We start from the raw sequence: 115,343 nt of genomic DNA on the forward strand, positions 1-115,343 counted from the left end.
CTGAAGATCTGCCATTCGTACAGGTTGAACATCTGCTGCTGATCGCCCGAAAAGAGTTGGCTCGCTACGAGGACGGCACACCCTTGCCCCCCGCTATCGCTCTCCCCGGTTAATAGCCCGGCTGAATGCCAAGGCCACAGACCTGACCCATCAGTCACCGTATTAAAGTGCCGCCCCGGCGCTTTTTCCGTACACTCGCGCGCAAATTATCGCGGGTCAGTGAAAAGCTCATGCTGGACTTTCTGTTGGGTGGGGGCGAGATGGGCGCGAGCATCCGTGCCCATGACTGGTCCTCCAGCGCCCTGGGCGCGCCGGCCGCCTGGCCGCAATCGTTGCGCTCGGCGCTGAGTATCTGCCTGAACTCGAGTTTTCCCACGGCCATCTATTGGGGGGCGGACCTGTGCCTGCTGTACAACGACGCCTGGGCGCCGATCCCCGGTGAGCGTCACGGCGCGGTACTCGGGCACCCGGCGCGGGAGGTCTGGGCGGATATCTGGGCGGTGGTCGGGCCGCAACTGGCGCAGGTGCAGGCCACCGGCAACGGCTTTTCGACCTTCGACCAATGGCTGCCCATGCTGCGCGACGGCGTGGTCTGCGACACCTGGTGGAATTACAGCTTTACCCCGATCCGTGGCGAGGCCGGCGAGGTCGCCGGCATTTTCAACCAGGGGCACGAGACCACCACCCGCGTGCTCGGCGAGCGTCAGCGCGCGGCAGAGGCGGCGCAGCAGCAGCGCATGTTCGAGCAGGCGCCGGGTTTCATCACGGTGCTCAAGGGCCCGGAGCACGTCTACGAGTTCGTCAACAAGGCCTATCGCAGCCTCTTCGGTGATCGGGACTTCGTTGGCAAGACCATCCGCCAGGTCTTTCCCGAGCTGGTCGGGCAAGGCTTCTATGAGTGGCTGGACCGGGTCTACAGCACCGGCGAGCGGTTCGTCTCCGAGCGCACGCCGATCTGGCTGACCACCCCAGGCCAACCCGCCGAGCAGCGCTACCTGGACTTCATCTACGAGCCGCTGACCGACGAGCAGGGCCGCGTCATCGGTATCTTCTGCGAAGGCCACGACGTCACCGAAGCGCACCTGGCCCGCGCCGCCATGCAAGCCAGCGAGCAGCGCCTGCGCCAGGCCTTGAGTGCGCTGCAGACGCTCAACCGGATCAATACCGTACTGGCGGGGGACCTGGATCTGGAACGGGTGGTGCAGACCGTCACCGATGCCGGGGTCGAGTTGACCGGCGCGCGGTTTGGCGCCTACTTCCACAACCAGCTGGACGAAAGCGGCGAACGCCTGCATCTGTTCACGCTGTCGGGGGCCGACCGCGAGGTCTTCAGCCGGCTGGGCCGGCCGCGGGCGACACAGGTCTTCGCGCCCACCTTCAACAACCTCGGCGTGGTGCGCAGCGACGATATCCAGCAGGACCCGCGCTATGGCCAGGCCGAGCCCCATCGCGGCATGCCCGAGGGCCATTTGCCGGTGCGCAGCTACCTGGCCGTGTCGGTGGTGTCACGCTCCGGGGAAGTGCAGGGCGGTCTGTTCTTCGGCCACCCGCAGCCTGGCCAGTTCACCGCCGAGCATGAACACCTGATGTCCGCGCTGGCCGCCCAGGCGGCCATCGCCATCGACAACGCGCGGTTGTTCCAGCAGGTGCAGGTCGCCAACGAGACCCTTGAGCAACGGGTGGCCGAGCGCAGCAACGAGCTGACCCAGGCCCACGAGGCCTTGCGCCAGGCGCAAAAGATGGAAGCTGTCGGTCAGTTGACCGGCGGCATCGCCCACGACTTCAACAATCTGCTCGCCGGTATCATCGGCAGCCTGGAGTTGCTCGACAAGCGCCTGAGCCAGGGCCGCCACGAGGGCGTCGAGCGCTTCATCAAGGGCGCGCAGACCTCGGCCCAGCGTGCCGCTGCGCTGACTCAGCGCCTGCTGGCGTTCTCACGGCGGCAGACGCTGGACCCCAAACCCACCGACGTCAACCGCCTGGTGTTCGGCATGGAAGACCTGATTCGGCGCACGGTAGGACCGGCGATCAACGTTCACGTACTGGCGGACGACAGTCTGTGGCCCGCGCGCATCGACGCCGCGCAACTGGAAAGTGCCTTGCTCAACCTGGCCATCAACGCTCGTGATGCGATGCCGGCCGGGGGCTGCATCGGTATCCAGACGCGCAACGTCGAACTCGGCGGCCTGGCAGCCAAGGAGCTCGACCTGGTGCCCGGCGACTACTTGTGCCTGGCCGTCAGCGACAGCGGTACCGGGATTGCCGAAGACATCATTGCGCGCATCTTCGACCCGTTCTTCACCACCAAGCCGATTGGCCAGGGCACCGGGTTGGGGCTGTCGATGATTCATGGTTTCGTGCGCCAGTCCGGCGGCCAGGTGCAGGTCCATTCGCGGATCGCCGAAGGCACCACCATGAGCCTGTACCTGCCACGCCACAGCGGCGCGCTGGCCGACGAAGGCGATGCGGCGCACACGCCGTTGACGGCCGGCAGTGGGCAGCAGGTGCTGGTGATCGACGACGAAGAAACGGTGCGCATGTTGATCGTCGAGGTGCTCGAAGAGGCGGGTTACCGGACACTGCAGGCCGACAACGGCCAGGCGGGCCTGGACATCCTGCGCTCCAGCGCGAGGGTCGACCTGCTGGTCAGCGACGTCGGTTTGCCCGGTGGCATGAACGGGCGGCAGGTCGCCGATGCGGCGCGGGTCTTTCGTCCGACGCTCAAGGTGCTGTTCGTGACGGGGTTTGCCGAGTCGGCGGTGCTGGGCAGCGGCAGCCTGGATGCGCGCATGCAGGTGATCACCAAGCCCTTCGTGATGGCCGAGCTGGTGGCTCGGGTTGCCGAGATGATTGACGGCTGAGGCCGGCGAGGGTGGGAGAGGGGGCAGGCCCCCGCGCTTTTGATCAAGGTCAACAGCAAAAGCTCGGGGGCTTTGCCCCCTCCCACCGGTGGCTGCTCCTGCGCCGAGTCAACCCCATCCGGCCTGGCCGCACAGCATCAGAAAGGCATCTTCAACTTCAACGACACCGTCTGGTTGGTGAAGTCGGTGCGCGCTTCGGCGTCGTAGTTCACCGACAGCTCCGTGCCATTGGCGGCAATCTTGGTCGTCAGGCCGACGCCACCGCGCGCCAGCCACGGGCTGGAGCTCTGCCCCACGGTGTTGAAGGTCTGCCCAGGGGCGCCGGCATAGGCCGAGGTCAGCATCGAGTCGTCGTGGATCACGTCGTAGCCCACCCCGAGGTTGCCGGTCACTTGCGTGCCCGGGACGATTTCGTGGCTGAGCTTGCCGTCCACGCCAAGAATCAGCTGGTCGGTCTGGTGCTTGTCGACGTCCAGCAGCAGCGGTTGCAGCGCCGCATTGCCTTTCTCGTGGTAGCTGTCGTCCTTCATCCAGGTGTAGTCGGCGCGCACCGACGGGATGAAGCGCGTGGTCGGGTTCAGGTCGAAGGCCTTGGCCAGGGCGACACCTGCGGTGAAGCTGCGGCTGTCGTAGTCGGCCTTGGCCTTGCCGCCGATGCCGTTGAGGCTGATGTTGCGCTCGCCGTCGTTGCGGTTCTGGCCCACGCCTGCGTGGAAGCTCAGCTCGGTGTCCGGCGCCAGGGTGTAGCTGCCGTAGCCCATCAGCTGGTACAGGTCGACCTTGGCGCTCTGCGCGGCGACGTCGGCCTTGCTGTTGGTGTCGGCGTTGGCGTAGGAGAACGACACGCCCAGGCGAGTCAGCTCGTTGACCGGTGCGTCCACGCCGAACGCCATGCCGTACACCGAAGCGTCGTAGCCTGGGGTGTTGCCGTGCTGGCTCTGGTTGATCCACGAGCCGAACGGCTTCATCCACAGGTTCTTGTCGCCGTAGAACCCGTCACCAGAGGCCAGACCTGTGTTGGCGTCGATGCGCGACTGGATCACGTCGGTGATGGTCGACAGCGTCGACTGGCTGACCTGGCTGGCGGCCACGGCGTTGGACGGCAGGGTCTGCGAGACCGCGCTGGCAACGCCGGCACCGCTGGTGGCGCCGACGAAGAACGGCGTCAGGCTGCTGTTGCTGGCGATGGCGCTGTCGAGCACGCGGGCGGCGCTGAGGTTGGTGCTGGCGCCGCTGCTCTGCAGGGCCTGGGTCACGGCGCTGGTGGACTTGGGCGAGGCGACCAGGTCGACGCTGTTGCCGTCCTTGACGCCGCTGAAGTTGTACAGCGCCGAATTGCTGGTCACCGCGTAGGTGCCGTTGGAGTTCAGGGTGCCGGCGCTGAGCACGTTGTTCAGGGTGGCGCCGTTGAACGACTGGCCGCTGTCGACCACGTCGACATTGAATTTGGCCTGGTCCGGCAGGGTGGCGGTGCCGGTGACGTTGAGCTTGCCGAAGGTGGTGGCGTTGACCGCCTGGGTGCTCAAGGTGCCGTTGGCGTCCTGGATGTAGTTGCCGGCGATGGTGCCGGTGGCGTTGGAGGCCAGGGTCAGGGTGCCGTAGTTGGTGAAGTCGGCGACGGTGAACAGGTTGCCGGCGTTCATGGTGTAGGCGGCGCCTTCGGCGATGCTCACGTGAGCTTCAGGGGCGGACACTTCGCCGCTGAACACGGCGGTGTCGCTGCCGGCGATCATCAGCTGGGTCACGCTGCCGTTCTCCGACAACAGCGAGAAGCGGCCGCCGCTGATGGTGCCGCTGTTGATGACCAAACCGTTGATGGTGCTGTTGGCAATGTCCAGACCAATGGCGCCGCCGCTGATGGTGCCGCTGTTGATGACGCTGCCCACGGTGCTGCCGGTGATGGCGTTGCTGTCCTGGGAGACGATGCTGCCGCTGTTGTTGATGCCCCCGCTCAGCACGCTGTTGCTGACGCTCAGGGCGCTGTTGCGCGCGGAGATCGAACCGCTGTTGACCAGCATGCCGCCCACGGTGCTGCTGTTGACGATCAGGCCCTGGAGTGCGCCGCTGATGCTGCCGCTGTTTTTGAAGGCGCCGGTGATCTGGCTGCCTTCGATGTCCAGGCCGTTGCCGCGGCTGTTGATGATGCCGCTGTTGCTGAAGCTGCCCAGGCTGCTGGTGCTCACCGCGTTGCTGCCGAGGCTGTCGCTCAGCGTGCCACTGTTGCTGATGCCGCCGGTGATGGTGCTGTCGCTCAGGCTCAGGCCACGGGTGCCGCCGCTGACCAGGCCACTGTTGTTCAGCTGGCCGGCAACGCTAGTGCCCTGCAGGACAAGGGCGGTGTCGCCGCTGATGACGCCGGTGTTGACGATGTCGCCGCTGATCGTGCTGTTGCTGGCCAGCAATCCGCCGCCGACGCCGGTCAGCGTGCCGCCGAGGTTGCTGATGCCGCCACTGCCGATGCTCGAGTCGTAGATGCCGATGGCCGGCCCTGCCGTAGTGCTGACGCCGTCGCCAGTGTTGGTGATGGTGCCGCTGTTGACGATGGCGTTGGCACTGGAGCCATTGGCCAGCCAGACCGCGCCCAGGTAGTTGGCGCTGATCAGGCCGCTGTTGGTCAGGGTGCCGCCAACACTGCTGTGATCCAGTTGCAGGCCGGTGATGGTGCCGCTGTTGTTCAGGTCATGGGTGATCTGCGAACTCTGGATGTCGTAGCCGTCGCCGATGCCGCGGATGTAGCCGCTGTTGACGAAGCTGCCCAGGGTGCTGTTGAGGATGGTCCCCGAACCCATGTAAGTGTTCAGGGTACCGGTATTGGTGATACCGCCATCGATGCTACTGTTGATCACGCTCAGCGAACTATTCTCGGTCCCGATCGAGGCGCCGTTGAGCAATTGGCCTGTGATCGAACTGCCGGTGATGAGCATGCCGCCGCGACCGGTGATGGTGCTGCCGGACTCGTTGATCAGATTGCCTTGCAGCCGGCTGTTGGTCAGCGCCACGCCGACATTGGAACCGCCAATGGCGCCCGAGTTGTCGATGTTGCCGATCACAGTGGACTGTTGCAGGTTCAGGCCGATGCGGCCCTGCACAGACCCCCGGTTGATCAGGTTGCCGGTCAGCACACTATTGCTCAGGGCCAGCCCGTCATTGCCCGTGGTGGTGAAGTTGGTGCTGTAGATCAGCTTGCCGGCGTTGTAGATGTCGCCATTGACCCGGCTGTTGCTGATCTCCAGCACACCGGCCGTGCCGCTCAGGTCCGCGCTGTTGCGAATGCCGCCGCTGCCGATCACCGAGTCGCTGATGCTGATGGCCGCCCCGAAGCCGTTGGTCATTTGTGCGCTGTTGACGATGCCGCCCACGCTGGACTGGCCAGCGACGTTGATCACCGCAGGGCCATAACTGCTCAGGCTGGTGCCGGAAATCGCCAGGGTGCCGCCGATGGTGCTGCCGGACAGGCTGACGGCGCTGCCGTTGGCGGCGATCAGACCGCTGCTGACGACGTCGCCAGTCACGGTGGAGTTGGACAGCAGTACCCCCGTGTTGCCCGTGAGGGTGCCGGTGTTGCGGATGCCAGCATTGCCGATGACCGAATCGTAGACCCCGATGGCCGGGCCGGGCAGGCCGTTGGCGCCATTGTTGGTCAGGCTGCCGGAGTTGACGATGCCGGCAATGGTGGAATGCCCCTCGATGTCCAGCGGGCCATGGTAGTTGAGCGTCATGGTGCCGCTGTTCTGCAGGGTGCCGCCGATGGTGCTGGCGCTGATGTAGAGGCCGCCCATGGTGCCGGCATTGACCACGTCGCCTGTGACCCGATCGGCGTTCAGGTAGAGCGACGGGCCCTGGCCAAAGATGCTGCCGCTGTTGACGAAACTGCCCAGGGTGCTGTTGGCAATGATGCTGGAACTTTCGTTCGAGCGCAGGGTGCCGGCGTTGGTGATGCCACCTGTGACCACGCTGTCGTTGACCGCCAGGCTGCTGAACTTGGTCGAGGCATTGCCGTTGTTGTCCAGCTGGCCACCGATGGTGCTGTTGTTCAGGTTGATGCCATAGCGGCCGCCCACGCTGCTGCCGATCTCGTTGGTCAGGTTGCCGGTCACCAGGCTGTCGACCAGATTGATGCCGGTGCCGAAGGCACCATTGGCAGCCCCCGAGTTGTCGATATTGCCGATCACCGTCGACTGCTCCAGCGACAGCGCATTGAAGCCTGAGAGCACGCCGCTGTTGATGATGTCGCCGTTGAGCGTACTGCCCTTGAGGCCCAGCCCGTCCACGGTGGCGGTCACGAAATTCTGGGTGGTGACCATGCTGCCCGAGTTGTTGATATTGCCATTGACCAGGCTGTTGCTGATCAGCACGCCGCCGTCGGTGCCACTCAGGCTGCCGCTGTTGGTGATGCCGCCGCTCTGGATCGCCGAGTGGTCGAGGTCGATGGCCACGCCGTTCTTGCCTACGTTGCCGGTGTTGATCAGGCCTTTGCCGATGGAGGAGCCGCCGCTGATGTACAGCCCGCCCGTCATCGTACCGCTGTTGTTGAACTGGCCGCCGATGCTGCTGCCGGTCATCACCAGCGCGGCACCGCCGGTGTTGATCGAACCGGTATTGATCAGGTCCTTGGCGATGCTGGAGTTGCTCAGGCTGATGCCCATCGAGGCGCTGGTGTTGCCGTCGTTGACCAGGCTGCCACCCAGGTTGCTGCGGTCGAGGCTGACGGCGAAGTAAAGCGCGCCGATGCTGCCCTTGTTGATCAGGTCGCCGCGCGTGTCGGTCTGGGTCAGCACCAGGCCGTTGGCGTTGTTGCTCTGGATGCTGCCGGTGTTGAGGATGTCGCCATCGAGCGAGCTGCGGTTGAGCTGCAGGCCGCTGGTGAAGCCGGCGATGCTGCCGCCGTTGACGATGTCGCCGCGCAACACGTCGGTGGTCAGCAGCAGGCCGGTGCCATTGCTCGAGGAGATCACCCCGGTGTTGGTCAGCGAACCTTTCAGGCTGCTGCTGTACAGGTGCATGCCCTGGTCGGCGCCGGTGATGGTGCCGCTGTTGACGATGTTGCGCCCCAGCACCGAGCCACCGATGTGCGCGCCGGCGCCGCCGGCCGTGCCGCCGGCGATGGTGCCGGAGTTGTCGATGTCCTTGGCCACGCTGGACAGCTGCACGTCCAGGCCGTTGCCGATGTTCGGGTTGGGCGCGCCTTGCCAGTTGGGCGCCAGGATGCCCAAGGTGCCGGTGTTGGTGATGCCGCCGCCGAGGTGGGCCTGGGTGACCTGCACGGCGAAGTCGCGGCCGGTGATGCTGCCGCTGTTGCGCAGAGTGGTGAGGCTGCTGCCGTCGGCGATCTTCAGGCCGGTGCTGCCGTCGATGCGGCCACTGTTGTTGACGTTGCCGCTGACCTGGGTGTTGTCCAGCAGGACTGCGGTCTGCTGCGCCCACAGGCTGCCACTGGTGGTGACCGAGCCGCCGACGCTGTCGTTGGTGAGGGTCAGGGCATTCTTGCCGCCCGCCGCGCTGCCTTGCACGCTGACACTGCCGCCGACCTGGCTGCCGTCAACAATGATGGCGTAGTCGCTGCTGTTGATGTTGCCGCTGTCCAGCACGCTGCCTTTGATGGTCGAGGCTTGCACGTTGAGGCCGGTGTTGGCGGAAATGGCGTTGCGGTTGTCGAGGTTGCCGGCCAGCACCGAGCCCAGCACGGAGATGCCGTTGCCGGTGCTGGCGATGCTGCCCAGGTTGCGGATGTAGCCATCGAGGCTGGAGTTCTGCAGGCGGATGCCGTCGCCACCAGTGCTGGCGGTGAGCCGGCCGCCGGCGGCATTGAGCACCGAGCCACTGGCCGAAGTGCCGTCTATCAGCACGGCCGAGCTGCCGTTGCCACCGCTGAGCAGGCCGGCGTTGCGGATCAACACGCTGTTGTTGACCACACCGGTGGTCGGCACGCTGGCGGCGGCGCCCAGCAGCACGCCAGGGCCGTTGGCGACGATCGAGCCGTTGGAGGTGACATTGACCGTGCCGCCGCTGGCCAGGGTGCAGGTAATAGTGCGGGCGCCATTGATGGTGCTGGCTCCACCGCTGGCGCAACTGCCGGCCGCCATGGCCGCGCCGGGCAGCAGGCCAGTGAGGCCAACGCCCAGGCCCAGCGCGATGGCGCTGGCCAGCAGCTTGCGCCCGGAGGTGGGTTTGCCACGCGACTTGGCGTTTTCATGGGTCACCACGAATGCACCTTGGGCGTCGCTCCAGACAACACGGTGGGCTTTGTTCATGCAGCGACATCCTTGTGCGGTGGGAGTTTATTAAGAAGGTTTCATACTGGACACATTCATATCCGTGCCCGTGACGAATGTCAAAGTCCTGACAGAAATATTTTGAAATGAGGCGACGGACGTGATAATGGCGGAATACTGGCGTTTTCGCCGTATGGCTCGGGCTAGAGCGGGCCGATAAGGATAGAGATGAATGAGTATGTGGCAGAATTTCGGCGGATTGGCCGATTTAGGCAGATCTGGCGTCAAATAAATGTTGGCTTGGCGGGGGCTGGCCGGGCCTTGCTCGGCGATTCAGCCCCCGGGCCGTCCCATAGGGGGGCAGGGTCCGGGCGGGCGTGCACCCAGCGACCGATTTCAGGGCGCGCGGGCGTCCTGGACTTCGTGCAATACCGGCTCGACCAACCCGGCCCAGTCCCGGGCCCAGCAACACTGGTGCTGAAAACCGTCGACCACCACCACCTTGGCCCGGGGCAGGCCGTCGGCAAAACCCTGGGCCAGCTCAGCGGGCATGTTGCTGTCGCGCCCGCCGACAAAATGCCATTGCGCCAGCGCAGCCAGGCGGCTGCGCTGGGCCATGGGGTCGAGGGAGCCGGCCAATGGTGTAACCCGATGGATACGCGTCCAGCCTGCCGGGTCGAGGTTGCCGGCCACCGTCACCAGGGCGGCGATATCGCTGCGCCGCTCGGCCAGCAGGGCCGCCACCGCACCGCCGCCGGAATAGCCGACCAGCACCAGGCGGCGGGCGCCGGCGCGGGCCTTGAGTTGGTCGACGGCCTGGTTGCTGGCGTCGATCACCGCTGGCGAGAAACGCTGGACGGTCCAGTCGGCCTGGTTGCAGCGTGGGTCCTGGCGGCCGCTGTACTGGCATGGCCGGGCCAGGTAGGCCACCGCGCCGCGCGGCTGCGCCACGGCCAGGCGCAGGCCCACTGGGTCGAGCGGCGTGGGGTCGTCGGAGGCAGTCGAGGAGGAGAGCCAGGCCAGGCCGTCACCTTCGATGTAGACCGTCAGCAGCCCGTCGCCAGCGGCGGCTTGTGCAGGTCCGGCCCAGGCGGCGAGGGTAAAACTGCCGGTGCGCAACTCCAGGGCCTGCCACTGGGCGGCCGCGGTCAGGCCGCTGGCGGTCTGTTCGCGGCTGGCATGGGGCGGTACCCCGGCGCACGCGGCCAGTAGGGCGAGGCCCCAGGCCAGGCTCAGGCGGGCGTTCATGGGCGCACCGCCGGCGGCGTCGCCAGGGCGGCCGGCAAGGCCTGACAGACCTGCTCGATGACGCCCGGCCAGGCGCCAAAGGTGGCCTGGCGAAAGATCCGCAGGCGCGGGTACCAGGGGCTGTCGAGGCGGTCCTTGAGCCAGCGCCATTCGTTGTCGAAGCGGTCGAGCATCCACACCGGCACGTCGAGGCCACCGGCCAGGTGCACCAGCACCGAGTCCACGGAGATCACCAGGTCGAGGTTGGCCACCAGCGCGGCGGTGGTGGCGAAGTCGCCCAGGTCGCCGGTCCAGTCCAGCCAGTCGACCTCGGGCCCGGGGCGCGAGGCTTGCACCCCGGCGGGCCATTTCTGCAGATTGACCCAGCTCACGCGTCCGGCAGCGGCTTCGAACAGCGGCTGCAGGTGGGCGAAATCCAGGCTGCGCCGCTGGTTGTAGCGATAGTCGGCGCGCCCGGCCCAGGCCAGGCCGATGCGCAGGCGCCCAGGCGCGGCGGCCTGCAGCCGGGACCGCCAATACTCGGCCGCAGGCTGCGGCACTTTCAGGTACGGCAGCTGTGCCGGCACGCTGTCCACGCGGGTGGCGAAGGCCCCCGGCAACGACATCAGCGGGCACTGCCAATCCCAGCCCTCGAAGTGCTCGGGCAGGCCGTGGAAGATCACCACCTGCTCGCCGAAGGAGTCCTGCATCAGGCGCAGCACCGGGGTCGAGCAGGCCAGGCCGACCCGCGCGAAGCGCGTCACCAGCAGGTTCAGGTAACGCGCGAACTGAAAGGTATCGCCAAAGCCCTGCTCGATGATCACCAGCAGGCTCTGCCCGCTGGCCGGCTGGCCGTGCCATTGCGGCAAGGGGCAATCGGGGCGCTTGAAGGTCTCGAGCGAGGCTTCGGCAGAGCCGGTCCAGCGCGCCTCGTAGTTGGCCCAGCCGGCCTGCCAGTCGCCCAGTTTGAGTTGCGCCAGGCCCAGGTTGAGCCGCGCCATGGCCAAGTGCGGGTCCAGCGCCAGGGCCTGGGCGAAGCAGTCGCGCGCCGCTTCGGTACGGCCCAGGTCCTGCAGGGCGAAGCCCTTGCTGTTATGCACGCTGGCGGCCTGGGGCAGCAGGGCAAGGGTTTGCTCGAAGAGGGCCAGTGCCTGCTCGAAGCGGCCCTGGTGGTAGAGCGCGATACCGGCCTGGTGCAGGCTGTCGGCCTGCGCCAGCTGCATGGCCTGCAGCAGCTGCGGTTCGTCGTCGCGGCTGTCGCGCCAGGCCTTGACCTGCTGATACAGCGGCCACAGGTGGCGGGCGAAATGTTTCCAGCGCGCCACCGAGCTGCTGTACAACGGACGGCGGACCTGGGCCACGCTGGCGGTCTTGACCGGCCGCGGGTTGCGATGAAACTCCAGGCAGCGGGGGTCCCAGGGCAGGCCGACGAATTGCAGTACGCGCCGGGCCTGGCCCTCGGGGTCGGCGATCAGCGCCTCATAGTCCAGGTCAAGGAAGGTGCCGGCCGGCAGCACCTGCTGCCAGTGCTCCATCAGTTGCCGGTAGCGCACGTAGTAGCGGCCCAGCGCCTGCTGGTCGTAGGCAAAGTCCATGGTCTCGCCGAACAGCCGCGCATAGCAGGAAAAGCACGAGTCCATGGGGTCGCGGCGGGCATGGATGATGCGCGCGCCGGGCAGGGCCAGGTGCAGCAGGCCCAGATAGAAGAAATTGGCCGGCATCTTGTCGGTGATCAAGGCGCTGTCCGGCGCCAGTTGCCACACCTCGCGCAGGTAGGCCTGGCCAATGTCGCGTATCTGGTCTTCGTCCAGGCCCGTGGCGCCCTCCGGGTAGCCTGGCGCGCCGCAGCCGGCGGTGATGACCGTGCCCAGCGTCGGCAGCTCGCCGGCGCCATGCACCTGGGCATGGCTGCAGAGGATCTGCTCGAGCAGCGTGGTGCCGGAGCGCGGCATGCCAACGATGAACACCGGGCGCCGCTGCGGGTCGACAGCGCCTTGCCAGTGCGCGCGGGCGGCGAAGAAGTCGGCGTCGAAAGTGGCGATGATGCGTTGCTGCAATGCCTGGGCCGCGCTGTCGTCGTAGCCATGGGCGGCGTACTGCAAGCGGTTGCCTTCGTCATAGGCGGCGAACGCCGCGTCATAGGCGCCGGCATCGTCCAGCGCCTTGCCCAGGGCGAAGCTGTAGCGCACGCGGGTCTCGTAGGGCCATTGTTCGCGCCCGGCGTGCAGGCCTTGCAGCAGGGCCAGATGCGGGTCGTCCGGGCGGTAGGTGTGCAACGACGAGTAGTTGTAGTGGGCGGCGACGAAATCGCCCTGGGTGGCGATTGCCGCTTCGAAGCAGGCACGGGCCTCGTCCAGACGGCCTTGCTCGGCGTACAGCGCACCGAGGTTGTTCTGCGCCTGGGCATGGCGCGGGTCCAGGCTGATGGCCTGCCGATAGGCGACCTGCGCCGCCTCGCGGTCGCCCGGCGCGTTGCGCAGCTCGAGCAGCGAACCGAGGTTGTTCCATGCCGCCCCGTAGCCTGGCGCCAGCGCCAGGGCGCGGCGATAGGCCGGCTCGGCGCGCGGGTGATCGCCTTGTTCGGCGCACGCCAAACCCAGGTTGTACCAGGCCAGCGGGTCGTCGGGCAGCAGTTCGCAGGCCTGGGTGGCAGCTTGCGCCGCGCCGGCCAGCTGCCCCTGGCGCCGACGGATTTCGCCCAGGTTGCGCCAGTACAGGCCTTCGTCGGGGCCGTGCGCCAGGGCCTGCTCGATCAGCTCGCCAGCCAGCGGCAACTGCTGCGCGGCGACCGCCAGCAGCCCCAGCGCGTGCCAGGCCGGGTGAAAGTCGGGCTCCAGGGCCAGCAGTTGCCGATAGGCCTGCTCGGCCCGCTGCGCCTGGCCGTCGTGTTCCAGTTGCCGGGCTTGTTGCCAGAGTTGCTGCACCTGAAGGGATGGGCTCATTGGGTATTCTTGTTGGACGAAGGTGGGGGGATTCTATAGGCAGGCGCGCGGTGTATGGCAAGCCAGATGTGCGAGGGGGCAGAACCTGTGCGCCTGCGGGCTTATGGCGACAACGGCGCGAACACCAGCGCCAGCTGGTGCAGCTCGCGCAGGCTGTCGTCGCAGAGCAGGTGGATGATCGGCAGGTCGATCAGGTTGTCCATCGGTTCGGCATTGGACTGCACGCGGATCTGCGGCTCGAGGTGGCCCGCCAGGTTGGCCAGGGCCTGCGCGCCCATGGTGCCGGCGCAGCCTTTGATCGAGTGCAGCACGTCGCCGGCTTCGCGGCGGTTGGTCGTGCCCACGGCTTGCTCCAGGCGCGTCAGCAGATGGCCCATTTCCACCTCGAAATGGCCCAGGGCGCCACGAAACAGCTGACCGTCGCCGCCAAAGCGGTCGATGATGGTCGCCACCGGTTGCAGCGGCGGCTCGCCCGGCGCAGTGGAAGGGGTAAGCAGGGCGAGCAGGAAGCGGCGCAGCACCTCGACCACATGATTGATGTCGATGGGCTTGCCGATGTGGTCGTCCATGCCCGCCGCCAGGCAGGCATCGCGGTCGGCCTGGGAGGCGTTGGCGGTCATGGCGATGATCGGCAGGTGGGCAAAGCGCGGGTTGGCGCGCAGGCGGCGGGTGACTTCGAGGCCGTCCAGGTCAGGCATCTGCACGTCCATCAGCACCAGGTCGTAGAGTGGGCTGGCGGCGTCGAGCATGGCCAGCGCCTGCACGCCGCCTTCGGCCAGCTCGATCCCGGCGCCTTCGCGGCGCAGCAGCTCCAGCGCGACGAAGCGGTTCAGGGCGTTGTCTTCGACCACCAGCAGACGCACGCCCTCCAGGCGCGCCACTGGCGCCGGCGGCGTCTGCAGCTCGGGCAGGGCGGCCGGGTCGGCTTTCAGCGCCTTGAGGATGGCGTCGTGCAGCTGGCGCGGTGTGGCCGGTTTGGTGATCAGCTCGACGAAGGGCGGGTCGCCGGCTTCGCGGGCATCGGCCAACACTTCGCGGCCATAGGCGGTGACCATGATGACCACTGGCGCCGCAAAGCCGACGCAGCGCTCGTGGATCGATCGGGCGCTGCTCAGGCCGTCACTGCCGGGCATTTTCCAGTCCATCAGCACCACGTCGTAGGCCTTGCCGGCGTGGTAGGCACCCACCACCTGGGTGGCCGCGTCGCCGCCGTCGGGCAGGTAGTCGGCCTGCCAGCCCAGCGCCTGCAAGGTACGCTGCAGGATATGCCCGGCCTCGCGGTTGTCGTCCACCACCAGCAGCTTGACCTGCCGCGGGCTGTGGCTGGGCAGGCTGGGGGCGTGGCTGCCGGCGCCGACGCCCAGGGTGATGTCGAACCAGAAACGGCTGCCGACCCCGGGCGTGCTTTGCACCTCCAGGTCGCTGCCCATCAGGTTGAGCAGGCGCCGGCTGATCACCAGGCCCAGGCCGGTACCGCCGAAGCGTCGCGAGGTGGAAGGCTCAGCCTGATTGAACCCTTCGAAGATCCGTTCCAATTGGCTGGGGTCGATGCCGATGCCGGTGTCGGTGACCGCCACGCGCAGCTGCACCTCGTGCTCGAGGTGCTCGAGCAGCTGCACGCTGACCACCACGTGGCCCTGCTGGGTGAATTTCAGCGCATTGCCGCCCAGGTTGATGAGGATCTGCTGCAGGCGCAGGCTGTCGCCCACCAGCAAGGCCGGCACCTGGGGATCGATGTCGAAGGCGACCTCGACCACCGCGTTGACCTCGTTGCCGGCCATGACCACGGCGAGGTCCTGCATCAGGCTTTCGAGCTCGAACGTATGGGCGTCGATCTGCATCTTGCCGGCTTCGATCTTCGAGTAGTCGAGGATGTCATTGAGCAGGCCCAGCAGCGAGCGCGCCGCCGATTGCGCCTTGCCCACGTAGTCCTGCTGGCGAGGGTTGAGCGGGGTGTTGTTGATCAGCTGGAGCATGCCCAGCACGGCGTTCATCGGCGTGCGGATCTCGTGGCTCATGTTGGCCAGGAAGTACGACTTGGCGGCGCTGGCCGCGTCGGCCTGCTCCTTGGCGTACAGCAGGCCGGCCTCCAGGGCATGGCGGGCGGTGATATCGCGGTTGATGCCGGTCAGGCGCAGCGGTCTGCCCTGGGCATCGCGTTCGATGCGCGCCGCCGACTGGATGTAGGTGATGCTGCCGTCGTTGCGCAGGATGCGGTAGACGGTCTCGTAATTCCCGCTGCCTTCGATCGCCGCCGCCAGCCGCGCCGCCACGGCCTCGGCGTCTTCGGGGTGCAGGCGCGAGTACCAGTAGGCATAGCTGAGGTCGGCGTCGGTGATCGGCGGGTCGAGCTCGTAGAGCTCGTTCATGCGCTCGCTCCAGTGCACCGTGTTGTCGACCATGTTGATGGTCCAGATGCCCAGCTCGGCGATGTCCGTGGCCATCACCAGGTGGTCGCGCAGGGTCACCAGTTCGTTGTGCTGGTGCTGCAGCTGCTCGACGCTGGCGGCCAGCTCGCGCTCGGCGGTGCGCCGCTCGGTGATGTCGACGGCGATGCCCAGGTAGCCGATCAGCGCGCCGTGGTCGTCGCGCATGCTGGTGATCACCAGCGACACCGGTACCTGGCTGGCGTCCTTGCGCAGGTAGGTCCACTCGCGGGTGTCCGAGCCCTGCACTTCGGCCTGGTGCACCAGTGCGCGAAAGCCGTGGATGGGCATGCCATAGAGCTGCGAGAGCTCGTCGCCACGGGCCTGCACCTCGTCGTGCAGGTGGATGATGGCCGGGGTACTGTGGCCGATCAGCTCATGGGCCGAGTAGCCGAGCAGGTACTCGGCGCCGCGGTTGAAGATGGTGATGATGCCGTGCAGGTCGGTGGCGATGATCGACACTTCCGACGAGGAGCGAAAGACGTTGGCGAACAGCACATTGAGCCGGGTCAGTTCCTCGGTGCGTTGCCCGACCAGCTCCTCGAGGTGGCTGTTGAGCTCGCGCAGGCGGACATCGGCGGCCTTCTGCGCGCTGATGTCGCGCATGCTCTTGGAGGCGCCGATGACCCGTCCGGCGGGGTCGCGCACCGGCGACACGGAGATCGACACGTCGATCTCGTGGCCGTCGCGATGGCGCCGGCGGGTTTCCAGCATCTGCACCGATTCGCCACGTTGCACGGTGGCGAGCATGGCGCGCTCCTCGGCCTTGTAGCGATCGGGCACCAGCAGCTGCGAAACCGACTGGCCGATCGCTTCCTCGGCGCTGTAGCCCAGCAACTGCCGGGCGCCGCCGTTCCACGAAGTGATATGGCCGTCCAGCGACTTGGTGATGATGGCGTCGGTCGAGCTTTCGACGATTGCCGCCATCAATCCCTGCGCCGCCAGGGCCTGCTGGCGCCGCAGCCGACCCATCTGCGAGGCCATCAGCAGGGCGCTCAGCATGACACTGAGCAAGGCGCCCAGGCCCAGTACCGGGTAGGGCGAAAGCAGGTGCAGGCCGCGCACGAATTCGCGGTTGACGCTTATCTCCACCTGCCAGCGCCGGCCGAATACCGGCTGCTCGACACTGGCGCTGGCGACGGCCTCGAAACCTTCGGTGTTGCCGTGCAGCAGCGGCTGGTTGTCGGGGTTGGTGACGTCGCGCAGGTGCACACGATGACTGGCGTCGTCCAGTTGCAGGCTGCCGATGACTTCTTCCATCACCAGCGGCGCGTAGGCCCAGCCAACGCCCTCGGCCAACCGCTGCTCGCGGCTGGCCGGCGCGGTGCTGCCACGGTAAACCGGCAGCAGCACCAGGTAGGACTGCTCGGTATGGCCCTGGGTCTGCATCAGGGTGATCGGCGCGGTCAGGCGCACCTCGTTGTTGGCCATGGCCGCCAGCGCCGCCTCGCGGCGGTAGGGCTCCGAAGCGATGTCGTAGCCGATGGCCGACTGGTTGGACTCGCCCGGCTCGATAAACTCGATGATGAAGCGCTCGCCGGCGTGCGGGGCAATCTGCTTGAGGGTGAAGTCGGTCTGGCCGCTGGCGCGGACCCGCTGCACGTAGGCATCGAGTTGCCCTTGCGGCACCCGGCGCACGAAGCCGAAACCACGAGCCCCGGGAAACTCGGTGGCAAAGTCGCGGCTCTGGCTGTAGCGGCGAAAGATGTCGCGGGTCACCTGCTGTTCACCGGCGGTCAGCACCGCGCCGCGCGCACCCAGCAGGCCGTACTGGTAGAGATGCAGGCGCGTGGCGATCTCCTGGGCCGCTTGCTGCGCAGAGGCCGTGACGGCCTGGCGCGTGTACTCGCGGTTGGAATAGCCCACCAGGCTGGCGACCAGCGCACTGACCGCCAACCCCCCCGCCAGCGCCAGAAGGCCCCAGCGGGTCAGCCCTGTATCGCCCCTTTTGCTCACCGGCAACCTCGCGACTTCCGCTTCTGCGACACCTGATCCTTGGATTGTGCCTCGCTGCCCCAAGCGTAGCGGATCCCTGCTGGAGCTGCCCGGGTGAAAAATCTTTTACTGCAAGCCGTGCCTAGACGTGAGCCAATGCCACGGCAAACGAGAAGACAATGGTGCACACTATTATCAGGTTGATATTCATCAGGTTTCCTTTCCCAAGGCCAGTCGATGGATGCCATCCTGCCCGCTTGCTGCACCAATGAATAATTCCGAATGGCGATTTGAATGATCAATCGAATTGATGATGGGTCTATGGGGAAGTTCAGAATGAATGCCTGGCCGTTGTTCCTGCTGCTGGCAGCGCTGCCGACACTGGCTCGCGCCGATGGCGATGCGGCGGCCGGCCAGGTGGTTTTCGAGAAGACCTGCAAGGGTTGCCACACCATTGGTCGAGCTGCCCAGCATGCGTTCGGCCCCGAGCTCAATGGCCTGATCGGGCGCAAGGCCGGCACCACGGCTGGCTACAAGTATTCAGACGAAATGCAGGCGTCGGGCATCGTCTGGTCGGACACCAGCCTGGCCGCCTTCGTTGCGGCGCCGACCGACGTGGTGCCGGGCACGCGCATGCACTTCTGGGGGTTGTCCGACCCGCAGAAGGTCGCCGATTTGCTGGCCTGGCTAAAGGCGAATCCCTGAGCAGACGACCCGGACCGATTAGTGCTCGCGTGGAAACAGCTTGCGACCGATGGACTGTTGCTCCGGCGTGAGTGCGTTGTACACCTGGTCATACTCACGTCTGGCTTTTGCCATATCCGCGATGCGCTGATTGCGCGCCAGTATTTCGTAAGCCGGACCCTGTTCGATCACCCGCAACTCTTCGGTGACGACCTGGATTCTGCGGCTGGCCATATAGAGTTGGAGGAACGCTACGGAGTTGTCGTCATAGATATTGAGTTCGTTTAATGACCTGTTCAAGCTGTCAACATTTAGCAGCAGGCGTTCCTTGAGTTCAAAATAGACTTCTCGATCAGAATATCTCCCGTCGGGATGCAATGGAGCTGCGTCCAGCTCCTTGGCCATCTGCTCCAAGGCTGTCTGTATCTGCTGCTTGGCCAGACTGATACTCTGCCTGTAGTCTGTAGTCGCTATAAGGCTTGGATAGCTATCAGGTCCGACCATGACCAGTTCCTCGTACCGGGCAAGCTCTGCCAGTAGTGCAGCGGCACTGGCGCTCTTGTCCCGAGCATTATTGAAAGCGGTCAGCGCCGGACGGTCGCTTGGAATCTTGTCGACGATCACCTGGTCGAAATAGGCCTTGCGTTTGAGCGGGTCCATCAGAGCGAAGCCATGTTTCTGTAAAGCGTCGGGCACCTCATGGCCTCGGGCTTTTATCAAGACCTCATGGACGTATGCTCCATTCATTTGCATTTTGTAAAGACCATTGAACGCTGCACCATAGCCCAATAACTGCTCCGCGCGTGTGGCGAGTTTGTACAGTGTATGACCGATCATCCGGTAAACCCCGGTGCCCAGTACCTGGTGCCGATCGTAAATGTACCAACGGTCGGTGTCGCTGCGCTGATAACGCAATGGCGTCACCGTCGAAGCACTGTCTGCCGGTCGTGCTGCAAGATCTTCAAGCTCGAGGTCCAGAGTGCCCAAGGGAACTTGGCGGTAGTGGAAATCCATTGGCGAGTCGCGGTAATCCAGGTAGTCGAGGTCCACGACATAACGCTGAAAAGGTTGAACCACAAGGGGGTGATAGATACTAGGTTGCGCGTTTGGCGTCGAGGGTAATCCGCTGGCATCGTCGACAGCCTCCTCTGCTAGGCGCTTGGCCTCCGCCTCGAACTCGGGCTTGTTCAGCTTAGCCATGTAGTCAACGCCTATCGGGCCGCCTATCACCGCCCCGAGGACGATCATGGGGCCGAGGATGTCGCTCATCGCGTTTTCGCTAATGCTGTTGTAAAGCGCAGGATTGTCCTTGATCCAAGTCTCGATATTGAAGGGTTTAGGGCTATTGTTGAGGCGTGTCTTGCTGTTCAAGATCCGCTTTATCTTGTCGTCTTCCAGTTTTTTTGCCTTGGCTGCCGCTTCGGCGACTTTTTCCGCCTTTGTTTTCGCTGGGCCCGCAGGGATGCGCGCAGCATGCTCCTGGAGCTTCATCAACCTGGCCTTGGTTCGCTTTTTGATTGCTGCGAACGCGGTGCCCAAGGCTTTGGGCAGCCTGAACACATCGCCCACTTTCAGGCCGGCGCCCAAAGCAAAGAGCTCAAGCATAATGTTGAGCATGATGGTGTTTCTGTAATAGGTGGCGTCCTCGACGGTGTCAGCATGCAATATTCGCTGCGAGTTGCTGCTTGCGGCTGAAGCGATGGCCGATATCGCCGACATGGCGGCGAGGGTACCGGACCCGGCGGTGGGGATCAGGGATACGGCGGCGAACGCCATTGCGACGATGCCGAAAATCCAACCCGCGACGTCGCCGTTATAGATATCCGCCTGTTCCTGTTCGTTGCGGGTCGCCTTATCCATCTGATTTTTCAAGTCGAGTTCCAGATCTGCAATCTGCCGTTCGGCTATCTCGCTCAGCGTCCGCCGAGGTCCGAGGGAGATCGCGACCCCATCGTAGGCGTGGTATTTGACCGATTCCGGAAGGGCATCGTATGGCCCCAATCCCGCCTGTAACCTCTGGTACTGCCCGATCAAGCCGGCATCGAACCGTGGGCTGCCATCGCTGCGTTTGGCCTTGAGCGCTTCCTGTAGAACTTCAGCGGGGATTCGTTTTGCAACGTAATCGGTGGGGAAAACTGTAGAGCGAGGCTTTTTTCCGTCCATGATCCCGACCAAAGTGGAATAGTCGCGAATTTGAAATTGATGGATCCGATGTGGGTTGCGTCCTTCGCCGACGCCCTCGCTATAACGCTCTCCGAATAACCTACGGGCCCTGCCGCCGGCCTGGGACACATCCGTCAGTGTTCCACTTTGCAGGAATAAAAGAAATTGCAGGTCCCAGGTTCTGTCGACGAACCCGACCACATTGCGCACTGTATCCGAAGCGGTTGCCCTGGCTTTATCCTCGAGCAGATCAACTTCGTGCAGCGATGCTTGCCCTGATTTCAATGCCTGAATCGGATTGTAGCCGGGTATCTTGACTCTGAGTCGAAGCATGTCCTGGATCAACTTCATACGGCCGTCCTGAAGGGCTGGACGGAGCCTTTCGAATTCCGGAGCCAACGCTTTCAGGTAGCTGGCTTCAAGATCCGTTGTCAGCATTTCCTTGTACAACTCTTTCGGTTCAGGCCCTCCAAGATCGTATCTGGATGCATCCTTCTTGACGTACAGCAGTGCATTGGTCTGTTCGGCTAGCTTGCCGGTCAACATATCGTACTCACTGATCTCTACTTCTTCGTCGATATACATGCGCCCGTCAGCAATCATCGGCTGGTAGGTGTAAGGGTTGCGCTCACGGGCTGCAAGCGACTGAAAGTGAGAAGTTCCCAGGGTCAGCACCCCCAACAGTGGCGAGCGCAGATCTTTATTCTGGCCGGAAACGTTCAATACGTGAGTGCGTTCGGCGTTGTAAGACTTTCGATCGGCGGGTAACTGGTCAGCGTATTTGCTGTAAAGCTGGTTGCCTATATGTTCCGCGTAACCCTCCGGCGTGAAGAGGTGGGCCGGCATTGTCGGTTTCTTATCCATGTGCTGCTGCATTTCGTCCTTGAGCACGATCTTGATCGCTTCCTGGATCATCAATTCCTGTTTCAATACCTCGACGATATCCGAAAGGCGGATCGCCGCCTCGACGGACAATTGCACAAGCTCCGCGCCCGCCGACAGCGCGTCGAGGATCGCATCGGTATCGCGAGCTTCTCTGGAGCTCTTTTTCTGCAACGAGACCGTGGGCCATTCGGCTTGCTCCGCTTCGGTGGGAACGTAGCCAGCGGCCGTTGCCAGCTCGATCATGGCCAGCTCCATGGCGTCGTCGTCTTCCCACAACTGCTGCATGTCGTACTCGGCCTCCAGCGCCACCGCCACGTTGTCGATAACGGGTTTGCCGTTCTTGCCGGGTTTGTGCAGCAGCGCCGCAATTTCTTTTTCGCCAAGCTTGCTGGCCATGCCATGCCACACCAGCCCGACTCCCACGACCGCTGCGGTAGCGGCAGCTCCCGCAGCAATCCATTTGCGCTGATTACTAATGCTTTGGCCCACGCTCCTGATACCGTTTGCCACGCGCTCGCTCAAGGCAACCGGTTGCGTGGTGGCTTTGAACACCGAGTTATCGTGCTCCCAGGATTTATCGTAGGGCGCCAGCAGCGCGCCGGATTCCGCCGCCGTCGCCTCTGGCTGCTTCGCGCTGCTACCGGCGCCAGCCGCAGTCGGCGCAGACGCCTCACCATGGTTTCGCCAGCGGTACGCCATTGCAGCGAACAGCAACGCCGCCGCCAGTGCGCCGACGCCGCCGTAGATTTCGGCGTTGGCGCGGGCGTTATGGGCCGCAAGGCTCTCGACGGCTGTCGGAATACCCGCCATCTCCTGCAATTCACCGTGGTCTATCACGGTCGACCCGTCATCGTCCGCGGCTGACGCCATCGGGATGTTGAGCATGAACCCGGCGAGCATTTTGCTTAGTTTGGAGGCAGTCGTAGCGGGTACCAAATAATCGTACAAGTTGCGCGCCCCTTGCAGATGCTCTGCAATCGTCCTCGCGCTGGACTGAGTGACTGTGGCGGGCCCCAGGTAGCTCTGTTCACTGGGCGTGCCAGACCGGTACTGCTGATCAAGGTCCGAGTCGGTGCCGGCGGTGGTCGGGATGTAAGGACTGATCTGCTCTTCGCTCAGGCCGGTCACCAGGCTGATGGCCAGTATCTTGAGCCGCCGCAGCCAGGCCTGCACCACTGGGTTGCTGCTGTCGTGCAGCTTGGTCACGATCAGGCCGATGCGTTCCAGCGCACCTTCTTCAGCCACCTCATCGCCTTGCGCCTGATACATCGCGAGCAGCGGGGGCAGCAAGTAGAAAAGCTCGCGCACTTGGATGATCAGCGGCGTCACCCAGCTCCATAGGCCGATGGCGTCCGCCAGGTAGGTAAATAGCTTCTGCTCGCGAGCAGCGCTGGGTGGTTGCTGGTAGACCTGCCAGAACTCACGGAATGTCCAGAGATAGCTATTGACCTTGCGGAGCCACAGAGCAGCGTTCAAGGCCCCATAAACTTGTGGAAACAATCCCTTGATGACCTTCTTTACCACCAGTTCGGCAAGCTCCCCCATAGTTTGCGGGACCTTGTAGCCCCCTAGCATGAATCCCCAAACCGCGAGCGGTATGACCACTTCACTGACCAGTTCGCCATCCTGAACCGTTCTATCGAGGTACGCCTTGGCCTCTTGGGTAACCATCTCCCACAGGCCCATGCCGATAATGCTGACACGCGACCATGCCTGCGAATCCGCAGTCTCGTCGTTCAGGCGGGTGATTCGCGAAGTCAACGGGCTCCAGCGTTCGAATTGCTCGGCCAACTGCGCCAGAGGCATCGGCAAATGCGCTTCGAGCAGGTGGCGGTGGGGTGACTGGGCAATGGCGTTGGTGACTTCATCGAGCAGGACGTTCACTGAGGCATCGTCAGGAAGCCTGGCCAGCCGCGCGCCGATATCGCCCGTGGCCAGAATGGGTGTGGCGATACGCTCGGGCATCAACAGCTGCATGGCTTGCCGGGTTTGCGGAGCCTGGAGAAAGTCGAATCCCCAGCCCAGTTGTGCACTGACGCTCAGCTGGTATGGAAAGCTGGACAGCGCGCGCAGCGCCTGGGCGGCGCTGGCCAGGTCGCTCAGGTAAGTGATCGCCTGCAGCGAGCCGGGGCTGTTGCGCATCGTTGCATCCATGAACAAGGGTACGGCTTGGGTGGCCAAGGTTTCTTCCGGCAGGCGGACACCGAAGCGCTCGTCGAGGAAATCACGAACCAGGCCGGCAAGAGGACTTTGCAACGCTGTTTCGAGAAAGGCAGTACCTTGCTCGATGGCCTGGCTGGATTGGGCCGCCAGCGCATCGGTCTGCGATTGCAGAGTGGTAGCAACGAACAGCGCCGGATCTTGCAATGCCTCAAGCAGTTGCCCCCAGCCCCAGAAGAAGTTCGGCAGCCATTGCAAGTTGTCAGGCAATACCACCCTCAGCACCTGCTGGTTATCGATGCTGTTGATTGACTGCAAGTAGTTGGCAACTCCCTCCATGTCCGGCACGCCGGCGCCATTGAAAAACTGTCTGAGCAAGCGCAGTACCCCCGGTACTGCCACCTGCATGACCTTGTGCACCGAGTCGCCGCTGTGCCGGGAGGAAAGACCCAGCAAATGCGGTTCAAGCTTGCTCAGGGGTTCTTCCAGTGCCTGCACACTGAAGTTCGAACCCCCTGCCCAGATGATGTGGTAGGCATGCGCTATCACTTCGACCAGTTGCAGTGTCCGCGGGTCGATGTAGCTGTCCCGGATTGACTCCAACAGTTGTTCCATCCGCTCTTTGCCGGAGAGATGCACGGGTTGCTGGTCCAACCCCGTCAAAATGTCCTTGGCCAGCCCGGGGTCAACCCATATACGCAGCAGCTTGATAGCCATGGCGACGAAAGTTGGCAGCACCATGGTCTTGAACAGCTGCGGCCATGTCGAGGCCGTTGATTTGGGCACGTCTGCGGCTGAGGCGGGGGCTGGCAATGGCGGCTGGAGGACATACTCGGGTTCAGCTGGGGCATTCGAGTGAGTGGCAGGCGACTTGGCAAACGTGGAAGAAGGGAAGCTCATGCCGACCTCTCGGGATCTCCAATGCACGCGGGCGATGGCGGGCATCTGGGCGAATTCAGTTGTGTGCCGAGTCAATATAGGCCGGTGGCAGCGTAGCTCGATGACTGTTATCTGCCGGTCAAAAGCGGCCTGAAAAGAAAGTGTCGGCGTCCACCGACTCAGCGCGTAGCCGGGTTCGCTGGAGCCGACCACTGAGCCGCAGGCATAAACAAAACGCATCACCTCCCAAGCCCAACGCATTGGCTTGGAGCGCCGCCGGCTGCCACTCTGGTGCTCGAATCACCCGTTACTCAAAAACAATAACGACGGTCGAGCGCAATGAAACTACTTGGCAAACTGTATATCCAGGTGCTGATCGCGATGGCCCTGGCCATCGCCTTGGGCCTGCTGGCACCGGACCTTGCGGTGCGCATGAAGCCGCTCGGCACGGCGTTCATCGCCCTGCTGAAAATGGTGCTTGGGCCGATCATCTTCTTCACCGTGGTCCACGGCATCGCCCACATCGGCGACTTTCGCCGACTCGGGCGCATCGGTATCAAGACCCTGGTCTACTTCGAGGTGGTCAGCAGCCTGGCCATGCTGGTGGGCTTCGTCGTGGTGTCTTTGGTGCGGCCGGGCGATGGCCTGCATGCGCACATGGGCGACGAGCTGGCCGCCGGGCAGGCGGCCACGGTCAATGCCGCGTTGGCCGGCGGCAGTTTCAACCTCGAACACTTCCTGCTGACGATCATCCCCAGGACCCTGGCGTCGGCCTTCGTCGATGGCGACATCCTGCCGGTGCTGTTCGTCTCGATCCTGGTCGGCCTGGCCCTTGCCCAGTGTGCCAAGCCCGACTGGGTGGGCCTGCGGCTGTTGAACGAAGGGCAGACGGTCATCTTCAAGCTGCTGAGTTACATCATGCGCCTGTCGCCGTTGGGCGCGTTCGGCGCCATGGCCGCCGCCGTGGGGAGTTTCGGCTCGCAGACCCTGCTGTACCTGCTGCGCTACATCCTGACCTACTACGCCAGCGCGCTGATCTTCATCTTTCTGGTGCTCGGCAGCGTCGCCGCGCTGGCTGGCTTTTCTATCCTGAAAATCCTTCGGGTGATCAAGGAGGAGGCGGTCATCGCCATGGGCACCGCGTCCAGCGAAGCGGCGTTTCCCAAGCTGGTGGCCAAGCTGACCCAGGCTGGATGCGACGAAGCGGTGGTGGGATTCGTGCTGCCGGCCGGCTACAGCTTCAACATCGATGGCGCCTGCCTGTACATGGCCTGCGGCCTGGGCTTCCTGGCCCAGGCGACCGACACCAGCCTGTCCTTGGGCCAGTCGCTGAGCCTGCTGGGGGTGATGCTGCTGACCTCCAAGGGCGGTGCGGGCGCCGCCGGTGGCGCGGTGATCAAGCTGGCCGCCACCCTGGAGTCGGTGCGCGTGCTGCCCCTCGGCGCCCTGGGGCTGTTGTTTGGTATCGACCGGGTGCTGGCGATCGCTACCTCGACCACCAACGTGATCGGCAACAGCGTGGCGGTGTTCGTCATCTGCCGCTGGGAGAAGCTGTTCGACCGCGAGCGCTTCGATGCCTGCCTCAATCCTGCGGCTGCGGCTGCGGCTGCGGCTGCGGCTGCGGCGCCACGGGCCACCCGCACCCATCCTTCCACCCTCGACAACCCGCAAGAAGGAACGCACCCATGAGCGTATTGCAGACAGTGGCCCTGATCGGTTTCGGTGAGGCCGGCGGCATTCTTGGCCAGGACCTCGCCGCGCAGGGGGTGCAGGTGCGCATCCACGACCGCCTGCTCAATGATCCGGCGCAGCGCGATGCCATGCTGGCCAAGGCCCGCAAGGCCGACGTGCAGCCGTTCGACTCGGCCGAGCTGGCCATCCAGGGCGCGCAGCTGGTGATCTCGGCGGTGACCGCAGGCTCGGCGCTGGCTGTGGCGCAACAGGCAGCCGCGCACCTGCAGGCCGGCCAGGTGTTCATGGACATCAACTCGGTGGCGCCGACCACCAAACAGGCCGCCAGCGCCGCCGTCGGCGCGGGGGCCGCGCATTATGTGGACGCGGCGGTCATGGCCCCGGTGCCGCCTCAGCGCCTGCAGACGCCGATCCTGCTGGGCGGCGGGCGGGCCCAGCAGGCCGCGCAATGGCTCCTGCCGCTGGGTTTCAATGTGCGGGTGGTGGCCGAACAGGTCGGTGTCGCTTCGGCGATCAAGATGTGCCGCAGCGTGATGATCAAGGGCCTCGAGGCGCTGACCACCGAGAGCCTGGCCACCGCGCGCCAGTACGGCGCCGAAGAGCTGGTGCTGGCCTCTTTGCACAAGAGCTTTCCGAGCATGGGTTGGGACGCCCGCCAGCCGCACTACCTGATCAGCCGCGTGGCCGAGCATGGCCGCCGGCGCGCCGAAGAAATGGAGGAGGTGGCCCGCACCGCCGCCGATGTCGGCATCGAGCCGCACATGAGCCGCGCCATCGTCGCCACCCAGCGTGGCCTGGTGGACGCCATGGCGGCCCAGGGCATTGCCTACGCCGAGCCGTTCGACTGGATGGCCCTGGTCGACCAGCTGTACCCAGGGCGCCGTCAGTCTGGCGACTAGACCAGGTACTTGTTGAACCACTCCAGGGTGCGGTCCCAGGCCAATTGCGCGGCGGGTTCGTCGTAGCGCGGCGTGGAGTCGTTGTGAAAGCCGTGGTTCACCCCGGGGTAGATGTAGGCCTGGTACAGATTGCCGTGGGCCTTGAGCGCCTGCTCGTACGCCGGCCAGCCGTCGCTGATGCCTTTGTCCAGTTCGGCGTAATGCAGCAGCAACGGTGCCTGGATGCGCGGCACGTCTTCGGCCTTTGGCTGGCGGCCGTAGAAAGGTACGGCAGCGGCGAGCTCCGGGTAGGCCACGGCGGCGGCGTTGGCCACGCCACCGCCATAGCAGAAGCCGGTGATGCCGACCTTGCCGACGTCGTTCTGCTTCATCAACCACTCGATGCCGGCGAAGAAATCGTTCATCAGGCGGGTAGGGTCAACCTTCTCCTGCAGCGCCTTGCCCTTGTCGTCGTTGCCCGGATAGCCGCCCTGTGAAGTCAGGCCGTCGGGCGCCAGGGCGATGAAACCGGCCTTGGCCACGCGTCGGGCGACGTCCTCGATATAGGGGTTCAGGCCGCGGTTCTCGTGCACGACCAGCACCGCCGGGGTCTTGCCGGAGGCCTTGGCCGGCCGTACCCGATAGGCACGCACGGCGCCGTTCCCGGCGGGCGAGGGGTAGGTGATGTACTCGGCGACGATGTCCGGGTCGGTGAACGGCACCTGCTCGGCCAGGGCGTAGTTGGGGCTCAAGGCCGCCAGCAGCGCCGGGGCAGTGAGGCCCATCACCGCGAAGGCGGCGGCGCGGTCGAGAAAGGCGCGGCGGTCGATGCGGCCGTGGGCGTAGTAGTCGTACAGCTCCAGCAGCTCCTGGGGAAAATCCTTGGCGGTGAGACGGCTCATCGCTGCGCTCCGGTCTTTGATAGGCATGGAAGACTCAGTAAAGCAGCCTTTGCCGGCTCAGTGGGTCAATTGCAGCGCGGCCAGGCTGGCGAGCAGCGCGGGCGGCATGACCAGGGCTCCCAGCTTGAGGAAGGTCCAGGCGCTGACGTGCTCGCCTTCGCGGCGCACCGCGATCAGCCACAGCACCGTGGCCAGTGAGCCGGTGATCGACAGGTTGGGGCCCAGGTCCACGGCCACCACCAGCGCCCGGGTGGTCTCGCTGGGCAAGCTGGCCAGGTGGCCCACCGAGCCTGCGATCAGCCCGGCAGGCAGATTGTTGACCAGGTTGCAGGCGATCCCCACCAGCACTCCGGCGCCCCAGGTGACTTGCACCGGCGCGGCCTGCGCCCACTGTTCCAGGGCCTTGGCCAGGGCGCCGACCACGCCGGTCAGGGTCAATGCCTCGACCAGCACGAACAGCCCCGCCACAAGCGGCAGCACCCCCCAGGACACGCCCTTGAACACCGGCCAGGGGTTGCTTTTCTGCAGGCTGTGCACCAGCACCACCGTGGCCAACCCGGCCAGGCAGGTCGGCAGGCCCAGCTGCAGGTCCAGGGCCGACACCACCAGCAGCAGCACGCCGGTGACGGCGATGCCGCCGGCGGTCAGCCGCGCGCCCAGGCTCAGCGGCGGCAGGGCGTCGACCTGCTCCAGCGGCTGGCGCAACGCCTGGCGCTGGCTGAGGCGCAGCACCAGGTAGGTCAGGGCGATGGCCGCCAGCGATGGCAGGCTGAACTGTGCCAGCCATGGCCCCAGCGCCGGCATCTGGCTGCCGAAGATGACCAGGTTGGCCGGGTTGGAGATCGGCAGCACGAAGCTGGCGGCGTTGGCGATGAAGGCGCAGATGAACAGATAGGGCAGCGGCTCGGCTTTGGCCGCTCGGGTGGCTGCATACACCGCCGGAGTCAGCACCACGGCGGTGGCGTCGTTGGAGAGAAACACGGTGACCAGGGTGCCGACCGCGAACACCAGGTCGAACAGCCGCTGGCTGGAGCCCCGGGCCTGGCGCGCGGCCAGGGTCGCCAGCCAGTCGAACAGTCCTTCGCGGCGAGCCAGCTCGGCCAGCAGCATCATGCCGGTGAGAAACAGATAGACGTCGTCACCCTTGGCCACCGCCGCCAGCGCAGCGGGCCAGGGCACCAGCCCGCACACCACCAGCAGCAGCGCGCCGCCCAGGGCCCAGACGTACTCGGGCAGCCGCCAGGGCCGCAGGATGACGCCGGCAGTGGCCAGGGCGGTGATGCACCAGGTGATAGCGGATAGCGGCATGGGGCAGACTCAATCGGAGGCGGGTTGGCGGGTTTCCGGCAGCAGGAACAGCAGCAGCAGGGCGAGCGCAGCAATCGCCCCGAGGGTCAGGAAGGCCATGCTGAAGCCGGCGGCCTGCACCACCAGCCCGGCCAGGCCGTTGCTCAAGGCCGCGCCCAGGCCGAACGCCGTGGTCAGCGCACCGAGGCAGATATTGAAGCGGCCGCTGCCTTGGGTCAGGTCCTTGACCACCAGCGGGAACAGCGCGCCGAACAGCCCGGCGCCGACGCCATCGAGCATCTGCACCGCCACCAGCCAGTAAGGGTTGTCGGAAAGGGTATAGAGCACCGCACGCACCGGGAGGATGGCGAAACCTGCCAGCAGCAGCGGCTTGCGCCCCCAGCGGTCGGCGCGCGCGCCGACCAGCATCGCTGCCGGCACCATTACCAGTTGCGCGGCGACGATGCAGGCCGAGGTCAAAGGCGTGGCCAGGCTCATGTTCAGCTGCGACAACTTCTGGCTGACCAGCGGCAGCATCGCCGCGTTGGCCAAATGGAACAGTGCGCAACACAGGGCAAACAGCAGCAGCGAGCGGCTGCCCAGCAGCGCGCGCCAGCCAGGCACAGCATCGGCTGGCGCAGCGGCGCTGGCATCGAAGCCGCGGGCCAGGTCGTGGTCGATGGCTTGCGGGGCGATGTTGGCGATGGCCACCACACTGCACAGGGCCATCGCGGCCATCAGGTAGAACACCGCCACCGGCCCGAACAGATAGGACAGGCCGCCGGCCAGCAAGGCGGCACAGGCATTGCCGGCATGGTTGAAGGTCTCGTTGCGACCGGTCCGCCGCGTGAACGCCTTGGGCCCGGTCATGCCCAGCGAAATGGCGGCGATGGCCGGCGCGAAGATCGACGCCGCTGCCGCGCTCAGGGCCTGGGTCACCGCTACCACGCTGAAGCCGTGGACCCAGGGCAGGATCACGCAGCATCCGGTCACCAGCATCGCCGCCACCGCCACGGCGGCGCGCTTGCAGACGATCCGGTCGATCAGGCCGCCCGCCGGCGTCTGCGTCACCAGCGCCGCCAGCCCGGCCAGGGTCATCACCAGGCCAATACTGGCGGGCTCCCAGTGATGCACGGCCAGCAGGTAGATCGCCAGATAAGGACCCAACCCATCGCGCACATCGGCCAGAAAGAAATTCAGGGCGTCGAGCGCGCGGTTGCTGCGAGGGGTGGGCGACTGGACCATGGCGGCTCGCACGGTGGGAAGGATTGAAGCTCAGTGGGGGTTTTGACGGTGGAAGTTCCGTGAGAAGCCGCAAGGCTCGTCTCGAGACTCAATCACGGCCACCACCGGCCGCCCGCGCGGCCTTATCGCGGGCTTCGCGCGCTCCTACGGTTGTTCCGGGCGCATGCATCCATTTGATGTTCCACGATAGACCGCCAGGCACCAAGGCGGTCATAGGAGATCTGCCTGGAACGGCACGATCAAAACAGACGTGGGAGCGCGCGAAGCCCGCGATAGGCCGCGCGGGCGGCCGCTGGTGGCCATATTGGACATTTCGCCAGGCACCAGGAAGATCACACCGGCCTGGCGGCCTCTCGGGGTCTGCGACCCCTCCCACTTTGATCGCGAACCCCTTGTGGGAGGGGGCGAAGACCCCGAGAGGCCGGCGGGCCTGTCTTGAGACTCAATCACGGCCGCCAACGGCCGCCCGCGCGGCCTATCGCCAGCTTCGCCGGCTCCTACATTTGCTTCGAACGTGCCGTTCCAGTGGCATTACCTATGAGCGCCTTGGTGCATGGCGGTCTATCGTCGAACATCAAAGGCGGTCATAGGAGATGCCACTGGATGCATATAACTCGAAACAGATGTAGGAGCCGGCGCAGCTGGCGATAGGCCGCGCGGGCGGCCGCTGGTGGCCCTATTGGACATTCCGTCAGGCACCAGGAAGATCACACCGGCCTGGCGGCCTCTCGGGGTCTGCGACCCCTCCCACTTTGATCGCGAACCCCTTGTGGGAGGGGGCGAAGACCCCGAGAGGGCGCCAGGCCTGTCTTGAGACTCAATCACGGCCGCCAACGGCCGCCCGCGTGGCCTATCGCCAGCTTCGCCGGCTCCCACATTTGCTTCGAACGTGCCGTTCCAGTGGCATTGCCTATGAGCGCCTTGGTGCATGGCGGTCTGTCGTCTAACACCAAGAGCGGTCATAGGCGATGCCACTGGATGCATATAATCGAAACAGATGTAGGAGCCGGCGCAGCTGGCGATAGGCCGCGCGGGCGGCCGCTGGTGGCCATATTGGACATTTCGCCAGGCACCAGGAAGATCACACCGGCCTGGCGGCCTCTCGGGGTCTGCGACCCCTCCCACTTTGATCGCGAATCCCTTGTGGGAGGGGGCGAAGACCCCGAGAGGGCGGCTGGCCTGTCTTGAGACTCAATCACGGCCGCCAACGGCCGCCCGCGCGGCCTATCGCCAGCTTCGCCGGCTCCTACATTTGCTTCGAACGTGCCGTTCCAGTGGCATTACCTATGAGCGCCTTGGTGCATGGCGGTCTATCGTCGAACATCAAAGGCGGTCATAGGAGATGCCACTGGATGCATATAACTCGAAACAGATGTAGGAGCCGGCGCAGCTGGCGATAGGCCGCGCGGGCGGCCGCTGGTGGCCCTATTGGACATTCCGCCAGGCACCAGGAAGATCACACCGGCCTGACGGCCTGGCGGCCTCTCGGGGTCTGCGCCCCCTCCCACTTTGATCGCGAATCCATTGTGGGAGCGCGCGAAGCCCGCGATAGGCCGCGCGGGCGGCCGCTGGTGGCCATATTGGACATCGCGCCAGGCGCCAGGAAGATCCCAGGCAAAAAAAAGCCCGTGATGGGGGCACGGGCGGGAACACTTGAAGGAGCGAGTTCAGACTATGCCCAGCCAGTTGAAAAAATCGTGATAAGGATGTGAGCTGGTTTTCACATTTGCATCAGGTTGATCGCGGTGGCCGAGCTATAGGCCGCATGGAGCAGCCCCCGATAGGCAGTAAGCCCGGTTTCACGCAACGCTGTGGATCAATCCCCATAGAGCCTTACCCCGGCATCGGCAGTGAAGTCCAATACGGTCGGCTGGCCGCTTTCATAGCGCGGCCAGCGCGCCAGGCCCGCGCCGTTGGGGTTGCCGGTCCTGACGAAATTGACCAGATAAGCGCTGGCCAGCTCGCTGGCCCGGCGGTCCTGAGCGCTCAGGGCTGGCCCAAGCCAAGCGTCGAGGGTGCGCAGGAAGTAGGGAATCTCACTGGCGTGCCGGGCGCCCTGTGGTGACTGCGCCCGCGCCGCCTGGGCGACGTAGGAAAAACGATAGCGGTACAAGGGCACCCCTCGCCCGACCAGAAGGTCGGCTACCGTCCTGGCGCCTTTGATCATGGCGCCTTCGGCGCCGAACAGGTCATCGCTGACCACGCCAAGCATCACCGGCACAGGGGCGAAACGCCTGGCCTGGTAAGCCTTGAGCGCATCCACGGCGACCTGGCCGTCGCGCATCGGCAGGGTATAGGTCGGCACTGCCTGGGGCGGCTCGAACAGGGTCGAGAGATTGAGCTCGCCGGTGACTTGCGCAGCGCTCAGCCGGCGCAAGCGGGCGACGGCCTGGGGATCGTCGGCAGCGATGCCCTGCGTGGCCGCGAAGGCCAGGCCGGCCTGTTCCGCCTTGCCCAGGTCGTTCATGAACAGCTGGCCGTCGCCACCGGACTGAATGACTGCGCGCTGAAACAGTCCGTGGTTCTGCGGCGAGGTCAACAGCGCATGGATCGACATGCCGCCCGCCGATTCGCCCACCACCGTCACCTGGCCCGGGTCGCCGCCGAAAGCGCCGATGTTGCGCTGCACCCACTGCAACGCGGCCAACTGGTCCATCAGGCCGTAGTTGCCGAGGGCTTCGTGCGCGCCCTGGTCCCGGCTGAGCTGGGGGTGGGCGAAAAAGCCGAAGCGCCCGACCCGGTAGTTGAAGCTGACCACCAGCACGCCCTGGCGGGCGAGCGGCTCGCCGGAATACACCGCTGCCGAGCTCCGGCCATTGACGAAGCCGCCGCCGTAGATCCACACCAGCACCGGGGTCCGGCCAGCGGCCTGGGCCGGCTTCCAGACATTGAGGTACAGGCAGTCCTCGGCGGGCGGCGCGCCTGCCGGCGAGGCGCTGCTTTCAAAGGCTTTCTGCATGCAGTCGGGGCCGTAGCGCTCGGCCGAGCGGACCTCCTGCCAGGGGCTGACCGGCTGCGGCGGGCGCCAGCGCAGCTCGCCCAGCGGCGGTTGGGCCAGGGGGATGCCCTTGAAGGCTTCGACCCCTGCGCTGCGCACGCCGCGGATCAGTCCGGGCTCGATGGCGACGATGGGGGCCTGCAGTTCGCTGGCGTGGGCAGCGAGCGCTGCCAGCATGAGCAGCGCTGGTGAGGTGGGCAAAGCGTGCATGATGACATCCTGTAGTGACGGTACAGGCTCAGTTTCTCGAGGCCACCGCTGACAGGGGTTTTAGCATGAGCTGGATCGACGGGCGAATTGCTGCAGCAAATTGCAGGCAAAAAAAAGCCCGCGATGGGGGGGAGCGGGCGGTAAAGCTTGAAGGAGCCAGCACAGACTAAGCCCGGGCAGTTGAAAAAATCGTGATAAAGATGTGAGCTGGTTTTCACATTCTCAATGGGCGACTCAGCACGCCAGGTTCTGCGCGACGAACCGATACCCCGTCTGACCCGCCGCCGGCAGCGGCGCATGGCCGCGTTGCCGATAGCCCTGCGGGCTGTCGCCCAGTTGCTTGTGGAAGGCTCGGCGCATGCGTTCTTCGCGGCCGAAGCCGACCGTCTCGGCGATGCGCTTGATCGGTTCGTTGCTGGTTTCCAGCAGGCGGCAGGCGGCTTCCAGGCGTAGGGTCTCCACGGCATGGGCGGGGGTGTCGCCGGTGGCGGCGACGTAGGCGCGGGCGAAGTGCCGCGGGCTCATGCCGAACTGTTCGGCCAGGCGCTCGACGCGCAGGTCTTCGTTGAGGTGGGCGGCGATCCAGGCGTGCAGGCGCGCCAGGCGCACCTGCGGGTCGGTGCCCAGGGCCTTGGACTGCGCCTGCAACGACGCGCTCAGTTGCGGCTGTTCGGCCGAGCGCCAGATGAACACGGTGAAATAGCGCGCCAGCGCCAGGGCGGCATGGGGGCCCAGGTCCTGTTCGACCAGGGCCAGGGCCAGGTCGATTCCGGCGGTGGCGCCGCCGCAGGTCCACAGCGGGCCGTCATTGAGGTACAGGGCGTCCTGCTGGCAGCGCACCCCGGGATAGTCGGCCTGCAGCTGCTCGATGAACTTCCAATGGGTCACTACCTGGCGGCCTTCCAGCAGGCCGGCGGCGGCCAGCACGAAGCTGCCGGTGCCGATCGAGCACAGGCGCCGCGTGCCGGGCTGGCGTCGGCGCAACCATCGGCAGATCTGTGCGTCGTGCTCCAGCACGGTCACCCCCGGGCCGCCGACCACGATCAAGGTGTCGATGGCCGGCACCTGGGCATCGAGCCAGGCCAGCGACTGGGTCATCACCTCGACGCCAGACACCGAGGTCACCAGGCCGCCTTCCGGGGAAGCGAGGACCAGGCGATAGGGCGGTTGGCTGGCGAAACGGCCGGCCAGCACCCGCGGCACGGCAGCGAATACTTCCATAGGGCCGCTGCCGTTGAGCAGCAGGGCATCGGCGAAGGTCAGCACCACCACCGTGCGAGTGTCAGGCGTGGCAGCAAAGGAGGGGTGTTTGGCATGGATCGGCACGACGGGACTCCACATACTCGGCGCAACACAAAACGAGAACCTGACAATGCCGTCAATTTTCCTGCCTGCCAAGCGACTTCGTCGTGCCTTGTTCGGCTGCGCGGCGCTGGTGCTGGCGGCCCACGCCAGCGCCGCCGAGGTCTTGCAGATCGGCGACCAGAGTGGCCTGGTGCAGGCCCTGCTGCAGGCGGCCGGGCAAGCGCGGCCGGACAGCGACCGCTGGCACCCCTTCAGCGCCGGTCCGGCGTTGCTCGAAGCACTCAACAGCGGCGCCATCGACGTCGGCGTGGTCGGCAATGCGCCGCCGGTGTTCGCCCAGGCTGGCGGCTCGGCGGTGCGCATCATCGGCGTCGCCGAGGGCGCGCAGAACAACAACGCCTTGCTGCTGCCGGCCGGTTCCAGCGTGCAGCGAGTGGCCGACCTCAAGGGCCGGCGCATCGCCGTGGCCAAGGGCTCCAGCGGGCATTACCTGGTGCTGGCGGCGCTGCACGAGGCGGGGCTCGAGCCCCGTGACGTGGAGCTGGCGTACGTCAGCCCGGTGGACGCGCAGAACGCCTTCGCCAGCGGCCATGTCGATGCCTGGGCCGTATGGTATCCCTACGTCGGCCAGGCCGTGGCCCAGGGCGCACGGGTGCTGGTGGACGGCAGCCCGTGGCCGGAAAGCGGATTGAGCTTTGCCGTGGCCAGCCAGCAGGCGCTGGCCGACCCGCAGCGCTCGGTGCAACTGGCCGAGCTGCTTGGGCGCCTGGCCCGGGCGCAGGACTGGGCCACTGCGCACCCGGCCGAGTGGGCCGTCGCGCTGGCCGCCGCCACGCACCTGCCGCTGGCGCTGGTGCAGGACATGCTCGCTCACCAGCACCTGCGTTATGTGCCCATCGACGCTGGAATCATCGCCTTGCAGCAACACCTGGCCGATGCCTTCGCCGCAGCCCGGTTGATCCCGCGACCGGTCCAGGTGCAGACCCTGTTCGACGCCGACTTCAACGGCGCGCTGCCCGCGCCACACTGACCTGAAACCTGAAAACGCCATGCCGCTTGCCCCGGCAGGGCCTCGTTCACCCGGAGAAAAGCCATGCCAACGCTCGATCGCACCACCCTCAGACGCCAGAAGACCGGCTTGATCGCCGTCGACCACGAACGCAGCGCCGGGGGCTACACCCTGTTTGCCCCGCAGACCGCCAACGGCCAGGTCTTCCTCGTCGACCTGGACGGCGAAGTGGTGCACCGCTGGCAGCTGCCGCAGCGGCCCGGGCGCGATGCCGTGCTGCTGGCCAATGGCAATCTCGGCTACAACGGCAACCACCCGGATTCGCCGAACCTGTTTCCCGGCTGGTCGGTGTGGCACGGCGGCGCTTTCAGCGAAGTCACCCCCGAAGGCGAAGTGGTGTGGCAGCACACCGACCTGATGCACCATCACGATGCGCAGTGGCTGGACAACGGCCACCTGCTGTACACCACCGTCGAGCCGCTGAGCGCCGAGCTGGCGCGCCGCGTGCAGGGTGGCATCCCCGGCAGCGAAGCCGCCGGCGGGGTGATCTACGCCGACGTGGTCAAGGAGGTCGATCGCCAGGGCCAGGTGGTGTGGGAGTGGCGCAGCTGGGAGCACCTGCGGCCCGAAGACTATCCGTTGCACGACAGCTTCGAGCGCTACCACTGGCCGATGACCAACGCGGTCAGCCCGGGGCGCGACGGCAAGGTCATCCTCAGCCTGCGCAGCGTCTCGGCGGTGATCGCCGTGCAGCGCGTGAGCGGCGAGGTGCTGTGGCGCCTGGGCCACGACCTGGTGGCGCAGCAGCATTGCCCCAGCGAACTGGACGACGGCCGCATCCTGGTGTTCGACAACGGCATCTCGCGGCCCCACGTGTCCATGCCGTTCTCGCGGGTGCTGGAAATCGACCCGCTGGCCCAGCGCATCGAATGGCAGTACGCCGACACCCCGGGCTACGCCTTCTTCACCCCGTTCATGGGCGGCGCGCAACGGCTGCACAACGGCAACACGCTGATCACCGAGGCCAACTTCGGTCGGCTGTTCGAGGTCACCCGGGCCGGCGAGGTGGTGTGGGAGTACGTCAACCCGCACTTCGCCGCCTACCCCGACGCACCGTCGCGGCAATATCTGCCCGGCGAAAACAACGGCATCTTCCGCGCCCACCGCTACCAGCGCGAGGACATTGCCTGGCTGCGTGATTGAGCCAACCCCCACCCACCGTCCTGACCAACGCGCTTACGCCAGCCACGCGCAGCGAGGAGTCGACTCATCCCGAGGAACACCGATGAATCCGTATTACCCGCGCTGCCTGGCCCTGGTCGCCATGCTGCCAACCTGTCACCTGGCGGCCGCCGAGAGCGGCAGCGACACCGCGACCACCCTGCAGGCCGTCACGGTCGAGGCCCGACGCCGCAGCGAAGATGCCCAGCAGGTGCCCACCGCCATGAGTGTGCTCAGCGGCCAGACCCTGGAAGCACAACGGCTGTATCGCCTGCAGGATCTGCAGCAGGCGATGCCCAGCCTCAACGTCGCCTTCATGAACCCGCGCCAGGCCAGCCTGTCGATCCGAGGCCTGGGCAACAACCCGGCCAGCGACGGGTTGGAGGGCAGCGCCGGGATCTATCTGGACAACGTCTACCTGGGCCGTCCCGGCATGGCCGTGTTCGACCTGCTCAGCGTCCAGCAGATGGAGCTGTTGCGTGGCCCGCAAGGCACGCTGTTCGGCAAGAACACCACGGCTGGCGTCTTGAACATCAGCACCCGCCAGCCCAGTTTCACGCCCCAGGGCAGTGTCGTCAGCTCCCTGGGCGAGCACGGCTATGTGCAGAGCCAGGCCAGCTTCTCCGGCCCGCTGAACGACAGCCTGGCCGGGCGCATCGACCTGTACCGCAGCCATGAGAACGGCTACGTGACCAACCAATACAACGGCAACACCCTGGGTGGCGGCATGCGCCAGGGCGTGCGCGGGCAGCTGCTGTTCAAGCCCGACGAGGACTTCAGCCTGCGCTGGATCGGCGACTACAACGAGGAAGACTCCAGCGCCGGCACCCGCTCGCTGTTCAGCACCGGGCCGCTGATCAACGGGGTCAACCGCTACCAGCAGCGCGCGGCCGCGGTGGGCGCGACGCTGGTGGACGGGCGGCGAGTCAACCTTGACGCCGACCAGAGCATCAAGGTCTACCAGGGCGGCACCTCCCTGGAGGCCAACTGGCGCCTGCCCAGCGACTTTCAGCTGACCTCGATCAGCGCCTGGCGCTGGTGGGATTTCACCCCGCGCAACGACGACGAGCTGAACGTCGACGTGATGCACAATGTCGGCCAGTCGGCCCGCGACCAGCAGTTCTCCCAGGAGCTGCGGCTGGCCTCGCCGCTGGGCGAGCACTTCGACTACGTACTGGGCGCCTACTACTTCCGCCAGCTGATGGACAACAAGGTGTTCACCTATTACGGGCCGCTGGCCGACACCTGGAACGGCACTGCGCAAGGGGCCTTGAACGACGTCACCAGCATAGGCAATGGCAGCGTCGACACCGACAGCTTCGCCACCTTCGCCCAGGGCACCTGGCATTTGACCCCGCAGCTGGATTTCAGCCTGGGCGTGCGCGGCACCTACGAGCGCAAGCAGTCGACGGTTACCCGCAACGCGCCGGCAGGCGGGGCGCCCGTCAGCGCTGCGGCGGCGGCAGCGCGCCTGGCCCGCGCCGGTGCCTACGACTCCGGCGACCTCAGCCAGTACAGCTTCAGCCCGTCGCTGCTGGCCAGCCTGTCCTGGCACATCAGTGAGCAGGTGCTGGGCTACGCCTCGCTGGCCCACGGCGAGAAGTCCGGTGGGGTCAACCTGGGGGTTGCCAGCGCGCCGGTGGCCGGGGCCGACTCCCTGCTGATCGGCAGCGAGCGGGCCAACGACGCCGAGCTGGGGATCAAGACCACCTTGCTGGACCAGCGCCTGCTGATCGACGCCAACCTGTTCTGGACTCAGGTCTACGGCTACCAGGCCAACGCCTACGACGCCGCCAGCCAGGCCAGCTACCTGACCAACGCCGGCACCGTGCGCAGCCGCGGCCTGGAGCTGGACAGCAGCTGGCGGCCGGTGCGCGGCCTGACCCTCAACGCCAACGGCTCATGGAACGATGTGCGCTACCTGTCCTACGACAGCGCACCATGCCCGGCCGAGGTCGCGTTGCAGGCCGGCGCACCGGCGTCCTGCGACCTTAGCGGGCATGCGGTGGTGGGTGCCTCGAAGTGGATCTTCAACAGCAACGCCAGCTACCAGTGGAATCTGGCCAACGGTCTGCAACCTTATCTGAACGGCAGCTATGCCTGGCGCTCCCACGCCGTCGGCACCCTCGACGACTCGCGCTACGCACAACTGCCGGGCTATGCGCTGGTCAACCTGAGCACCGGGCTGCGCGGTGATCTGGGGCAGGGGCAGTGGGATGTCTCGCTGTGGCTGAAGAACGCCTTCGACAAGACCTACTACACCACCCTGTGGAACTCGCCCAACGGCGCCTACACCGGCGTGCTGGGCACCCCAAGGACCCTGGGCATGACGGCCCGGTACGACTTTTGAAGCCCGCTCTTTTTTGCAAGCCAGCGCTGGGAGCCAACTCACCGGAGCCCGCTCAAAGCGTCGAATCCGCCGCCGGCCTTTGCCCCAGCCACCAGGTCAGCCCCAAGCCGGCCAGGGCCAGTAGCGAGGCCAGCAGGAAGATCCAGCCATAGCCCAGGTGCAAGGCTACCGCCCCCATCATCGGCCCTGCGATGGCCAGGGCCAGGTCGAAGAACACCGCATAGGCCCCCAGCCCCGCGCCACGGCTGGCGGCCGGCACGCGGGCGATGGCCAGTACGCCGAGTGCCGGGTACACCAGCGACAGCCCGAACCCGGCCAGGCCGGCACCGAACAGCGCGGTCAGCGGCGACGGTGCCAGCCACAGCAGCACCAGGCCGAGGGTCTCCATGCTCATGCAGCTGATGGCCACGCTGAAGCCGCCAAAGCGGCTGATGGCGTTGATGAACACCAGCCGCGAGATGATGAAACACAGGCCGAAACTGGTCAGGCACCAGGCCGCCCCGACCCAGCCGCGGTCCAGGTAATACAGGGTGATGAAGGTGGTCAGGGTGCCGTAGCCGATGGAGGCCAGGGTCAGGCTGAGGCCGAACGGCGCCACCCGGCTGAACGCCGCCCAAAAGGGCAGGCGCTCGCCGCGCAGCACCGGCACGGCCTTTTTATCCCGGATCAACCACAGCGCCAGCAGGGCCAGCACGCTCAGGGCGATACCCAGGGTATTGAAACCCGCCGCGCCGACCATCAGCACCCCCAGCGGCGCGCCGAGGGCGATGGCGCCGTAGGAGGCAATGCCGTTCCAGGAGATGACGCGGGCGGTCTGCTCGCTGCCGACCAGGCCGATGCCCCAGCTGATGGTGCTGACACCGATCAGTCCCTGGGAGGCGCCGAGTACCAGGCGGGCGATGATCAGCAGGCTGAGGCTGGCATCGGGCAGGCTCTGCAGCAGGGTCGAGAGCAGGGTCAGCGCGCCGCTCGCGGCAATCCCGGCCAGGCCCACCACCACCGCCTTCTTGGTGCCCAGGGTATCGGCGGCGCGGCCGGCACCAGGGCGGCTGATCAGGGTGGCCAGGTACTGCGAACCGATGGTCAGGCCGGCGATCATCGGGCTGAAACCCAGCTGGTCGTGCACATACCCCGGCAGCACGGCGATGGGCAGGCCGATGCAGAAGAAGGCGATGAAGGTGTAGAAGACGATCGAGACGATTTGCAGGGTGACGTTGTGTTGTGTGTCTGCAGTCATGGGGGCTTCGCTGGCCTGGGAGGTTGTCGTATGACCACATCCTAGCTGAAATTATCGGCGGCTCGAGGTTGCCCGGGGCAATCGGGGCAAACTTTGCACGCACCCCCGGGTCGGTTATAAGACTCTTTCTATCAGGCCACCGACTTTTCCATGAAACCCAGCCCCCCAGCATTGCCCGGCTATGTGCGGGTTCGCGGCGCTCGCGAACACAACCTCAAGAACGTCGACGTCGACATTCCCCGCGATGCGTTGGTGGTGTTTACCGGCGTATCCGGTTCGGGCAAGTCTTCGCTGGCTTTCGGCACCCTGTACGCCGAGGCGCAGCGTCGCTATTTCGAATCGGTGGCGCCCTATGCCCGGCGCCTGATCGACCAGGTCGGCGTACCGGCCGTGGACAGCATCGAGGGCCTGCCGCCGGCGGTGGCCCTGCAGCAACAGCGCGGCACGCCGAGCACGCGCTCGACGGTGGGCAGCGTGACCACCCTGGGCAGCCCGGTGCGCATGCTCTACTCGCGGGTCGGCGAGTACCCGCCCGGGCAGCCGCTGCTGTACGCCGAGGACTTCTCGGCCAATACGCCCCAGGGCGCCTGCCCCGGTTGCCAGGGCCTCGGGCGGGTCTATGAAGTCACCGAGCAGACCATGGTGCCGGACGACTCGCTGACCATCCGCGAGCGCGCGGTGGCCTCCTGGCCACTGGCCTGGCAAGGGCAGAACCAGCGCGACATCCTCGTGACCCTGGGCTACGACGTCGACATCCCCTGGCGCGACCTGCCGAAAAAGGACCGCGACTGGATTCTCTTCACCGAAGAGACGCCCACCGTGCCGGTGTACGCCGGCCTGACCCCGTCGCAAACCCGCGAGGCGCTCAAGCGCAAGGTCGAACCCAGCTACCAGGGCACCTTCACGGGTGCCCGTCGCTACGTGCTGCACACCTTCAGCCACTCGCAAAGCGCCTTGATGAAAAAACGCGTGAGCCAGTACATGATCGGCGCGGACTGCCCGCTGTGCGCGGGCAAGCGTCTCAAGCGCGAAGCCCTGAGCGTGACCTTCGCCGGCCTGGACATCGGCGAGTTCTCGCAGCTGCCACTCAACCGCGTGGCCGAGCTGCTGACACCCATCGCCGAGGGCCACGGCGACAGCGCGCTGGCCCCGGAGAAACGCTTGGCCGGCCAGCAACTGGCGGCCGAGCTGCTGCTGCGCATTCGCGTGCTGACCGATCTGGGCCTGGGCTACCTGGCGCTGGAGCGCAGTACACCGACCTTGTCTTCCGGCGAGCTGCAGCGACTGCGCCTGGCCACCCAGCTCAATTCGCAGCTGTTCGGCGTCATCTATGTGCTCGACGAGCCGTCGGCCGGCCTGCACCCGGCCGACGGCGAGGCGCTGTTCGACGCCTTGGCGCGGCTCAAGGCGGCCGGCAACTCGCTGTTCGTGGTCGAGCATGACCTGGAGACCATGCGCCGTGCCGACTGGCTGGTGGACGTCGGCCCGGCCGCCGGCGAGCATGGCGGGCAGGTGCTGTACAGCGGCCCGCCGCAGGGCCTGCGCAAGGTGCAGGCGTCGCGCACACGGGTGCATCTGTTCGCCGAACAGCAAGCCGTGCAGCGCACGCCCCGGCCAGCTGGCCAGTGGCTGGCACTGAGCGGGGTCAGCCGCAACAACCTGGAGAACGTCGACGCGGCGTTCCCTCTGCACTGTTTCACCGCCGTCACCGGGATTTCCGGCTCGGGCAAATCCAGCCTGGTCAGCCAGGCCTTGCTGGAGCTGGTGGGCGAGCGGTTGGGGCAGGCACCCTCGGCGCCGGAGGCCGACGACAACCCCTTGCAGGAAAGCGCACCGCAGACCCGCTCGGGCGCCATCACCGCCGGCATGGAGCACATCCAGCGCCTGGTGCAGGTGGACCAGAAGCCCATCGGCCGCACGCCGCGCTCCAACCTGGCCACCTACACCGGCCTGTTCGATGCGGTGCGCAAGTTGTTCGCTGCCACGGACGCGGCCCGCGAGCGCGGCTTCGATGCCGGGCAGTTTTCCTTCAACGTGGCCAAGGGGCGCTGCCCGGCGTGCGAGGGCGAGGGCTTCGTCAGTGTCGAATTGTTGTTCATGCCCAGCGTCTATGCTCCGTGCCAGACCTGCCACGGCGCGCGTTACCAGGCGCAGACCCTGGAGGTGCAGTGGAATGGCCGCAACATCGCCCAGGTGCTGGACCTCACGGTCGAGCAGGCCTGCGCCTTCTTTGCCGAAACGCCCAGTGTGCTGCGCGCCCTGACCGTGCTGCGCGACATCGGCCTGGGTTACCTGCGCCTGGGCCAGCCGGCCACCGAGCTCTCAGGCGGCGAGGCGCAGCGCATCAAGCTGGCCACCGAGCTGCAGCGCAGCCAGCGCGGGGCGACCCTGTACGTGCTCGACGAGCCGACCACCGGACTGCATCCCAGCGATGTCGACCGGCTGCTGGTGCAGCTGAACACTTTGGTGGATGCCGGCAACACGGTGGTGGTGGTCGAGCACGATATGCGCGTGGTAGCCCAGTGCGACTGGGTGATCGATATCGGCCCGGGCGCCGGGGAAGACGGCGGCACCGTGGTGGCGGCGGGGCAGCCCGAGGCCGTGGCAGAAGTAGCGGCGTCGCGTACGGCGCCGTACCTCAAGGCGGTTCTGCAACACTAGAACAGGCTTGCGGCCTGACAGCACCACGGCTGACGCCCGTGATCAAACCCGGAGCGGGCAGAGCGCCGATGCGTTCAGCGCCCCGCCTGCTTCGGATCGGCCGGCGTGCCCGGCCTTTGCTGCTCGCCCTGCTGGTTGAGCTGCTTGTGCTTCTCGCCGACCTTGCCGGCGTTGGCCGGTTGGTCCTTGAGGTCTTCGCGTTTGGATTCTTGTGTCATGGTCGGCTCCTTTCAAGTGGCCTGTAAAACTTGGGCAACCGCAATTGCCGAAGGTGCCCTGAACTCCCGCCGCCACCCCTAGTCAGTCTCTAGAGACCCTTATGGAGACAATGGCGCACATGCACATCTCACTCGACAAGCAAGTAGCGCTGGTCACCGGGGCCAGTTCCGGGCTCGGTGCTGCCGCAGCCAAAGGCCTGGCCGCAGCGGGCGCTGCGGTAGTGATCAACTACAACGCCCACGCCGAACCCGCTGAACGACTGGCCGAAGAAATTCGCCAGGCTGGTGGCAAGGCCATCGCCGTGGGCGCCGACGTGTCCCAGGAGGCGGACGTCGAAAAGCTTTTCGCCAAGACCCTCGACACCTTCGGCGCCCTCGACATCCTGCTGGCCAATTCAGGGATGCAGAAGGACGCCGCCACCGTCGACATGACCCTGGCCGACTGGAACAAGGTGCTGGAAGTCAACCTGACCGGGCAGTTCCTCTGCGCTCGCGCCGCCCTGCGCCAGTTCGCCAGCCAGGGGCCACGGCCCTGGGTGTCGCGGGCTGCCGGCAAGATCATCCACATGAGCTCGGTGCACCAGCTCATCCCCTGGGCCGGCCACGTGAACTATGCGGCCTCCAAAGGCGGCATCGACCTGTTGATGCGCAGCATCGCCCAGGAAGTGGGCGAGCAGCGCATCCGCGTCAATTCAATCGCCCCCGGGGCGATCCGCACCGCGATCAACAGCGCCAACACCCAGGGGGAAGCCGAGCGCAAGCTGCTCGAGCTGATCCCGTACGGGCGCATCGGCGAGGCCGAAGACGTGGCCAATGCGGTGGTCTGGCTGGCCAGCGATGCGTCCGATTACGTACACGGCACTACCTTATTCATCGACGGCGGCATGAGCCTGTACGCGGGGTTTCGCAACAATGGCTGATTCCAGCACTCGAGAATCGTTCGACCAGGAGCCGCAGAGCATCATCGAGGCCCACGGTGTCATTGGTGACATGCGCAGCGCGGCGCTGATTGCGGACACCGGCAGTGTGGACTTCTTCTGCTGGCCTGACTTCGACAGCCCATCGCTGTTCAGCGCCTTGCTCGACAGCCCCAAGGCGGGAATCTTCCAGCTGGCGCCGCAACTGGACGATGCCCGCCGATTGCAGGTGTACCTGCCCGATACCAACGTACTGCTGACCCGCTGGATCAGCGAAAGCGCCGTGGTGGAAATCACCGACCTGATGCCCATCGGCATCAGCGAGGACGACCTGCCGCGTCTGGTGCGGCGGATCGTGGTAATCAACGGCAGCGCCGACGTGCGCATGTGCTGCCGGGTGCGCCACGACTACAGCCGCGCCGACACCCGCGCCGGCATGGACGGCGACGATGTGTGGTTCGAAGCCGATCAGCAGCCCACCCTGCGCCTGGCCAGCACCCAGCCAATGCGCCTGGATGAGCACGCCGCCATCGCCGAGTTCACCCTGCAGGAAGGCGAAAGCGCCGAGTTCATCCTGGGCGGCAGCGAAGACCCGCTGGTCAAGGCCGGGCAGGGCAGCCAGTGCCTGACCGACACCTTGGCGTTCTGGCGTGACTGGATCGGCAAGTCCAACTACAACGGCCGCTGGCGCGAGGAGGTCAATCGCTCGGCGCTGGCGCTCAAGCTGCTGACCTCGCGCAAGCACGGCGGCATCGTCGCCGCCGCCACCTTCGGCCTGCCGGAAACCCGCGGCGGCGAGCGCAATTGGGATTACCGCTACACCTGGATCCGTGATGGCTCGTTCACCGTCTACGCCTTCATGCGCCTGGGCTACACCAGCGAGGCCAATGCCTTCGTGCAGTGGGTCCGCGAGCGGGTCGGCGCCTGCTGCGAGGAACAGGCCAAGCTGGGCATCGTCTACAGCCTGCAGGGCGAGGAGAAACTGCCCGAAGCGACCCTCGACCACCTTGCCGGCTACGCCGGCTCGCAGCCGGTGCGCATTGGCAACGGTGCCTACAAGCAGCATCAGCTGGACATCTATGGCGAACTGCTGGACGCAGTGTACCTGGCCAACAAGTATGGCGAGGCGATCTCCCATGAAGGCTGGAAACATGTCATCACCCTGGTCGACCGGGTGTGCGAGCAGTGGCAGGAAAAGGACGTCGGCATCTGGGAGATCCGTGGTGCAGGGCGGCACTTCCTGCATTCGCGGCTGATGTGCTGGGTGGCACTGGACCGCGCCCTGCGCCTGGCCAACAAGCGGTCGCTGCCGGCACCCTTCATGCGCTGGGACGAGGTGCGCCAGGCCATCCACGATGATATCTGGAGCAATTTCTGGGACGCCAAGGCCGGCCATTTCGTGCAGAGCCTGGGCAGCCAGGAGGTCGACGGCGCCATGCTGCTGATGCCGCTGGTGCGCTTCGTCGGTGCCAGCGACCCGCGCTGGCTGGCCACCCTGGAGGTCATCGAGCGCGAGCTGGTGCGCGATGGCATGGTCTATCGTTACCGCAACGACGGCGTCAACAGCGACGGCCTGCAAGGCGAGGAGGGCGCGTTCACCGCCTGCTCGTTCTGGTATGTCGAATGCCTGGCCAGGGCCGGGCGCGTCGAACAGGCGCATCTGGAATTCACCCAGCTGCTGCGCTATGCCAGCCCCCTGGGGCTGTACGCCGAAGAATTCGACCGCCACGGCCGGCACCTGGGCAACACGCCACAGGCGCTCAGCCATCTGGCGTTGATCAGCGCTGCCAGTTTTCTGGACCGCAAACTCAGCGGCAAGGCGACGCAGTGGCAACCTTGAACACTTGGAAACTGCAAGAGGATAGCGTGATGACCGTGACCAACGAGCTGGAAAAAGAAGTCCTGACCCGCCTGCTGCATGCCGGCAGCGCTGGCCTGGGCAAGGAAGTGCTGGACAACTACCGCGGGCCGGAGCAGGTCGCGCTGTGCCTGCAGAGTCTGCAGGACAAGGGCTGGGTGCAAGGCAGCAGGGAGCCGCTGGAATACCCGATCAAGTTGAGCGCGGCGGGGGTCGAGGCGGCCAAGGCCCTCTGATTCGGGCGTCACTGGCCTTGCGGCCTTCCGGGGGGCTTCGCCCCCTTCCCTCCAGCCGCCCGCCTAGGCCAGCAGGTCCTCGTAGAACGCCCCATAGGCCCCACTCGGGTGGGCGATCTGGATTTCCAGAATCCATAGCCCAGGGTTGGGGTAGTGCTCGAAGGCACCCAGGTCGCCGCCGCGGTGGATCGCGTGGGGGAAGTCACTGACGCGGTGGCCCTGGATGTTCAAATTGAGTGTCCAGCCCATCGCCTGGGCTTGCTCCTGGGCGTAGCGGTACAAGGCCTGGCCCGGCACGCGCTCCTGCTGCCAGCGCGTCTGCACGCGCTCGAACAGCGTCCTGGCGGCATCGGCGCAGGCGCGCCTCTGCGGGTCGTTGCCGGTGGTGAAGGTCTGCCCGGCGTCACCCTCGTGGCCCTGCCACACGGCGCCCATGTCGATGAAGTAGATGTCATTCTCGCCCAGGGCCGGGTCGCCGTCCGAGCGTTCCTTGAAGGTCTTCAGGGTGTTGGCGCCGAAGCGCACCAGCAGTGGGTGCCAGATGCGCTGGGTGTCGAGCTCGGCCAGCACCTGCTTGCCCAGCTCGCGGGCCTCGGATTCGAGCATGCCAGGCTTGATGCGTTGCGCCAGGCGCTCGATGGCCTGCCAGGTCATGTGCTGGGCATGGCGCATGGATTGGATGTCGTAGGCCTCGCCAGTGGCTTCCTTGGGCTGTGCACTCACGGTGGGGGTCTCCTTGGGGGATGGTCGGATGGCTGAGGCGCTATAAATGTGACTATATAGCGAGTGCGGCGGCGCGATTATCACAAATTGTTTAAACGGCCGTGAGGACTTGCTCAACGGGCGCTCGCTAGGCTGCCAGCACATCACAACCCCGGTCACTCGAACAAGGTCCACCTCACCATGCTGCTCATCATTCTTGCCTACCTGGGCGGGGTTCTGACGATTGTCAGCCCATGCATCCTGCCTGTTCTGCCGTTCGTATTCGCCCGCACTGGCCAGCCGTTCGTGCGCAGCGGCCTGCCGCTGCTGGCGGGCATGGCCATCACTTTTGCGCTGGTGGCTTCGCTGGCCGCCGTCGGCGGCGCCTGGGTGGTGCAGCTGAACCAGTACGGGCGCTGGTTGGCGCTATTGTTCGTGGCGCTGTTCGGCCTGACGTTGCTGTTCCCGCAGCTGGCCGACCGCCTGACGCGGCCGCTGGTGGCCGCCGGCAGCCGCCTTTCCCAGGCGGCGGGCAACGACAGCCGCCCGCGGCCTGGCGCTTCCTTCCTGATCGGCGTGGCCACGGGCCTGCTCTGGGCCCCTTGCGCGGGTCCCATTCTGGGCCTGGTGCTTACCGGCGCGGCGCTGCAGGGCGCCAGCGTTGGCAGGACCTTGCTGCTGCTGGCCTACGCGGCGGGGGCCGCGACGTCGCTGGCGGTCGCCTTGCTGCTGGGCGGCAAGGTGTTCGCCGCCATGAAACGCTCCATCGGCGCCGGTGAATGGGTACGCAAGGCACTCGGCGCGGCCATGCTGCTGGGGGTGCTGGCCATCGCCACTGGGCTGGACACCGGCATCCTGGCCCAGGTCTCTAGCGCTTCGACCGACGGCCTGGAACAGAGCCTGGTGGACAAGGTGGTCGGGCGCAGGGACAACTCGCCGGTCGTCGGCGCCGACGGCCAGCTGCCCGTCGAAGGCCAGCTGCCGGACCTCTCCGGCGCGGTGCAATGGCTCAATTCGCCGCCGCTCAGCGCCGAGGCGCTCAAGGGCAAGGTGGTGCTGGTGGATTTCTGGACCTACTCGTGCATCAACTGCCTGCGCACCTTGCCTTATGTCACGGCCTGGGCGCAGAAGTACCGCGACCAGGGCCTGGTGGTGATCGGCGTGCATTCGCCAGAGTTCGCCTTCGAGCAGAACGTCGACAACGTCAAGGCGGCCATGGCCAAACTTGGCGTCCATTACCCGGTGGCCATCGACAACGGGTTCAAGATCTGGCGCTCGTTCGACAACCAGTACTGGCCGGCGCACTACTTCGCCGACGCCCAGGGCCGCATCCGCTTCCACCATTTTGGCGAGGGCAACTACGCCGAGTCCGAGCGGGTGATCCAGCAGCTACTGCGTGAAGCCGGGCAAAAGGATGTCGCCAGCGACCTAGTCAAGGCCGACGCCAGCGGTGTGCAACAGGGCACGGACGCCGGCGACATGCAGTCGCCGGAAACCTACATCGGCTATCAGCGGGCAGAAAACTTTGCCTCCAGCCCAGCCGCCAGCGCCGACCAGTCGGCCACCTACCAACTGCCCGCCCAATGGCAACTGAACCAGTGGGGCCTGCAGGGCCAGTGGCGGGTGGGCGGCGAGCAAGCCATGCTGGACGGCGCCGGGGGCCGCATCGCCTATCGCTTTCACGCCCGCGACCTGCACCTGGTGCTGGGCCCGGGCAGCGATGGCAAGCCGGTGCGCTTTCGGGTCAGGATCGATGGCCAGGCGCCGTCCCAGGCCCATGGCAGCGATGTGGCGCCGGACGGCAGCGGCACCGTCACCGAGCAGCGCCTGTATCAGCTGATTCGCCAGAGCGGGCCGGTGAGCGATCACACCTTCAGCATCGAGTTTCTCGACCCCGGGGTGCAGGCCTACGCCTTCACATTTGGCTGATGCCTGGCCAGGGTCGCACCGTAACAGGGCGCTGAAACAATACCGGGCTTGCGATTTTGTGGCCCGGCATTATGATCAGAGGTCTGTTCACGTCCAGGAAAGCACTATGCTCCTGCGAGGCATCCAGCTCAGCAAGCCCCCCCTGCGCCGCCGCATGCTGCCCATGCTCGGCGTGGTGGTGATCGGCGCCACGTCCCTGTTCGTCGCCCATTACGTGTGGGGTCAGGTGTCCTATATCCACGGTCAACTGACGCCCAAGGGCACGGTGGTCAAGCCAGCGCCGCAGTGGACCGCCGACGAGCCCGGGTTGCGCCCGCTCGGCGAACAGGCCGATCTCAACGCCGGCGACTTTCGCCAGGCGAGGAACTGACGGGCGGTATTGCCGCCCGGGCTTGCATCACGAAGTTTTCACCTGAAGAGGCGTAGGTTTGATCCTGCTCCTTTGATATCCCCAGCCCGTGCCCCCATCACGGGCTTTTTTTTGCCTGCGATTTGGCCAGGGCTCGCCAGCAGGCGGGCCTTACCCTCATCGGCGACATGGTAGGCGTGCGGCTGCAAAACAGCGCTAGGTTATCGCTATATACCTTTGTATATTGCGCTCTGGATGCCTTCAGGGGCAGGCAATAACAGAGGCAATAACAAGAGTACCGCCATGTACATCATGCCGTTCCATCCACGCCTGGACGCCGACGGGCAGGGCGCCGCTCGCGTCCAGGGCCTGTTCGACTCGCTCAAGGCGTCGCCGGAGAAGGTTCGCGAGCAGATCCTCCTGGCAGCCGACGTGGTCTTCGCCAATGATGGCTACGCCGGCACCACCGTGCAGGGCATCGCTGTCCAGGCCGGATTGCCCAAGTCCAATGTGCTTTACCATTTCAAATCCAAGGACAAGCTCTACGCCCGGGTGCTTGAGCGCATCGCCGTGCCTTATCTGAAAGCCTGCTCGGCCTTCAGCGCCGAAGACGAACCGCTGCAGGCGCTGGCGCGGCACCTGCGGGCGATGATCCGGCTGTTTCGCGACGAACCCCATGCCGCCAAGGTGTTCATGGTGGAGCTGCGTGAAGGCGCGCCGCGCCTGCCCAGCCAATACGCCGACCAGTGGCGCGACCAGGCCAGCATCAGCGTGGGCTGCCTGGGCCGCTGGATCGAGCGCGGTCTGTTGGCACCCATGCACCCGCACTTTCTGCTGCTGTCGATCTGGTCCATGGCACAATCGTCGGTAAGCCTGGGGTGGCAGATGTCCGGCATCAGCCAGCCCAGCGTCGCGGCCATCGATCATGAAGCGGCGATCGAAACCGCGACCCGTCTGATCCTGCGCGGGTTGATCCCGGTCGAGCAACTGGCGCACCTGCCCGCCGCCTGAAGCTGAAGGAGTGGCAGTGCCACCTCACCGCGAATTTTCCGGCGCCAAACTATCTGGACAGCGGCAGGCCGGCGCCTGGCCAGTTGCAGGACAAGGCCGACAGCTGATTCACTGCCAGTTGCCCAGCCATCTGTGTCAAGATGTACAACAAGCTGTTACCCGATAGAGTTGAAGCGGTGAACGAGGTTGCCGATAGAGATCATAGCGGCCGAATAACGGCATGCGGATCTCGATGAATTGAGACGTCCTGGGCCAGGAACGCCCCATCATCAACAGTGCAATTCGGAGCAAGGCCATGCAGATCGAACGGTTGGACAACATACAACATGACCTGGAGGACACCGCCGCTCATCTCGACGCGTTGTCGCGCATGCTCCGCGGCCACGCCTTGTACCTGCGCCATTCGCGCCTGGCCGACAACTCCGCCGATATCGCCTTTATCGAACGCCACCTCAGTGGCCTGGACCTGTCCATCAGCGACCTGCGCGGGGTGGCTCGCAACATCGCCAAGGTTGCCTGACGCCCCAGGCATCAGCGGCAGGGGGCATCGCCCCCCAAGCGGCCGCCAGGTCGATCGGTAATGCCTGCACAGAAATTTTTCATGTTTTTTTTCATTGCCCCGCAGCCCCCAGCCCACATGGCCTAGCGCCATTACCTCGGACATATCGTCGCAGGCCGTCTCTGCCCCGGCGGTTGTGCTGAATCCATTCAGGTGCGATAACAAAAAGGCAACAGACGCCAAGATCCCAACAATAGTGGATATGAGCGTCGCTGCCTGCCGCCGGATTCGTCGAGCCTCTGGCCCGACCCGGTGACCGCCAACGGCGCGCGTTCAAGCCTGCCCACACAGTCAACCTCGTAGAGGCCATTCATTTGGCGCGCCCAAGCGCCAGCAGCAAAAAAGGACCGGACCATTGAGCGATCAATCCACTCCGCAATCCCCATTCGTACGCCTGTGCGACAGATTCGGCATCCCTCCAGCGTTGTTCTGGGGCTTCGTCGGCCTGCTGATCTTCATGATCGGTGACGGTGTCGAGCTGGGCTACCTCTCGCCCTACCTCAGTAGTCGTGGCATGGACGAAAGTCGTATCGCCACCGTCTTTACCCTCTACGGCGTCACCGTCGGAATCTCCTCCTGGCTCGCCGGCGCGCTGTCCAATCTGTGGGGCCCGAAACGGGTCATGCTACTCGGCCTGATCATCTGGAGCCTGTTCGAGGCGTTGTTCCTGATCTACGGCCTGAAAACCCTCAGCTACTCGATGATCCTGCTGACCTACGGCCTGCGCGGGTTCGGCTACCCACTGTTCGCCTACGGCTTTCTGGTGTGGATCGCCGCCGCCACGCCTTCGCGCAAGATGGGCCTGGCGGTCGGCTGGTTCTGGGTGGCCTACGCGGCTGGGCTGCCGACGCTGGGTTCCCTGGTGGCCAGTTTCGCCATCCCGCTGATCGGCGCGCTGAACACTTTCTGGCTGTCGTTCGCGCTGGTGGTATTGGGCGGCATCGTCGGCCTTGTCGGCCTGCGCGAAGCCCACGGCATGCGCCGCCTGGCCCCCGAAGGGGAGCGGCCGCTGGTGTCCATGGCCAAGAACGTCACCATCATGTGGCACCGGCCCAAGGTCACCCTGGCCGGAGTCGTGCGGATCATCAACACCTCGTCGATGTTCGGCTTTCTGGTGGTGCTGCCGGGCTTCTTCATGCACACCGTCGGCTTTACCCTGGAGCAGTGGCTGCGCCTGCTGACCATCGTGTTCGTGTTCAACATCATCGGCAATATCACCTCCAGCGTCGTCAGCACTCGCCTGGGCTATCGCAACACCATCCTCTGGCTGGGCGCCATCGGCAGCACCGTCAGCACGCCGCTGTTCTTCTTCATGCCGCAGATGTTCCCGCACAACTTCCTGCTGGCTTCGCTGTTCGGCGCGTTCTACGGCCTGACCCTGGCCTGCTTCGTGCCGCTGTCGGCCCTGGCGCCGGCGCTGGCACCGCAGAACAAGGCGGCCGCCCTGTCGGTGCTGAGCCTGGGCGCGGGGGCATCGACCTGGGTCGGCCCCGCCGTGGTGGCCATCTTCAGTGAGCGCTTCGGCCTGGCCGGGGTGGTCTGGGCGTTCACCGGCCTCTACGCGCTGAGCGCGGTGCTCATGCTGTTTCTCAAGGACCCCGAGCCGGTGCACGAACCGTTGTACCTGTGGCAGCGTCTGACCAAGACCCAACGCCGGGTCAAGGTGCGCGCACCGCGCCTGGACACCCGCTGGGCCCACGCCGCGCGCAACGACTGAAATGGCCTGCCCGAGCACCAGCGGCCGTGAGGGCCCGCTGCGTGCCCCATCCCGGGGCATCAGGCGGCGCTCGGGCGGGGTTGCCAGCCGGTGATTCCTGCACGCGGCGGCTTGGCGCGCCGCTTGCTTGACCTGTCTATACCGCTCTGTCACTTCAGGATTAGTCGATGCGCCGATACCACACTGGCAATGATCTGGCGCGGGTGCAGAGCATCCCCGAGCTGGCCGACCTGGCCCGGCGGCTGCTGCCGCATTTCGTTTGGGAGTACCTCGCGGGCGGGGCGGAGGAAGAGATCACACTGACTGCCAACGGCCGCGACTTCGAGCGCCTGGGCCTGTGCCCGCGAACCCTGCGTGGTGTGCACTCGCCACAGCTGGACACCATCTTGAGCGGCCGCCCCTCGGCGCTGCCGCTGGCCATTGCGCCCACCGGCTACAACGCCATGCTGCGACGTGACGCCGACCTGCTGCTGGCCCGCGCCGCCACCGCCAAGGGGGTGCCGTTCTGCTTGAGCACCGTGTCCACCAGCGCCATGGAGCAGATTGTCGAGCAGGTGCCCGACGTCAACCTGTGGCTGCAGCTCTATTGTCTGCGCGACCCCAAGGTGCAGGAAGATCTGCTCAAGCGCGCCGAGCGTCTGCAGGTGTCGACCCTGCTGCTGACCAGCGATGCCACCGTGCTCGGCAACCGCGAGTGGGACCGGCGCAATTTCGTGCGCCCGCAACAATTGACCCTGCGCAACAAGCTTGACGTGCTCGGCCACCCGCGCTGGATGCTCAACACCTTGTGGCCGCGCGGCATGCCCAGCCTGGGCAATCTCAATCGGTATCTGCCCAGGGAGGCGCAGAACGCCGCCGGCGCGCAGAACTTTCTCGGCAACCAGATGGACACCGCACTGGACTGGCAGGCCCTGGCCAGGTTGCGCGAGCGCTGGTCTGGCCTGCTGATTCTCAAGGGCGTGCTGCACCCGGCCGATGCCGAACGAGCCCTGGCCCTGGGCCTGGACGGCATCGTCGTGACCAACCACGGCGGTCGCCAGCTGGACGGCAGCCCGTCGTCGATCTCGGTATTGCCGACGATCGCTGCAGCGGTCAAGGGCCGGATGCAGATCCTGCTCGACAGCGGCGTGCGCCGTGGTAGCGACATCGTCAAGGCCATGGCCCTGGGCGCTGATGGCGTGTTAGTGGGGCGGGCCACGCTGTTCGGCGTCGCCGTGGGCGGCCAGGCGGGGGCGCAGAAAGCGTTGCAGCTGCTGGCCGACGAGTTGCGTCGCAGCCTGATCCTGCTGGGGTGCGAGGGGGTGGGGGAGTTGGCGGGGCAGGAGCTGATCAGGTATTGAGGTGGTACAGCGCAGCTACGCAGGCGCGCGATGGGGCCAGCCACGACAACGATGAGTGGCTAGCTGGCACTCTCCGGGGGGGCGATGGCGGCCATGATTGAATTTCACAACAGACGTGGGAGGGGCAAAGCCCCGAGAGGCCGCCAGGCCGGTTTGATCTTCGAGCGCCCGGCCAAATGTCCAATATGGCCACCACCGGCCGCCCGCGCGGCCTATCGCCAGCTTCGCCGGCTCCTACATCGGTTGCGATTTATATGCATCCAATGGCATCGCCTATGACCGCTCTTGATGTTCGACGATCGCTCGCCATGCACCAAGGCGGTCGTAGGCAATGCCACTGGAACGGCACGTTCGAAGCAAATGTGGGAGCCGGCGAAGCTGGCGATAGGCCGGGCGGGCGGCCGGTGGTGGCCGTGATTGCATTCCAGGTCAGACCCCGGACCTGATCGAATCAAACCGGCCTTGCGGCCTCTCGGGGGCTTTGCCCCCTCCCACATCACAGGCGCAACACGCCACGACGTGGGAGGGGCAAAGCCCCGAGAGGCCGCCAGGCCGGTTTGATCTTCGAGCGCCCGGCGAAATGTCCAATAGGGCCACCACCGCCCTATCGCGGGCTTCGCGCGCCCTTGTTCGTTTCGAGTGCGTGCATCCAGTGGCATCGCCCATGACCGCTCTTGATGTTCGGCGACAGACCGCCAAGCACCAAGGCGGTCATAGAAGATCAGCCTGGAACGGCACGTTCGAAACAAACGTGGGAGCGCGCGCGGGCGGCCGGTGGTGGCCGTGATTGAATCTCGAGGCGGCCGCTGGTGGCCATATCGCACCTCAAGCCAGGCAGCCCCAGCGGTCGCCACCTAGCCATCATTAGACCAGCAACGAGTCCGTCAGCGCCCTGGCCGCTTCGATGCTGTTGATCGTCGACCACAACAATCCCCGGTCCGCCATCGGCGTGTCGCACATTTCCAGGGCCGACGCGTGGCCGCAGGCAAGGAGGTGGGCGATATGAGTGAGGGCATCTTTCAACGGGATGCCGGGATTGACGCTGAAGGGGTCGGGCGTGTCGATGTTGGGGCTGCCGAAGGGCAGGGCGGTGGTAGTGACGATGCGGTGGGGGTCGAGCTTGGGATCGGTCATGGTGGAGCTCCTAGGATTGAAGAAGCCGCCACAGATCGCTACTAAACGATGGGGTGGCAGCTGTGACACAGGTTAGTAGACCAGAGACCTAGGACCCGGCGCACACGAGGTGCCCTGCGCACAGCTGCCATAACGATTTTTCTGCAGACGTGAGTCGGCAAAACGCTATGTAGCTGAAGCGCCTAGGTTTGGTCGGGCTACTAACCCCGGCCGCTGATTTGGCAGCGGCGGCAGAAGGTTAGCCGAGCGGGGCAGCGAACACAACCGGACTCCGGTGGGCGCCTGCCAGATCGATCTTCTGGCCTTTCGGGGTCCATGATCCGACCCACATTAGATCGGCGCCCGACATAGAAGGGGGCCGGCCGGGCGCTCCCGACGCCCCCGAGCGGCCGCAAGGCCGGTTTGATCTTCGAGCGCCCGGCGAAATGTCCAATATGGCCACCACCGGCCGCCCGAGCGGCCTATCGCGGGCTTCGCGCGCTCCTACGTTTGTTTCGATTGCGTGAATCCAGTGGCATCGCCCATGACCGCCTTTGATGTTCGACGATAGACCGCCAAGCACCAAGGCGGTCATAGGAAATGCCACTGAAACGGCACGTTCGAAACAAACGTGGGAGCGCGCGAAGCCCGCGATAGGCCGCGCGGGCGGCCGGTGGTGGCCGTGATTGAATCTCGAGGCGACCGCTAGTGGCCATATCGCACCGCAACCCAGGCAATTCACCTCAATAGTCGCGTTTTGCATTTGCTTACCCGGCATGGCACTCTTCAATGCCCTGCCGCGTTCGCACTTGCCCATGTCCCCCTGGATAACACGCCTGTTCAACGGCCTTGAGCCCAAGGTCCATATCGTCTGGCTGGCCCTATTTTTGGCCTATCCCATCGCCGACTGGATCGCCGGGGAGCCGGTCATGATCGACAGGCCCTTGGCCCGCAGCGAGGGGCGTATCACCTGGGTAGACAATCAGCGAAATGGCTACAAGCTGTTGATCCGAGCGGATGACGCCGGTGAAGCGTCCGAGCAGCTGTTCATCTGGCATAGCCGCAGCCTGGTCCATTCCCCGGCGTTGATCGCCTCCGGCCAGAAGCTCAAAGTCGAGCGCTATGGCAACGCCGTGGCGAACTGCTGGGTAGGGGACACGCAAGTCTGCTTTGCCCGATGCTCAAGCGAGCTGCAATGTCAGCAGCAGGAGCACGCCAGCGACCGCTGGTTACTGCCGGGGTGGATGGCCGTGACCTTGTTCGGCTACCTGTTCACCTTGGCATGGGTGGCCTGTGGCGGCCAGATTTTCAAGACACCCCACAGACCAGGCAGATAAAAGGGCCACCACCGGCCGCCCGCGCGGCCTATCGCCAGCTTCGTCGGCTCCTACATCGGTTGCGATTTATATGCATCCAATGGCATCGCCTATGACCGCTCTTGATGTTCGACGATCGCTCGCCATGCACCAAGGCGGTCGTAGGCAATGCCACTGGAACGGCACGTTCGAAGCAAATGTGGGAGCCGGCGAAGCTGGCGATAGGCCGCGCGGGCGGCCGTTGGTGGCCGTGATTGCATTCCAGGTCAGACCCTGGATCTGATCGAAGATCAAACCGGCCTTGCGGCCTCTCGGGGGCTTTGCCCCCTCCCACATCACAGGCGCAACACGCCACGACGTGGGAGGGGCGAAGCCCCGAGAGGCCGCAAGGCCGGTTTGATCTTCGAGCGCCCGGCGAAATGTCCAATAGGGCCCACCACCGGCCGCCCGCGCGGCCTATCGCGGGCTTCGCGCGCTCCCACGTTTGTTTCGAACGTGCCGTTCCAGCGGCATCACCTATGACCGCTTTTGATCTTCGGGGCGTTCATCGGTGATGGCCTCTGAATGCTTACGCCCGAAACAAACGGAGCGCGCGAAGCCCGCGATAGGCCGCGCGGGCGGCCGGTGGTGGCCGTGATTGCATTCCAGGTCAGACCCTGGATCTGATCGAAGATCAAACCGGCCTTGCGGCCTCTCGGGGGCTTTGCCCCCTCCCACATCACAGGCGCAACACGCCACGACGTGGGAGGGGCAAAGCCCCGAGAGGCCGCCAGGCCGGTTTGATCTTCGGGCGCCCGGCGAAATGTCCAATAGGGCCCACCACCGGCCGCCCGCGCGGCCTATCGCGGGCTTCGCGCGCTCCCACGTTTGTTTCGAACGTGCCGTTCCAGCGGCATCACCTATGACCGCTTTTGATCTTCGGGGCGTTCATCGGTGATGGCCTCTGAATGCTTACGCCCGAAACAAACGGAGCGCGCGAAGCCCGCGATAGGCCGCGCGGGCGGCCGGTGGTGGCCGTGATTGCATTCCAGGTCAGACCCTGGATCTGATCGAAGATCAAACCGGCCTTGCGGCCTCTCGGGGGCTTTGCCCCCTCCCACATCACAGGCGCAACACGCCACGACGTGGGAGGGGCAAAGCCCCGAGAGGCCGCCAGGCCGGTTTGATGTTCGAGCGCCCGGCGAAATGTCCAATATGGCCAACACCGGCCGCCCGCGCGGCCTATTGCGGGCTTCGCGCGCTCCTTGTTCGTTTCGAGTGCGTGCATCCAGTGGCATCGCCTATGGCCGCTGGATGCCTACGCCCGAATCAACCGTAGGATCGCGCGAAGCCCGCGATAAGGCCGCGCGTGCGGCGGGTGGTGGCCTTGATTGAGTCTCAAGACCGGCCTGGCGGCCTCTCGGGGTCTTCGCCCCCTCCCACAAGGGATTGGCGATCAAAGTGGGAGGGGTCGCAGGCCCCGAGAGGCCGCCAGGCCGGTTTGATCTTCGAGCGCCTGGCGAGATGTCCAATATGGCCACCCCCGGCCGCCCGCGCGGCCGGGGGTGGCCGTGATTGAATCTCGAGGCGGCCGCTAGCGGCCATATTGAACGAGCGAAAAAGCCGGTGTGATCTTCCAGCTCCCGTGACCCCCTCACAGCCGCGGCAACTCGAACCGGCACTCCACCCGCCCCACGGGCTCGCCACGTACACTGCGCACCTGGCTGTCGAGCCACGGCGCAAGGGCCGGATGCTCGGCCACCAGCCCCAGCTGCAACAGCGCGCGTACCACTGTCACATACAAAGCGCCAAGCCCACCGTCGGCAATCTTCACGGCAAGTCCCAGGCCGCGACTGCGCACGGCAACGGTATAGATCCCGTCCGCGCCCACCTTGCCGATGCAGTCACCCGCCGATGCCTGCGCAATGGCATGATCGCAACGCCCACTCCCGGAGACTATTTGCGGATGCTCAGCCATGGCGGTCGCCACTGTGTGCAAAGCCTTGTCGTAGTCGCCATCGATACCTGAGTCACCCGCCGCCAACCTCGCCCACAGCCTGGCCAGGCTCGACAAGGGCATGCCGTAGTTCAAAGCGCTGCAGCCGTCGATGCCGGTCCACAGCCGAGCCTCGGCGACACCGGCGAGTTCGGCCACGCTGCGGCGAATATCCTGTTGCAGGGGATGGTCGGGGTGCAGATAGTCCTGCCCATGACCGTGCAGCGCGCAGAATCCGAGAAATCCTGCATGTTTTCCTGAGCAGTTGTTGTGGCGTTGATCGAAGCGGCTCCCGGCTGGCGGCAGGTTGGATTCGCCATAATAGATGGGAACCTGGCAACCACACTGCAGATCGGCTTCAACGTGGCCTACCTTCTTCAACAGAGACTCGACGGTGTCGATATGAAAGCCCTCGCCCGAATGGCTGGCGCAGGTCATGGCGATCTCCGCCGGGATCAGGCCGAAGTGCTGTTGGCCGCCGTCGCGCAGCAGCGCCAGCGCCTGAAAAGGCTTGAGGGTAGAGCGGGAAAAGACGTAGGCGCCTGGGTCACCCAGCTGAGTGACGATGGCCCCGGCCGTGTCCGTGATCACCAGCGAGCCGTGGTGAATGCGCTCGATGTGGTGGTTGCGGGTGGCGACAGCCAGAGGGATATGGGCAGGTGTGAGCATGAGCTGAGCCGTGTTGATTTTTGATTGTGGTGAGTAGAGCAGGGTCCGGCGAGGTGTGCCACGGCCATTCGCCACAGTAAACCCGGGGTTCTTGACTCTTGCCGGGACGGCGCGCACCCCCCAACCCCCACTGTTACCAGATTGGCAATGATCCATATCAATCTTTCATCTTTTTTAACTGGCCCCGGGGGCCTACTCTCCCAACCCATTGCCCAACCGCTCGCCCCGCTCTGGCCCGGGCCTTCTGGCGGGGCATGCCGTGCCCCGCTGAGCGCCTCGAGGGCAGGAGGTGCGCGGCAGGCTGAACCCTTTCCCCTGATGAACTCGAACTAACCGACGCTTTGCAACGTCGGATCAGCGACCATCCTTTTTACGACATTTTTTGTTACATCCCTCAATCACGGAGAACTTCACTTATGAGCACTGACGGTGCTGTGAGTCAACGCCGCCTGCTTCCGACCTTGCTCGGGCTGGTACTGGTGTTGATGGGCCTGGCCATGTTGGTGGGCGGCATCAAGCTGGCCACCCTGGGCGGCTCGCTGTATTACCTGATTACCGGTGTGCTGGTGGCCATTACTGGCGGCCTGGTGATCACCCTGCGGCGCTCGGCGCTGGGGCTGTATGCCCTGGTGCTGTTCGGCAGCACCTTGTGGTCGTTGTGGGAGGTGGGCCTGGACTGGTGGCAGCTGGTGCCACGCCTGGCCTTGTGGTTCGTGCTGGGCATTGTGCTGTTGCTGCCGTGGTTCCGCCGCCCCCTGGTGGTCGGTCAGCCTTCGGCCAAAGGCACTGCCGGTTTGACCTTGGCGGTGGTGTTGGCGGGCGTTTGCGCGATTGCCAGCCAGTTCACCAACCCGGGTGAGATCAAGGGTTCGCTGGACCGCGACAGCGCCGGGACCAGCAACACCGCCCCGGGCATGCCCGATGGCGACTGGCAGTCCTACGGCCGCACGCCGTACGGCGACCGCTACTCGCCGCTGGCGCAGATCACCCCGGAGAACGCCAACAAGCTGGAACCGGCCTGGACCTTCCGTACCGGCGACATCCCGGGCCCGAACGACCCGAGCGAGACCACTGCGGAAAACACCCCGCTCAAGGTCAACGGCATGCTCTATGTGTGCACGCCGCACAGCCAGGTCATCGCCCTGGACCCGGACAGCGGCAAGGAAATCTGGCGCTTCGACCCGAAGATCAGCACGCAGAACGCGGCCAACTTCAAGGGCTGGGCGCATATGACCTGCCGTGGCGTGTCGTATCACGATGACGCGGCCTACGCCGACGCCAGCGCGACGACGCCAGCCCAGAGCCCGACGCCGGAAGCCGCTGCCGCGAGCAACGCCTGCCCGCGCCGGATCTTCGTGCCCACCGCCGACACCCGTCTGATCGCCCTGAACGCCGACACCGGCAAGATGTGCGAAGACTTCGGCGACAAGGGCCAGGTCGACCTGCACGCCAACATCGGCACCTTCAAGGCCGGTGGTTACTACTCCACCTCGCCACCCGCCGTCACCAAGGACCTGGTCATCATCGGCGGCCACGTCAGCGACAACGTTTCCACCGACGAGCCTTCCGGTGTAGTGCGCGCCTATGACGTGCACGACGGCCACCTGGTGTGGAACTGGGACAGCGGCAACCCGGACGACACCGCGCCGATCGCCCCGGGCAAGACCTACACCCGCAACTCGCCGAACATGTGGTCGCTGATCGCCACCGACGAGAAGCTGGGCATGCTGTACCTGCCGATGGGCAACCAGATGCCTGACCAATGGGGCGGCAACCGCACCCCCGAGTCGGAAAAATACAGCGCTGGCGTGACCGCGCTGGACATCAACACCGGCAAGGTCAAGTGGACCTACCAGTTCACTCACCACGACCTGTGGGACATGGACGTCGGTGGCCAGCCGTCGCTGGTCGACATCAAAACCGCCGACGGCATCCAGCCTGCGGTCATGGCATCGACCAAGCAGGGCAGCATCTACGTGCTGGACCGCCGCAACGGTCAGCCGATCGTGCCGATCAACGAAGTGCCGGTGCCGCAGGGCGCTGTCGCCGGCGACCACACTGCACCGACCCAGCCCAAGTCGGACCTCAACTTCATGCCGCCGCCCCTCAAGGAACGCGACATGTGGGGCGTAACCCCGTTCGACCAGATGCTCTGCCGGATCGACTTCAAGTCGCTGCGCTATGACGGCCCGTTCACGCCGCCATCGCTGCAAGGCTCGATCGTCTACCCAGGCAACTTCGGGGTGTTCGACTGGGGCGGCGTCTCGGTCGACCCGATCCGTCAGGTGGCCTTCGTCAACCCGAACTACATGGCCTTCCGTTCCAAGCTGGTGCCGGCCAGTGAAGTGGATGCCGGTCCTGGCAGCAAGAGCGAAACCGAAGGCGTGCAGCCGAACAAGGGCGCGCCTTATGGCGTGATCCTCGAAGCGCTGCTGTCGCCGATCGGCCTGCCGTGCCAGGCACCCGCCTGGGGTTATGTGGCAGCGGTCGACCTGACCAACCACAAGACCATCTGGATGCACAAGAACGGCACCGTGCGCGACAACTCGCCGGTTCCGCTGCCGCTGACCATGGGCGTACCGGCGCTGGGCGGCACCTTCAACACCGCCAGCGGCGTGTCCTTCATGAGCGCCACGCTGGACCAGTACCTGCGTGCCTATGACATTCGCAACGGCAAGCAGCTGTGGGAAGGGCGCCTGCCCGCAGGCGCGCAGACCACGCCTATGACCTACACCGGCAAGGACGGTCGCCAGTACGTGCTGGTAGTGGCTGGCGGGCATGGCTCGCTGGGCACCAAGCAGGGTGACTATGTGATGGCGTTTGCCCTGCCGAAGTGATCTGGCGCGGTAGATGAAAAAAAACGGCTCCCACTTCGGGGGCCGTTTTTCTATGCAAAAATGCCTGACTTCTTGATGGGACGATATCCATGACCGAACAGACCCAAGCCCGCCTGGCCTCCCGCTACGGCCAGCCCGACATCCAGCCGCCAGCCAGCTGGAGCCCGGTCCTCGACCAACTGCTGGAACACCGCAGCGTGCGCTCCTTTGCCGATACGCCGCTGCCCGAAGGCACGCTGCAAGCGCTGATCGCCGCCGCGCAATCGGCCGCCAGCTCGTCCAACCTGCAGGTGTGGAGCGTGGTCGCGGTGCAGAGCCCGGAGCGCAAGGCGCGGCTGTCGGCGCTGGCCGGCAACCAGGCGCACATCCGCCAGGCGCCACTGTTTCTGGTGTGGCTGGCCGATCTCTCGCGGGTCGAGCGGGTGGCCGAGCGCCAGAACGTCGAGCTGGCGGCGGTGCCGTATCTGGAGAGCCTGCTGCTGGGCACCATCGACGCCGCCCTGGCTGCGCAGAACGCCGTGGTGGCGCTGGAGTCGCTGGGCCTGGGCAGCGTCTACATCGGCGCCATCCGCAACGACATCGAGGCCGTGGCCAAGGAATTGAACCTGCCGCCCCAGGTGTACCCGGTGTTCGGCCTGTGCGTGGGTTACCCCTCGGCGGACAACACCGCCAAGGTCAAGCCGCGCCTGCCCCAGGCGGCCGTGCTGCACCACGAAACCTACCAGGCGGGCGATGCGGCGGCGATTGCCCAGTACGATCAGAGCCTGGGCGCCTTCTACCAGAAAGAGGGGCTCAAGGCCCAGGGCTGGTCGGAGCAGGTGATCAACCGCCTGCAGAACGTTGCCAACCTGCACGGGCGTGAGCGCCTGGTGGAAGAGTTGACGCGGTTGGGGTTTGGCATGAAGTAAGCGTGCAGCCCGAAACGTCAGTCGCCGCCACGCATCCGCCGGGCCAGGAAAAACACCCCCAACCCAGCCAACGCCGTCACTGCGCCAATGTACCCGGTGCTGGTCCAGCCCAGCCCCGCGGTAATCGCCATGCCGCCGAACCAGGGCCCCAGCGCGTTGGCCAGGTTGAACGCGGCATGGTTGGACGCCGCTGCCAAACTGGGCGCCTCATGGGCGATGTCCATCAGGCGGATCTGCAACGGCGCGGCGAGGGCGACCATGGTGCCGATCAGGCCGATGCCCAGCAGCACACCCCATAGCGAACCGGCGGCGAACGGGAAGAACAGCAGCACGGCGATTGCCCACACCAGCACCACGCCGACAGCGCGAAACTGCAGGCGGTCGAACAGTTTGCCGCCGGCGATGTTGCCGATGATGCCGCCCACGCCAAAGGCCGCCAGGCCGAAAGGAATCCACTGGGCGGTGACGTGGGTGACGTCGAGCATGGTCGGCGCCAGGTAACTGAACACGCAGAACATCCCGGAAAAGCCCACGGCACCAATCGCCAGCGCCATCCACACCTGCGGCTTGGTGAATGCGCGCAATTCCTTGCGCGGGTCGCTGCGCGGCTCGTCGCGGCGGTCGGGTACGTACTGCCAGACCAGCACAATCGTCAACAGAGCGATGGCCCCGACCAAAGCGAACGCCGAGCGCCAACCAAACCACTGCCCCAGGAAGGTGGCGATCGGATTGCCCAGCAGCATGGCCGAGGTCAGGCCGATCATCACCCGTGCCACGGCGCTGGCGCGGTGGGCCGCCGGGACCATGCTCGAGGCGACCACCGCCGCGATGCCGAAGTAGGCGCCGTGGGGCAGGCCGCTGATGAAGCGGAACACCAGCAGGGCGTTGGCCGAGGGAGTGAACGCGGTGGCGAGGTTGCCCAGGGCATACAGCACCATCAGCAGCATCAGCATGTGCTTGCGCAGCAGCTTGGCGCCGAGAATCGCCAGCAGCGGGGCGCCGACCATGACCCCCAGGGCGTAGGCGCTGATGGCGTGGCCGACCTGCGGCTCGCTCAGGTGCAGGTTGCTGGCGATATCGGGCATCAACCCCATGATGGCGAACTCGCCGGTACCGATGGCAAAGGCGCCCACGGCCATGGCGGCTTCCATCTTGGCCGCTTCGCGCGCGGGCAGAACCTGCCCCAGGGTTTGCTGGGTGGACATGCGTGGCTCCAGTGACAGTACGAAAAAAAGCATTGAAGCGTCTAGAACAGGCATCCGCGCCAGAGTTCCGGGCGCAGTGCGACCTGCGCGAGTTTGCCACAGGCAGGGCCTGCAATCGGCCAAGCGGCTGGCACAGGTCGGTCAGGCAGTGCATGCTGTCGGCCTTTTCCGCTCACCGAGGACATTGCCGCTCCATGGCTCATTCGCTCAACCCACGGGTCTACGTACTGACCTTCACCGCCTTTGTGATGTTGTCTTCGGAGTTCATCGTCGCCGGCCTGTTGCCGCAGATCGCCACGGCGTTGCAGATCAGCATCGGCGACGCCGGCTGGCTGGTGACCGCCTTTGCCGTGGGCATGGGCGTCAGCGCGCCGGTGATCGCGGCCTTCACTCACAAGGTCAGCCTGCGCCACCTGCTGATTGCCGCCTGTGTGGCGTTGGTGCTGGGCAACACCTTATGCGCGGTGACGCGCCAGTTTCCCCTGCTGCTGCTCGGCCGCGCCCTGGGCGGGGTCGGCGTGGCCATCTTCTGGACCAACGCGGCGCTGACGGCCGCAGCGATCAGCGCGCCCGAGGTCAAGACCCTGGCCATGTCGCGGGTGCTGATCGGCGTGTCGATCGCCTCGGTGGTCGGTGTGCCGTTGGGCAAGGCGGTCAGCGACCTGTGGGGCTGGTCCGAGGCGCTGGTGCTGATGGCCGTACTCAGCGTGCTGGCGCTGCTGATGGTCATGCGCTGGGTGCAGGTGCCGGCCGGCGACCCTCAGCAGGCCCATCCGAGCCTGGCCCAGAGGCTCAAGGCGCTGGGCAGCCGGGAGATTGCCCTGGCGCTGCTCAGCTATCTGCTGGTGTTCGGCGGCATCATGGCGCTGTTCAGCTACCTGGCGACTTTTCTGATCCGCTACAGCGACCTGCCGGCCGGCTATGTCACGCCGCTGCTGGCGCTGTACGGGGTCGCCGATATCGTCGGCAACCTGCTGATTGCCAAGCGGGTACCCGACCCGCTGGACGGCCTGTTCAAACGCCTGCTGGTGGTACTGGGCCTGGCGATGCTGGCGCTGTCGCTGTTCGGCACCCGGCTCTGGCTGCTGCCACTGGTGATCGTGGTGATCGGCGGCTGCCATGCCGCCAGCGGCCTGCTGACCGGCCTCGACATTCTGCGCCGGGCCGGAGCCAACGCGCGTCTGGTCGGGGCCTTCAATGTGGCGGCCATCAATGTCGGGATCGTGCTGGGGGCATTGACTGGCGGCCTGCTCATCGACCACGTTGGCCTGCAGTTCATCGGCTGCCTGGGCGCAGCCTTCATCGCCCTGGCACTGCTGACCCGGGCCTGCATGCCGCCAGCCCGGCCGGCCAGCTGAGCGCGGCCGGCGTTGCTGGCACCTGCGGGGTTACTTCTTGTCGGCGTCAGCGTCGGACTTCTGCATCTGCACCGAGGCCTTGCTCTTGTCGGAGTTGTCGTTGTTGTTCTTGCTGCTGCTGTCGAAGCAGCCGTTGAGGGCGGCCATGCAGACAATCAGGATCAATGGGCGGATCAAGGAAGTGGTCATGTCGTGCTCCTGAGGATAGAAAGGTCGTTTACAGCATGGGTTTGCCGCCGGTGACGCCGAACCGCGAGCCGGAAACATAGCTGGATTCGTCCGACGCCAGCAGCACATACAAAGGCGCCACTTCCACGGGCTGGCCAGGGCGTTTGAGCGGGGTCTGCGAACCGAATGCCTTGACCTCGTCGCTGGGCATGGTCGAGACGATCAGCGGCGTCCAGATCGGCCCTGGGGCCACGCTGTTGACGCGGATATTGCGCTCGCCAAGCATCTGCGCCAGGCCGCCGGTAAAGTTGGCGATGGCGCCCTTGGTGGTGGCGTAGGCCAGCAGCGAGGGGCTGGGCATGTCCGAGTTCACCGAGCTGGTGTTGATGATCGAGCTGCCCGCCGGCATGTGCGGCAGCGCCGCCTGGCAGATGCGGAACATCGCCGTGATGTTGACGTTGACCGTGCGCAGCCATTCCTCGTCGGGGATTTCCTCGAGCGTGGCATGGGTCTGCTGGAAGGCGGCGTTGTTCACCAGCACGTCGATGCGGCCGAACTGCTGCACGGTGCGTTGCACCACGTCCAGGCACTGACTGCGCTCGGCCAGGTCGCCAGGCAGCAGCAGGCACTCGCGTCCGGCGGATTGCACCCAGTGTGCGGTCTCGCGGGCATCGTCGTGCTCGTCGAGGTAGGCGATGGCGACATCCGCGCCTTCGCGGGCGAAGGCAATGGCCACCGCGCGGCCAATGCCGCTGTCACCGCCGGTGATCAGCGCCACCTTGCCGGCGAGGCGGCCATGGCCGACGTAACTGTCCTCGCCGCAATCAGGGACGGGCTGCATGCGCTGCTGACTGCCGGGCACGGCTTGCGGCTGCTCGGCGAAGGGCGGGGTGGGGTAGGTTTTCATGGCGTTGCTCCAGAAGAGGAATCGGGCCTGCTAGATTTTCCGACTGGAGTGGGTGGAGCAGGGTTCAGGATTTTTTCTGTGGGGTAGGCTGTGCAGGCGGTTGAGCCGCGCTCAATCGAGCAGCGGCCCACACATCCGGTAGGTTTCGATCAACGAGTCGAACAAGCCGATGTCCGAGCGGCTGCGGGCCAGCAACTGGGCGCCCGCCACCGCAGCGAAGATGGCCCGGGCGCGGGCCTCGTGCTGCTCGACCGGGCCGATCCGGGCGGCCGCCAGTTGTCGCTGCAGCCACTGGATATTGACCTCGGCGAAGGCCTGGATCTCCCGGGTCAGTTCGCTGGGCAGGTTGTCGGTTTCCGCGCCGAGGAAACTGCCCAGGCACAGGCGGTTTTCGGCTTCCAGGGAGCGGCGAAAGATTTGCGGAAAACGCTGCAGGGCTGCCGCAGGCCCGGTTGATTCGGCACTGAGGGCCTCAAGGGCGGCAGCGCCGTCCTGCCAATAGCGCCGCGCCACCTCCACGCCCAGGTCTGCCTTGCTCGGGAAGTGGTAGTAGATGCTCGCCGCCTTGATGCCCACGGCCTGGGCCAGGTCGCGGTAGTTCAAACCGTTGTAGCCCTGGGACTGGGCGATCCGGGTGGCAGCCAGGAGAATGGCCTCTCGGGCGTTGCTGTTCATGTCAGGGCCGGCGTGCGCTCGTAACGATGTCTGGGGGCCGCCAAGATAGCGGGGTTTTCCCGGCAAGCCAATAAGCGGCTGGCCGGGCACCGGCACAACCGCCGGGCCGCCATCAAGGACAGCGGCCCGCTTGCGGTCACTTGCCATCCAGCTCCGCCACGCCGCTCTGGCCATCTGCATACGCCGCCTTGAACGCCGGCCGTTGCTGCCAGCGCTGCCAGTAGCTGTCCAGGTGCTCGAAGCGCTCGTCGAGCGGCGTCGCGTTGACCGGAAACTTGGAAAAGGCGATGGCGGTCGCCAGGGTGATGTCGGCGAAGGTCGGCTCGGCGCCGCCCAGCAGCCACTCACGGCCGTCAGCCAGGTGTCGGTTGACCAGCGCGGCATGGGCCAGCGCCTCCTTGCGGCAATGCTCGCCCCAGGCTTCGTTGCGGGTCAGCTCCAGCTTGAAGCCCAACCCGGTGTGCAGGACATGGAAGGCGGTGACGATGCGGTACAGGATGTGCACCCACACGCGGTTGTCCCACATGCTGTCCAGCCCTTGCTCCAGCGGCGTTTCACCCATGATCTTGCGCCCAGGCCAGGCCTGGTCCAGATAGCGCGCGATGGCTGCCGTCTCGGCGAGGTAGCTGCCGTCGGCCAGCTCCAAGGTCGGCGTTTCGCCCCACGGGTTCATGTTCAAGTGCCGCCAGCCACGCTGCTGACCACCGGGCGCCATGTCGTAGATGATCTCTTCGAACTGGTCGGCGATGCCTTTTTCATGCAGGAACAGGCGCAGGCGCTGCGGGTTGGGGAACGCCGAGGGTGAGGTATACAGCTTGAGGGGAGCGGGCATAAGGGAGGACCTTGGAAGGATGATGAAGGGGCCTAACAGTTGTTAGGCTGGAGTGCAGATTGCGCCCTGGCGGCAATTCGGTCAATGACTAACTAACAGTTGTTAGGTTTGCCTGGACCAACGGTCGATCCTAGCCTGGATTGATCGCTGTACCGGGCGAGGGGGTAGGGGGCACAGCCCCCCTGGAGCCGCCAGGCCGTTTTGGTCCTGGAGATCAGACACCCGGCACCAGCGATTCACGACCGATTTCGGCCACCGATCGCGCCCCGGTCAGCACCATGGCGACGCGCATTTCCTTCTCGATCAAGTCCAGCAGATTGCTCACGCCGGCCCCCCCGGCTACCGCCAGGGCGTAGATGAAGGCGCGGCCCAGCAGCACCGTGTCGGCGCCCAGGGCGATCATGCGCACGATGTCCAGGCCGCTGCGGATGCCGGAGTCGGCAAGGATGGCCAGCTGGCCCTTGACGGCGTCGGCGATGGCCGGCAGCGCGCGGGCGCTGGACAGCACGCCGTCGAGCTGGCGGCCGCCGTGGTTGGAGACGACGATGCCGTCGGCGCCGAAGCTGACAGCGTCGCGGGCGTCCTGCGGGTCGAGGATGCCCTTGATGACCATCGGCCCCTGCCAGTAGTCGCGAATCCACTCCAGGTCCTTCCAGGAGATCGAGGGGTCGAAATTGCTGCCCAGCCAGCCGATGTAATCGGCCAGGCCCGTGGGGTTGCCGCGATAGGCGCTGATATTGCCCAGATCATGGGGCCGGCCGAGCAGGCCGACGTCCCAGGCCCAGGCCGGATGGCTGAAGGCTTGCAACATGCGTCGCAGCGGGCCGTGGGCGCCGCTCATGCCGGAGTGGGCATCGCGGTAGCGCGCGCCGGGCACGGGCATGTCGACGGTGAAGATCAGTGTGGTGACCCCGGCGGCCCTGGCGCGCTCCAGCGCGTTCTTCATGAAGCCGCGATCCTTGAGCACATAGAGTTGAAACCACATCGGCCGGCTCAGGTGCGGCGCGACTTCTTCGATCGGGCACACCGACACGGTCGACAGGGTGAAGGCAATGCCCTTGGCGTCGGCCGCCTTGGCCGCCTGCACTTCACCGCGGCGGGCGAACATGCCGAGCAGGCCCACCGGGCCCAGCGCCGCCGGCATGCTCAGGGTCTGGCCGAACAGGGTGGTGCTCAGGTCGAGTTCGGACATGTTGCGCAGCACGCCCTGGCGCAGGGCGATGTCAGCCAGGTCGCTGACGTTGTGCCGCAGGGTGTGCTCGGCATAGGCGCCACCGTCGGCGTAATGGAACAGGAAGGGTGGCAGTTTGCGTTCGGCGGCGGCGCGGTAGTCGGTGGAGGCCGAAATGATCATCGGTAACCTGCTCTCTTGTGGGATGGGCTGCTCTGTATATAGCCCATCTGACCGCTCGAGCGCCTATCGCTGGGAAAGAATCGCCGCCAGCAGCCCGGGAAAGCGCGCCTCCAGCACGTCGCGGCGCAGGGAATTCATGTGCGTGGTGCCGGCGCTGCGGGTGTGCACCAGGCCGGCGTCACGCAGCACGCGAAAGTGATGGGACATGCTCGACTTGGGCCGCCCGCCGTCCAGTTCGCCGCAGGTGGCCTCGGTAACCCCGGCCAGGCAACGGACGATTTCCATGCGCACGGGGTCGCTCAACGCGTGCAACAGGCGTTCGAGGGTCAGGTCTTCGGGGGTAGGGTGGAGGAAGGCGCGCATGGGGCGAATGATAACAGGGGTATCGCTGATTACCATAGTTCGATTACTATCGAACCATTGCCACTTGTCATTCACCCATCTTATGGAGTCTCACCATGGCTGCTTTGTTCGAACCCTACACGCTCAAGGACGTCACCTTGCGCAACCGCATCGCGATTCCGCCGATGTGCCAGTACATGGCCAATGACGGCATCGTCAACGATTGGCACCAGGTGCACCTGGCCGGCATGGCTCGCGGTGGCGCCGGCCTGCTGGTGGTGGAAGCCACCGCCGTGGCCCCTGAAGGCCGCATCACCCCCGGCTGCGCGGGTATCTGGAGCGATGCCCACGCCGAGGCTTTCGTGCCCATGGTCAAGGCGATCAAGGCTGCCGGCTCCGTGCCGGGCATCCAGATTGCCCACGCCGGGCGCAAGGCCAGCGCCAACCGTCCGTGGGAGGGCGATGATCACCTGGCTGAAAATGACCCGCGCGGCTGGCAGACCCTTGCGCCGTCGGCCATCGCCTTCGGTGCCAACCTGCCGAAAGTGCCCAAGGCCATGACCTTGGACGACATCGCCCGGGTCAAGCAGAACTTCGTCGACGCCGCGCGCCGCGCCCGTGATGCCGGCTTTGAGTGGATCGAGCTGCACTTCGCCCACGGTTACCTGGGCCAGAGCTTCTTCTCCGAGCACTCCAACCAGCGCACCGACGCCTACGGTGGCAGCTTCGACAACCGTTGCCGTTTCCTGCTGGAGACCCTCGCTGCGGTTCGCGAAGTCTGGCCGGAGCATCTGCCACTGACCGCGCGGTTCGGCGTGCTGGAGTATGACGGTCGTGACGAGCAGACCCTCGAAGAGTCCATCGAACTGGCGCGCCGCTTCAAGGCCGGCGGCCTGGATCTGTTGAGCGTCAGCGTCGGGTTCACCATCCCTGAGACAGACATCCCGTGGGGCCCGGCTTTCATGGGGCCGATCGCCGAACGTGTGCGCCGCGAAGCGGGCCTGCCGGTGACCTCGGCATGGGGCTTCGGCACCCCGCAACTGGCTGAAGCAGCGTTGCAGGCCGGCCATCTCGACTTGGTGTCGGTGGGGCGCGCACACCTGGCCGATCCGCACTGGGCGTACTTCGCCGCCAAGGAATTGCAGGTCGACAAGGCCTCCTGGACCCTGCCGGCGCCCTACGCCCATTGGCTGGAACGCTACCGCTGAGGCCGGCAGTTCAAGGGGTGCCCTGGAAAAACCGACCCAGCCGGTAGGGCTCCACGGCCGGCACGCCCTGCCAGCCGGCCGTCGGCGTGGCCAGTCTGCCGACCATCTGCGCGGTCACCGCCGCCTGGGTCAACCCCAGGTGCTGGTGACCGAAGGCAAGCAGCACTTTGCCGTCGCACAGGCGGTCGATGACCGGCAGCGAATCGGGCAGCGATGGCCGAAAGCCCATCCACGGGCTGGCGCCCTCGCAGCTCAGGTCACGCTCGAACAAGCCTTGGCTGAGCCTGTGCAACTGCCACGCCCGCTGCATGTTGGCCGGGCGTTGCAAGCCGGCGAACTCCACCGTGCCGGCCAGGCGCAGGCCGCCGCTCATGGGCGTCATGATGAAGCGACGTTCCAGCGAGGTGACGGCAAACGGCAGGCGTCCGGTTTCCTGGGGCAGCATCAGGTGATAGCCGCGCTCGGTTTCCAGTGGCACCGCCTTTCCCGTTAGTTGCCGTACCAGCGGCGCCGAGTGCGCCCCACAGGCCACCAGCACCTGCCTGGTCGTGAAGGGGCCGTCGGCGGTCATCAGGCTCACGCCGTCGGCGGTGACCTGCGCCCCCTCCACCCGTCGCTGCATAAACTGCACGCCCAGCGCGCCGGCAGCAGCGGCCATGGCCTGCACCACTTGGTACGGGTCGATGAAATGCCCGGTTTTTGCAAAGAACAGCCCGCCCTTGATGCGCGAGTGCAGCTGTGGCGCAGCGTCGCGCACGACGGCTGCGGGCCATAGCTCCACAGGCACCTGTTGCTCACCCATGCGTCCTTGCACAGCGGCGATCGCCCGCGCTGACTCGGCGTGCTCGAACACCAGCAGCGAACCGTCCAGCTTGAACAGATCAGCCTGCCCGATCGACTGCAGCAACTGCTGCCAGGCGCTCAAGCTGTTGTCGTTGAGTGCGCGCAAGCCCGCGACGGTGCGCTGCATCGGCGCCTCGCGCAGATTGCGCAACAGGCGCAGAAACCACGGCGCAGCCTGGGGCAGGTAGCGCCAGTCCAGGCGCAAGGGACCCAGGGGGTCGAGCAGCATGGCAGGCAGGCGCCTGAGAATCGAGGCATCGGCGATCGGAAACACCTGCTCGGTGGCCAGGTGCCCGGCGTTGCCGAACGAGGCGCCGCGCCCCGGCGGCTGCGGGTCGATCACCGTGACCTGCAGGCCCTGGCGCGCCAGCTGCAGGGCGCAGGCAACGCCGATCACGCCGGCACCGACCACGGCGATGTCGCAGTGAGTGGCCACCGGCATCAGCGCAGCGCTTCGGCCGACCAGTTGGCGTACCACTGGCGGAACAGCTGGTACTGATTCTCGGCGTAGCGGCGCTGGGCATCGCTGAGCACGTCGCTGGCGTTGAAGTGCAGGCGATATTCCTGGTCGCCGTTGAGCACCATCAGGTACTTGTAATACAGCACCAGGTCGCCGCCTTCGTCGAAGGAAGACAGCACTGCCAGCGCCGTTTCCAGCTCGCTGGCCTGGCGCCGCGCCTTGGCGTCGCCCTGGGCGGCCTGCCGACACAGCTCGACCAGCTGCAACACCTCGCGCGGCAGGGCGTTGCCGATGCCGGTGATTGCGCCGGTGGCGCCGCAGTTGACGAAACCGTGCACGACCTGGGTGTCGACGCCGACCATCAGGGTCACCTCGTCATCGCCCGAGGTGATGTGCTCGGCGGCGTAGCGCAGGTCAGTGGCGCCGCCGAACTCCTTGAAGCCGATCAGGTTGCGATGCTCGCGGCGCAGTTCGAAGAACAGCTCGGCGCGGGTGGCGAAGCCGTAGTAGGGGCTGTTGTAGATGATCGCCGGCAGATCGGGTGCCGCTTGCAGGATCGCGCTGAAGTGGGCCTTCTGGGCGGCGGCCGAGGTGCCCCGGGACAGCAGGCGCGGGATCACCATCAGGCCTTTGGCGCCGACCTTGGCCGCATGCGCGGCGTGGGCCACGGCTTCGGCGGAGTTGACCGCGCCGGTGCCGACGATGGTCGGGATGCCGGTCGCCACCAGGCGCGCCACGCCTTCCTGGCGCTGGGCCTGGCTGAGCAGCGGCCAGTCGCCCATGGAGCCGCAATAGACCACGGCGCTCATGCCCAGGTCGATCAGTTCGCGGGCCTTGGCCACCAGCGCGTCGAAATCCGGCTGGCGGTCGTCGGTGCAGGGCGTCATCAGGGCCGGGATGCAGCCGGTGAACACATTGCTCATGGAAAGCTCCTCGCTAGGAATGAAAGGCAGGTACGGGGCTCAGATGCCCCAGGCAAAGGGATCCTGCTCGTCGATCAGCAGGGTGCTGTCGGCGGTAATGAAGGCGCGACCGGTGATCAGCGGGCTGATCTGCCCGTCGCCGAGGCTCTGGTAGGTGCCGACGAACTGGCTGCCGGTGATGCTCGCCTGCACCCAGGGCTCACCCTCGGCCAGCTTGCCGTCGGCGGCCAGGCACGCCAGCTTGGCGCTGGTGCCGGTGCCACAGGGCGAGCGATCGTAGGCGCCACCGGGGCACATGACGAAGTTGCGGCTGTCGGCGCTGTCGTCGTCGGCAAACAATTCGATATGGTCGATCACCGCGCCGCCTTCGCCGGTGATGCCTTGCGCTTGCAGCGCCTGGAGCATCTGCCAGGTGAACTGGCTGAGGGCGGCGACGTTGTCCAGCTGCAGGGCCTGGCCATGCTCGGCCACCAGGAAGAACCAGTTGCCGCCCCAGGCGACGTCGCCCGTGACCTGGCCATGGCCTGGCACCTGCACCGCGACCTGTTGCCGGTAGCGCCAGGCCGGCACGTTGCGCAAGGTCACGTTGCCGTCCGGGTGCAGGGTGGCATCGACCGGGCCCACCGGTGTGTCGATCTTGTGCACGCCGGGGCCGATCATGCCCAGGTGATGCAGGGAGGCGACCAGGCCGATGGTGCCGTGGCCGCACATGCCCAGGTAGCCGGCGTTGTTGAAGAAGATCACCCCGCACACGGCGTCCGCCGACAGCGGCGGGCAGTACAGGGCGCCGACCAGCACGTCGTTGCCACGCGGTTCGAGCAGGCAGGCGCGGCGCCATTGGTCATGCTCCTCGCGCAGCGCACCGAGCCGCTCGGCCATGGTCCGGCCGGGCAGCGCCGGAAAGCCCTTCATCACCAGCCGGGTCGGCTCGCCGCCGGTGTGGGAATCGATAACGCGAACCTGCTTCATGGTGCACCTGCCGTTGCCTCGGGACTGCTCACAGCCTGAGCTTCACGGCGGCATTTTTATTGATGCCTTGCCACTGGCGCGATGACGAAATCGGCACAATGCTGTACATCTTCCCGCTCGCCCATCGATGGAGATCAACCATGACCGCGCAGGCCATGACCCCGCAGGCGCTGGCCGCCCTGTGCGCCCCCGGCGCGCAGCCGGCCCCGGACAGCCTGGAGCAGTGGCTGGGCAACGTGGCGCTGTTGCTGCCGATGCTCGACCTGATCGGCAACGCCGCCATCTTCGTCAAGGACAGCCAGGCGCGCTACGTGCTGGCCAATCGCACCCTGGTGCAGCGCTGCGGCTTCAAGCAATTGCAGCCGCTGCTGGGCAAGACCAGCGCCGAGATCTTTCCGGCGCAGCTGGGTTCGGCCTACACCGAGCAGGACCGCCAGGTACTGGAGCAGGGCCTGGTGCTGGAAGATCAGCTGGAGTTGCATCTGTATGGCAGCCGCGAGCCGGGCTGGTGCCTGACCCACAAGCGCCCGCTGTACGACCGCAGCGCCCGCATCATCGGCCTGGTAGGTATTTCCCTCGATTTGCACGCCGCCAGTGACAGCCACCCGGCCTACCAACGCCTGGCCGCCGTCGACGACTACATTGCCCGCCACTTCCAGCAGCGCATCGCCCTGAGCGAGTTGACCGCCATCGCCGGCTGCTCGGTGGCGCAGCTGGAGCGGTACTGCAAGCGGGTGTTCCAGCTGACCCCACGGCAGATGATCCAGAAGGCGCGCCTGGGTCATGCACACCGCCTGCTGCTGTCCAGCGTGCCGGTCACCGAGGTGGCGCTGCAGTGCGGCTACACCGACCACAGTGCCTTCAGCCGGCAGTTCAAGAGCCTGACCGGGCTGACCCCACGGCAGTATCGGCAGGCGGCCGCAGGCTCTGCGCCTGCCTGACCAGCCAGTCGTGCACGGCGCGCCGGGCGGGGTTGCGCAGGGCATCCTCACGGTAGGCGATGACGTATTTCTTGCGGGCGGCGATGGGCGCGCCGAAGGGGATGAGCAGGGCGCCACGCTGCAGCTCGTCGGTGATCAGGCTCTGCCGGGCGATGGCCACGCCCATGCCCATGATCGCCGCCTCGATGGTCAGGTGGTTGCGGTTGAAGGTGTGGCCGCGGCGCACGTCGATACCCCGCGCGCCGATGGCGCTGAGGTAGAACTCCCATTCGGCGTATTCGTAACTGCCGCGCCAGGCGGTGATGTCGTGCAGCACCGGGTAGTGCACCAGTTGTTCAGGGCCGTCGAGCGGCACGTCGGCGCGCAGCAGGCGCGGCGAACACACCGGGAACAGCCGTTCTTCCAGCAGCGAGGTGCTGGACAGGCCCGGGTAGCTGCCGTCGTTGAGGTCGATGGCCAGGTCGAAGTCGTCGTCACGCAGCGAGCCGCTGCTGTCTTCGGCGATGATCCGCAGTTGCAGGTCCGGGAAGGCCTGCTCCAGCGCCGGCAGGCGCGGCATCAGCCATTTCTGCAGGAACGAGGGAATGCAGCGCAGCTTGAACACCCCGCCGATCCGCCCGGAGTGCAGCAGGCGCAGCTCATCGTCGATGCGGCTGTGCACTTCGTTGGCGACGATCGCCAGGCGCTGGCCTTCGGCGGTCAGCTCCAGGCCGCGGCCGACCCGCAGGAACAGGGCAAAGCCGAGTTTCTCCTCGAGTTGCTTGATCTGCTGGCTGATGGCGCCGGGGGTGACGTGCAGTTCGTCGGCGCAACGGGTAAACGACATATGCCGCGCGGCGCAGGCGAAAACCTGCAGCCAGGCGTGCATCTGGGCGGTAAGGATACGGCTCATGGAACGCAGGGCCCTGTGAAAGCTGAGGGGCCATAGTAGCGTCATGCAGGGGTGATGTGGACCCGGCAAGCTCCTCATCGTCTTCCTGGATCGAACCGGCCTGGCGGCCTTTGAGGGCTGTACCCCCTCCCACCGGCGTGGGAGGGGGTACAGCCCTCAACTATTGCTTCGGGCAGAGCCTCAAAGAGGATGCCTAGCGCACCAGGCAAGGGTTCTTGTTATCGAACTTCCACCCGGGAATCAGGAACTGCATCGCCACGCTGTCATCGCGCGCGCCCAGGCCCATGCCCTTGTACAGCTCGTGGGCCTTGGCCACCGCGTCCATGTCGATGTCCACGCCCAGGCCAGGCTTGGCCGGGACCTGCACCAGGCCGCCGACGATCTGCAGCGGCTCCTTCGTCAGGCGCTGGCCGTCCTGCCAGATCCAGTGGGTGTCGATGGCGGTGATTTCGCCCGGCGCCGCCGCGGCGACCTGGGTGAACATGGCCAGCGAGATGTCGAAGTGATTGTTGGAATGCGATCCCCAGGTCAGGCCCCACTCGTGGCACATCTGGGCTACGCGCACCGAGCCCTGCATGGTCCAGAAGTGCGGGTCGGCCAGCGGGATGTCCACCGATTGCAGCTGGATGGCGTGGCCCATCTCGCGCCAGTCGGTGGCGATCATGTTGGTGGCGGTGGGCAGGCCGGTGGCGCGACGAAATTCGGCCATGACCTCGCGGCCCGAGTAGCCGTTCTCCGCGCCGCAGGGGTCTTCGGCGTAGGCCAGCACGTGATGCTGGTCGCGGCACAGGCCGATGGCTTCCTTGAGCGACCAGGCGCCGTTGGGGTCCAGGGTGATGCGTGCATCGGGGAAGCGCTCGGCCAGCGCCGTCACCGCTTCGATCTCTTCGCCGCCGCGCAGCACGCCGCCCTTGAGCTTGAAGTCGTTGAAGCCGTAGCGGGCCTTGGCCGCCTCGGCCAGGCGCACCACTGCCTCGGGGGTCAGCGCCTTCTCGTGGCGCAGGCGGGTCCAGTCGTCGCTGGCGTCGGCCTCGCTGCGGTAGGCCAGGTCGGTCTGCTGGCGGTCACCCACATAGAACAGATAGCCAAGCATCTTCACCGCGTCGCGCTGCTGGCCTTCACCGAGCAGGGCCGCCACCGGCACCTCCAGGAACTGCCCGAGCAGGTCGAGCAGCGCCGCTTCCATGGCGGTCACGGCGTGGATGGTGATGCGCAGGTCGAAGGTCTGCAGGCCTCGGCCGGCGGCATCACGGGCGGCGAAAGTGCTGCGCATGGCATTGAGCACGCTCTGGTACTGGCCGATGGACTTGCCCACCACCAGGCCGCGGGCGTCTTCCAGGGTTTCGCGAATACGCTCGCCACCTGGAACCTCACCGACGCCGGTGCGCCCGGCGCTGTCCTTGAGGATGACGATGTTGCGGGTGAAGAACGGGCCATGGGCGCCGCTGAGGTTGAGCAGCATGCTGTCATGGCCAGCCACCGGGATGACCTGCAGGCTGGTGATGACCGGGGCCTTGGCGGCGTGGTGCTGAAGTTCGCTGTTCATGGTCTTGTCCTTGTTGTTGTAGTCGGGAATGGTCGTGGTCAGGAATGCGCGGTGACCGGCTGGGCGTCGCTGCCCGCCGGCGTGCCGGACTTGGGCAGGGTGCGTGCGAAGAACACCAGGATGGCCGCCAGCACCGAGGTCCCGGCCAGGCCGTAGAGGCCGCCCTGGATGGAGCCGGTGGTCTGTTCGAGAAAACCGAATGTGGCCGGGGCGAAGAAGCCGCCGAGGTTGCCGACCGAATTGATCAGGGCGATCACCGCTGCGGCGATGCGCGCGTCCAGGTAACCCTGGGGAATGGGCCAGAACAGCGCCGACGCCGACTTGAAGCCGATGGCGGCGAAACAGATGGCGACGAAGGCGAAGACCGGCCCGCCGGTGGTCGACAGGAACATGCCCAGCGCTGCGATCAGCAGGGTGCCGGCGACCCAGGCCTGCTGGAAGCGGAACTTGCCGGACAAGGTGGCGAACGCGTACATGGCGATGATCGAGATCAGCCAGGGGATGGAGTTGTAGAAGCCGACCTGCATGTCGGACAGGTCACCCATCTTCTTGATGATGCTCGGCAGCCAGAACGTCGCGGCATAGATGGTCAGCTGGATGCAGAAATACAACACGCAGAACAGCAGGATCTGTCGGTCCTTGAGCAGCCGGCCCAGGCTCGGCTTGACCGTCTGCACCGCGTCGCGCGCCTGCTGCTCGCGCTCGATCTCGCCCACCAGGGCGCGCTGTTCCTCACCGCTCAGCCATTTCGCGTCCTGGGGCCTGGAATCGAGCCAGAACCACACGAACACACACAGCAGCACCGAGGCCAGGCCTTCGATCAGGTACATCCATTGCCAGCCGTGCAGGCCCAGCCCGCTGATCTGCAGCAGGGCACCGGACAAGGGCCCGGAGATCAGCGAGGCGAAGGCCGACCCGCTGAGAAAGATGGCGATCGCCTTGCCGCGCTCGACACCGGGCAGCCAGCGGGTGAAGTAATAGATGACGCCGGGGAAAAACCCGGCCTCGGCGACGCCCAGCAGAAAGCGCAGCACATAGAACTGGGTCTCGCTCTGGATGAACGCCATCAGGGTGGCGGTGATACCCCAGGTGAACATGATGCGAGTCAGCCACAGCCGCGCGCCGACTTTTTGCAGGAGGATGTTGGACGGCACTTCGAACAGCGCATAGCCGATGAAGAACAGCCCTGCGCCAAAGCCGTAGGCTGCGGCGCCGATGCCCAGGTCATGCTCCATGTGCGAACGGACGAAGCCGATGTTGACCCGGTCGATGTAATTGACGATGAACATGATGACGAACAGCGGCAGGACATGCCGTTTGACCTTGGCGACGGCGCGGGCCAGGGTCGAGTCGTCGGCCACAGGGGTGGATGTGCTCAAGATGCTGACTCCCGATCATTGTTTTTTTAGGCGGGGAACGGCTTTGCCAGCCGCTGTTGCCAGTCATCATACAAGTGCATATCGAATGGTCGCAATGGCCTTTCTCATGATTTTTTCCATTGGCCATTGGGTTTTTTAGAACCGTGCCCCGCTACAGCGGCGTTTCCGGGGGGCGCGACTATTGTGGTTGTCAGACGTGTATCGCGCCTGTCCTGCCCCCTGACTCATGGCCGCCGTAATCCGCCAGGAACGCTTCGGCCATCGCCACGAAAGGCGCCAGCACCGGGTTGTCGTTGTTCTGCCGCCAGGCCATGTACAGCTCGGCCTGTGGCTGCGCATCCGCCAGCGGGCGAAACGCCAGCTGGCCTGGATACAGCTCGCGGGCAGCGCTCGGCACGATGGCCAGGCCCAGGCCAGCGCGTACCATGCTCAATACCGAGTGGGTCTGGCCAAGGTAGTACGCGTAGCGCGGCGTCACTCCGGCCACGGCGAACAGCCCGGCAATGCAGTCGTAGAAATAGCGGCCCGCCTCGGGTGAGTACATGACGAAAGGCTGCTGGTCGAGGTCGCTGATGGCGATCTGTGTGCGTGCCGCCAGCGGGTGCCCGAGGGCCATGGCCACCAGCAGCGGCTCGCGGCTGACGCAGCGGTATTGCAGGCCGACACCGCCGACCGCGCGGCGGACCAGGCCCAGGTCGATCATGCTCGCGGCCAGGGCCTCCATCTGCTCGCCGGACACCAGCTCATGCATGTCCACCTGCACGTCCGGCAGCTGCCGGGCCGCCTGCCCGAGCAGGGCGGGGACCATGGCGTAGCCGCTGACCGCCGTGAAACCCAGCGCCAGCCGGCCGGCTTCGCCACGGGCCAGGCGCCGGGCCGAGTTGCCGGCCTGTTCGGTGTAGCTGAGCACGTGCCGGGCGTCGCGCAAAAAATGCTGGCCGGCCACGGTGAGGCTCACCTGGCGGTTGCTGCGCTCGAGCAGGGTCACTCCCAGGGAGCGCTCCAGCAGCTGGATCTGCCGGCTCAGCGGCGGCTGGGTCATGAACAGGCGGCGGGCGGCACGGCCAAAATGCAGCTCCTCGGCGACCATGACGAAACAACGCAATTGCTGCAGTTCCACGCGCGGCACTCCCCGGTTTCAGCGGCACGATTCAATTGTTGAATCGAACGATTCATTAACTGTGCTGGACCGGCATCGTTGCATTTTTTACATTGTGAGGACAGCAGTCATCATACATCTGCTGGCAGCATGGCCCCCATTCCAACAATAAAGCCTTCCTCGATGAAGGCCGGAGAGCCACATGAACGCCAAGTCCGCTCCATTGGCCGTACCCCGCGACGAGGCTCGCATCGGCCGGCGTCGCTTCGTCGTCCTGAGCCTCATCTTTTTTGTCACGGTGCTCAACTACGCCGACCGCGCAACCATGTCCATCGCCGGCACGGGCGTGGTCAAGGACCTGGGGCTGGACCCGGTCATGCTCGGCATGATCTTTTCCGCCTTCGCCTGGGCCTATGCCCTGGGGCAGATCCCCGGTGGCTGGCTGCTGGACAAGTTCGGCGCCCGCCGGGTGTACGGCTGCAGCCTGTTGTTGTGGTCGCTGTTCACCATGCTGCAGGGCACGGTTGGCTGGCTTGGCCTGATCGGCTCGACGGCGGCGATGGTGCTGTTCGGCATGCGATTCATGCTCGGCCTGGTGGAATCGCCGGCCTTTCCGGCCAACAACCGAATTGTCTCCTGCTGGTTTCCCACCAGCGAGCGCGGCACCGCCTCGGCGCTGTTCAACTCGGCGCAGTACATGGCTGTGGTGGTGTTCACCCCGATGATGGCCTACCTCACCCATTCGCTGGGCTGGGAGCACGTGTTCATCTGGATGGGCGCGCTGGGCCTGGTGGCGACCGTGGTGTGGTTCGCCCTGTACCGCGAGCCCCTCAGCGACAGGCACCTGAGCCCCGGCGAGCTTGACTACATGCGCGAAGGCGGCGCGCTGGTCGACCTGGAAGCCAACCGCAAGCAGAGCAAACCCAAGCTCAAATGGCCGGAAGTGGCCCAGCTGTTCACCAACCGCACGCTGTGGGCCATCTACCTGGGGCAGTACTGCATCACCGCCTTGACCTACTTCTTCATCACCTGGTTTCCCATCTACCTGATCAAGGGCCGCGGCATGACCATCATGGAGGCCGGCTGGGTCGCCGCGCTGCCGGCCATCTGTGGTTTTTCCGGCGGGGTGCTGGGCGGCTTCGTCTCCGATTACCTGATCCGCCAGGGCATGCATCCGTCGCGGGCGCGCAAGACCCCGTTCGTCATCGGCATGGCGCTGGCGGCAAGCCTGGTCTCGGCCAATTTCGTCGATGCCAACTGGATGGTCATCGCCCTGATGGCCCTGGCGTTCTTTGGCAAAGGCCTGGCCGCCGTGGGCTGGGCCGTGTTGTCCGACACCGCGCCCAAGGGCATGGTCGGCCTGAGCGGCGGGGTCTTCAACGGCATCGGCAACATCGCCGGCATCGTCACGCCAGTGGTCATCGGCTACTTCGTCGCTGCCACCGGCAACTTCAACGAAGCGCTGTGGTTTGTGGCCGCGCACGGGCTGATCGGCATCTTCGCCTATGTGGTCATGGCCGGGCGCTTCGAACGGGTGGAAATCAGGATGGATTGAACGGGGGGCCGTTGATCGATCATTGCTTTGGCGCCCGCGAGGGCGCCTTTTTTTGCTTCGCGATACCGTCAGATGATCCACCGGGCACCGAGGTGATGCCCTCGCCAGCTGCGCCGGCTCCTACGCCAATCCGGGTGACCCCACAGATGGCGTAGGAGCCGGCGAAGCTGGCGAGTGGAGCACCAGAGGTCGCCCGGTTTGATTGGCCATGGGCCGCGATACCGTCAGATGCTCCACCCGGCAGAGGTGATGCCCTCGCCAGCTGCGCCGGCTCCTACGCCAATCCGGGTGACCCCACAGATGGCGTAGGAGACGCCAGTTTTGATTGGCCGTAGGTCGCGATACCGTCAGATGATCCACCCGGCACCGAGGTGATGCCCTCGCCAGCTTCGCCGGCTCCTACGCCAATCCGGGTGACCCCACAGATGGCGTAGGAGACGCCAGTTTTGATTGGCTGTGGGTCGCGATACCGTCAGATGATCCACCCGGCACCGAGGTGATGCCCTCGCCAGCTGCGCCGGCTCCTACGCCAATCCGGGTGACCCCACAGATGGCGTAGGAGCCGGCGAAGCTGGCGAGTGGAGCACCAACGGTCGCCCGGTTTGATTGGCCATGGGTCGCGATACCGTCAGATGCTCCACCCGGCACCGAGGTGATGCCTTCGCCAGCTGCGCCGGCTCCTACGCCAATCCGGGTGACCTCATAGATGGCGTAGGAGCCGGCGAAGCTGGCGAGTGGAGCACCAGCGGTCGCCCGGTTTGATTGGCCATGGGCCGCGATACGGTCAGCTGATCCATCCGGCCACCGAGGTGTTTGCTGCGCGCCAGCGCGCCGCTTAGTACTTCCAGGCCAGGGTCAACGTGGCGTTGCGTGATGGGGCGTAGTAGGACTGCGACCAATACAGGCTGGTCAGGTACTTGCGGTCGAACAGGTTGTTGACGTTGAGCGCCAGGTTCCAGTGCGAGTCGATGTCATAGCTGGCCAGGGCGTTGGCCACGGCGTAGGAGCCCTGCCGGCTGACGATGGTTTCACCGGTGGTGGCCGTGCCCTGGTCGCGGTAGATGTCGCTTTGCCAGTTGAGGCTGCCGCCCACCTTCAGGCCCTTGACCCGGGCGATGCGGTAGGCGCTGCTCAGGTACAGCGAGTTGACCGGGATGTAGGTGCGTGCTCGCTGGCCATCGGCGTCCTCCAGGGAGAACAGATGGGTCAGGCCGCCGTTGACCTCCCAACCCGGGGCCAGCTCACCGGCCAGGGTCAGCTCATAGCCCTTGGAGGTGGTGTCCACCGGGTTGTAATACGAGATGCCATCGGCAAACCCGGCGTACTCTGCGGTGTTGTCCTGTCGGGTACGAAACAGCGAGAGGCTGGCGTTCAGGCGCTTGTCGAACCATTCGCCCTTGATCCCGCCCTCCAGGCTGTTGCCCTCGATGGGGTCCAGCAGCCTGTTGGAGGCATCGACCTGGGTCTGCGGGTTGAAGATTCTGGTGTAGCTGACATAGGCCGAGTAGTCAGGCGCGAAGTCGTAGATCGCGCCGTAGTACGGGGTGAGCTTCGACTTGCGGTAGTCGTTGGGTGCGCCGGTGCGTTCGCCGCTGCTGTCCAGGGTGGTGAAGTTGGCCCCGGTGACCAGTTGCAGCTCGTCGCTGAGGTTGAAGTGGCCGGCCGCGTAGTAGCCATGCCGGTAGGTGGTGTAGTCCGCCCCGCTGGTGACGGTGGCGAACGCCGGTTTCGGGAAGTCGCCGTCGTATTCCCATACCGGGGGCAAGGCCTCGCCCTGGGCATCGTCGCGAGAGGTCCAGTGGGTCTGATCACGCGACCAGTTGCTGCCCAGCACCACTTCATGGGTGCGCCCGAACAGTTCGAACGGCCCCTTGAGGTAGACGTCCCCGAGCAGCTGACGCTCGCTGCGGTCGAATTTCGAGGCGTAGGAGGTCAGGCCCAGGCCGGTGACTGCGTCGGGCACGCCGCCGGCCATGAGCATTTCGGCGTTGGAGGTGATCTCCCGGTAGTTGAGAGAGGCTTGGCTTTCCCAGCCGCCGCCCCAGTCGGTGTGCAGTTCAGTGAAGGTCTGGCTGTCGTTGGTATCCCAGTAGCTCCAGTCCGGCGCGGTGTTGTGCGAGCGGCTGTAATGCACCTTCGAACCGTCGGTGTTGTACAGCGTCAGTGCGCTCCACATGATGCCGTCGGGACGGTTGCGCTGCTGCGAATAGCCCAGGGTCGCCGTGGTGCTGTCGCTCAGGTCGGCTTCCAGGATGCCCGAGAACGCCTGCTTGTCGGGGGAGTAGCGGTCCAGGTAGGAGTTGCCGGCCTGGCCGGCGAACAGCGCCCGGCCGCGTACGCTGCCGGAGTCGTTCACCGGCCCGGAGACGTCCAGCTCGCTGCGCCGGTTCTGCCAGGAGCCGTAGCTCACCGAGCCCTCGGCCTGAAAGTCGCGGGTCGGGCGTTTGCGCACGAAGTTGACGGTCGCGGCCGGGTTGCCGGGGTTGGAGGTCAGGCCGTTGGCGCCCTTGAGCACCTCGATATGGTCGTAGAGAAAGGTGTCGATGTCGCCCATCTGTTCTTCGGAGCTGAACGGCATGCCGATACCGTCGAGCTGGAAGTTCGAGACATCGAAGCCGCGAACCGAGTAATAGGTGCGGTCGGTCTCCACGCGCTGCACGTTGACCCCGGCCGCCTGCAGCGCGTCGGTGGCGCTGTCGAGCTTGAAGTCCTTGAGCTGCTGGTGAGTCACCGTGGTGGTGGTCTGCGGCGTCTGGCGTGGCGTCAGGTCCAGGCGCGTGGCGGTACGGGTGGCGCCGATGGTGTAGGAGTCGCTCTGTTCGGTCACGCCGGGGGCGCCGGCTTGCTCGGCATCGATGTTCAACGGCTGCAGTGTCAATTGCCCTGAGTCGCTGGACGCCACGGCGGCGTCGGCCTGCGCTTGCTCGGCCGCCAGCGGCAGGCTTAGCGCCAGCCCCAGCACCAGGAGCGTCGGGCGGCCACTGGCCAGGGGCGTGAGGGGAGGGTGGTTGCTCATGTTCTTGCCTACATCCGTGTGGGGGCGGCAAGGGTAAATAAGATGGGAATGAATATCAATACGAATTAGGTTTTGCAGCTAGTCGGTAACATAGTGCTGAAAAAAACGGGAAGAGTACTGGTAGTCAGGAATATATTGCCGACTATAGGCACAAAGCGCATGATAGTCAGCATCTTGATACCGATTGGTCATTCGAGCATGTGTGATCAACTTACCCTCCAAACCTTTGTGAACGGCGTCGCCCAACTGGGCCTGTCCACCGTGCCGACTGTCGGACTGGTGTTGGAGGAGGCCGAAAAACCGAGCCTGTGGATGCCGCGCTTTGATCGGCGAGTGGTCGGCGGGGGCGTGCAGAGGGTCGCGGTGGAGTCGATCTATTCGGTATGCGGCAATACCGAGCCCGGCTCCCGACTGAGCCATGAAGCGGTGCTCGGCCGGCTGATCGACCTGTGGCGCAGCAACGGCCAGCAAGCGCAGCTCGAAGCGTTGATTTTCGAATACCTGCGCCGCGACCTGCTCAACCGGGTGCTCGGCAACTCCGACAACCACGGCCGCAATATGGCGATTTTCCGCGCCGAGGGCCGTTTCGAGCTGGCGCCGATCTATGATCTGGCGCCCATGGTGCTCGGTCCGCAAGGGATCACCCGAGTTACCAAATGGAACGCAGAGCACATGGGCAACCCTGACTGGAAAACCCTCTGCGGGTATTTCCCCGGCCTGGTCTCGGCCGACCTGCTGTTCGAGCGCCTGCGCGCTGCCGCCGAGAGTTTTCGGGCGCTGCCCGACCTGCTGGTCGAGCTTCCCGCCGAAATCAGGGCGGCACCGTCCATTCCCTTGAACAGACTCGATCAGCGTCTGGCTGAATGGGGGCTGCGATGAGCGAACAACCCGCAGGCGGGCGTCAGGCCCTGATCGACGACATCATGCTGCAGCATGCGGCGGGGCGTGAAACCCTGGGCGCGGCGATCCGGCGCCTGCGCCTGGAAGTCACCGGCCTGGACCAGCAGACCTTCGCCGCCATGTGCAGCCTGTCGACCAAGGCCCTCTACCAGATCGAAAAGGACAAGGGCAATCCGAGCCTGGCCACGCTGGAGGCGATCCTGCGCAAGTTCGGGCTGCGCCTGGGGTTGGTGCCAATGGCCAAGGCCCCCGTGACCCCCGTCGGGCCACCTGCGGCAGTGCCCAGAAGACCCGCGCGCGGCGCCAACCCGCGGCGTGCTTCCACGGCCCGGGCCACGCCCGATTAATTTCTGCCGCTGCCGTTCGTCTTCGTAGTAGCGCCCGGTTCATTTCCGATCGGGCGGTCGCTGCGAGGATCGTTCATGAACATCAGCACCTTTGCCCACGCGCCCTGGCTGCACCTGGAACAGGGCCTGCCGTTGCGGGTCACGCCCGGGCAGCCAGGCGTGTCGCTGGCCGATGCGGCGCAGGCGCTGCGCGAGCTCAGCGACAGCGCTCTGGAACGCACCGGCGCCATCCTCTTCAGCGGCTTCGAGCCGGCCGGCGTCGAGGGCTTCCAGCAGTTCGCCAGCTCCTTCGGCCACCCCCTGCTCAACTACGAGTTCGGCTCCACGCCGCGCAGCAAGGTCAGCGGCGGCGTCTATACCTCCACCGAATACCCGGCCCATCGTTCGATCCCGCTGCACAACGAACAGGCCTACACCAACCAGTGGCCGATGCGCATCTGGTTCTACTGCGCCCAGGCGGCGCAAAGCGGCGGGCAGACGCCCATCGCCGACAGCCGCGAAGTGTACCGGCGCATCGATCCGGCGTTGCGCGAGCGCTTCGCGCGCAAGCGCCTGATGTACGTGCGAAATTACGGCAACGGACTGGATGTGGCCTGGCAGCAGGTGTTCAACACCGAGGACCCGGCCCAGGTCGAACACTACTGCCGCGAGCGCGGCATCGAGTGCGAGTGGAAGGCCGACGGTGAACTGCGCACCCGGCAACGCTGCCAGGGCGTCGCCACGCATCCGCGCACCGGCGACCGGGTGTGGTTCAACCAGGCCCATCTGTTTCACCTCAGCGCCCTGGACCCGGAGATGCGCGAGGTGCTGCTCGACACGGTCGGCCACGAGGACCTGCCCCGCAACGTCTATTACGCCGACGGCAGCCCGCTGGAAGACAGCGCGCTGGATGAGGTGCGCGGCGTGCTGGACGCCTGCCGGATCACCTTCGACTGGGCCAGTGGTGACGTGCTGCTGCTCGACAACATGCTCACCGCCCACGCCCGCGCGCCGTTCAGCGGGCCGCGCAAAGTGGTGGTGGCGATGACCGAAGGCCACGGCGAAAGCCTGGCCGCCGACCACCCGACCCATCCTCAAGGCCGTTGAGCCAGGGAAGCCAGAGATCATGCAGGACAGTTCAGCCCCATCCTTGCCATTGGCCGACGGCCGCCATATCGCCTGCGTGGCAGACGACCATCAACTGACCTTCACCTTGGGTGGCGCGCCACTGTTGCAGGTACGGCGCGACGGCGAGTGCCTGGTGGCCGTGGAACACTACCCGGGCGACCTCGAACAGGCGTTGTGGGCGGCGTGTTATTGGCTATTCGCCCATGACCCCGGGCTGCGCCGCCTGCACTGGCGCGGCCTCGACGCGGGCCGTCCGGGCCTGGCCGCGGCGCTGCGCAGCGGCCTGCTGTACGCCGCCGAACCGGGCTGGACCAGCGAGCGTCAGGCGTTCTGGCAGATACCCGCGCCCTGGTTGCGCCAGCTGCCCGGCTACGGCTACCCGCAGCAGCCGCTGATCAGCGCCGGCAAGCGCCACCCACGGCGCGCGCCCAAACCTTTTGGCGAGCTGTATCGACGCTTCGATGCACGGCTGCAGGCCTGGGTGTCGCTGCGCACGCTGGACGTCGACAGCGACCTGTCACGCTTCAACCGCTGGCAGAACAACCCGCGCGTCGAAGCCTTCTGGCAGGAGGGCGGCAGCCTGGAGCAGCACCGCGACTACCTGCACAAGCTGGCCGCCGACCCCCACAGCCTGACCCTGATCGGCTGCCTGGATGATGAACCGTTCGCCTATTTCGAGGCGTACTGGGCGCGCGAGGACCGCATCGCGCCGTTCTACGAAGTGGGCGACTACGACCGTGGCATCCACATGCTGGTCGGCGAGGAGCATCACCGTGGCCCGCACAAGGTCGCGGCCTGGCTGGCGGCCCTGGTGCACTGGCTGTTTCTCGACGACCCGCGCACCCAGTACGTGGTCGCCGAACCCCGCGCCGACAACGCGCGGATGATCGGCTACCTGCAGGCGGCAGGTTTCTACCGGGAGAAGGAGTTCGACTTCCCACACAAGCGTGCCGCCTTGATGAGGATCAGCCGCGAAGTGTTCTTCGACCAGGCTGGTCTTTGTTGAAGCGCGCCGTCGCACTGTTGATGGCGTTGTCCCTGGCCGCGTGCGACGGGGAGGCGCCGGCGCCGCCCAAGCACGAGCTGGCTCAGGTCAGCACCGAGACGGTGGCGCCGGCACCTCTGGCGGCGGTCGATGAACTGACCGGGCGTATTCGTGCACCGCGTATCGCCCAGGTGCGGGCGCGGGTGCCCGGCATCGTCCTGCGCCAGGTGTTCGTCGAAGGGCGCGAGGTCAAGCGCGGCGACGTGCTGTTCCAGATCGACCCGGCGCGCCTGCTGGTCGAGCGTGACCGCGCCGCGGCCGGGCTGCGCAAGGCCCAGGCGGTGCTGGCCGAAGGCGAGGGCAAGCTGCAACGTTATCGCCAGCTGATCCGCATCAACGCCGTCAGTGCCCTGGAGTACGAGCAGGTGGCTTCGAACCGGCAGCAGGCCGCTGCCGACGTCGACCTGGCCCGCGCCGCGCTGGAAAAGGCCCGCCTGGATCTGGCCGACGCCACCGTGACCGCGCCCATCTGCGGGCGTATCGGCCGCGCGCAGGTGACCGAAGGCACCTTGGTGGGCGAGGGTGAAGCCACCCTGATGGCGCAGATCCAGCAGCTGGACCCGGTGTACGTCGACCTGACCCAGTCCACCGTGGCGTTCGCCGCGCTGCGCCGGCGCCTGCGCGAAGCCGGCGCGCCTGCGGCGAGCCAGGCCGCGCGGCTGATCGAAGAAGACGGCAGCGCCTACCCCCGGGTCGGCCGGTTGCTGTTCAGCGACATCAATGTTGACGAGTCCAGCGGGCAGGTGGTGCTGCGCAGCGAGTTCCCCAACCCCGACGGCGAGCTGCTGCCCGGCACCTTCGTGCGCGTGCAGCTGGAACGGCCCTTGCAGGCCGGGGTGATCAGCGTGCCGCAGCGCGCGGTCAGCTTCGACGGTGCCGGCCAGGCTCAGGTGCAGGTGGTGGCCGCCGATGGCACGGTCGCCAACCGCCTGATCGCCACCGATGGCGCCAGCGCCGGGCGCCTGATCGTCAGCGCCGGGCTGGTGGCCGGCGAGCGCGTGGTCGTCGATGGCCAGCAACACCTGCGCGAAGGCCAGCGCGTGGCCGTCGCCGAGCCGCGGCTGGTGGCCGCGCCCGCCGCCCGCTGAGGCCCTGAACCTATGCCCGGCTTTTTCATCGAGCGCCCGATCTTCGCCTGGGTCATCGCCTTGCTGGTCATGCTGGCGGGGGGTGCAGCCCTGACCCGCCTGCCGCTGATGCAATACCCCGATGTGGCGCCGCCGCAGGTGGAGGTGCTGGCCCTGTACCCCGGCGCTTCGGCGGCGGACATGGACCAGAGCGTGGTCAGCCTGATCGAGCAGGCGCTCAACGGCATCGACGACCTGCAGGACTACCGTTCCCAGAGCGGCCTTGGCCAGGCAGTGGTGACCGCCCGCTTTGCCCCGGGCAGTTCGCCGCAACTGGCCCAGGTGGCGGTGCAGAACCGCCTCAAGACCATCGAGTCGCGACTGCCGGCGGCGGTGCTGCGCCAGGGCCTGCAAGTGCAGGCGGTGTCCTCGGGCTTTCTGGCCATGGTCACCCTCAGCGCCCCCCAGGGGCAGCACGATGAAGCCACCCTCAACGACTACCTGGCGCGCCACGTGGTGGACGAGATTCGTCGCCTCAAGGGTGTCGGCAAGGTCCAGTTGTACGGCGCCGAGCGGGCCATGCGGGTCTGGCTGGACATGCCCCGGCTGCGCCAGTACGGGCTTGCGCCAGCCGACATCGCCACGGCATTGCAGGGCCAGAACGCGCAGATCGCCGCCGGAAGCCTGGGCGACCTGCCCGGGCCTGCCGACCAGGACAGCACCGCCGCGGTGGTGCTCAGCGGCCAGCTCGACACCCCGCAACAGTTCGCTGCCATCGTTCTGCGCAGCAACGCCGATGGCTCCAGCCTGTTGCTCGGCGATGTCGCCCGCATCGAGATCGGCAGCCAGGAGTACCAATACGGCACGCGCCTGAACGGCCAGCCGGCAGCGGCCTTCAGCGTGCAACTGAGCCCCGGCGCCAACGCCCTGCAAACCTCGAACCGGGTGCGCGAGCGCCTGGACCAGCTGGCCCGCTGGTTTCCGGCGGGCATGCAGTACGCCATCCCCTACGACATCGCCCCCTTCGTCAAGGTCGCGGTGCTCAAGGTCTGCTTCACCCTGCTCGAAGCCATGGTACTGGTGTTCGCGGTGATGTTCGTGTTCCTGCAGAACCTGCGCTGCACGCTGATCCCGGCGCTGGTGGTGCCCATTGCGCTGCTGGGCACCTTTGCGGTGATGGCAGTGCTGGGCTATTCGATCAATGTATTGACCCTGGCGGGGATGGTGCTGGCCATCGGCATCCTGGTGGATGACGCCATCGTGGTGGTGGAAAACGTCATGCGCCTGATGGTCGACGAGGGCCTCGACGCGCGCCAGGCCACGCACAAAGCCATGGGCCAGATCAGCGGGGCGATCATTGCCATCACCCTGGTGCTGACTACGGTGCTGGTGCCCATGGCGTTCATGCCGGGGGCCACCGGCATCGTCTATCGACAATTTTCGCTGTCCATGGCCACGGCGATCCTCTGTTCGGCCTTCCTCGCCCTGAGCCTGACCCCGGCGCTCTGCGCCAGCCTGCTGCGGCCCATGCCGGCCGCCACGGCCGGCTGGCGCGCGGCGGTGGAGCGCGGCCTGGGGCGCCTGAACCAGACCTTCGAGCGACAGGTGCGCCACGCGTTGGCCCACCGCCGCCTGTACCTGGGCCTGTTCGCCGCCCTGGGCGTGCTCGCCTTTGGCCTTTGGTGGCGCCTGCCGACGGCCTTTCTGCCGGTGGAAGACCAGGGCTATGCCATGCTCGACATCCAGCTGCCGCCGGGCGCCAGCCTGCAGCGCACCCTGGCGGTCGCTCGGGAGGTGGAGGCACACAACGCGGCGGATCCGGCCATTGCCAACACCACGATGCTGCTGGGTTTCGGCTTTTCCGGCAGCGGGCAGAACGCTGCGCTGGCCTTCAGCACCTTCAAGGACTGGGCCGAGCGCGGTGCCAAGGACTCCGCCCAGGCCATCGCCGAGCGCGCCAACAACGCCCTGGGCGAGCTAAAAAGCGCCAGCATCCATGCCTTGCTGCCGCCGCCGATCGATGGCGTCGGCACCAGCGCCGGGTTCGAATTGATGCTCGAAGACCGCGGCGGGCTGGGCTACCCGGCGCTGCAAAAGGCCCGCGACCAACTGCTGGCGCTGGCCGCCGACGAACCCCGCATCAGCGGCCTGCGCGAAGACGCCCTGGCGCAGACCCCCCAGGTCAACCTGCAGGTCGACCGGATCAAGGCCAGTGCGCTGGGGGTCGACTTCGCCCAGGTCGGTGAGTTGCTGGCAACCGCCGTGGGCTCGGCCTATGTCAATGACTTCCCCAACCAGGGCCGCCTGCAGCATGTGGTGGTACAGGCCGAAGGCGACCAGCGCAGCCGCGTCGCCGACCTGTTGCGCATGAGCGTGCGCAACGCCATCGGCCAGATGGTGCCGCTCGATGCGTTCGTGCGCGCGCGCTGGAGCAGCGGCCCAAGCCAGCTGGCCCGCTACGACGGCTACCCGGCCATCAGCCTGAGCGGCGATGTGGTCGACGGCTGGACCACCGGCCAGGCCATGGCCTGGCTGGACCAGGCTGCACGCCGGCTGCCGGCCGGCATCGGCATCGAGTGGACCGGGGTGTCGGCCCAGGAGCGCATGGCCGGTGCCCAGGCGCCGTTGACCTTCGGCCTGTCGCTGCTGGTGGTGTTCCTGTGCCTGGCGGCGCTGTATGAAAGCTGGTCGCTGCCCCTGGCGGTGCTGGCGATCATTCCCCTGGCCATCCTCGGCGCGGTGCTGGCGGTGACCCTGCGCGGCATGCCCGATGACCTGTTCTTCAAGGTCGGCCTGATCACCACCATGGGCCTCTCGGCGAAGAATGCCATCCTTATCGTCGATGCCGCACGCCAGGCCCAGGTGCCGGGGGCCAGTGCCACCGACCGCGTGGTGCAGGCTGCGCGCCTGCGCCTGCGGCCGATCCTGATGACCTCGTTAGCCTTCGTGCTGGGGGTATTGCCACTGACCCTGGCCAGCGGCGCCGGCTCGGCGGCGTTGCGCGCCATGGGCACCGGGGTGGTCGGCGGCATGCTTGGCGCGACCCTGGCCGTGGTGCTGGTGCCACTGTTCCACTGGCTGCTGCTGAGCCGAGGCGCCGGGGTGCGCGCGCCGGCCGTCAGCCGTGAGCCTGTACCGCCTGGTGGCAGTGCACCTGGGCATCGCGAATCATGAAATTGACCAGGGTCGGCGAAACCCCCAGCTCGGCGGCCAGTTCTTTCTGCGGGCGACCGTGGATGCGGTACATCTCGAAGGCGTAGCGGGTGCGCTGAGGCAGCTGGGCCAGGGCGACGTCAATCAGCGCCAGGGTCTGGCGATCGTCATGAATGGCCTCCGGCGTGGCGCTGGCGATCGCCGCATCCAGACCTTCCTCTGCGGGGGCGGCGTAGCGCCGCTCGAGGATCTGCTTGCGGTAGTGATCGATGGAGAGGTTGCGCACCACCTGGAACAGGTAGCTGACCTGGGACTTGACGGTGGCGGCCATGGGCGAGCGATTCAGACGGATGAAGGCATCCTGCACCACGTCCTCGGCGTAGCTGCGACAGCCAGTGATGCGCATGGCGACCTTGACCAGCAGCGGATAGTTGTCGAGAAACAGCGCGTTGACCGGGCTGAGCGAGGTGTGGACGGGTAGGGGCGTGGCGTGGTGATTGCGACTTGACATCATAGGACTCCACTGGGCAGGGCAGAGAATTTATTGTCAATGAGAATCATTTGCAAGAGTATTTCGATTTGTGTGCGGGGTTTGATACAAATCCCCGATCGCGCTATGTGCGCAGGCGCGAAGCCCCCGGCGAGTCGCTAGGCGGGTTTGCTCGGCACCAGGAGCAGCAGAGCGCGCTGCCGCGAGCCCGCAGATGATTTTGGCTAATTAATTCCGATTCTCATCCGTCAACTCTGTAACTGCGCTGCAATCCCTGCCGGCGCCGACTGAGATGAGGAGCACCCCCATGGCTTTCGATCGTGAAGACGCGCTGTTCAAGGTACTGGTCAACCACGAAGAGCAGTACTCGCTGTGGCCCGACTACAAGACGGTGCCCGGCGGCTGGCGCGAGACCGGCACCCGGGGGCCGAAGCAGGCCTGCCTGGACTACGTCGAGCAGGTCTGGACCGACATGCGCCCCTTGAGCCTGCGCCAGGCCATGGCGGCCCAGGACAGTGGCAGCACGGCGGCGGAGTGAGGCATGCCTGTGCAACTGTTCTGCCTGCCTTATTCGGGGGCCAGCGCCAGTGTCTACGCGCGCTGGCAGCGTGAGCTGCCGATGGCGCTGCAGGTTTGCCCGGTGGAATTGCCGGGCCGTGGCAGCCGCTACGCCGAGCCGTTGGCCAGCGACCTGATGGCCCTGGCGCGCCAGTTGGCCAGGGAGCTGCTGCCGCGCACCGGGCGCCCCTACGCGTTGTTCGGGCACAGTCTGGGCGCCTTGCTGGCGGTGGAAATCGCCCGGGCCCTGCGCGAGCTCGGCGCCCCGGCGCCGTGCCTGCTGGTGGCTTCGGGCACCGAGGCGCCAAGCGCCCGCGATGACGCCGACTGGGCCGAACCCTTGGGCGACAGCCAGCTGCTCGAACGCCTGCGCGAGCTCGGTGGCACCGCCCCCGAGGTGCTGGCGAGCGACGAGCTGCTGGCGTTGATCCTGCCGGTGCTACGCGCCGATTTCCTGCTGTGCGGCGGCTACCGGCCGGCGCCGCGTGCGCCGCTGAACTGCCCGATCCAGGTGTTCGCCGGGCGTCAGGACAGTGCCCCAATGCCGGCGTTGCTCGCCTGGCAGCGCGAAACCCATGGCGCTTTCGCCCTGCACTGGTTCGACGGCGGTCATTTCTTCATCGCCAGCCAGCAGACCCAGGTGCTCGCGGCGCTGGCCGAGCAGGTGCTGCGCCATGCCGAGCGCGGCCTGCCGGCCTGATTCCTATTCAAGGCGCCCCCGCCGGGGCGCTTTCATTTCTCTTGCTTGAAGGTGATGCAATGGATGCCCGTTTCGACGATGCAACAGGTCTGGCAGCGGCACTGGCCCAACACGCGCGCCAGCGCCCACAGCAAGTGGCCCTGCGGTTTGTCGACGAGGAGGGCGTCACCACCCTGACCTGGCGCGAGCTCGACGGCCATGCCCGGGCCATCGCCCGCACGCTGTTGCTGCACACCGAGCCCGGCGAGCGCGCAGTGCTGGTCTACCCCAGCGGGCCGGACTATGTCGCGGCGTTCTTCGGCTGCCTGTACGCCGGCGTCATCGCGGTGCCGGCCTATCCTCCGGAGTCGCACCGCAGCCAGCACCTGGCGAGGCTGCAGGGTATCTTTGCCGACGCCGAGCCTACCCTGGTCCTCAGCCACGCGGCGCTGGCCGAAACCCTCGGCCAGGCCTGCGCGCAGCTGCATGCGGCACCGACCCTGCTGTGCACCGACCGCGCCCTGCTGACCCCGGCGCCGGACTGGGCCGGCGAGCTGCCCGCCGCCGATTGCATCGCCTTCCTGCAGTACACCTCGGGCTCCACGGCAACCCCCAAGGGCGTGCAGGTGAGCCACGGCAACCTGGCGGCCAACGAAGCGGCGATCCGCGAGGGCTTCGCCGTCGGCGCCGACGACGTCATCGTCAGCTGGCTGCCCCTGTACCACGACATGGGGTTGATCGGCGGCCTGCTGCAAGCCATCTACAGCGGCATCGAATGCGTGCTGATGTCGCCGGCCTACTTCCTGCAGCGGCCGTCGCGCTGGTTGCAGGCCATCGCCGAGTACGGCGGCACCATCAGTGGCGGCCCGGATTTCGCCTACCGCCTGTGCTGCGAACGGGTGCGCGACACGGCCCTCGCCGAACTCGACCTGAGCCGCTGGCGGGTGGCGTTTTCCGGCGCCGAACCGATCCGCGCCGACACCCTCGAGGCCTTCGCCCAGCGCTTTGCCGGCAGTAGTTTCCAGGCCGCCTCGTTCATGGCCTGCTACGGCCTGGCCGAAGCCACCCTGTACGTCAGCGGCGGTGCGCCACGCTCCGGCATCCAGGTGCTGGAGCTCGACCGCGCGGCCTTGGCCGAGCAGCGCGGCGTGCCCGGCGTCGGCCTCAGAATCGCCAGTTGCGGCCAGGCCCGTGGCGGCCAGCAGCTGCGCATCGCCGACCCCCTGAGCGGCGCCGAACGCGCCCCGGGCGCGGTCGGTGAAGTCTGGACCTGCGGCGCCAGCGTGGCCCAGGGCTACTGGCGCAACGCCGAGGCCAGCCGCGACACCTTCGTCGAACATGGCGGGGCAACCTGGCTGCGCACTGGCGACCTGGGCCTGCTGCACGACGGCCAGCTGTACATCACCGGGCGCCTCAAGGACCTGCTCATCGTGCGCGGGCAGAACCTCTACCCCCAGGATCTGGAACACAGCCTGGAAGGCGCCGTGGCCGGGCTGCGCGCGGGCCGGGTAGCGGCGTTCGCCGTGCTTGACGAGGGCGGCGAGGAGGGCGTCGGCATCGCCGCCGAAATTGCCCGCGCGCAGCTGCGCCAGCAGACCCCGGGGGAAATCGTTCAGGCCATTCGCCAGGCCCTGGCCGACAGCCACGGCCTGTTGCCGCTGGCGGTGGCGCTGCTGGAGCCGGGCGCCATGCCGCGCACCTCCAGCGGCAAGCTGCAGCGCTCGGCCTGCCGCCAGCAACTGGCCAGCGGCGAGCTGACCAACCTGGCGGCTACCGACAGCCCGCCGCCGGCCGTGCGCAGCGCGCCGCTGAGCGCGGCCGAGCAGGCGCTCGCCAGCGGCTGGGCAGAGGTGCTGGAAAGTCCCCCAACCAGCGCCGAGCAGTCGTTCTTCGGCCTGGGCGGCAACTCGCTCAAGGCCATGCTGCTGGTTGGCCGGCTGCGCGAGCAGTACGCCGTACCGGTCACGGTCGCGGTGATCTTCGAGCAGCCGACCCTGGGCGCGATGGCCGCCTGGCTCCAGGCCCAGCCCCGGGAGGTGCCGCGCGAACCCCTGCGGCCACGGCCTGCCGGCAGCCCGCCGGTGCTCTCGGCCGCCCAGAGCCAGTTGTGGTTTCTCTGGAAGCTTGATCCCCAGGCCGTTGCCTACAACATCAGCGGCCAGGTCAAATGGCGCGGCAGGCTCGATCGCCCGGCGTTGCGCGCCGCCTTGCAGGCGTTGGTGACACGTCACCAGGTGCTGCGCACGCGTTTCCCGGAAGCGCAGGGGCGGCCGCAACCGACCCTGGCCGCACCGGGCCCGGTGACCCTCACCGAGCATGACCTGCAGGCGCAGGATCCCGGCGTGCGCGAGGCCAAAGCGCGCGAGTTGGCGCTGGAAGCGGCCCATCGGCCGTTCGATCTGGGCGGCGATGCACCGTTGCGCGTCGAGCTGACCCAGCTGGATGAGGCCAGCTTCTGGCTGCAACTGACCCTGCACCACATCGTCGCCGACGGCGCTTCGATGAATCGCCTGATCGGCGAACTGGCCGAGCTGTACGCCGCCGCGCTGCAGGGCCGCGAGGCGCAGCTGCCGGCGCTGGCGGTGCAGTACGCCGACCATGCGGCGTGGCAGCAGGCCTGGCTGAGCGGCGGCGAAGGGGCGCGGCAGTTGGCCTGGTGGCGCGAGCAGCTGGGCAGCGAGCATCCGCTGCTGGCACTGCCCAGCGACCGGCCACGCCCCGCCGTGCAGGGTTTCGCCGGCGGCCAGGTCGAGGTATGCCTCACGCCGGCCCTGCTGAAGGCGCTGCGCAGCCTGGCGGGCCGTCATCAGGCGACCCTGGCCATGGTCCTGCTGGCCTCGTTCAAGGTCTTGCTGGCGCGCTACAGCGGGCAGACCGACCTGCGCGTCGGCACCACCGTGGCCGGGCGCAACGTGCCCGAGGTCGAAGGCCTGATCGGCCTGTTCGTCAACCTGCTGGTGCTGCGCAGCGACCTGCAGGGCGGCCAGTCCTTCGCCCAGCTGCTGGGCCAGGTCAAGCAAGGCCTGCGTCAGGCCCAGGCGCATCAGGACCTGCCGTTCGAGCAGTTGGTCGAAGCCCTGCAGCCGGAGCGCAACCTGGGCCACAACCCGTTGTTCCAAGTGGCTTTCGACCACCAGTGGCCGCAACTGGACAGCCTCGGGCAGTGGCCCGGCCTGCACTTGCAGGCGGTCGAGCATTTCCAGCAGCACACCCAGTTCGACCTGACCTTGCACACCCTGGAGCGCGACGATGCGCTGAGCGCCCATTTCACCTACCGCCAGGACCTGTTCGACGCTGCCAGCATCGAGCGCCTGGCCGGCCACTGGCAGCAGTTGCTGGCGGGCATCGTCGCCGCACCCGAGCTGCCGATCGAGCGCCTGGCGCTGCTCGGCGCAGGCGAGGGCGAGCAACTGCTGCAGCGCTGGAACCCGACCGGCGCGCAGCCGCTGCCGGTGGCCACGCAAGACTCGCTGCACCAGCGCATCGCCTTGCAGGCTCAGCGCCGGCCCGGGGCAATCGCGCTGACCTGCGAGGGTCGGCACTTGACCTACGCCGCCCTCGACCAGCGCGCCAATGCCCTGGCCTGGGTGCTGCGCGAGCAGGGGGTCGGCCCGGACGTGCTGGTGGGGCTGGCGATGGAGCGCTCGTTCGAACTGATCGTCGGCCTGCTGGCGATCCTCAAGGCCGGTGGCGCCTACCTGCCCCTGGACCCCAGCTACCCCCACGAGCGCCTGGCCTATCTGCGCCAGGACAGTGGCGTGCAGCTGCTGCTGGTGGACCAGGCCGGGACCCCGGCGTGGGCGGCCGGCCTGCCGACGCTGTGCCCGGCGCAACTGGCGCTGGCACCGCGCAGCGATGCGCCGCCCGCCGCGCAGCATGCCGACCAGCTGGCCTATGTGATCTATACCTCCGGCTCCACGGGCCAGCCCAAGGGGGCGATGATCAGTCACCGCAACGTGCTGCGCCTGTTCGACAGCGCGGCGCAGACTTTCGCGTTCGATGAGCGCGACGTCTGGTCGCTGTTCCACGCCTATGCCTTCGACTTTTCGGTGTGGGAAATCTTCGGCGCGCTGCTGCACGGCGCGCGTCTGCTGCTGGTGCCCTACCTGACCTCGCGCGATCCGCAGACGTTCTACAGCCTGCTCTGCCGCGAAGGCGTCACGGTGCTCAACCAGACCCCCTCGGCGTTTCGTGGCCTGATGGGCGCGGCCCTGAGCCCGGCGGCGAGCACCGAACCGGCCCCGGCGCTGCGCTACGTGGTGTTTGGTGGCGAAGCGCTGGACATGCCCATGCTGCGCCCCTGGCTGGCACGCTTGGGCGAGGACTCGCCGCAGCTGATCAACATGTACGGCATCACCGAAACCACCGTGCACGTGACCTTCCGACGCCTCTGCGCCGCCGACCTGCACGGCCAGAACAGCCCCATTGGCGCGCCGCTGGCGGACCTGCGCTGGTACTGCCTGGACAGCCAGGGCGAGCCGGTGCCCCTCGGGGTCGCGGGCGAGCTGTACATTGGCGGCGCCGGCCTGGCGCGCGGCTACCTGGGCCGCCCGGGCCTGACCGCCGAGCGCTTCTGCGCCAGCCCCTTCGCCCCCGGCGAACGCCTGTACCGCACTGGTGACCTGGCGCGCCTGGGCCACGACGGTTCGGTGCAGTACCTGGGGCGCATCGACCAGCAGGTCAAGCTGCGCGGGTTCCGCATCGAGCTGGGCGAGATCGAGGCGCAGCTGTATGCCCAGCCGGCGGTGCGCGAGGCCGTGGTGCGGGTCAGAAACGCTGCCGGCGACAGTCAGCTGGTTGCTTATGTGGTGGCCGATGCGCAGGCCCTGCGCGGCCAGGACGAGGCCGACACGCAGGGGCAGGCCGAGCGGGTCGGGCAGTGGTCGACCGTGTTCGACGGCATCTATTCCGGCGCCACCGCTGCCAGCGTCACGGACGCCGAGCACCGGGTAGTCAGCGCGCCCAGCTTCATCGGCTGGAACGACAGCTATGGTGACCGGCCGATCCCCGAGGCGCAGATGCAGGAATGGCTCGATTGCACCACCGCGCGAATTCTTGCCCTGAACCCGCAGCGGGTGCTGGAAATCGGCTGTGGCGTCGGCCTGCTGACCCAGCAACTGGCGCCACGCTGCACGGTATACCGCGGCACCGACCTGTCGCACCAGGCGGTCGCCAACCTCTCGGCCTGGGTCGCCACCCGGGCCGACCTCGGTCACGTGCGGTTGAGCCAGCAGCCGGCCACCGACTTCAGCGGCATCGAAGCCGGGGCCTACGACACCGTGGTGATCAACTCGGTGGCGCAGTACTTCCCGGATGTCGACTACCTGGTGCAGGTGCTCGAAGGCGCGCTCACCGCGCTGTGCCCCGGTGGCCAGCTGTTTCTCGGCGACCTGCGCGCGCTGGACCTGCAGCCGACATTCCACGCCTCGGTGCAATTGCACCAGGCCGACCCCGAACTGCCCTTGGCCGACCTGCCGATCCGCATCGAGCGCAGCATCGCCGAGGACGCCGAGCTGCTGCTGGCGCCGGGCTTTTTCGCCGCGCTGCGCAGCCGTCTGCCGCGCCTGGGCGCGTGCCGCCTGCAACTGCGCCGCGGCCGCGCCGGCAACGAGCTGACCCGCTACCGCTATGACGCGGTGCTGCAGGCCGGTGCGGCGCTGCCCGTCCAGGCCCAGCCTGACCACGCCTGGCAGGCCGAGGGCAACGACCTGCAACGCCTGGCCACGCTGCTCGAACAGCAACGCCCGGCGCGGGTGCAGGTGCAGGGCCTGGCCAACGCCCGGCTGGCGGCGGATCAGGCCATTGTCCACGGCATGCAGGTCCCCGGGCTGCGCACGGTTGGCGACCTGCTGGCCTGGCGCGCCGCGCAGTCCTGGCCCGCAGACGACCCCGAAGACTACTGGGCACTGGCCGAGCGCCACGGCTACGCCGCATTGGTCAGCTGGAGCACCGGCAGCGAAGGGCGCTTCGACGTCCTGCTGCACGACCTCGCGGCTACGCCGGCGCTGGATTATCCCGTCTCCAGCGCCGGCAGCGCCGCCTCGACCCGCGCCGACTGGCACCGCTTCGCCAGCGATCCGCAGCTGGCCCGGCGCCGCCAGCAACTGGGCCCGCGCCTGCGTGAAGCGCTCAAGGCCAGCCTGCCGGCGCACATGCTGCCGGCGCACATCTGGGTGCTCGGGCGTCTGCCCTTGACCACCAACGGCAAGCTCGACGAGCGCCAGTTGCAGGCCCTGGAGCCGCAGCGCAAGGCCGCTGCCGCCTGGCAGGCGCCCCAGGGCGACGTCGAGCAGACCCTGGCCCGGCTCTGGGCGCAGGCGCTGGGCCTGGAGCAGGTCGGGCGCGACGAGCACTTCTTCGAGCTGGGCGGCCACTCGCTGCTGGCCACTCAAGTGGTTGCGCAGATCAACCAGCAGTGCGCGGTGCAGCTGGCGTTGCGCGATTTCTTCGCCGCCAGCGACCTCGCCGCCCTGGCCCGGCACGTCGAGCAACTGCAGGCCCAGACCTTGTCGAGCGAGGCGCTGGACGCCGAGCTGAGCGCCGCCCTGGCGTCGATCCAGGGGCTTTCCGAATCTCAATTGCAGGCGCTGATTGCCAGCGCCGCCGAGGAAGTACCGTCATGAGCAAGTTGCAAGACGCGCTGCAAAACCTCACGCCCAGCCAGCGCCAGGCGCTGGAGGCGGTGCTGGCGAAAAAAGGCCTGGCCGGCCAGGTCAACCTGCCGATGCCCCAGGCCGATCGCAGCCAGCCGCTGGCGTTGTCCTTCGCCCAGCAGCGCCTGTGGTTTCTCTGGCAGCTGGACCCCGACAGCGCGGCCTACAACATTCCCGGGGCGATTCGTATCCACGGCGCGCTCGACCCGTTGCGCCTGGAGCAGTGCATGCAGGCCCTGGTGCAGCGCCACGAAGCTTTGCGCACCACCTTCCACAGCGGCGAAAACGGCGACGTGCAGGTGATTCATCCGGCCCTTGCCGTGGGCCTGACCCGCGTCGATTTGCGCGACCAGCCGGCGGCGCTGCGTGAATACGTCCAGGCCGAGGCGCAGGCACCGTTCGACCTGCGCAGCGGGCCATTGCTGCGCCTGACCCTGCTGGCCCTCGGCGAGCAGGAGCACCTGCTGTTGATCACCTTGCACCATATCGTCGCCGATGGCTGGTCAGTGGACGTGTTTCTCAAGGAGTTCTGCGTGCTGTACGACGGCGCTGCGGGCGGCGCTGTCCCGGCGTTGCCGCCGCTGGCCCGGCAATACGCCGACTACGCCTGCTGGCAGCGCGACTGGCTGGCCGCCGGCGAAGGCGCGCGGCAACTGGCCTGGTGGCGCGAACAGCTGGGCGCTGAGCAACCGCTGCTGGCGCTGCCCCATGATCGCCCGCGCCCGGCTGCCCTGAGCGGTCGCGGCGCCAACCTCTCGGTGCAGCTGGACCGGCCGCGCAGCGAACGGCTCAAGGCGTTCGCCCAGAGCCGCGGCATGAGCCCGTTCAGCGTCTGGCTAACGCTCTACAGCCTTTTGCTGCAACGCCTGAGCGGCAGCGACGACCTGCGCATCGGCGTGCCGGTGGCCAACCGTGGCCGCGCTGAAATGGCCGGGGTGGTCGGCTTCTTCGTCAACAGCCTGGTGCTGCGCACGCGCTACGACAGCCAGCTGAGCTTCGAGGCTTGGCTGGTCGAGGTCAACCAGGTCTCGCAGCAGGCCCAGGCGCATCAGGACCTGCCGTTCGAACAGTTGGTCGATGCCCTCCAGCCCGAGCGCAGCCTGAGCCACAACCCGCTGTTCCAGGCGAAATTCAACTACGGTTTCGACACCTCGCAGCTGCCCAGCCCGCAAGGCTTGCGGCTGAGCTCGGAAACCGTGGAGCAGCTGGGCGCACATTTCGACCTGGCGCTGGACATCGCCGACAGCCCGACGGGCTTCAGCGGCTTCTTTACCTATGCCTGCGACCTGTTCGACGCCAGCACCGTGCAGGGTTTCGCCCGCCTGCTGGAGCAATTGCTGGACGCCGCGCTGGCGGCGCCGCAGACGCCGTTGCACCGCCTGGCGGTCGCGCCCATCGAACCACTGACCGATGCGCCGGCGGCGCGCCTCGATCCGCTGCAAAGCTGGCAGTCGCTGCTGCAATCGGCGCCCGACGCCCTGGCGGTGGTCGATGGCCACGTCAGCCTGAGCCGTGGGCAGCTGGATGAACAGGCCAGCCGCATTGCCGGGCATCTGCAGCGCGCCGGCATCGGCTGCGGCGCTGTCGTTGCCGTGGCCCTGCCGCGCTCGGCGTCCTGGCTGGCGGCCCTGCTGGGGGTGCTCAAGGCGGGCGCGGCCTACCTGCCGCTGGACCCCAGCCAGCCGCCGCAGCGCCTGCGGCAACTGCTGCAGGCCAGCGCTGCGCGGCGGCTGATCGGCCGTGACCCGGCGCTGGCCAGCAGCCAGTGCCCGCTGCTGCACCCTGACGAGGCCGGCCCGGAGCTCGCCACGCCAGCGGCGCCAGTCCCGGCCGGCAGCCCGGCCTATGTCATCTATACCTCAGGCTCCAGCGGCCAGCCCAAAGGCGTGCTGGTCAGCCACGGCGCGCTGGGCCAGTACCTGCACGGGCTGCTCGAACGCCTGGCGCCGCTGCCGGCGGGCGGCATGGCGATGGTCTCCAGCGTCGCCGCCGACCTGGGCCATACCACGCTGTTCGCCGCCCTCTGTGCAGGGCGGCCGCTGTACCTGCCGGGTGACGAGGTGCTGCGCGACGCCGAGGCGTTCGCCCAATTCATGGGCCGGCACGCGGTCAGCGTGCTGAAAATCGTTCCCAGCCATCTCGACGGCCTGCTGCAGGCCTGCCCCGACGCGTCGCTGTTGCCCCGCGAGCTGCTGATTCTCGGCGGCGAGGCCAGCTCGCCGGCGCTGCTGCAGCAGGTGCGCGCGCTGGCGCCGCAGTGCCGGGTGATGAACCACTACGGCCCGAGCGAGACCACGGTCGGCGTGCTGACCCACGAGTGGCCGCTGGATGCCGCTGTACCGGTGCCGCTGGCGCTGGGCCGGGCCTTGCCGGGGGTGCGCCTGCAAGTGCTGGACGCCGACCTCAACCCGGTCGCTGCGGGTGTCACCGGCGAGCTGTACATCGGTGGCGGCAGCCTTGCCCTGGGTTACCTCGGACAGCCAGGCCTGAGCGCCGAGCGTTTCGTCGCCGACCCGGCCGGGCAGGGCCGGCGGCTGTACCGCAGCGGGGACCGGGTGCGGTGCAACCGCGACGGCCTGCTGGAATTCGTCGGCCGGGTCGACGACCAGCTGAAGATCCGCGGCTACCGGGTCGAACCGGGCGAGGTGGCGCGGGTGCTGGCGGCGCTGCCCGGCGTGCGCCAGGCCACCGTGCAGGTGCATGAGCAGCAACTGGCCGCCTGGTGCGTGCTGGCCGCCGAGGCCAGCCTGGCGCAGGTTCAGGCGCAGCTGCGCGAGGCGCTGCCCGACTATCTGCAACCGGTTCACTGGACCTTGCTGCAGGCACTGCCGCTGACCGCCAACGGCAAGCTCGACCGCCGTGCCTTGCCGGCGCCGCAGGTGCAGGCTGCAGCGAAGCCAAGCCAGCCCGAAGGGCCGGTGCAGAGCCTGCTGGCCGAGATCTGGAGCGAAGTGCTCAAGTGCGAGCGGGTCGGCGTCGACGACAATTTCTTCACCCTGGGCGGCGACTCGATCCTCAGCCTGCAGATCATCGCCCGGGCCCGCAAGCGCGGGCTCAAGGTGCTGCCGCGCCAGCTGTTCGAGGCGCAGACCATCCGCGCACTGGCCGCGCTGCTCGACGCAGCGCCCACCCCGGCGGGTGGCTTGCCGGCCATTGCCCGAGTGGCCGAGCGCGGCCGCGCGCCGCTATCGTTCGCCCAGCAGCGCCTGTGGTTCCTCTGGCAGCTGGCGCCGCACAGCGCGGCCTATACCATTGCCGCCGCCGTGCGCCTGCGCGGCCAACTGGATGAACCAGCCGCACGGGGCGCTTTCGCCGCGCTGCTGGCGCGCCACGAAAACCTGCGCACGCGCTTTGTCGAGGAGCAGGGCCAGCCGTGGCAGGTCATCGATGCCGCCAGCCAGGTCGAGCTGGACTGGCAGCGGCAGGTGCTGACCAGCGCCGAGCAGTTGCCCGAGCGCCTGGCCGCCGATGCCGCGCAGCCGTTCGACCTGGCCAGCGGGCCGTTGCTGCGCCTGCGCCTGTATGTACTGCCGGGCGAGGAGGCGGTGTTGAGCCTGGCGCTGCACCACATCATCGCCGACGGCTGGTCGATGAATCTGCTGATCGAGGAATTTGCCGCGCACTACCGCCAGGCGGTTCAGGGCCAGGCTGTCGAGCCTGCGCCCCTGGCGTTGCAGTACCTGGACTATGCCGCCTGGCAACGCCAGTGGCTGGCAGCAGGAGAAGGCCGTCGCCAGCTCGACTGGTGGCGCGCCTACCTGGGTGACAGCCAGCCGTTGCTCGAACTGCCCGGCGACTTCGCACGTCCGGCCGTGCAGAGCTACCGTGGCGCCAGCCTGGCCTTCAGCGTGCCGCGCAGCCTCGCGGCGGCCCTCGCGGCCCGCGCCCAGGCACACGGCAGCACGCCGTTCATGCTGCTGCTGGGCGCCTTCGCCGTGCTGCTGCAACGCTACAGCGGCCAGCACGACCTGCGCATCGGCGTGCCCCAGGCCAACCGCAGCCGCGTCGAGTTCGAAGGCCTGATCGGGCTGTTCGTCAACACCCAGGTGCTGCGCGTGCAGTTGCACGGCAGCGAGACCTTTGCCGCCTTGCTGGCGCGCATCCAGCATGACGTCGGCGCTGCCCAGGCGAACGCCGAGCTGCCGTTCGAGCATCTGGTCGAGGCCTTGCAGCCGCAGCGCAGCCTCAGCCACAACCCGTTGTTCCAGGTGATGTGCAGCCACACCCGGCTGCGTTCGCAAGCCCTGAGCGGACTGCCCGGGCTGCAATTGGAGGTGCTGCCCCAGCAGGAGCGCACCGCCCAGTTCGACCTGGCGCTGAACACCGAAGAGCTGGCCGACGGCAGCTTCAAGGCGCGCTTGACCTATGCCACCGACCTGTTCGCCGCCGCCAGCGTGGAGCGCCTGCAACAGGCGTTCATGCTCGTGCTCGAACAGTTGGCGGGCGGCCTCCGGACGCCGCTCGAACAGCTGCAGTTGCTGCGCGCCGAGCAGGCGCCACGGGTGGAAAGCGACCCGCGCGGGCTCGGTCCGGACCTGCTCACGGCGCTGGCCGAGCAGGTCGCCGAGCGGCCCGAGGCGCCCGCCCTGAGCATGGCCGGGCAGACCCTGAGCTATGCCGAAGTCGAACGCCGGGCGAACCAGATGGCGCAGCGCCTGCGCGCGGCGGGGGTCGGTCCCGAGGTGCTGGTGGGGATCGCTGCCGAGCGTTCGCTGCAGCTGGTCATTGCCCTGCTGGCGATCCTCAAGGCGGGCGGCGCCTATGTGCCGCTGGACCCGGATCACCCGGCCGAGCGCCTGGCCTACATGATCGAGGACAGCGGCCTGCAGCTGCTGCTCGGCGAGCGCGCGCTGCTGCCAGGGCTGGCGGCGGGTGCGGGTTCGGTGCAGGTGCTGTGCCTGGAGGACCTGACCCCGGACAAGCTGGCGCGCTACGGCCACACGGCACCGGCGCTGCGGGTCGAGCCCCAGGCCTTGGCGTATGTGATCTACACCTCCGGTTCCACCGGGCGGCCCAAGGGTGCCGGCAACAGCCACGCAGCTTTGGCCAACCGCCTGCACTGGATGCAGCAGGCCTACGGCCTGGGGGCCGGCCAGCGCGTGCTGCAGAAAACCCCGAGCAGCTTCGATGTGTCGGTCTGGGAGTTCTTCTGGCCGCTGATCAGCGGTGCCTGCCTGGTCCTTGCGCCCCCGGGGGCGCACCGCGAGCCGGCGCGCCTGGCCGAATTGATCGCCGCCGAGCGCATCACCACGCTGCACTTCGTGCCGTCCATGCTCCAGGCCTTCATCGATGAGCCGCGCGCCAGCCTGTGCAGCAGCCTCACCCAGGTCTTCTGCAGCGGCGAAGCGCTGGCGCTGGCGACCCTGCAGCAGGCCCAGGCCTGCCTGCCCAAGGCCACCTTCTACAACCTGTACGGCCCTACCGAAGCGGCCATCGATGTCAGCCACTGGACCTGCGGCCAGGAGCAGGGCAGGGTGCCGATCGGCCGGCCGATCAGCAACCTGCGCCTGTACCTGCTCGACGATCGCCTGCAAGCGGTGCCGGCCGGCGCCATCGGTGAGCTGTACATCGGTGGCGCGGGCCTGGCCCGTGGTTACCAGCACCGCGCCGGGCTCAGCGCCGAGCGCTTCGTCGCCAACCCTTTCGTCAGCGATGGCGGGCGCATGTACCGCACCGGCGACCTGGCGCGGCTGCGCCCCGACGGCGCCATCGACTACCTCGGTCGCAGCGACCAGCAGGTCAAGCTGCGCGGGTTGCGCATCGAGCTGGGCGAGGTGGAGAACTGCCTGCGCCAGTGCCCGCAGGTGCAGGCCGCCGTAGTCGACGTGCGCCTGTCACCGGCCGGCCCGCAGCTGGTGGCCTGGATCTGCGGCAGCGCCAGCCGCGAGGCGCTGCTGGCGCAACTGCGCCGGCAACTGCCGGAGTACATGCTGCCGGCGCTGTTCGTGACGCTGCCGAGCCTGCCCTTGAACGTCAACGGCAAGCTCGACCGCAAGGCCCTGCCGGCACCGCTGTGGCAGGCCGCACCCGCCTTCCGCGCGCCGCACACGGCGGTGCAGGGCGAGATCGCCGAGATCTGGCGCGACCTGCTGGGCGCCGAGCGGGTCGGCCTGGACGACAATTTCTTCGCCCTCGGCGGCCATTCGTTGCTGGCGACCCAGGTGCTGGCGCGGATCAAGCGCCAGCTCGCCGTGGACCTGCCGCTGCGCGTGGTGTTTGCCAGCGACAGCCTGCAGGACCTGGCCGCCGAGGTGCAGCGCACACTCGACAGCGCCGGCAGCGGCGATGACATCGACAGCATGAGTGCATTGTTGGCACAACTGGAGGCGCAAGCATGAACAACCCATCGCACGCCGCGTTGCGGCAGATCGCCGAGCGCCTCAATGCCTTGCCGGAACACCTGCAGGCGCAGTTTCTCGAGCAACTGGCCGCACGCGGCATCGACTTCGGCCAACTGCCCATCGTGCCCGCGCCGCGCAGTGAGGCCTTGCCGCTGTCCTACGCGCAGCAACGCCTGTGGTTCCTCTGGCAGCTGGACCCGCACGGCACGGCCTACCACATACCCTGCGCCCTGCGCCTGCGCGGGCACCTCGACCCGCAGGCGCTGAGCTGCGCGCTGAACACCGTGGTGGCCCGCCATGCGGCGTTGCGCAGCCGCTTTCCCAGCATCGACGGCCAGGCCCGCCAGGTCATCGAGCCGCCTGCCGCGCTGGCGATCGAACAGCTGGATCTGGGCGAGGTCGCCGCCGCCCAGCGCGAGGCCCATGCCCGGGCACTGATCGAGCTGCGCAGCCGGCAGACCTTCGACCTGGAGCGCGGCCCGTTGCTGCGAGTGTGCCTGATGCGCCTGGCCGACGACGACCATGTGCTGCTGCTGACCCTGCACCATATCGTCGCCGACGGCTGGTCGCTGAACCTGCTGGTGGCCGAGTTCACCGAGCTGTACCGCGCGTTGCTGCAGGACTGCCAGGCGCACCTGGGCGACCTGCCGATCCAGTACCACGACTACAGCCAATGGCAGCAGCGGCTGCTGGCGGCCGGCGAGCGCGAGCGGCAACTGCGCTGGTGGCGAGAGCAGCTGGGGGGCGAGCAGCCGCTGCTCGACCTGCCGCTGGATCATCCGCGCCCGCGCCAGCCCGGCGGACGTGGCGCCAGCCTGCAGCTGGAACTCTCGCCACGGCTCGGCGAGGACCTGCAGCAGCTGGCGCGCAGCCAGGGCGCGAGCCTCTTCCATGTGCTGCTGGCCGCCTTCCAGGTGCTGCTGTACCGCCACAGCGGGCAGCGCGACGTGCGCGTCGGCGTGCCGGTGGCCAACCGCAACCGCGCCGAAACCCGCGACCTGATCGGCCTGTTCGTCAACACCCAGGTACTGCGCAGCCGGCTCGAGGGCCAGCAGCCGTTCAGCGAACTGCTGCAGTCGCTGCGTGACACCGCGCTGGCCGCGCAGGACCATCAGGATCTGCCCTTCGAGGTGCTGGTCGATGCCCTGGCGCCCGAGCGCGATGTCAGCCGCACGCCGCTGTTCCAGGTGATGTTCAACCATCAGCAGCGGGCCTTCGGCGCCCTGGCGCAGTTGCCCGGGCTGCACGCCGAGGTTTTCGCCCAGCCGCCACGCAGCGCCCGGTTCGATCTGTGCCTGGACACCGAGCAGAGCCCCGACGGCAGTTTGCAGGCCACCTTGACCTACGACTGCGACCTGTTCACCGCGCCGCGCATCCGCGCCCTGGGCGAGCAGTACATCAGCCTGCTCGCGCAGTTGTGCCGCGCGCCGCAGACCTGCCTGGACGCTTTTACCCTGCTGGACCCGGCCCAGCGCCAGGCGGTGCTGGCCAGCGGTCGCCGTGCGCCGCGCCCGGTGGCCGACGCGCCGCTGCACCGGCTGTTCGAAGCCCAGGTGCGGCGCAGCCCCGACGCAGCGGCCGTGAGCGGCGCCGGCGAGCGTCTGACCTATGCCCAGCTCAACGCCCGGGCCAACCGCCTGGCGCACCACCTGCGCGGCCTCGGCGTGGGCGCCGACAGCCTGCTGGGTGTGGCCTTGCCACGCACGCCGAACCTGCTGGTGGCCCTGCTCGGGGTGCTCAAGGCGGGCGCTGCCTATGTGCCGCTCGACCCGCAATACCCGGCCCAGCGCCTGCAACTGATGCTCGCCGACAGCGGTGCGCGCTGGCTGCTGACCGAGCCGGCGCTGGCCGAACAATGGGCCGGTACGACCGCGCAGCTGCTGTGCCTGGAGTCACTGATCGCGGGTGAGGGCGACGGCCTGAACGAGGACGATCTGGCCGCTGACGGGCACGATGGCCACGCCGCACAACTGGCCTACTGCATCTACACCTCCGGCTCCACCGGCACCCCCAAAGGCGTGGCGGTGGCCCATGGCGCAGTGGTCAATTTTCTCGCCAGCATGGCCAGCGCCCCCGGCATCGGCGCCGGCGACAAGGTGCTCGGCCTGACCTCGCTGTCCTTCGATATCGCCGTGCTGGAGCTGTACCTGCCGCTGCTGGCCGGGGCCCAGGTGGTGCTGGTCGACCGCGATCAGGCGCGCGATCCCCAGGCCTTGTCCGACGTCATCGAAAGCGCCGGCGTGACCCTGGTGCAGGCCACGCCTTCTACCTGGCGGCTGCTGCTCGACGGCGGTCGGCCGCAGGTGCTGCGCGGGCGGACCCTGCTGTCCGGCGGCGAGCCGCTGGCGGCCGACCTGGCCCAGCGCCTGCTGGCGCTGTCGCCGAGCCTGTGGAACCTCTATGGCCCCACCGAAACCACGGTCTGGTCGGCGCAGTGGCGGCTGACCCCGGCGGCGCCGACGCCGCTGCTCGGCCGGCCGCTGGACAACACTCAGCTGTACGTCCTCGACGAGCAGCTGGAGCCGGTGCCCCATGGCGTGGCTGGCGAGCTGTACATCGGCGGCGCCGGGCTGGCGCGCGGCTACTGGCGGCGCCCGGGCCTCAGCGCCGAGCGCTTCGTCGCCGACCCGTTCGGCGCTCCCGGCGCACGCCTGTACCGCAGCGGCGACCTGGCGCGCTTCGACGCCAATGGCGTGCTGGTGTACCTGGGCCGCATCGACCAGCAGGTCAAGCTGCGCGGGCACCGCATCGAGCCTGGCGAAGTCGAGGCGCGGCTGCTCGAATGCGCTGGGGTGCGTGAAGCCGCCGTGGTGGTGCGCGGCACGCCCCAGGGCGAGCAGCTGGTTGCCTATCTAGTCGGCCCGGCGCCTGGAGCTTGGCCGCAACTGGCGGCGCACCTGGGCGCGCATCTGCCGGCGCACATGCTGCCGACCCAGGCGGCCATGCTCGCAGCCTTGCCGCGCACACCCAATGGCAAGCTCGACCGCAAGGCCCTGCCGGCGCCCGTCGCACTGATGCCCGAAGAAAGTTTCCAGGCGCCGCGCGGTGCCGCCGAACAGGCCCTGGCGCAGATCTGGCAGGCCTTGCTGGGCGCCGAGCGGATAGGGCGCGAGGACAGTTTCTTCGCCCTGGGTGGCGACTCGGTCGGCTCGATCCAGATGGTCAGCCGCGCGCGCAGTGCCGGCTGGCTGATCGAGCCGCGCCAGGTGTTCCAGGCGCCGCAGCTGGCCGCCCTGGCTGCGCTGGCACTGCCGGTGCAGACGCCGCCGACCACTGCGCTGGCGCCGTTCGCCCTCGCCGGGCTGACCGATAGCGAGCGCGAGGCGCTGGACCTCGGCCGTTTCGAAGATGCCTACCCGCTGTCGCCGCTGCAGCATGGGCTGCTGTTCCATGCCCGCCAGTCAGGCGCCGATGACGTCTATGTCAACCAGCTGCGGCTGGACGTCGAGGGGCTCGACGAAGGGCGCTTCGGCGCCGCCTGGCAGGCGCTGATGGACCATCATCCGGGCCTGCGTGTGCAACTGGACTTCGCCCGCGAGCAGCCGCTGCAATGGATTCACCGGCGCCTGCACGTACCGATCACGGTGCTGGAGGGGCGCGCCGCGCACACGTTGGATGAACTCGCCAGGCAGGACCGCCAGCGCGGCTTCGACCTGGCCGCCGCGCCCTTGTGGCGCCTGACCCTGGTGCGCCTGGGGGGCGGGCGGCACCACCTGATCTACACCTGCCACCACCTGCTGCTCGATGGCTGGAGCACCGCGCAACTGCTGGGGGATGTGCTGCGTCACTATGGTGATCAGGAGCATGGCCATCAGGAGCATGCCGGTGAGGAGCTGCCCAGCCTTGCCGCGCTGGCTCATCCGCGCCAGTTCCACGCCTGGCTGCAGGGCCTCGATGAGCAGGCTGCGCAGGGCTTCTGGCGCCAGCAGTTGCAGGGTCTGGAGCAACCGACGCGGTTGGCCGACGTGCTGCCGGCACCTGCCCAGCCGCCGGCCGTGGGCGCCGAGCAGGGCCGCTGCACCTTGCGCCTGGACCGCGCCGACACGGCACGCCTGAATGCGTTCGCCGGGCAACTGGAGGTGACCTTGAACACCCTGGTGCAGGGCGCCTGGGCGTTGCTGCTGCAGCGCCTGAGCGGCCAGGCCACGGTGGCCTTCGGCACCACCGTGGCGGGCCGGCCGGCGCACCTGCCGGGCATCGAGCAGCAACTGGGGCTGTTCATCAATACCTTGCCGGTGGTCTGCGCACCGTCGCCCCAGGCCAGCGTGGCCCAGTGGCTGCAGGCGGTACAGGGCCAGGCCCTGGCCATGCGCGAGCACCAGCACACGCCGCTGGCGCAGATCCAGCAATGGGCCGGTGGCCGTGGTGCAGGCGCCGATGGCGCGCTGTTCGACAACCTGCTGGTGTTCGAGAACTACCCCCTGAGCACCGCGCTGGAGCACGGCCGCCGTGCCGGCCTGAGCTTTGGCGAAGTGCTGAGCGACGAGCGCACGCATTACCCCTGGACCTTGATCGTGGTGCCCGGTGAGCAACTGACGTTCAGCGCCCGTTACGCACCCGAGGCTTTCAGCCAGGCGTCGGCCGAGACTCTGCTGGCCGCGCTGCAACAGCTGCTGCTGGGCCTGGTCGAAAGTGCCGGGCAGGCTCTGGGCAACCTGCCGTTGCTCGACCGCGCGGCCCTGGCGCAGCAGGTCCAGGGCTGGAACCGCGACAGCGACCTGCCGCTGGCGCTGACCCTGCACCAGCGTTTCGAGCGCCAGGCCCAGGCCAATGCCGACGCCGTGGCGGTCATCGACGGCCAGCAGCGCCTGACCTATGGCGAGCTCAACGCCCGCGCCAACCGCCTCGCGCATCGTCTGCGTGCCCGTGGTGTGGGGCCCGGCAGCCGGGTGGGGGTGGCGCTGGCGCGCACCCTCGCGCTGCCGGTCGGCCTGCTGGCGATTCTCAAGGCCGGTGCCACTTATGTGCCGCTGGACCCGGCCTATCCCGCCGTGCGCCTGGGCTACATGCTGCGCGACAGCCAGGCGGCCTGGCTGCTGGCCGATGCCGGCCTGGCCCTGGAGGTGCCAGCGGGCGTGGCGTTGCAGAGCATGGCCGAGGACCTGCAAGACTGGCCGGCGCACGACCCGCAGCCGCTGGCGACACCCGCTGACCTTGCCTATGTGATCTACACCTCCGGCTCCACCGGCCAACCCAAGGGCGTGGCCATCACCCACGCCAGCGCCAGCGCGCTGGTGCAGTGGTCGCTGGCCAGCTTTGCCAGCGAGGACCTGAGCGCGGTGCTCGGGGCGACTTCGGTGTGCTTCGACCTGTCGGTGTGGGAGTTCTTCGTGACCCTGTCGGCCGGTGGCACGCTGCTGCTGGCCGAGAACGCACTGGCCTTGGCGACGCTGCCGGCGCGCGAGCAGGTGCGCCTGATCAACACGGTACCTTCGGCCATCGCGGCACTGTTGCACAACGGCCAGATTCCGCGCAGCGTGCGGGTCATCAACCTGGCCGGCGAGGCCTTGCAGCAGAGCCTGGTCGACCGGCTCTACGCGCTCGGCCACGTGCAGGCGGTCAACGACCTGTACGGGCCCTCCGAGGACACCACCTATTCCACCTGGAGCCGGCGCACGCCGGGCGGGCGCGGCAATATCGGCCGGCCCCTGAGCTGGACCCGCAGCTACGTGCTCGACGCCACGCTGCAGCCATTGCCCCTGGGGGTGGCCGGCGAGCTGTACCTGGGTGGGGCCAAGCTGGCCCAGGGCTACCTGGGCCGCAGCGGGCTGACCGCCGAGCGATTCATCGCCAGCCCCTTCGTGCCCGGCGAGCGCCTGTACCGCACCGGCGATCTGGTGCGCTACACCGCCGAGGGCGTGCTGGAGTACGTCGGCCGCCTCGATCATCAGGTGAAGATCCGTGGCTTTCGCATCGAGCTGGGCGAGATCGAGGCGTCTCTGCTGGCGCATCCCCAGGTGCGCGAAGCGGCGGTGCTGGCCCGCGAGGCCGGCTTGATCGCCTACGTGGCCGGCGTTGCCGAGGTAGCGCAGCTGCAGGCACATCTGCGGGCGCGCTTGCCGGCGCATATGGTGCCTGGTGAGTGGGTGCTGCTGGCGCGCCTGCCGCAGACGCCCAACGGCAAACTCGACCGCCACGCCCTGCCTGCCCCGGCGCCACGCGCGCATCGCTACCAGGCGCCCAGCGGTGCATTGCAGACGCAGCTGGTAGCCATCTGGGAGGACCTGCTGGAGGTCGAGCGGGTCGGGGTCGACGACGACTTCTTCGAACTGGGCGGCCACTCCCTGCTCGCCACCCGGCTGCTGTCACGCCTGCAGCGCGAGTTGCAGGTGCAACTGAGCCTGGCCGAGGTCTTCGGCTGCCACACGGTGCTGGCCCTGGCTGCCCTCATCGAACGGCGCCAGGCGCCGGTGGACGCGCAGAGGATGAGCCGGCTGGAGGATTTGATGGCGCAGTTGGAGGAGTGAGGGTTGGGGTTCGGTGGTGGGGCCCCTATGCGCCCGGCGGGAGGTTCAATATGGCCACCACCGGCCGCCCGCGCGGCCTATCGCCAGCTTCGCCGGCTCCTACATTTGCTTCGAATGTGCCGTTCCAGACAGACCACCTATGACCGCCCCGAACATCAAAGGCGGTCATAGGAGATGTCACTGGATGCATATAACTCGAAACAGATGTAGGAGCCGGCGCAGCTGGCGAGAGGCCGCGCGGGCGGCCGCTGGTGGCCCTATTGGACATTTCGCCGGGCGCCCGAAGATCAAACCGGCCTGACGGCCTCTCGGGGCTTTGCCCCTCCCACGTCTGCCTGAAATGCAATCACGGCCACCACCGGCCGCCCGCGCGGCCTATCGCCAGCTTCGCCGGCTCCTACATTTGCTTCGAACGTGCCGTTCCAGACAGACCACCTATGACCGCCTTGGTGCTTGGCGGTCTATCGTCGAACATCAAAGGCGGTCATAGGAGATGCCATTGGATGCACATAAATCGAAACAGATGTAGGAGCCGGCGAAGCTGGCGATAGGCCGCGCGGGCGGCCGATGGTGGCCATATTGAACCTCCCGCCAGGCGCATGGCGGCCCTACCGTATCCCCGCCAAACACCCCCCCGTTAAAGATCCCCCCACCCCCTTCGTCAACCTTGATGAACCACAGCCTCGCAACAGGCTGTCAGTCGATCAATACGGCGCTCGCTGGAGCGCGGCGATGGGATGAACCTGATGAACGCACACGAATCCGCGCAACTGGCCCGCCGTTTTATCGGCCTGTCCGCCGACAAGCGCAGCCGCTTCTGGCAGACCCTGCGCGCTGAAGGCCTGGACATCGGCCAGTGGCCGATTCCTGGCGGTGTGGCGGTACAGGGGCCGACGCCGTTGTCATTCGCCCAGCGGCGCATGTGGGTGCTCTGGCAGATGGACCGCGACAGCGGCGCCTACAACCTCGGCAGCGCGGTGCGGATGAACGGCGCGCTGGACCGGGCGGCGTTGACGGCCACCTTCGAGGCACTGCTGCAGCGCCACCCGGCGCTGCGCACCACCTTCGCCCAGCACGACGACGAGGTGTTGCAGACGGTGCAGGCCGACGCGGCGCTGACGTTGGCCGAGGCCGACTTCAGCCAGCTGCCGGCCCCGGCCCGCGAGGCCGCAGCCCAGGCGCATCTGCAACAGGCGGCCGCCGCGCCATTCGATCTCGAACAAGGCCCGCTGCTGCGGGTGCACCTGGTGCGTCTGGATGAACACCAGCACCTGCTGTTGCTGGCCCTGCATCACATCGTTGCCGATGGTTGGTCGCTCAACCTGTTGATCGGCGAGTTCGCCGCGCTCTACCCAGCCCTGTGCGAGGGACGCGCCGCCACCTTGCCAACGCTGCCGATCAGCTATGCCGACTACGCGCTGTGGCAGCGCAGCCTGCTCCAGGCCGGCGAAGCCGAACGCCAGCTGGATTACTGGCGCGAGCAGCTGGCCGCGCCACGCCCGCCGCTGGAATTGCCAAGCGATCGCCCGCGTGGCGCCTTGCAGAGCAACCGAGGCGCCAGCCTGGCGTGGACCTTGCCCAGCGAATTGGCGGCCGGTCTACGCGCCCTGGCCAGGCAGCAGGACGTCAGCCTGTTCATGCTGCTGCTGGCGGCGTTCAAGGTCCTGCTGCAGCGCCACAGCGGCCAGCAGGACCTGTGCCTGGGAGTGCCGGTGGCCAACCGTCACCGCCTGGAATGCGAGGGCCTGGTAGGCTTTTTCGTCAACACCCAGGTGCTGCGCAGCCGGTTGGACCCGCGCGAGCCGTTCAGCGCGTTGCTGGCCCGGGTCAAGGACAGCGCC

General features: G+C 66.8%; 67 protein-coding genes and 1 pseudogene (2 of these 68 running past the window's edge). 37 read left to right on the forward strand and 31 right to left on the reverse strand.

Going from position 1 to position 115,343, the window contains the following annotated elements:
- Positions 1-113, forward strand: the final stretch of a protein-coding gene (locus SFA35_RS11740; protein ID WP_320578495.1) for a hypothetical protein. Its footprint begins 136 nt before the window's first position; only the last 113 of its 249 coding nucleotides appear in the window; the start codon falls outside the window, past its left edge; it ends in the stop codon at positions 111-113.
- Between the two features lie 117 nt (positions 114-230).
- Positions 231-2,861, forward strand: coding sequence for a GAF domain-containing protein (locus tag SFA35_RS11745; RefSeq protein WP_320578507.1), 2,631 nt, complete (start codon positions 231-233; stop codon positions 2,859-2,861).
- A gap of 137 nt (positions 2,862-2,998) precedes the next feature.
- On the opposite strand, the gene SFA35_RS11750 is transcribed toward SFA35_RS11745, so the two are convergent.
- The 4 genes from SFA35_RS11750 to SFA35_RS11765 form a co-directional block, all read right to left on the reverse strand.
- Positions 2,999-9,112 (reverse strand): autotransporter domain-containing protein, encoded by a 6,114-nt coding sequence (locus SFA35_RS11750; protein WP_320578509.1) that lies wholly within the window; start codon positions 9,110-9,112, stop codon positions 2,999-3,001.
- Positions 9,113-9,469: 357 nt separating this feature from the next.
- Positions 9,470-10,321: an alpha/beta hydrolase gene (locus SFA35_RS11755; protein WP_320578511.1), complete on the reverse strand. Its 852-nt coding sequence runs from the start codon at positions 10,319-10,321 to the stop codon at positions 9,470-9,472.
- The gene (locus SFA35_RS11760) at positions 10,318-13,242 is read right to left on the reverse strand and encodes a sulfotransferase (RefSeq protein ID WP_320578513.1); all 2,925 of its coding nucleotides are present in this window, start codon (positions 13,240-13,242) and stop codon (positions 10,318-10,320) included. Before SFA35_RS11760 ends, SFA35_RS11755 begins: the two co-directional genes overlap by 4 nt.
- A 101-nt stretch (positions 13,243-13,343) precedes the next feature.
- A complete protein-coding gene (locus SFA35_RS11765; RefSeq protein ID WP_320578515.1) occupies positions 13,344-17,624 on the reverse strand; it encodes a PAS domain S-box protein in 4,281 nt (1,426 codons plus the stop codon).
- A gap of 315 nt (positions 17,625-17,939) precedes the next feature.
- Between SFA35_RS11765 and SFA35_RS11770 the strand changes: the two genes are divergently transcribed.
- Positions 17,940-18,308 (forward strand): c-type cytochrome, encoded by a 369-nt coding sequence (locus SFA35_RS11770; protein ID WP_320578518.1) that lies wholly within the window; start codon positions 17,940-17,942, stop codon positions 18,306-18,308.
- Positions 18,309-18,326: 18 nt separating this feature from the next.
- Here SFA35_RS11770 and SFA35_RS11775 read toward each other — a convergent pair whose 3' ends face one another.
- Positions 18,327-24,614 carry a hypothetical protein gene (locus tag SFA35_RS11775; RefSeq protein WP_320578520.1) on the reverse strand — a complete coding sequence of 2,096 codons (6,288 nt, stop codon included), beginning with the start codon at positions 24,612-24,614 and terminating at the stop codon, positions 18,327-18,329.
- Positions 24,615-24,713: 99 nt separating this feature from the next.
- Between SFA35_RS11775 and SFA35_RS11780 the strand changes: the two genes are divergently transcribed.
- Both SFA35_RS11780 and SFA35_RS11785 read left to right on the forward strand, forming a co-directional pair.
- Positions 24,714-26,063, forward strand: a complete 1,350-nt coding sequence (locus SFA35_RS11780) for a cation:dicarboxylate symporter family transporter (RefSeq protein ID WP_320578522.1) — start codon at positions 24,714-24,716, stop codon at positions 26,061-26,063.
- The gene (locus tag SFA35_RS11785; RefSeq protein ID WP_320578523.1) at positions 26,060-26,965 is read left to right on the forward strand and encodes an NAD(P)-dependent oxidoreductase; all 906 of its coding nucleotides are present in this window, start codon (positions 26,060-26,062) and stop codon (positions 26,963-26,965) included. Before SFA35_RS11780 ends, SFA35_RS11785 begins: the two co-directional genes overlap by 4 nt.
- Here SFA35_RS11785 and yghX read toward each other — a convergent pair.
- From yghX to SFA35_RS11810, 5 genes are all read right to left on the reverse strand, one after another.
- The gene (gene yghX, locus SFA35_RS11790; protein ID WP_320578525.1) at positions 26,962-27,846 is read right to left on the reverse strand and encodes a YghX family hydrolase; all 885 of its coding nucleotides are present in this window, start codon (positions 27,844-27,846) and stop codon (positions 26,962-26,964) included. The two genes, SFA35_RS11785 and yghX, sit on opposite strands and share 4 nt — an antisense overlap.
- Before the next feature lie 57 nt (positions 27,847-27,903).
- Complete coding sequence (locus SFA35_RS11795) at positions 27,904-29,154, reverse strand: arsenic transporter (RefSeq protein WP_320578527.1); 1,251 nt, start codon at positions 29,152-29,154, stop codon at positions 27,904-27,906.
- Positions 29,155-29,163: 9 nt separating this feature from the next.
- Positions 29,164-30,378 carry an MFS transporter gene (locus SFA35_RS11800; protein ID WP_320578529.1) on the reverse strand — a complete coding sequence of 405 codons (1,215 nt, stop codon included), beginning with the start codon at positions 30,376-30,378 and terminating at the stop codon, positions 29,164-29,166.
- Between the two features lie 1,816 nt (positions 30,379-32,194).
- Positions 32,195-33,586 carry a carboxylesterase/lipase family protein gene (locus SFA35_RS11805; RefSeq protein WP_320578531.1) on the reverse strand — a complete coding sequence of 464 codons (1,392 nt, stop codon included), beginning with the start codon at positions 33,584-33,586 and terminating at the stop codon, positions 32,195-32,197.
- 234 nt (positions 33,587-33,820) lie between these two features.
- On the reverse strand, positions 33,821-34,912 hold the full coding sequence (locus SFA35_RS11810) for a GlxA family transcriptional regulator (protein ID WP_320578533.1): 1,092 nt from the start codon (positions 34,910-34,912) through the stop codon (positions 33,821-33,823).
- A 46-nt stretch (positions 34,913-34,958) separates the two neighbouring features.
- On the opposite strand from SFA35_RS11810, the gene SFA35_RS11815 reads away from it, so the two are divergent.
- The 3 genes from SFA35_RS11815 (at position 34,959) to SFA35_RS11825 (ending at position 39,471) form a co-directional block, all read left to right on the forward strand.
- The gene (locus tag SFA35_RS11815) at positions 34,959-35,921 is read left to right on the forward strand and encodes an ABC transporter substrate-binding protein (protein ID WP_320578535.1); all 963 of its coding nucleotides are present in this window, start codon (positions 34,959-34,961) and stop codon (positions 35,919-35,921) included.
- Between the two features lie 63 nt (positions 35,922-35,984).
- Positions 35,985-37,103 carry an aryl-sulfate sulfotransferase gene (locus SFA35_RS11820; RefSeq protein WP_320578537.1) on the forward strand — a complete coding sequence of 373 codons (1,119 nt, stop codon included), beginning with the start codon at positions 35,985-35,987 and terminating at the stop codon, positions 37,101-37,103.
- A 121-nt stretch (positions 37,104-37,224) separates the two neighbouring features.
- Positions 37,225-39,471, forward strand: coding sequence for a TonB-dependent receptor (locus tag SFA35_RS11825; protein WP_320578980.1), 2,247 nt, complete (start codon positions 37,225-37,227; stop codon positions 39,469-39,471).
- A 52-nt stretch (positions 39,472-39,523) separates the two neighbouring features.
- On the opposite strand, the gene SFA35_RS11830 is transcribed toward SFA35_RS11825, so the two are convergent.
- On the reverse strand, positions 39,524-40,708 hold the full coding sequence (locus tag SFA35_RS11830; RefSeq protein ID WP_320578538.1) for an MFS transporter: 1,185 nt from the start codon (positions 40,706-40,708) through the stop codon (positions 39,524-39,526).
- A 150-nt stretch (positions 40,709-40,858) separates the two neighbouring features.
- Between SFA35_RS11830 and SFA35_RS11835 the strand changes: the two genes are divergently transcribed.
- Complete coding sequence (locus tag SFA35_RS11835; RefSeq protein WP_320578540.1) at positions 40,859-43,369, forward strand: excinuclease ABC subunit UvrA; 2,511 nt, start codon at positions 40,859-40,861, stop codon at positions 43,367-43,369.
- Between the two features lie 74 nt (positions 43,370-43,443).
- Here the strand turns inward: SFA35_RS11835 and SFA35_RS11840 are convergent, their stop codons facing one another.
- Positions 43,444-43,587: a hypothetical protein gene (locus SFA35_RS11840; protein ID WP_320578542.1), complete on the reverse strand. Its 144-nt coding sequence runs from the start codon at positions 43,585-43,587 to the stop codon at positions 43,444-43,446.
- Positions 43,588-43,706: 119 nt separating this feature from the next.
- On the opposite strand from SFA35_RS11840, the gene SFA35_RS11845 reads away from it, so the two are divergent.
- From SFA35_RS11845 to SFA35_RS11855, 3 genes are read left to right on the forward strand one after another with little or no spacing between them, the layout of a single operon-like run.
- Positions 43,707-44,507 carry a glucose 1-dehydrogenase gene (locus SFA35_RS11845; RefSeq protein ID WP_320578545.1) on the forward strand — a complete coding sequence of 267 codons (801 nt, stop codon included), beginning with the start codon at positions 43,707-43,709 and terminating at the stop codon, positions 44,505-44,507.
- Positions 44,500-46,344 carry a glycoside hydrolase family 15 protein gene (locus tag SFA35_RS11850; protein WP_320578547.1) on the forward strand — a complete coding sequence of 615 codons (1,845 nt, stop codon included), beginning with the start codon at positions 44,500-44,502 and terminating at the stop codon, positions 46,342-46,344. The genes SFA35_RS11845 and SFA35_RS11850 overlap by 8 nt, the downstream gene beginning before the upstream one ends.
- 29 nt (positions 46,345-46,373) lie before the next feature.
- Positions 46,374-46,598 (forward strand): hypothetical protein, encoded by a 225-nt coding sequence (locus tag SFA35_RS11855; RefSeq protein WP_320578549.1) that lies wholly within the window; start codon positions 46,374-46,376, stop codon positions 46,596-46,598.
- 63 nt (positions 46,599-46,661) lie between these two features.
- Here the strand turns inward: SFA35_RS11855 and SFA35_RS11860 are convergent, their stop codons facing one another.
- Positions 46,662-47,321: a M24 family metallopeptidase gene (locus tag SFA35_RS11860; RefSeq protein ID WP_320578551.1), complete on the reverse strand. Its 660-nt coding sequence runs from the start codon at positions 47,319-47,321 to the stop codon at positions 46,662-46,664.
- A 180-nt stretch (positions 47,322-47,501) separates the two neighbouring features.
- Between SFA35_RS11860 and SFA35_RS11865 the strand changes: the two genes are divergently transcribed.
- The 6 genes from SFA35_RS11865 to SFA35_RS11890 all read left to right on the forward strand — a co-directional run bounded on the left by SFA35_RS11865 (position 47,502) and on the right by SFA35_RS11890 (position 54,205).
- Positions 47,502-49,229, forward strand: coding sequence for a cytochrome c biogenesis protein DipZ (locus tag SFA35_RS11865; RefSeq protein ID WP_320578553.1), 1,728 nt, complete (start codon positions 47,502-47,504; stop codon positions 49,227-49,229).
- A 106-nt stretch (positions 49,230-49,335) separates the two neighbouring features.
- Complete coding sequence (locus SFA35_RS11870) at positions 49,336-49,599, forward strand: hypothetical protein (RefSeq protein WP_320578555.1); 264 nt, start codon at positions 49,336-49,338, stop codon at positions 49,597-49,599.
- 282 nt (positions 49,600-49,881) lie between these two features.
- The gene (locus tag SFA35_RS11875; RefSeq protein ID WP_320578557.1) at positions 49,882-50,589 is read left to right on the forward strand and encodes a TetR/AcrR family transcriptional regulator; all 708 of its coding nucleotides are present in this window, start codon (positions 49,882-49,884) and stop codon (positions 50,587-50,589) included.
- Between the two features lie 295 nt (positions 50,590-50,884).
- The gene (locus tag SFA35_RS11880; RefSeq protein WP_320578559.1) at positions 50,885-51,109 is read left to right on the forward strand and encodes a hypothetical protein; all 225 of its coding nucleotides are present in this window, start codon (positions 50,885-50,887) and stop codon (positions 51,107-51,109) included.
- A gap of 394 nt (positions 51,110-51,503) precedes the next feature.
- On the forward strand, positions 51,504-52,865 hold the full coding sequence (locus SFA35_RS11885; protein WP_320578561.1) for an MFS transporter: 1,362 nt from the start codon (positions 51,504-51,506) through the stop codon (positions 52,863-52,865).
- 167 nt (positions 52,866-53,032) lie between these two features.
- The gene (locus tag SFA35_RS11890; protein WP_320578563.1) at positions 53,033-54,205 is read left to right on the forward strand and encodes an alpha-hydroxy acid oxidase; all 1,173 of its coding nucleotides are present in this window, start codon (positions 53,033-53,035) and stop codon (positions 54,203-54,205) included.
- Between the two features lie 864 nt (positions 54,206-55,069).
- Here the strand turns inward: SFA35_RS11890 and SFA35_RS11895 are convergent.
- Positions 55,070-55,339: a DUF3077 domain-containing protein gene (locus tag SFA35_RS11895; protein ID WP_320578565.1), complete on the reverse strand. Its 270-nt coding sequence runs from the start codon at positions 55,337-55,339 to the stop codon at positions 55,070-55,072.
- Between the two features lie 665 nt (positions 55,340-56,004).
- Here SFA35_RS11895 and SFA35_RS11900 point away from each other — a divergent pair.
- Complete coding sequence (locus SFA35_RS11900; protein ID WP_320578567.1) at positions 56,005-56,655, forward strand: hypothetical protein; 651 nt, start codon at positions 56,005-56,007, stop codon at positions 56,653-56,655.
- A gap of 1,612 nt (positions 56,656-58,267) precedes the next feature.
- Here SFA35_RS11900 and SFA35_RS11905 read toward each other — a convergent pair.
- Positions 58,268-59,278 (reverse strand): asparaginase, encoded by a 1,011-nt coding sequence (locus tag SFA35_RS11905; RefSeq protein ID WP_320578569.1) that lies wholly within the window; start codon positions 59,276-59,278, stop codon positions 58,268-58,270.
- Positions 59,279-59,694: 416 nt separating this feature from the next.
- Here SFA35_RS11905 and SFA35_RS11910 point away from each other — a divergent pair, with 416 nt between their 5' ends.
- Positions 59,695-62,115, forward strand: coding sequence for a glucose/quinate/shikimate family membrane-bound PQQ-dependent dehydrogenase (locus SFA35_RS11910; protein ID WP_320578571.1), 2,421 nt, complete (start codon positions 59,695-59,697; stop codon positions 62,113-62,115).
- A gap of 89 nt (positions 62,116-62,204) precedes the next feature.
- Entirely contained in the window at positions 62,205-63,023 is an 819-nt protein-coding gene (gene nfsA / locus SFA35_RS11915; RefSeq protein WP_320578572.1) for an oxygen-insensitive NADPH nitroreductase, read from the forward strand.
- Between the two features lie 17 nt (positions 63,024-63,040).
- Here nfsA and SFA35_RS11920 read toward each other — a convergent pair whose 3' ends face one another.
- Positions 63,041-64,228, reverse strand: coding sequence for an MFS transporter (locus SFA35_RS11920; protein ID WP_320578574.1), 1,188 nt, complete (start codon positions 64,226-64,228; stop codon positions 63,041-63,043).
- Between the two features lie 194 nt (positions 64,229-64,422).
- Here SFA35_RS11920 and SFA35_RS11925 point away from each other — a divergent pair, with 194 nt between their 5' ends.
- Positions 64,423-65,586, forward strand: a complete 1,164-nt coding sequence (locus SFA35_RS11925) for an MFS transporter (RefSeq protein WP_320578576.1) — start codon at positions 64,423-64,425, stop codon at positions 65,584-65,586.
- Positions 65,587-65,616: 30 nt separating this feature from the next.
- Here the strand turns inward: SFA35_RS11925 and SFA35_RS11930 are convergent, their stop codons facing one another.
- From SFA35_RS11930 to SFA35_RS11955, 6 genes are all read right to left on the reverse strand, one after another.
- On the reverse strand, positions 65,617-65,775 hold the full coding sequence (locus tag SFA35_RS11930; protein WP_320578578.1) for a hypothetical protein: 159 nt from the start codon (positions 65,773-65,775) through the stop codon (positions 65,617-65,619).
- A 28-nt stretch (positions 65,776-65,803) separates the two neighbouring features.
- Positions 65,804-66,661, reverse strand: coding sequence for an SDR family oxidoreductase (locus tag SFA35_RS11935; protein WP_320578580.1), 858 nt, complete (start codon positions 66,659-66,661; stop codon positions 65,804-65,806).
- A 111-nt stretch (positions 66,662-66,772) separates the two neighbouring features.
- Positions 66,773-67,336, reverse strand: a complete 564-nt coding sequence (locus SFA35_RS11940; RefSeq protein ID WP_320578582.1) for a TetR/AcrR family transcriptional regulator — start codon at positions 67,334-67,336, stop codon at positions 66,773-66,775.
- Between the two features lie 136 nt (positions 67,337-67,472).
- Entirely contained in the window at positions 67,473-68,168 is a 696-nt protein-coding gene (locus SFA35_RS11945) for a glutathione S-transferase family protein (protein WP_320578583.1), read from the reverse strand.
- A gap of 214 nt (positions 68,169-68,382) precedes the next feature.
- Positions 68,383-69,522 (reverse strand): FMN-dependent L-lactate dehydrogenase LldD, encoded by a 1,140-nt coding sequence (lldD, locus tag SFA35_RS11950; protein ID WP_320578585.1) that lies wholly within the window; start codon positions 69,520-69,522, stop codon positions 68,383-68,385.
- Positions 69,523-69,585: 63 nt separating this feature from the next.
- Complete coding sequence (locus SFA35_RS11955) at positions 69,586-69,885, reverse strand: ArsR/SmtB family transcription factor (RefSeq protein ID WP_414058515.1); 300 nt, start codon at positions 69,883-69,885, stop codon at positions 69,586-69,588.
- Positions 69,886-69,980: 95 nt separating this feature from the next.
- On the opposite strand from SFA35_RS11955, the gene SFA35_RS11960 reads away from it, so the two are divergent.
- Entirely contained in the window at positions 69,981-71,072 is a 1,092-nt protein-coding gene (locus SFA35_RS11960) for an NADH:flavin oxidoreductase/NADH oxidase (protein ID WP_320578588.1), read from the forward strand.
- Between the two features lie 10 nt (positions 71,073-71,082).
- Here SFA35_RS11960 and SFA35_RS11965 read toward each other — a convergent pair whose 3' ends face one another.
- From SFA35_RS11965 to SFA35_RS11975, 3 genes are read right to left on the reverse strand one after another with little or no spacing between them, the layout of a single operon-like run.
- A complete protein-coding gene (locus SFA35_RS11965; protein WP_320578589.1) occupies positions 71,083-72,357 on the reverse strand; it encodes an FAD-dependent oxidoreductase in 1,275 nt (424 codons plus the stop codon).
- Positions 72,357-73,298: a dihydrodipicolinate synthase family protein gene (locus tag SFA35_RS11970; RefSeq protein ID WP_320578592.1), complete on the reverse strand. Its 942-nt coding sequence runs from the start codon at positions 73,296-73,298 to the stop codon at positions 72,357-72,359. Before SFA35_RS11970 ends, SFA35_RS11965 begins: the two co-directional genes overlap by 1 nt.
- A gap of 39 nt (positions 73,299-73,337) precedes the next feature.
- Complete coding sequence (locus SFA35_RS11975; protein ID WP_320578594.1) at positions 73,338-74,267, reverse strand: 4-hydroxyproline epimerase; 930 nt, start codon at positions 74,265-74,267, stop codon at positions 73,338-73,340.
- A gap of 155 nt (positions 74,268-74,422) precedes the next feature.
- On the opposite strand from SFA35_RS11975, the gene SFA35_RS11980 reads away from it, so the two are divergent.
- Complete coding sequence (locus tag SFA35_RS11980; RefSeq protein WP_320578982.1) at positions 74,423-75,208, forward strand: AraC family transcriptional regulator; 786 nt, start codon at positions 74,423-74,425, stop codon at positions 75,206-75,208.
- Here SFA35_RS11980 and SFA35_RS11985 read toward each other — a convergent pair.
- The 4 genes from SFA35_RS11985 to SFA35_RS12000 form a co-directional block, all read right to left on the reverse strand.
- Complete coding sequence (locus SFA35_RS11985) at positions 75,141-76,100, reverse strand: LysR substrate-binding domain-containing protein (protein ID WP_320578595.1); 960 nt, start codon at positions 76,098-76,100, stop codon at positions 75,141-75,143. The genes SFA35_RS11980 and SFA35_RS11985 overlap by 68 nt on opposite strands.
- Positions 76,101-76,293: 193 nt before the next feature.
- On the reverse strand, positions 76,294-77,646 hold the full coding sequence (gene gudD, locus SFA35_RS11990) for a glucarate dehydratase (RefSeq protein ID WP_320578597.1): 1,353 nt from the start codon (positions 77,644-77,646) through the stop codon (positions 76,294-76,296).
- A 38-nt stretch (positions 77,647-77,684) separates the two neighbouring features.
- Positions 77,685-79,025, reverse strand: a complete 1,341-nt coding sequence (locus tag SFA35_RS11995; protein WP_414058516.1) for an MFS transporter — start codon at positions 79,023-79,025, stop codon at positions 77,685-77,687.
- A gap of 190 nt (positions 79,026-79,215) precedes the next feature.
- Positions 79,216-80,145 (reverse strand): LysR family transcriptional regulator, encoded by a 930-nt coding sequence (locus SFA35_RS12000; RefSeq protein ID WP_320578599.1) that lies wholly within the window; start codon positions 80,143-80,145, stop codon positions 79,216-79,218.
- 181 nt (positions 80,146-80,326) lie between these two features.
- Here SFA35_RS12000 and SFA35_RS12005 point away from each other — a divergent pair, with 181 nt between their 5' ends.
- Positions 80,327-81,679 (forward strand): MFS transporter, encoded by a 1,353-nt coding sequence (locus SFA35_RS12005; RefSeq protein ID WP_320578601.1) that lies wholly within the window; start codon positions 80,327-80,329, stop codon positions 81,677-81,679.
- Between the two features lie 835 nt (positions 81,680-82,514).
- On the opposite strand, the gene SFA35_RS12010 is transcribed toward SFA35_RS12005, so the two are convergent.
- A complete protein-coding gene (locus tag SFA35_RS12010; RefSeq protein WP_320578603.1) occupies positions 82,515-84,695 on the reverse strand; it encodes a TonB-dependent siderophore receptor in 2,181 nt (726 codons plus the stop codon).
- Positions 84,696-84,830: 135 nt separating this feature from the next.
- Here SFA35_RS12010 and SFA35_RS12015 point away from each other — a divergent pair, with 135 nt between their 5' ends.
- From SFA35_RS12015 to SFA35_RS12040, 6 genes are all read left to right on the forward strand, one after another.
- A complete protein-coding gene (locus SFA35_RS12015) occupies positions 84,831-85,574 on the forward strand; it encodes a HipA domain-containing protein (RefSeq protein ID WP_320578604.1) in 744 nt (247 codons plus the stop codon).
- Positions 85,571-85,942: a helix-turn-helix transcriptional regulator gene (locus SFA35_RS12020; protein ID WP_320578606.1), complete on the forward strand. Its 372-nt coding sequence runs from the start codon at positions 85,571-85,573 to the stop codon at positions 85,940-85,942. Before SFA35_RS12015 ends, SFA35_RS12020 begins: the two co-directional genes overlap by 4 nt.
- Positions 85,943-86,017: 75 nt before the next feature.
- Positions 86,018-87,028: a TauD/TfdA family dioxygenase gene (locus tag SFA35_RS12025; RefSeq protein ID WP_320578608.1), complete on the forward strand. Its 1,011-nt coding sequence runs from the start codon at positions 86,018-86,020 to the stop codon at positions 87,026-87,028.
- Positions 87,029-87,047: 19 nt separating this feature from the next.
- Complete coding sequence (locus SFA35_RS12030; protein WP_320578610.1) at positions 87,048-88,055, forward strand: GNAT family N-acetyltransferase; 1,008 nt, start codon at positions 87,048-87,050, stop codon at positions 88,053-88,055.
- Between the two features lie 20 nt (positions 88,056-88,075).
- Positions 88,076-89,182 carry an efflux RND transporter periplasmic adaptor subunit gene (locus SFA35_RS12035; protein WP_414058542.1) on the forward strand — a complete coding sequence of 369 codons (1,107 nt, stop codon included), beginning with the start codon at positions 88,076-88,078 and terminating at the stop codon, positions 89,180-89,182.
- Between the two features lie 12 nt (positions 89,183-89,194).
- Positions 89,195-92,335, forward strand: a complete 3,141-nt coding sequence (locus SFA35_RS12040; protein ID WP_320578614.1) for a multidrug efflux RND transporter permease subunit — start codon at positions 89,195-89,197, stop codon at positions 92,333-92,335.
- Here SFA35_RS12040 and SFA35_RS12045 read toward each other — a convergent pair.
- Complete coding sequence (locus tag SFA35_RS12045; RefSeq protein ID WP_320578616.1) at positions 92,280-92,825, reverse strand: RNA polymerase factor sigma-70; 546 nt, start codon at positions 92,823-92,825, stop codon at positions 92,280-92,282. The two genes, SFA35_RS12040 and SFA35_RS12045, sit on opposite strands and share 56 nt — an antisense overlap.
- Positions 92,826-93,111: 286 nt before the next feature.
- Here SFA35_RS12045 and SFA35_RS12050 point away from each other — a divergent pair, with 286 nt between their 5' ends.
- The 6 genes and pseudogenes from SFA35_RS12050 to SFA35_RS26720 all read left to right on the forward strand — a co-directional run.
- Positions 93,112-93,342, forward strand: coding sequence for an MbtH family protein (locus SFA35_RS12050; protein ID WP_320578618.1), 231 nt, complete (start codon positions 93,112-93,114; stop codon positions 93,340-93,342).
- 3 nt (positions 93,343-93,345) lie between these two features.
- Positions 93,346-94,062 (forward strand): thioesterase II family protein, encoded by a 717-nt coding sequence (locus SFA35_RS12055; protein ID WP_320578620.1) that lies wholly within the window; start codon positions 93,346-93,348, stop codon positions 94,060-94,062.
- A gap of 59 nt (positions 94,063-94,121) precedes the next feature.
- A complete protein-coding gene (locus SFA35_RS12060) occupies positions 94,122-100,664 on the forward strand; it encodes a non-ribosomal peptide synthetase (protein ID WP_320578622.1) in 6,543 nt (2,180 codons plus the stop codon).
- Positions 100,661-107,032: a non-ribosomal peptide synthetase gene (locus SFA35_RS12065; RefSeq protein ID WP_320578624.1), complete on the forward strand. Its 6,372-nt coding sequence runs from the start codon at positions 100,661-100,663 to the stop codon at positions 107,030-107,032. The genes SFA35_RS12060 and SFA35_RS12065 overlap by 4 nt, the downstream gene beginning before the upstream one ends.
- Entirely contained in the window at positions 107,029-113,502 is a 6,474-nt protein-coding gene (locus tag SFA35_RS12070; RefSeq protein WP_320578626.1) for a non-ribosomal peptide synthetase, read from the forward strand. Before SFA35_RS12065 ends, SFA35_RS12070 begins: the two co-directional genes overlap by 4 nt.
- A 938-nt stretch (positions 113,503-114,440) precedes the next feature.
- Positions 114,441-115,343 (forward strand): annotated as a pseudogene (locus tag SFA35_RS26720) (amino acid adenylation domain-containing protein); its annotated part runs 9,237 nt beyond the window's last position; the annotation flags it as partial.

The sequence above is a fragment of the Pseudomonas sp. HR96 genome, from assembly GCF_034059295.1.
GTDB lineage: Bacteria > Pseudomonadota > Gammaproteobacteria > Pseudomonadales > Pseudomonadaceae > Aquipseudomonas.

Coding starts and splice junctions, on each gene's coding strand:
- SFA35_RS11745 (WP_320578507.1), top strand. CDS start 231: ATGCTGGACTTTCTGTTGGGTGGGGGCGAGATGGGCGCGAGCATCCGT.
- SFA35_RS11750 (WP_320578509.1), bottom strand. CDS start 9,112: ATGAACAAAGCCCACCGTGTTGTCTGGAGCGACGCCCAAGGTGCATTC.
- SFA35_RS11755 (WP_320578511.1), bottom strand. CDS start 10,321: ATGAACGCCCGCCTGAGCCTGGCCTGGGGCCTCGCCCTACTGGCCGCG.
- SFA35_RS11760 (WP_320578513.1), bottom strand. CDS start 13,242: ATGAGCCCATCCCTTCAGGTGCAGCAACTCTGGCAACAAGCCCGGCAA.
- SFA35_RS11770 (WP_320578518.1), top strand. CDS start 17,940: ATGAATGCCTGGCCGTTGTTCCTGCTGCTGGCAGCGCTGCCGACACTG.
- SFA35_RS11775 (WP_320578520.1), bottom strand. CDS start 24,614: ATGCGTTTTGTTTATGCCTGCGGCTCAGTGGTCGGCTCCAGCGAACCC.
- SFA35_RS11780 (WP_320578522.1), top strand. CDS start 24,714: ATGAAACTACTTGGCAAACTGTATATCCAGGTGCTGATCGCGATGGCC.
- SFA35_RS11785 (WP_320578523.1), top strand. CDS start 26,060: ATGAGCGTATTGCAGACAGTGGCCCTGATCGGTTTCGGTGAGGCCGGC.
- yghX (WP_320578525.1), bottom strand. CDS start 27,846: ATGAGCCGTCTCACCGCCAAGGATTTTCCCCAGGAGCTGCTGGAGCTG.
- SFA35_RS11795 (WP_320578527.1), bottom strand. CDS start 29,154: ATGCCGCTATCCGCTATCACCTGGTGCATCACCGCCCTGGCCACTGCC.
- SFA35_RS11800 (WP_320578529.1), bottom strand. CDS start 30,378: ATGGTCCAGTCGCCCACCCCTCGCAGCAACCGCGCGCTCGACGCCCTG.
- SFA35_RS11805 (WP_320578531.1), bottom strand. CDS start 33,586: ATGCACGCTTTGCCCACCTCACCAGCGCTGCTCATGCTGGCAGCGCTC.
- SFA35_RS11815 (WP_320578535.1), top strand. CDS start 34,959: ATGCCGTCAATTTTCCTGCCTGCCAAGCGACTTCGTCGTGCCTTGTTC.
- SFA35_RS11820 (WP_320578537.1), top strand. CDS start 35,985: ATGCCAACGCTCGATCGCACCACCCTCAGACGCCAGAAGACCGGCTTG.
- SFA35_RS11825 (WP_320578980.1), top strand. CDS start 37,225: ATGCTGCCAACCTGTCACCTGGCGGCCGCCGAGAGCGGCAGCGACACC.
- SFA35_RS11830 (WP_320578538.1), bottom strand. CDS start 40,708: ATGACTGCAGACACACAACACAACGTCACCCTGCAAATCGTCTCGATC.
- SFA35_RS11835 (WP_320578540.1), top strand. CDS start 40,859: ATGAAACCCAGCCCCCCAGCATTGCCCGGCTATGTGCGGGTTCGCGGC.
- SFA35_RS11840 (WP_320578542.1), bottom strand. CDS start 43,587: ATGACACAAGAATCCAAACGCGAAGACCTCAAGGACCAACCGGCCAAC.
- SFA35_RS11845 (WP_320578545.1), top strand. CDS start 43,707: ATGCACATCTCACTCGACAAGCAAGTAGCGCTGGTCACCGGGGCCAGT.
- SFA35_RS11850 (WP_320578547.1), top strand. CDS start 44,500: ATGGCTGATTCCAGCACTCGAGAATCGTTCGACCAGGAGCCGCAGAGC.
- SFA35_RS11855 (WP_320578549.1), top strand. CDS start 46,374: ATGACCGTGACCAACGAGCTGGAAAAAGAAGTCCTGACCCGCCTGCTG.
- SFA35_RS11865 (WP_320578553.1), top strand. CDS start 47,502: ATGCTGCTCATCATTCTTGCCTACCTGGGCGGGGTTCTGACGATTGTC.
- SFA35_RS11870 (WP_320578555.1), top strand. CDS start 49,336: ATGCTCCTGCGAGGCATCCAGCTCAGCAAGCCCCCCCTGCGCCGCCGC.
- SFA35_RS11875 (WP_320578557.1), top strand. CDS start 49,882: ATGTACATCATGCCGTTCCATCCACGCCTGGACGCCGACGGGCAGGGC.
- SFA35_RS11880 (WP_320578559.1), top strand. CDS start 50,885: ATGCAGATCGAACGGTTGGACAACATACAACATGACCTGGAGGACACC.
- SFA35_RS11890 (WP_320578563.1), top strand. CDS start 53,033: ATGCGCCGATACCACACTGGCAATGATCTGGCGCGGGTGCAGAGCATC.
- SFA35_RS11895 (WP_320578565.1), bottom strand. CDS start 55,339: ATGACCGATCCCAAGCTCGACCCCCACCGCATCGTCACTACCACCGCC.
- SFA35_RS11905 (WP_320578569.1), bottom strand. CDS start 59,278: ATGCTCACACCTGCCCATATCCCTCTGGCTGTCGCCACCCGCAACCAC.
- SFA35_RS11910 (WP_320578571.1), top strand. CDS start 59,695: ATGAGCACTGACGGTGCTGTGAGTCAACGCCGCCTGCTTCCGACCTTG.
- nfsA (WP_320578572.1), top strand. CDS start 62,205: ATGACCGAACAGACCCAAGCCCGCCTGGCCTCCCGCTACGGCCAGCCC.
- SFA35_RS11920 (WP_320578574.1), bottom strand. CDS start 64,228: ATGTCCACCCAGCAAACCCTGGGGCAGGTTCTGCCCGCGCGCGAAGCG.
- SFA35_RS11925 (WP_320578576.1), top strand. CDS start 64,423: ATGGCTCATTCGCTCAACCCACGGGTCTACGTACTGACCTTCACCGCC.
- SFA35_RS11930 (WP_320578578.1), bottom strand. CDS start 65,775: ATGACCACTTCCTTGATCCGCCCATTGATCCTGATTGTCTGCATGGCC.
- SFA35_RS11935 (WP_320578580.1), bottom strand. CDS start 66,661: ATGAAAACCTACCCCACCCCGCCCTTCGCCGAGCAGCCGCAAGCCGTG.
- SFA35_RS11940 (WP_320578582.1), bottom strand. CDS start 67,336: ATGAACAGCAACGCCCGAGAGGCCATTCTCCTGGCTGCCACCCGGATC.
- SFA35_RS11945 (WP_320578583.1), bottom strand. CDS start 68,168: ATGCCCGCTCCCCTCAAGCTGTATACCTCACCCTCGGCGTTCCCCAAC.
- lldD (WP_320578585.1), bottom strand. CDS start 69,522: ATGATCATTTCGGCCTCCACCGACTACCGCGCCGCCGCCGAACGCAAA.
- SFA35_RS11955 (WP_414058515.1), bottom strand. CDS start 69,885: ATGCGCGCCTTCCTCCACCCTACCCCCGAAGACCTGACCCTCGAACGC.
- SFA35_RS11960 (WP_320578588.1), top strand. CDS start 69,981: ATGGCTGCTTTGTTCGAACCCTACACGCTCAAGGACGTCACCTTGCGC.
- SFA35_RS11965 (WP_320578589.1), bottom strand. CDS start 72,357: ATGCCGGTGGCCACTCACTGCGACATCGCCGTGGTCGGTGCCGGCGTG.
- SFA35_RS11970 (WP_320578592.1), bottom strand. CDS start 73,298: ATGAGCAATGTGTTCACCGGCTGCATCCCGGCCCTGATGACGCCCTGC.
- SFA35_RS11975 (WP_320578594.1), bottom strand. CDS start 74,267: ATGAAGCAGGTTCGCGTTATCGATTCCCACACCGGCGGCGAGCCGACC.
- SFA35_RS11980 (WP_320578982.1), top strand. CDS start 74,423: ATGACCCCGCAGGCGCTGGCCGCCCTGTGCGCCCCCGGCGCGCAGCCG.
- SFA35_RS11985 (WP_320578595.1), bottom strand. CDS start 76,100: ATGAGCCGTATCCTTACCGCCCAGATGCACGCCTGGCTGCAGGTTTTC.
- gudD (WP_320578597.1), bottom strand. CDS start 77,646: ATGAACAGCGAACTTCAGCACCACGCCGCCAAGGCCCCGGTCATCACC.
- SFA35_RS12005 (WP_320578601.1), top strand. CDS start 80,327: ATGAACGCCAAGTCCGCTCCATTGGCCGTACCCCGCGACGAGGCTCGC.
- SFA35_RS12010 (WP_320578603.1), bottom strand. CDS start 84,695: ATGAGCAACCACCCTCCCCTCACGCCCCTGGCCAGTGGCCGCCCGACG.
- SFA35_RS12020 (WP_320578606.1), top strand. CDS start 85,571: ATGAGCGAACAACCCGCAGGCGGGCGTCAGGCCCTGATCGACGACATC.
- SFA35_RS12025 (WP_320578608.1), top strand. CDS start 86,018: ATGAACATCAGCACCTTTGCCCACGCGCCCTGGCTGCACCTGGAACAG.
- SFA35_RS12030 (WP_320578610.1), top strand. CDS start 87,048: ATGCAGGACAGTTCAGCCCCATCCTTGCCATTGGCCGACGGCCGCCAT.
- SFA35_RS12035 (WP_414058542.1), top strand. CDS start 88,076: ATGGCGTTGTCCCTGGCCGCGTGCGACGGGGAGGCGCCGGCGCCGCCC.
- SFA35_RS12040 (WP_320578614.1), top strand. CDS start 89,195: ATGCCCGGCTTTTTCATCGAGCGCCCGATCTTCGCCTGGGTCATCGCC.
- SFA35_RS12045 (WP_320578616.1), bottom strand. CDS start 92,825: ATGTCAAGTCGCAATCACCACGCCACGCCCCTACCCGTCCACACCTCG.
- SFA35_RS12050 (WP_320578618.1), top strand. CDS start 93,112: ATGGCTTTCGATCGTGAAGACGCGCTGTTCAAGGTACTGGTCAACCAC.
- SFA35_RS12055 (WP_320578620.1), top strand. CDS start 93,346: ATGCCTGTGCAACTGTTCTGCCTGCCTTATTCGGGGGCCAGCGCCAGT.
- SFA35_RS12060 (WP_320578622.1), top strand. CDS start 94,122: ATGGATGCCCGTTTCGACGATGCAACAGGTCTGGCAGCGGCACTGGCC.
- SFA35_RS12065 (WP_320578624.1), top strand. CDS start 100,661: ATGAGCAAGTTGCAAGACGCGCTGCAAAACCTCACGCCCAGCCAGCGC.
- SFA35_RS12070 (WP_320578626.1), top strand. CDS start 107,029: ATGAACAACCCATCGCACGCCGCGTTGCGGCAGATCGCCGAGCGCCTC.